This window comes from Candidatus Pantoea bituminis, assembly GCF_018842675.1.
GTDB lineage: Bacteria > Pseudomonadota > Gammaproteobacteria > Enterobacterales > Enterobacteriaceae > Pantoea > Pantoea phytostimulans.
Genome location: NZ_JAGTWO010000005.1, coordinates 115,344 through 230,686, shown reverse-complemented (window position 1 = coordinate 230,686; position 115,343 = coordinate 115,344). Strand labels below are relative to the sequence as shown.

Below are 115,343 nucleotides of genomic sequence, written 5' to 3'. Positions count from 1 at the left end.
TGGCCCAAGTGCGATGACACTCATTCGTGAGAAGTGGGTGATCAGATTAATGATTATTGGCGCGGGGCTAGGTTTCGTCATTCAGTTTACTGGCGTTAACGGCTTCATGTATTACACACCGATTATTTTGAAATCAACCGGCATGGGCACCAGTGCCTCTATCGCAGCCACTATCGGTAATGGTGTGGTCTCTGTGATAGCGTCGATTGCGGGTATCTGGGCAGTCAGCCGTTTTGCTCGTCGTAAAATGCTGATTACCGGCCTGAGTTTTGTTATTACTGCTCAGATCTTGTTAGGCGCTGTGTTGACATTTTTACCGTCGAATCTCACGCAAAGCTATCTCGCATTAGCCTGCATTTTAATGTTTCTATTCTTTATGCAGATGTTCGTTGCGCCGGTTTATTGGCTGCTCATGTCGGAATTATTCCCGATGCAGCTTCGCGGCGTATTAACGGGTGCAGCCGTATCACTTCAGTGGATCTTTAACGCTGTAGTTGCGTTTGGTTTCCCACCCGTAATGGAATACGCGGGCAGCACGACCTTCTTTATTTTTGCCGTGATCAATGTCGGCTCACTCTTCTTTGTCGTGTCGATGCTGCCAGAGACGCGTGGTAAAAGTCTGGAAGAGATCGAGGCACACATGAAAGAGAAGTTTGGCGAAAACAGTCAAACTGCTGACGCAAACTAACCCCCTCTGGCAGGCTGTAATTCACGCAGCCTGCCTGCTCTTATCAAATAAAGTCCTGCAAATTTAAAGCGTAACGGAAGCCATCGATTATCCATCTACGCATGCGAGAGTTCAAAATGCTGTCTATGCTGATAAGCGTTAAGGATTTTTCAGGAGAAATCGATGAAGTTTTTCTATTTTATTTCGCTTATCGCTTCTGCCGGTTATCTATTGGCTTTCCTGCCTAAGTTAAGAACACAGCGTGAACCCGTAGCGTATTGGGGATGCTGGACATATCTTGCCGCAAACGCCATTTTTTGGGCGATATATGGCATACGCTACTATTTATAAGGTGAGGATGAGCAAATGCCTCGCCAGACCCCACTGGAGATAAAATATGTCAGAGAACAAACGCGATCTAATGCCCTATATGCTGATCTATTGCGAGCCGCGTCTGCTCATGCAGAATATTGATGGGCACGTAATAGATATCGGCAGTGCAAGCAAAGAGACGGGGGTGTTTCACTGGCAGCTTGATGGTAATGATGAAAAAGGTGATCAAGCTGAATCAGTTGAAGCGATGCTAAAAGATATTGAGCAGCATCTAAGCTTCTTGTTCGTTGATGGACAGTTTACAAGCTTACCGGATGTGAGTGCTGATTACAGTGAACAGCTTGAATCCGCGCCTTCGCGCCAAATACAGCTTCACGAGCTAAACGATAGCGATGAAGATTCAGTGCGTTAAAGCCGAACTCAATACAGCTTCAAGCCCAGCGCATACTGATAACCTCTTCATCACGCGTTTATCGCTCGCAAAGAGGTTCACCACAGAGAAAGAGCACTCGTCAGTCGTCCATACCCGTTCTACCGAAGCCCGCAACCTGCGGGTTTCGCTGTTTTGGTTAACCTTTCCCCATTTCGTTTAGCTTTTCCATCGCCTCTGCGGGGAGTTCAAGGTGTCTGCTCGCCAGATTTTCCTGCAAATGCTGTGGCGATGACGTACCCGGTATCAATAAAATATTGGGCGATCGGCGCAGCAACCACGCCAGCGCGATCTGCATTGTGGTGGCATTTAAATAAGCAGCAACCTGTTCCAGTTGTGATGATTGCAATGGTGAGAAGCCGCCTAATGGGAAAAACGGAACATAGGCGATACCTTGCTCAGCCAGAGTATCGATCAGCGCATCGTCCTGACGATTCGCCAGGTTATACATATTTTGTACGCAGACAATCGGCGTCATTTTTTGCGCATCGGCAACCTGTTTTGCTGTGACGTTGCTCAGACCAATATGACGAATAAGCCCACGCGATTTCAGCGCCATCAACGCCTCCAGCTGAGGTTCAAGCGATCCCTCTTTAGGCTGGTGAACATCCAGCATACTTCGCAGATTAACCACCTCCATCGTCTCTAAGCCAAGGTGGCGTAAGTTATCTTCCACTGCACGCGTTAATGCATCAGGTGTGAATGCCGGCAGCCAACCGCCTTTGTTATCGCGTAGCGCGCCAACTTTAGTAACGATGCAAAGATCGTCAGGATAAGGATATAACGCTTTTTTGATCAGCTTATTGGTTTCATGCGGGCCGTAAAAATCGCTGGTATCGATATGGTTCACACCGGCTGCAATTGCGTTTTGCAGCACTTCCGTGGCGCGCGCTTCATCTTTAACCGGGCCAAACACGCCGGGGCCAGCTAATTGCATTGCGCCATAACCTAAGCGATTAACGTCGCGGTCGCCGAGGCGATAAGTCAGTTTGGGTTGGGACATGGAAACCTCCTGATGGAATGTCGTTTAATTGTATCGGGAGAATGGCTGTGCAACTATTCGGGTAAATCAAGACATACTGTACGGAGTTACGCACAATGCCACTCGATATTGCACTGCTTCACGCTGTAGTTGAAGTCGCTAAGGCTGGTGGTTTTCGGGAAGCAGCACGCGTTACGGGCAGTAATGCGTCACGACTTAGCGATGCAGTAAGACGTGCCGAACAGCAGCTTGGCATTCGTTTGTTTCACCGCACAACACGCACAGTGGTGTTAACGGAAGCGGGCAGGGCGTTGATGGTGCGTTTATTGCCAGCAATGAGTGAAGTCGACGCGGCGCTTGATGCGCTCAATTATTACCGTAATACACCGGGCGGCACGTTACGGCTCAATGTCCCGGTAAGCGCTTCGCGTTTAGTTTTACCGGCTCTTGTGCCGGAATTCCTGCAACGCTTCCCGGATATCCAGCTTGAAATCATCGCTGAAAGTAACGTTCAGGATGTTTTCCGTGATGGTTGTGATGCCGGTATTCGTTATGAAGAACGGCTGGAACAGGATGTGGTGATAGTACCGATTGGCGCGCGTCGACAACGTTTTGCCGCCGCGGCTTCACCTGATTATCTGAATCGGCATGGGCGACCTCAGCATCCACGAGATTTAATACAGCATCGCTGCCTGCGCGGACGTTACGCCAGCGGTGTTATGCCAGACTGGGAATTTGAGCGTGATGGCGAAAGCCTTCGCGTTAAGGTCAGTGGCCCGCTGGTAGTCAGCGTGGGGGTGCGGTGGATTTAGCGGTTGAAACAGCGATAGCTGGCGGTGGCATTCTCTATCTGTTTGAAGACTGGCTTAAGCCCGCATTGGAAAGCAACCAGCTGGAAGCCATTTTACAACCCTGGTGGTTGGAATTTTCAGGCCCTTATCTTTACTACAATGACCGTCGATTGATCCCCGCGCCACTGCAAGCTTTTATCAATTTTGTGCGCGAGAAGAACCTTAACCTTCCCAGCTGAACCCGTTTGGTACGCGGGAAAATCCTGCCGCACGTAATGCGGCTAATTGCGGTGAAAGGCCCGCGGGTTCGCCATCGAGAGTTTCCAGCGTAAAACGAAGCTGTTTATCGCGTTTTAATGCGGTTCCTAGCGCACTGATCGCGAGCGAAAGAGGCTGACTCTCTTTTGCAAAAGTTAACAGATCTTTCCCACCTTGCGGCAGGTAAAGCTGCAGTTCGCCACCCGCAATAACCACAAATGCACCGTTGCGCCGGGTGGGGCGTGTTCCGCTAGCGTGCATTGGCCAGTTAAGCGTTGCGCCAAAAGGATTCGCGGGATCCATTGCTGCCAGCGCGACAATAGCACGCTCATCAGACGGCGTTTTCGCTAGCTCACGTAATCGCTCAATCGTGAGGTTGTCAGCAAATTGCGCGCCGCCTAAGCCCTCTACAAAGCGCCCCCGCAACAGTCGTCCGGCATCTTCGAATCCGCGTAAAACAGGCTGTAAGGCCGGGAATCCGCCGGGAATCTGTTCCGAAATCGCGCTGCCACGTGTAATGACGCCATAGCGATCAAGCATATTTTCAACTAATGCCAGCGCCAGTGTCGTGGGTTGCAGCGTTTCTCTTTTTATCAATGACCAGCGCCCTGCGATTGTATTCGCGGGAGGGCTTCTTCGTTCTGGCGATTTCAGGCTGAAATTGTGCATACGCCGACTACGTAATGCGCGCGCAGGACGTGAACGCGACAAAGAAGGTGAGCTAATAAGCGCGCGTACGGGAATCCAGGTATCGGTAGTGATATAGCCCATCCATGCCAGTTCCCACAGCGCTGCGTAAATCTGCTCTGGACCGACATGTTCATTCGTTTCCATCCGCAACAATATTTCGCGGCCAAACCATGCTCCCCCTTCAGACAGCATATGAACAATACTTTGTTGTAGCGGCGCGAGTTCTGACTGCTGAACGGAAGCAGGCAGTGTTTCGGCAGCATACTCAGCCAGGTGCAGGGAAATCAGGCCATCGTTGTAACTCAGCGATTTATGACCACACCAAATGACTTCCCCGTTAGCGAGCAGCTCGTCGAGCATTGCAGGCTGATAATCGCGAACGCGTGCACGCAGGATTTGCGATTCCCATAATGAAGCGGGTAGCGCAACGCCCGCAAGTTGCTCAATCACACGCGCGACACCGTTAACCCCTTCGTAAGCACCGTGAGAAAAAGCAGCGTGATCGGCACCAAACTGGGCGGCTGCTTGATTGATCAGTCCATGACGTTCAAGCAGCATTGTGACCCAAGCTGAATGCGCGACCGGTTGCGTCGCTTCTCGGGCCGATCGCAACGATCGCAGACGCAGCCGTTTAAAAATCTCTTCTGCGACCCATTGCTGTGAGTCATCACGTTGCAGGCCAAAGTCACCTTTCCGTACTTTCGCTTGTTCAGACAAGCGTTCCAGTTCTTCGTCTACTACCGCAACACCCAAGCCAAAACGTTCTGCAATTTCGCGGGTGGTAAAGAGGGTGTGCGTTCGCGCATAGCGATTAATCAGATCGCGAAGTGGCTTTCCGAGCGGCTGGAGAAAAGCCACAGGAATGCCCGCAGGTAATGCCGTGCCGATTGCATCACGTAAGCGAGCGGCATCTTCTATCGCTGCCCAACGTGATCGATCAGCGATTTTTACGTTGATAACACGCTGCGCCTCTTCGAGACTTTTAAGGGAGGCAGCGGCTTCATCAATATCTTCAGAGGCGAAGCGCGCCTCAATTTCAGCCAGTGATAACGGCCCTAATTCGCGTAACAGATCGGCGATACCTTCTTTGCCGCTGACTTTATACGCCTTAGCGGTACGTTGTAGTTCCTGTTCAACGCGTTCAATAACCGAAGAGGCAAGCAGTTCGCGCATATCTGCCTTGCCTAATAATTCTCCGAGCAAGTTACTGTCAAGCGAGAGTAATGAGGCACGGCGTTCAGCTAAAGGCGCATCGCCTGCATACATGAACTCTGCAACATAACCAAACAGCAGCGGTGCGGCAAAAGGTGAGGGCGTGTCAGTGGTTACATCGACAAACCTGATCTTCCCGCGCTGCACTTTTTCCATGAGCTGATGCAGTGCGGCAAGATCATAAACGTCTTGTAAGCATTCCCGCGCAGTCTCGATAAGAATGGGAAAGTCATCGTGTTCACGTGCCACCTGCAGCAGTTGACCTGCGCGCAGCCGTTGCTGCCAGAGTGGAGAACGTTTGCCAGGATTACGTCTGGGCAATAGCAACGCGCGGGAAGCGCATTCGCGAAAACGTGCCGCAAACAGTGCCGAACTGCCGACGCTTGTTGTGACTATGCGCTGCAAGAGGTCAGGTTCAAATACGAACAGTTCGATGCCAGGTACACGACCTTCGCTGTCCGGGAAGCAGGCAATGATGCCGTCATCACTGGCAACCACAGAAGGATCAATGCCCATTTGACGCCGAATCCGTTCTGCAATCGCCAGTGCCCAAGGCGCATGTACGCGTTGTCCCCATGGCGAATGTAAAATAACGCGCCAGTCACCGCTTTCATCGCGGCAACGTTCAATAATTAATGTTTGATCAGTAGGCAATACGCCAGTGCTCTCGCGCTGTTCAGCGAGTAATGAAAGCGTATTGCGCACCGCATATTCATTTAAACCCACAGCGCTGAGCGCCTTTTCAGCCTCCGCTGAGTGATGTAAAAGGGCGTTTTCCATCTGGCGTAAAAAGTGCCAATCCTTTCCCCTAATACGGCGGAACGCCTCAAACCTTCCCCATGCCAGAACGGCAACCGTGCAGAGCGGCCCGGCGCGGGAACCACGATGACCTGATCGTGGGTGATCTGTTGAATACGCCACGACGTTGCCCCTAACGTGATGATGTCGTTAACCCGCGACTCGTAAACCATCTCTTCATCCAACTCACCCACGCGGCGTGATCCTGACTGCTCTTCGCCTTCGGGTAACACCACGCTGAACATACCGCGATCGGGAATGGTGCCGCCACTGGTGACCGCTAAGTGTTGCGCACCGGGTCGAGGAGATAATATGCCGCTTTCACGATCCCACACTAAGCGTGGGCGGAACTGCGCTAATTCGTCAGAAGGATATTTACCGGCCAACATATCAAGCGTGGCATCAAACACATTGCGCGGCAGAGTACGAAAAGGATCGGCTCTGCGCACCAAAGCAAACCACGCATCTATGTGAAGTGAATCCATTGCCACAGCTGCCAGCGTTTGTTGCGCCAGGATATCCAAAGGATTGTTGGGCGGTTCGATAGGATCCAGCTGGCCTTCAAGCATCGCTTTTACGGTAACGGCGGCATCCACTACATCACGTCGGGTACGCGGAAAGATAATGCCAGAAGAGATTCCCCCAACTTGATGTCCGGCACGGCCAACGCGTTGTAGCGCACTAGCCACCGAGAAAGGCGCACCGACCTGAATCACTAAATCAACCGGTCCCATATCGATGCCAAGCTCAAGACTTGATGTTGCTACTACGCAGCGCAATTCTCCAGCCTTTAGCGCAGCTTCAATTTCGCTGCGCTGTTCTTTGGAAACTGAACCATGATGCGAACGAGCGATTAATGCCGTTGCGCCATCAGCACGCTTTTCTGTTCCACCCGCAAAGGAGTCGTAATGCTGAGGCGCTTGCAAAGGCGGCGGACTGTTGAGCTGAGAGGCATAGCGTTCGTTAAGTCGAGCCGTTAACTTTTCAGCCAGACCGCGTGAATTAGCGAAAACCAGCGTCGACCGATGAGACATTACCTGTTCTAAAATTTGTGTTTCGATGTGTGGCCAAATAGATCGTGACGTTGATGTGGTTTCTGAAGGTTGCTCGGATCTGCCAGCGATATCTGTCATATCTTCAACGGGAACGACAATTTTCATCTCTAAGGTGCGTTCGGAAGCAGGATTAACGATGAGTGTCTCTTGTGCGCCACCAAGAAAGTGGGCTACGCGATCCTCCGGCTTAACCGTTGCCGACAATCCGATGCGTTGTGCCGGTGAGGGCAGCAATTGATCGAGGCGTTCCAGACTCAGCGCTAGCTGAGAACCGCGTTTCGAACCGGCTACCGCGTGCACTTCATCAATGATGACTGTGGTTACGCCGCGCAACGTGTTTCTGGCTTGCGAAGTCAGCATTAAAAACAGCGATTCCGGTGTCGTGATCAAAATGTCGGGCGGGCGACGCAGCAACTTTGCGCGATCGCCTGCTGGCGTATCGCCGGAACGCATACCGACATTAAGCAGGGTTTCGGGATCACCTAAAGCGCGACGTTCCGCATAAACGCCCTCCAGCGGCAGGCTTAAATTACGTCGAACATCTGCCGCCAACGCTTTAACAGGAGAAATGTACAAAATGCGCGTCGTTGTTTCCCGCACGCGCTTATCTTGCCCGGCACGCTCTTGAAACAGTAGATCAATCGCTTTCATGAACGCTGCAAGTGTCTTGCCAGAACCGGTGGGCGCAATCACCAGACAATGTTTACCGGTTGCGATCGCCTTCCATGCTGCCTGTTGTACGGGCGTGGGTGCGGTAAAAGCGGCGGCGAACCATCTTTGTGTGGCGGGTGTAAAAGCATGAAGCGCATCGCTGGAAATGACAGATTTTGGCATGACATACACACATTTAGCGGCTGGTGGCTTTGAACCTCGAGTGCTTCATGAAAGTATCGAGGTCGGGTTAAGACGTTTAATTGTATGCATAAATGAGAAAAATGGAGCGGGATCGCGGCTGCGGCTTAATTCTTACGTGGCTCCGATTTTATTGTGCGTCAACGTCGTTGCGCTTCGCCCGACCAGATTTGCATTCGGGCGAACGGATTACGCGAAAGTTCGTCTAACGTGGGTAAACCGTTGTGCAGCATCCACCATTAGCTGTTGAAGCAACGTGAGCGCTTCATCATGGCGGTTTTCTGCGCGTAAAACCGTTATGCCCAATGAACCTGGCGCAGGCAAAAGGTCAGTACCGATTGCTAAATTGGCCGGCAAACCGGCACGAGTACGCACTGTGATGCCTAAGCCCGCCTGTACAGCCGCCCAAATTCCACTCAGACTGTGGCTGGTAAAAACGATACGCCACGGAATACCCGCCCGATCAAGGCAGGAAGTGGCTCGCGAACGCATAACGCAGGGTGATTCAAATGCCACCAGCGGTAAAGGTTCGCCCCTTTTGAGCCACCCGGCAACATCTGCATCGGGATGGTGGATCCATTCGAGCGGACATTGCCCAATCAGCATGTTGTCATTTGTGAGTTCAGGCGGCTGCCAAATAAGTGCCATATCCAGACTTTTAGCGGTGAACGCATTGATTAGCATTTGATTTCTGTCGATTCGCGCCGTGATTTTCACGCCTGAATGCTGGCGACTGAAATGGCCCAATACACCAGGCATCACCGATTCACCAAAATCCTCCTGCATGCCAATGCGAATTTCGCCCTGCAGCAATTCACCTTTGACCGCACGAAGCGCTTCGTCGTTGAGCGTTAAAAGGCGGCGTGCATAGCCCAACAGTATTTCCCCGCTGGCGGTTAATTCGAGATGGCGACCTTTCTTTATTGTTAATGCGGTTCCGCATTGTTGCTCTAGCTTCTTTAATTGCGCGCTGACTGCTGAAGTTGAACGGCACAAGCGTTGAGCGGCAAGCGCAAAACTTCCTGCGTCGATGCCCGCAACAAAACTGCGCAGCGCCTCGGTATCAAGGCTGGAGGGAACTTTTTCCACAATTGTCCTTATAAGCGGGATTGTATGTGCTGATTAATTTGATATTCAGGATTATAGCCTTTCTCCACACTGGTTCCATCAATCATAAGGAGAAGAAAGAATGGCAATTTCATTAACCCGCGAAACGCTGGCGCAGGCGGCACCGAAACTCGCTGAACTGACTCAACACATACTGTTTGAGGATATCTGGACGCGCCCTGAACTTTCACCCCGTGAGCGTAGCTTGATTACCCTGGCGGCGCTGACCGTGCAGGGCCGAGATAAGCAGCTGAGTTGGCATATCGACTTTGCACGTCAAAACGGGTTATCAGAAGAAGAGATAACCGAGGTGTTTACCCATCTGGCTTTTTACGCGGGCTGGCCCGCAGCGGTTTCTGCCTTAAACACTTTTATGGAGAAAAGCTAATGCCATTTACCCGTATTACCGTGCGTGAAGGCATGAGCGAAGCCACTTTACAGCAGATATCAGACATTCTTCACCGCGCATTAACGCAAGAATTTTCGGTACCTGAGAAGGATCGATTTCAGGTGATTGAAGTGTTGGCGGCGCAACGGCGAATTTACGATGCGCATTATCTCAGCGGAACGCGAAATGATGATTTTATTCTTTTTCACATCGTCGCGGGTAAACCGCGCACCCGCGAACAGAAGCAGCGTTTTTATGCATTACTCAGCGAGCAGCTGAAAGTCAGCCTTAAGATTCATCCTGACAACGTGATGGTGATTATCCAGTTTAATCGCGCCGAAGAGTGGAGTTTCAGCGGTGGGAAAATGTATTGTCCGGAGGCGTTATGATCATCATGCACTATCGCTTCAGCTTGCCCGCTGATTATGACATGACAATCATTGAGCGACGTATTGCGCTAAATGGCGCTCGGCTAATGGGCTTTCGGGGGCTTATTTTCAAAGCCTATTTGTTTGCGCGAAAACAAGACGCTGAGTTAGCCGTCTCTGAAAATCGTTACGCACCGCTTTACCTCTGGCAAGATGCCGAATCGATGCATCGCTTTATACAAAGTCCCGGATTTGCTGCGTTGGCCCGCGATTTTGGTTGGCCAAAAATTGAAACCTGGACAGCGCTGGAGGCACCGAAAGACCTCGCACTCATCAGCGCTTCATCATTCGTCGCGATAACCAAACAGGCTGTGCTTCCTCACAGCGATCTTTCGGTCATTAAACCGGCGGGAACAGTTTCAGGCTGGGATGTGAGCCGCTGGCAATTACTGAACGTTGATTTTTCATCCACTGCACCGTTAGCGGGTGAGGACAACTATCGCATCGGTTATGTGGCGGGTGAAAATATTTAAACGCCGCTGTCGCTGCGATAACCGATCCGATACAGCGTCTAGGGGTATGGCCCGTTTCTCAGGGGCGAATTACTCATTGAGCAGACGCTGGCAGGTGATGTTGTCCTGTGCCGCGCTGGCTTGGTCTTGCGGAGATAAGGTCTGCCAGGTTTTCACCACTTTTTTGCCTAAATCAGCATTAAAATGGATTTTTTGCAGTGCGTAATCTGAATTACTGCCTTCAATCACGCCAGACATATCGCTGAGGAACACTGTTTCATCCTCATGATTAATCCCGCAAAAAACAGAGACGTAATAGGCTTTATCTTCTGCGCTGTAATGCGGCATGAACCACCAGCCAATAAGCGCAATAATCAGCAAAGCGGGAACGATAATTTTTAATTTTGAGACGACCATGTATAACTGCACTCTCTAACGCGCATCCACTTGGAAAGGAGCCGGATGCTTCAAAAAGAGGGCATATCCTGCCACAAGCAACTCTGTTGGATAAGCCTTTTTCGTTACGTTAGGTCGTCATTTAATTAAGACAACTGCACACTTTCAATCACATCGCTGATTTCCTTACAGACATCGCCATGCAGTGTTTTGAGTGGTAAAGGTAAGCAGCCGTTTTCGGCAAGACCCAACATAGCCGCAGCGGAAGCCACAACGCGTAAACTGCCGTATTGGCGAAACAGCGCCCAAAGTGGCGCAAGTTTCGCACTTTGCTGCGCGGCTTCATCACCCTTACCTGTTATCGCCAAATGGGCAATTTTCATCGCAACGCGTGGAAAAAGCCCGCCAATAACCGAATACCAGATCTGGCAGCCTGCGCTGAGGCTTGGGGCGGCAAAAACATCACCGCTGATGCCGAGAGAAACATGCGCGGGTAACGCGTTTTTTAAATTCGTAATGCGATTGAGGTAATTTTCACTCTCGGGATAACCGCCCAATAATTTAATGGAAGCCACATTGGGAAGCCGTGCAAGATTGAGCAAGAGAGAGGGCTGAAATCAAAATGGGTGGTGCCGGGACTTTCATAAATACACAACGGCACTGAAATCTCTCCTGCAACCGTTTCGTACAGGGAAAAGACTTCATCCAGCGTGAGTTTTTGGTAAGAAACAGGTGCTAAAAGCAGCGCAGAAGCCCCCATTTTTTGCGCATTTTCTGCAGCGATTAAAACGTCGCGCGTGCGCAACGCGCCAATGCTGGTCATTACCGGTATCCCGTTAGCCTCCTCAACGGCAAGCCTGAGCAAATGTGCTCGCTCTTTCAGCGTAAGATAGGCATAACTTCCCGTTGATCCTTGCACGCAAATAGAATCAACTTTTGCATCGACTAAACGCGTAATTATTTTAAGGTAAGCGTGCTCATCAATCTTTGATTCATTGAGAGGCGTGAGAGGAAACGCGCTCATACCGGTAAACATAGGTTGCTCCTGATTAGACGATATCGAATCCAATCAACTGTTTATTGATCTGCACGCCGGGCATCATCTGTTCCAGTCCATGGATCAATTCATCGCCTGCGCGATGCAGGGCTTCAAGCGGCATAGCAGGCAAACTTTCTAAAATAAACCACATCTGCTGCGCATGTGCATCAAGCCGGGTTCTTACACCCTGACGCCAGTTCCAACGGCGACACGTTACGCCTTTATCATCACACCAGATAACTTCACCCGCTTCAGGAGATTCAAATATGATCTCTCCTTCCTTTACGGTATCAAAACGTTCTGTTCCATCAGCTACCTTTAAGCGCGGTTGGCTCGTATAAGCAGTGAAATTTTCGCCGCCGACCGGTAGCGCGTATTTAATGCTGATCGCGTTGTAGAGATCCACAACCGGATCGAGAGCAGGCAGATTCCCATCGCGTGATACGCGTTTACGTAGCGCTTCGGCAGAGCAAGGTGTGCGCTTGGGTTTTGCACCAAACCGTTTAAACGCGTCTGCCCAGGCGGAAAGGTGGGCGTCTGCCCAAGGAAATCATCGTTATTGGCTGCAAGACAAGCCTGCCGCAGCGCTTTTTCCGCCACCTCGGGATGGATGAGTGGGGCCGCTTGCACCACCACACTAAGCGCCCTAAAACCGGGTGCGATCTCAGAAATAGCCGGGTCGATTGACGGGGAAACGCTAAACATTGGATAATCTCTCAGTGACTAATTTATCTCATAGTAGTGACCAATGACCAGAAAAGTCAATATAACGACCGATGCGGGTTCGGATATGAACAGCGTTAATCAGGCTGTCTCCCTCAGCATCAAGAACTTTCGTAAAGGCCAAAAACTTTCGCTGGATGAGCTGTCGCGCCGTGCAGGCGTCAGCAAAGGTATGTTAGTTGAAATAGAAAAAGGCGCGGCAAATCCCAGTATCGCGATTCTCTGCAAAGTTGCGGCTGCCTTGGGTTTATCAGTGGCAGATCTGGTCAATGTAACGCATGCGCCCAATGCCTATTTAATTGAGAAAGAAGATATTCCAACCTTATGGTCTGGTGAAAAAGGTGGCTCCGCGCAGTTGCTGGCAGGCACAAGCGGGCCCGATATGATTGAGTTGTGGCGCTGGGAAATGTTCCCCGGCGAACGGTTTAGTTCAGCCGGTCATCCACCTGGCACGCTCGAATTGCTGCACGTTAAAGCGGGCATTTTACAGCTTGATTTAGGTGATGATGTGCTGAACATTCAGCATGGATGTTCTGCTGTTGCAAAAACAGACCAACCCCACGCCTATTCAAGTGCGAACCAGCAGCCGGTAACATTTTTTATGACAGTGGCTGAACTGCATAAGTAACGTCATCTCTCCTGCCATGCCTCATTTGAATGTATAGCGCGCTCACTAAGGCGCATTATTCGTTATGTATTTTTAAATATAGCGGTGCATGAAACCCTTTTAGCGTTATATAATAAATTTAATAACGAAATTAGTTACTTACCGTAATTACTTGATCGCTCTTTTTTATCACCATTTGCATAAATACATAATGAAACCGCTAACTTTTTATACTTTGAGCACGCTCAGCCTGACAATATTCACCGCTCTGCATCATGCGCACGCCGAACAATCCGCTCCCGATGAGACGCTTGTTGTGAGCGCCGCCGCAGACAACACGCATTCCCCGATCAATAAAAAGGCGACATTAGGCAATCTTGGTCAACAAGAGGTACGTAATACGCCTTGGTCGGTTCAAACCGTGGCACCTGCATTAATGAAGCAACAACAGCTCAAAAGTGTCAGCGATCTCTATCGCTATATGCCATCCGTTCAGGGTGACGGCGCACGACCGCAAACACGGGGTATGCAGGGAAGTGTGGTGCAAAATAGTATGATCGATGGGCTGAATGTGGTTTCCACCACTGATTACGCCGCAGAGCAATTTGATCATCTTGAAGTGTTGAATGGGTTGGCCGGATCGCTTTATGGCCCGTCAAATCCTGCGGGATTATTTAATTTTGTTGCGAAACGCGGCACACATTTACCGCAACATTCGGTCACTGTTGGCGCAGGAACCGGCACCAGTCGGCTGCTTTCAGGGGATTTTAGCGGACCGTTGGATGATAACGATCGTCTGCGGTATCGCCTTAATATGCTGGATGATGAAGGCAACGGCTATGTAAGCGGAAGCAAAAAGCGGCGTCAGCTTTTTAGCCTGGCTGTTGACGCTAATCTTTCCGATCAAACCGTCTTAGAAACTAACTTCAGCTATTACCATTTTTATGACAAAGGCTTACCGGGAAAATTTGCTTTGGGTAACGGACTTTCGTTTCCTGCTGCGCCGGATCCAAAGCGCGCCGGTCTTGGGCAATACTATGCTGGCGATAATAATCATACGCTGACTGCCAGCGCACATCTGAAGCATGATTTTGATGGTAACTGGCAGGGCGAAATTGGCGTATTACGTCAAATCGCCGATCGCGAATCTACTGGGGTAACAAACACCTTTACCGATAACGCAGGTCATTACACCACCACAACTTCGTCGGCGACCGCCAGTCGTTTCACCATTAATAGCTATATGGCTAACCTTAATGGCGAAGTTGATACCGGCTGGCTGCACCATCAAATCTCAACAGGATTACGGGGATTCGTCTGGAAGAATATGAATCCCCTGAATGGCGCAACGCAGACGTTGGGAAGTGCTTCACTGGCTAATCCTGCCACCTTTGGCGAACCGGATTATCCCGACTTTACTCAGCGCTATCACTCTGCGACTGCAACGCAGCATGCTTTTTGCTCAGTGATAACCTCGCTTTTAATCCTCAATGGAGCCTGTTGCTGGCGGGAAGTGAAAGCCTGTTGAGTTCTGCTAACTACGCTAAAACGGGTGCTCGCACCAGCGAGTCATCTGATAACGGATTCAGCGGTTCCGCCAGTGTGATGTTTAAACCTGTCGATCCGCTCACCTTGTATGTTTCTTATGCAGATAGCCTGCAGCAGGGCGATACCGCACCAAGTGGTGCCAACAATGCCGGTAACATTCTTGCGCCTTATCGCAGCAAGCAAATCGAAGCAGGCAGCAAATTGGCGCTGGGTGACGTGCTGTTAACGGCGGCGGTATTCCAAATCAAACGGCCTTTTGCTTATACCGGGCAAGACGGTAATTACGCTCAGGCGGGTGAACAGCGCAACCGCGGCATTGAGCTCATGGCCGATGGCGATGTGACGCAGAATGTTCATCTTTATGGCGGCATGACCTGGCTGGATCCTCGTTTGCTCAGTACTGCCAGCGAGGCGACGCAAAACAAGCAGATTGTCGGGCTGCCAAGGTATGCCGCAAACGTGTTTGCGGCGTGGGATCTGCCGGTGCTTGTGGGTTCAGATATTCATGGCGGCATTCACTATGTAGGGCGACGCGCTACAGATAACGCGAATGAGAGTTGGGTGGGCAGTTACACCACGCTCGATGCAGGCGCGGCCTACCACACTCAACTCTTTAATACGGCCACCACTTTCCGTTTTGACATCACCAACCTGACCAATCGGCATTACTGGACCAATATTGTCCCGGGCGGTTTAAACGGTTATAGCGGAGCAGGTTACGCAAGTGCCCAGCTTGGAGAACCGCGCATGATGCAGGTTTCAATGCAGTTGGATTTTTGACAGGAAAATTATGTTTCACAAGACGTTGTTAACACTTGGCCTCACGCTATCCATGACGTTAGTAAGCACTAACGTTTTGAGTAAAACATTGAGCGATGATGCTGGAAATAAAGTTGAAGTAGTGAAACCGGCCCAACGGATCGCCGATGCCTGGTATGCGCATCATTCACTGTTAATGACATTAGGTGCAGGCGATCGCATTGTCGCGACCGTGAATCATCCCAACGATCGTCCCTGGATGTTTACTGTTCAACCTTCGCTCAACCAGGCTCTTCAGGTGCATGGCAAAGATTTCTCTAGCGAAGCGCTGATAGCCCGTCAAGTTGATGCGATTTTTGTTCCTGCTAATGATCCCCAGGCGGACGCGTATCGGCAGGCTGGCATTGCCACGCTGATGATGAATTTCGATGATTTTGCGAGCATGAAGCGTTCTTTACTGACCACTGCTGAAGTGGTGGGTACTCAGCAAGCTATGCAGCGTGCGCAAGATTACAATCGTTATCTGGACCAGCAAATTGCGTTCATTAGTAAAAAGACGGCGGGGCTTAATGCTCATCAACGCCCGCGCGTGCTGCATATCCAATCCTTACATCCGTTAAAAGTGGATGGACGTGATACGTTGATCGACACCTGGATAACACTCGCGGGTGGACAAAATGTCGCAGAGCAGATTAAAGGAAACATGAAAGAGGTGTCGCCAGAGGAGGTCATTCAATGGGATCCTGATGTGATCATCATTGGTCAGGGCGCAGGAAATTGGGCGAAGTCCGACTACGCATCGCTGTTTGCGAGTTTAAAAGCCGTGAAACAGCATCAGGTCTTGCAAAATCCAGCCGGTGTTTTTCCGTGGGATCGTTATGGCACCGAAGCGGCGCTGCAAATTCAGTGGGCAGCGAAGATACTGCATCCTGAGCTCTTTTCTGGCCTCAATCTTGTTCAAGCCACACAAACTTTCTATCAACGATTTTATGATTACCCGCTGGATGAAAAAGGCGCCAAAAGGATCCTGGCTGCGCTGCCGCCAGAATAAGAACCGGCGCGCATTTCATTGTGCTAGTGCCGCTGACCGCACTTTGCTGCATGAGGTAATTTATCAGGAACTGTTCCTGGGCGTGATTGAACCTGGATCGCGCAGCCGACATCGCCAGATCATGCAACAGCTGGTGGAGCAGGGCGCATAAGCAATCATCCTGCGATGTAATGAAATCATCTTGTTGGTGGATGCAACCGACGCCAGCGTGCCACTTTTTGATACCACGCGTGTTCATGCGCAGGATGCGGTGATTCAGGCTTTGATCTCAGCGGCCAAAAGCCATCCTATCCGGGCGGGCATTTCATTGCTTACTCATCCGTTTGTAACCGCTTCAGCTCTTGATGAGCCGGTGCAGCGCGAGCAACTGTTTTGCGGTTGGGATCGCCCCCACATACGATATCCCGCACGTTTTGAAACGGCTCACGTATCGCGCTGCGCTTATCGACGCAGGCAATGCTGCCTGGATCACATATGGAATTTACATGCGTGCCGCCGCAGGCATTCTTAGAGGCGAGGGCGGCAACGTCTTGTACACTTTAGGGTGTTTCCCTATAAATCGTTGCGTGTGCCCATTTTGAGATGATCAGATGCATTTGAACATCCACATGTTTCAGCGCGAAGCGAACCTGAACGCCACTTGCAGCGCCTGAGATGCTTATCCATGCGCATTATTTTGGAAACACGCTCCACCCTATAGTTTCGGTAAAAACTGTATCAGTTCGAACTGTAATTTACTGCTTCTGGAGTCACGTTAGTCAATGCCTAATAATCCTGACTTAATCCTCGCTGCTCCGCGGTGGCCACACGGCGATACCTCATTAATGCATCTGGTGCGTCGCGCGGGGCAACACTCTTCGACGTGCTGGAACCAAAGCGTCGATACCGGCTTGTCAGCCTTGCAGTACGCTATCCTGGTTGTGCTGGCAGAAGAGACAACCTGCGATCAGCAGACGTTGGGACACCGCGCCGGTTTCGGTAAAGCGACCGGGACATATGTGATTGAACGCATGTCTAAAGGCGGGCTATTGAGCGTGGTGATTGATCCTGCTAATCGTCGTCGGAAGCTGGTTACAATGACTGAAGAGGGCAAAATGATGATGGAGCGGATGATCGAGCAGGCAAAAAATGCCGAGAAGTTGATGACCGCAGGGCTGGACGTGCAGGATATTGCTGACTTGAAACGCCTGCTGATTAAGTTAGGCGGGTTACAGGAGCCTGCTGAAGAGCAATAAAGATACCAAGGCCAGGTTAGTAAACGTCAGATTGACGTGGGCTGTGTTCATTATTTATTGCAAGTAAGCCTGCTGTCACCCTCATTTGCCGGGCAGTTGCTCGCTTTTTAGAATGCAAAAAAAGAGATTTAGAAGGTGCATATTGCTGGCACATTATAAGTCTGACCCTTCTCCAGCTGGTGATATCGATTTCAAACTGCTGCTTAACGCGCACCTTGGTTAGGGAGAATTTAAGGGGCTTTTCTGTAAAGTCGATTCAGAACCTTTTTCTTAATAACTCGTGTAGTCTGAGGTGCTGAACGGATGAACGTTCATGCACGCCGTTCAAAAATCGGTAAGCAGGTGCAGCTAACCAAATAAGGAACACGGATGAAAATTGAGAACCTGCCGTTTGGCATGACAAACTGGGATGAAATTGAAGCTGAGGTGCATCCGGGTGAAAAGGGCAGCGCCTTATGGCGAACCCAACGTTTTAATGATATTCGCGTGCGCATCGTGGAGTATTCGCCGGGTTATCTGGCCGATCACTGGTGTGTAAAAGGTCATATTCTTTTTGCTTTGAGGGCGAACTGCACACTGAACTGGAAGATGGCCGCACGTTTGTATTGACGCCAGGAACCAGTTATCAGGTTGCTGATAATGCTGAGGCGCACCGTTCATCTACGTCTGTTGGTGCCAGGCTGTTTATCGTGGATTAGCCGGTAAGTCGCGTACAGAAAAATTTAAGGGCGCCTACAGCGCCTCTTTCACTGCAAGCCTTTACTGACCATGAACACCTGTTGGTTTCGTATCGTGGCGCAAGCCACAGCGCCATTGATCAACAACTGGCGCTGAAAGGCTTATAGCGGCGGGTGCGTTATGTCTCATCACACTTTTCTGCGCTACCGTTAAATCTCACACAGATGCCTGCCTTAGCCACCGTTCCTGATGGATTAGCGGCGGAAGGGATACCCTTCGGTTTAATGTGCAGTGACGTCCCGGTAAAAAACCCAGATATTCCGCTTTCTTTGCTATGGCACAAACGGCGCGACAACGTTCCTGCCCTTCAGTGGCTTCTTGCACGACTCAGAGAGTTGATGGTGAATTAATGGCTAAGTGGGAAGCTGTTATTTGACACTTTATTTAGTTTCTAAACTTAGCCGCTACTTAAATAACTTTCTACACATAAACGCACGTGGATGAGAAAAGGGCGTAGAATATTTACACTTCTACAAGTAAGCTGAATGAAATTTAAAATAACCACTAAATCAAAGAGTTAAATAGTAAGAGTATTCTGTAATAGCAAGCACATTGCGCATTAGGTTGTATTCTTTATTATGCTTACAACACATTAGTTGTTTCCTTTTCATCGCAAAAATCTTATCGGGGAATAATGTGCTAATAAAAAAGAAGCGCGTAAGATCGCACACTGAAGATCGCTATCTGGCTTTGGTGCTGGCGACGACGGCGGGAATATTAAATGCAATGGCGCTCGGTGCCTTTGGTTTTTTTCCTTCACACATGACGGGGAACGCTTCACAAATTTCGTCTGAGGTCTCTACTTCAGATCTTCATAGCCTGCTTTTTTTAGCGGTACTGATAACTGCATTTGTCATTGGTTGTACAACGGCACGCTTCGCTGTGTTTGCCGGGCAGCAGCGAAAAATGCGGACCATTTATTGCCTGATTATTCTTTTTGAAGGAATGGCATTAACTGCTGCCTCGGTTTTTGAAACCGTATTCTACTCGCCGAGTTATAACGGCGAAGTACTGGTGCTATTGGGGTTCTTGATGGGGGTGCACAACTCAACCTCAACCCAACTTTCAAATGGCCGTGTACGTTCAACGCACGTTACCGGAACCTTAACCGATGCCGGGATTGCTTTTGGTTCCTATTTGACTTCATTTATTTCGCGAGAAGATGCCAGCAATCGTCGTTTTTATCAGAAGCAATTGCACACGCATTTGACGACGATATTTTCGTTTTTGTCAGGTTGTATTGTCGGGCTGCTTTTATTCAAGTCGTTTGGCTTCAATGCCATGATTGTATTGGGTGTTTCTCTGATGATCATTGCTTCCAGCGCTATCGCAATAACGTTGCAAACGGCCGGCAAAAAGTTGTATTGATGTTGTACTGATAAAAAGGCTTTCTGACTATTTCAGAAAGCCTTTTTTGTTGAATGACTCAACGTAGATCAGGAGCGCTTGTCAGCTCGAATTTGTTCCATCCAGAGTAATCCACGTTCAGTACCTCAAAATTAATCACTGTTTGCCAAAAAGGCTTCACCCACGCTCAGCTTCCATTGATTGGGTTAATATCAACACGGAGCATATCTTTTTTAATTAATAACGAAATGTAGCTGTCCGGTTTTCCTGCCTCAGAACTCTGGTTGCCGCCAAAGTGTGATCGATAAATATAACTTCGCCATGACAGGGTGTAACTGCTCTTTAAACCATCTTTATTGAGTGCTGCTAAAATTAATCGGAAATAAAGGAGAGGGAAATATTTTCTGCCGGAGGCGTAGGGTGCAGGGAAGAGAGATTCACAGACCAGAAGAGCCGTTTTTAATAGAGAAATATTTAAGATCGTTGTGTAACGGGAGGTAATTGCAGATGATCAGAATGCGTGAATTTCTTTCAATAATAAATCAATCATAGACAGGTCAGGCGCTGTGCTATCGTGAGAGGCGGCGACATTGATTGTGGAAGTAGTTATGATTATTCAATCAGTTAGCGGAAGTATTTATCTATTAACTAAAAGAGACATCTATTCAGTAAAACAAGCAAAGAGTGAGGCAATCCTTTGCCTCTAATAATAAGCGAGATGATTCATGGCTTATTAACTGCGGCGGCTGGTTTGCCCGCCTTTCTTCCCTGCGTCGGACGCTTTTTCACGGTCATTTTTAAAATTGCCGCCGCTATGCTGTCCGCCTTTCTTACCGGCTGAGCTTGCTTTTTCACGGTCGTCTGCAAAGTTACCTGATCCGCCTCTGTGCTGAGTCATATTATGTTCTCCTCAAGAGTTTATATTGCATAACCATATTAACTCGGTCATGCGCGTCGTACAGACTTAATAATAGACAAGCTTTAAAAGCCTGCAAGCGTAGCGCGAAATTAATTTAAACACTGCAAAGCGATCGCATTTTTATACAGCGAGTTATTTTCATTGTGTTATTACTTTTTGTTTCTGCAAATGAAATTTTATATATTCCGTGAATGCTATCGTTTATTCCGTTCTACATTATTCAGCGTCTCCCTCACTGTTTTTCTTCAAAACAGTGAGGTGATGGTTAATGCATATGCAATAAATGAATATAAATCAATAATATAAACGCTTCAGATTACTTTTCGTGTTCAGCCAAATACTCTTCCCTTAGCAGCCCAAATATCCAGTCATCCTGCCACTCTCCGTCAAGATAATAGTTGCGCCGCAAAGTGCCTTCTTGGAGAAATCCTGCCTTTATTAAGGTTCTTTTTGATGTTTCATTGCCTGCCGTTACGGTGGCAACCAGCTTTCTGAAATCATGCTGCTTAAAAGAAAATTCAATCAGGGCCTGTAGAGATTCAATGCCATAGCCTTTTCCCTGAAACGCGGCGGAAAGGACAAAACCGACTTCAGCAATGCCTTCACCACGATCAATAAAACCTGTTGCGCCAACGGGCAAACCTGACGTTTTTTCATGCATCAACAGGCAAAGCCAATGATCACACCCTTTTTGCCACTCCGCTATTCGGCAATCAAAAGCATGTTCTCTAATCTCATCTTCACTGCGCGGGTCTGAAATATATTTCATCACCGACCTGTCCTGATTCAGCGCTAAAAAGAACGGCCAGTCATCAAGAGTAAGGCGGCGATAGAGCAATCTGTTTGAGCTGATGTCATCAAGGTGCATGCATTTTCCTTATGCCAGATATTTACGTGCTGCGTTAACGCTATCTTAAAGGCAGGTTACTGAAGACAGGCAATATATTTTTCACCTGAGCGCAGCACAATATCGTGTGCACTGTCGTGAATGTCTTGCCCTTCAAATGCTCCATAAAGTTGGTTGAAGTGGATGCCAGAAAGGCGGCGTGTCATTTCACTCACCACTGCTGCGGGCAGCGGAAGCATATTGGGGTAGCTCCACATAAACGAGACGGCATCTGCGCCGGGCGTGACCTGAACAATGTCGCCCGCAAGCAGAATACCATCGCCGCTGTTCCAGTGAAGCACGCAGCCGCCGGCAAAGTGTCCTCCCAGACGCAGGAGTTTTACAGAGGGCATCAGTTCCAGTTCATTGCCTTGCCAAAGGCGTATGAAAGCACTGTTACGCATGATCCATTCACTGTCACTGGCGTGGAGGTAGATGGGGGCGTTAAACGCCTCTGCCCACTCTTGCATGGTGGTGTAGTAATGAGGATGGGAAATGGCAATGGCGCTGATTCCGCCCAGCGAATCCACCAGCGTTTTAGTGGCCTGATCAAGGTTCGCGATGCAATCCCACAACACATTTCCCTCTGGTGCCCTCAGTAAAAAAGCTCGCTGATTAATAGCGAAATTGGGCACAGTTTTAATACTCAATAAATTCTCTGCATGTGACTGCCATTTATTCGAATGACTCTCTTGTAGGGCTGATAACGGTACCCATTTTTGTCCGGTAGCGGGCACATACTGACGCTCATCATCACATATTTTGCAGTGTTCTATTTTCACTGCTTGCTCTTCATAAGATGTACCGCATGTCGCGCATACTTTGATCATTGAGACGTCCTCATCTATTTGCTGAGATTGATTATAGAAGTCAGAAACAGGTTGAGTGAATGTTGGAGAAAGAGGCGGTAATCCAGCGGCTCTTTCTCTGCGGTGGCATTTTGATTCGCTTTAATGGTTTACTGAGCCAACAGAATTCATGCGTAAACATCTTGAAAGGAGAGTGCTGTGAAAGTGAGGCGGGCATCACCTAATGAAGCAGAAATTCTCTGGAAGATTAGAAATCTGGCCATTCGCCGTGGCTGCGCAGAAGTTTATGACGCTGCCATTGTAACGGCCTGGACGCCAGACGCTATGCCTGCCAGCTTCAGATCGGTGATTTCAGCCAATCCGTTTTTTGTGATAGATGGCGTCGAAGGTTCACCTGTGGCTACGGGTTTTCTTGACCTTGCGAGCAATAGCGTTGAGGCAATATTCACGCTTCCGCACTACGCCGGCAAAGGTCTGGCTAGCCTGATCATCAATGCGATCAAAGTTGAGGCGAGGAAGCGTCAAATATCGCATCTCACTCTTTCATCCACCCCCAATGCGGTCTCTTTTTATGAGCAGCACGGATTCGTTGCTGTGCAGGAAGGCCATTATTATTCCAGGCTGGCGCAAGCCCACTTAAAATGCACTGACATGGTCATCAATTTGTCGCGATGAAAAGCGCTGTTCTTAAGGATAACAACGCTTTAGCCGGGGGCTCCACAGCGGCAGCGCCTTAACCCTTTCGCTTAGCGGCCTAATAAGCGATCGCGCAGCGCTGCAGGTAGTCGGGGATCGGAACAGCGCTCAAGGTTCGATTCTGTCATCCGTTGTTGCATAGAAGCCGCAACTTCAGCAGGCGCTGTTTCTGGTCGTCCCGCATTAAAGGGCGGTGCTGGCGCATATTCCAGACCCAACTGAATACGTTGTGCCATCTCCTCACCATAAATCTCAGCGATAACCACCAGCGCAAAATCAATTCCCGCTGTTACGCCGCCGCCAGTAATAACATTGCCATCCTTAACCACCCGCGCATCATCAGGAATTGCACCAAAACAGGCTAACTTTTCACGCCAGGCCCAATGGGTGGCAGCCCGCTTATTTTTCAGCAAACCCGCCGCGCCGAGAATCAATGCGCCGGTGCAGACCGAGGTAATATAGCGAGCCTGTTGAGCGAGACGCTGTATATGCGACATATAGTCGCTGTTCGCTATTGCCAGCAAACAGCCGCCGCCGCCGGGTACACACAGTAAATCGCAGGATTCAATCTGGCTCAGATCCTGCAGTTCACTGAACACCAGGTTATCAGCCTTAATCGGCTCGCCTCCCAGCGAGGCAGCAATGACTTCTGTCTCGGGTAGACGGCTAAAAAATTGATGAGGTCCGGTAAAGTCGAGTTGCGTGACGCCTTGATAGAGTGGAATAACAATTTTCATTATTTATGATCCCTTAATGGCTGAGTCGGCAGTAAAGCGCAATCCTGAATGCCATTAATACAACAATGTCGCTCAGCTGATAAAGGGGTGGCGTGATGCAAATTCGTGTTATGACGTTGAAAGAGGCAGGAAACGAGAGGGGAAGGGCAATTCCCACCACGACAAAGTCGCGTAGTGGGAAAAGTGACGATTATTTATCGTTGCCAAAACCTTGTTTCAGCAGCGCGGATAAGACTTTCGGGAAGTAAATGTTCTGGTAGTAACCGCTGACGCTTTCGCTCCAGCTTTCGCCGTCGTTGCGTCCAATGTTCTGCCAGTGTGCAACCATTTCCTGATTGTAGTCTGAGATGTGCTGTTCTAAATCAGCAGATTGGTACGTTTCTTCATGACGGAAAGTGGCAACAGGCAGGCGCGGTTTCTGATGCGCTGGAACATCAACATGCCCAATCACGACACCCACCACCGGGAAAGTATGAGCCGGGAGTTTAAGCAGATCGATCATCGCTTCTGGATCACGGCGAATGCCGCCGATGGGCACAATGCCTAATCCTTCCGCGCGAGCCGCTGCCATAACCGCCCCTAACGCGATGCCGACATCAGTGGCGCCTGAAACGATGCTTTCGATACTTTGCTGAGCAATTTGCTGTTTATCGATGGCGGCCATCGCCTGGCCAGACTTGTGCATATCCAACACAAAAGTAATAAAGACCGGCGCCTTGGCAATCCAGGGTTGACCGCCTGCGATAGCGGCGATTTTTTCACGGGATTCCGCCTTGCGAGAGATAACCAGTGAAACCTGCTGTGAATTGACGGAAGTTGGCGCACGATAGGCAGATGCGACGATACGGTCCAGTGCAGCTTCATCAATGGATTGTTCGGTGAAGCTGCGTTCACTTTTATGGCTGGTAAAAATATCAAAAACGGGATTCATTTTTTTCTCCGGTTATAAACGCCGACAACTATACAATGTTGAAAGTTTGGCGTTTAACACCTTTTGCTTGATGTGCGTGTCCACTTATCACATGGCAGGGTAAACAGGCTGTTTATTCATCTTTGATTATCGGCCAGTTCACCGGCGAAACGCCATTAAGCTGTGGGCGAGCAAATAAAAAACCTTGGTAATAACGAATACCCGCTGCTTCAAGCCATAACCACTCTTCTAATTTCTCAATACCTTCCGCAATAACCGTAATTTCCAGTAACGTACAGCAGGTTATTATTGCCTGAACAATCGCTTGTTTCGGCCCGCTTTTATGAACATCACAGATAATATTGCGATCGATCTTAACTTTTTCAGGTTGAAATTTCGCCAGCAATGAAAGGCCGGCAAAACCCGCGCCGAAGTCATCAATGGCTAAGCCAATGCCAGCCGATCGTAATTGTTTGATAGCAAAATCAAATTCGTCAAAACGAGAGATGACCTCATCCTCCGTCACCTCTACTACGACTTGCTCAGGAACCAGTCCGCTGGCCTTGATCTCGCTGAGTAAAATATCTACCGCATTTTTTGTTGTCACTAAAGACATCGGTAAGAGATTCACTGAAATTGTCTGATCAACCATGCCCATTTTATTTGCCAGCGCAAAAGCAAAGCGTTTTGAGTCGAGATCAGCTTTATAAAGCGCATCTTTAGACAGTGTAGAAAAATACTCAGCCGGTGAACCGCCATCTGGACTGCGAATAAGCGCTTCGAAAGAGATAACTTTTTTATTAGCGACATCAACAATGGGTTGTAAGGCAAACTGACAGTTCTGACCCGGCTGGAAATTGTCATATTCTCTGTGTGGCGTGAACGGAAGCTGAATAAGATCCCAGCTTTCTAGACCAGCCGTATTTATAAAGGGTTTTTTATTATCATCTTCAACAAAAGTGCGAATGAATTTCAGCACTCTGTCATCATAAGTCAAATTAAAGCGGGACGTTCCTTTAGCCAGCACGGCTTGCAGTACCCGCTTTTTTCATAATGGCGCAGGTCAAAAAGCTCCATGCCGTGGTGGCCAAAACGCCGGGCGGGTGCGTAGTCGCGCATCAACTCAACCAAATTGTTGTGCCGCTTGTCATGGCAGATACGTTCATAAACAGCGCTTACACTCGCATCAGGCCCTTCCAAAACCTGAAAAAAATGCGCGCCGTCAAACAGCAAAATGCCGGTAACGTGGATCTTCTCATTGTTGATTCTGGACTTTTCTATGGTGTGCGCTAACGCACCCAACGATACGCCTGCAGACAGATGGCTTCTGTAGATAAGTGTCGACAGCATAGTCGTTCTCGAGATCTCTATTTTTAGCTGGCATGAATAAGCAGGTGCACTTTAGAACGTGTCTGACGCATTTTCCATCCGGCGGTTTACTCTTTTTAAGCCAGGGTCATCTTTATTCCGTTTCGTTTAAAGCCTGCCTACGCAATACCCGCAGGATAAAAGCAAATTTTAAAGAAAGCGTAGCGTTAAAACCTGTTAGTAATTATTGGGTTAATTTTATAGCGATCCAAAATGGCAACTCGACGAACGTTGGACCAGGATTTTAATTATCGACACAATTTTTTTAACCTTGATGGTTTATTGCGTAAAAATGATTTTCTAAACGGTGAAAAACAGGAGCCACAATGCTTAGCTATCTTTTTATCGGTGCCAATGATGTTGAACTTTCCGGGCAATTTTACGCCGCTGTTTTACTGCCACTGGGTTATGAAAAAGAAGTCGATGGTGAGCAGCTCATCTTTTCGCTGCCCGATATACCGGATCGACACAATGGTCCCGGCGCGGTGTTTATCAGCAAACCCTATAATGGCGGCAAGGCAGAACCCGGCAACGGCATGATGCCCGGGTTTCGTGTTAAAACGCGTCAGTTAGTTGATGAGATCTATGCAGCGGGTTTAATGGCAGGCGGAACGGATGAGGGTGATCCGGGCATTCGTGAGCGCTATAGCAGCAATTTCTATGTTGCCTATTTGCGCGATCCCGCCGGAAATAAACTGGCGATGTTCTGTAACGCCGAATAATGCGGGTAAAATCTTGGTGTATTTTTGCAGGCGTCAGGAAGAGAGCCACGCCCCGATGCCGCAACATCGGGACGTGGATTAGTGTGGCGCGCGAGTAGGGCGAACGACAATCTCATTCACATCAACATCATCCGGTTGTTCAATCGCGTAACGCACCGCACGACCAATCGCATCGGGCTGCAGTGCTATTGCGCGGTAGCTTTTCATCACATCGGCGGCTGACGGGTCGGTGATGGTATTCGCCAATTCACTTTCTACCACGCCTGGATGAACGCAGGTCACACGTAGCTGGCTGTTTTCCTGGCGTAATCCATCGGAGAGGGCGCGCACTGCAAACTTTGTCGCACAATAGACGGCCGCCGTGGGCGACACCGCTAATGCACCAATGGAGGCAATATTAACGATATGCCCGCGTTGGTGCGTCAGCATTGTCGGCAATACCGCAGCGATTCCGTGCAGCACACCTTTAATGTTCACATCGATCATCTGGTCCCACTCGTCGACGTGAAGTGATGCCATCGGCGACAACGGCATGATGCCTGCGTTATTGATCATCACATCAATGCGTCCCCATTTTTCCAGCGCGACTTGAGCAAATTGTTGTACAGATTCACGTTGCGTGACGTCAAGCGACTGAACGGCAACGTCTGCGCCATTAAAGCGCAGTTCTTCGGCCAATGTTTGCAGACGATCTACACGACGCGCGCCCAATAAGAGCGTTGCGCCTGCAGCAGCCAGTTCGCGGGCAATGCCTGCACCAATTCCACTTGATGCACCGGTTATTAAGATCACTTTGTTCATCATTCATCTCCTGTTTAGATATCGCTAGTGATCGTAAAGGCTCTCAGCTATAAAGATAAGCCACCTATTCCTTCATAGACTGGTAACAGGAACTAACCAATGCAGCTAGATAAAAATGCGCTGGATGTGTTTGTTACGGTAGCCGAAACGCGCAATTTCCGCGTTGCTGCTGAGCGGCTTGGCGTAACACGCCCGGCAATCAGTCAGGCATTACGTCGACTGGAAGATCGGCTAAACGTCTCATTGATGCGACGTACAACGCGCAGTATTAGCCTCACAGAAGCGGGCGAACGACTCTATGCCGACGTTGCACCCGCCATGCTGCAACTGAATCGCGCCGTTTCTGACATTACCGAGCTGGCGGGTGAACCGCGTGGACAGCTGCGTCTGGCGATCTCTTCCATTGCTGAGCGGATAATAGGCGGAGAATTACTGGCATCGTTTATTGAACGTTATCCGCAGGTTGAACTGGATATCACTGTCACTGACGACGAATTCGACATTGTGGCGCAAGGCTATGACGCTGGCGTGCGGCTGGGGAAATCATTGCGCAGGATATGATCGCCGTGCCGGTTTCTTCCCGGCAACGGCAGGTTACTGTCGCGGCACCCTGTTATCTGGCGCGCTATGGCACGCCACAACATCCTAATGAATTGATTCAACATCGCTGTATTGGTTGGCGTAAAGGGCCGGGATTATCGCCTTATCGCTGGGAATTTGCTGAGAACGGGCGTGAATTTGACGTGGCGGTAAATCCGCAGCTCACCACCAATGATATGGGCGTCATGATTCGCACCGCCTGCGCGGGCGGCGGTATCACGTTTGGTATGGAAGAGACGTTCAGGTCTTATATCGATCGGGGCGAGTTGGTAACGTTACTGGATGCCTGGTTACCCACCTTTGCTGGTTTTTATCTTTATTTTTCCAGCAGAAAGAATCTGGCAGCCAAACTTCGCGCACTCATTGATCACGTGAAGATGTGAATGAGCGAAGGGGGCAAAGATTTGATGAAAGTAAGTACACGCTAACTAAAAAGCCTGCATTACACAGGCTTTTTTATTGCTGTCTAACAACAGCCGCTTATTTACGGTATTGCTCGTCGCTGACTTTTTCCATCCAGTCAACCGGGCTGCCGTTTACTGACTCAGCGATGGCAATGTGCGTCATTGCTGTTTCCGGCGTCGCACCGTGCCAGTGCTTAACATCTTCTGGAATCCAGACAATATCGCCCTGATTCATGACGCGAATCTCTTCGCCTTCACATTGAATCCAGCCTTGGCCATGGATCACAATCAACGTTTGTCCAAGTGGATGTGTATGCCATGCAGTGCGCGCACCCGGCTCGAAAGTCACGGTAGCGCCGCCGACACGTGCGGGTTCGGTAGCCTGAAAAGGCGAATCAATGCGCACGGTGCCGGTAAAATAGTCTTCAGGGCCTTTGCGTGATGGTTGGGATCCGTTGGCAATAATTTTCATCTGTTTCTCCTTAAAGCGGGAAATGTGGCGATGACGTTAACTCTAGCAAAATCGTTTTATGAAGATTAGATGAGAAAACGAGAATGCATCTATGACTCCTTTTCATTAATTTTCTAAGCGTATTGAGAATGAAAGGAGAGTTGAGAGCGTTTTACAGAAGCCTCAGAAGAGTTAAGCAGAATAATCCCTGTGGGAACGCCTGCTTTTTAACGCGGATACTAAACATCAAGCCGAAAAATAAGCCAGCCATAATCATGGCCGGCTTTGATTACGCAAAACTCAGCGCTTATTCATCATCTTCGTCGTCATGCCGATTGCTGCCGAAGCGATTACGTACGACCACAAAGAATACCGGCACGAAATAGATCGCCAGCAGCGTAGCGGCTACCATGCCGCCAATTACGCCGGTGCCCACCGCATTTTGCGCACCCGATCCTGCACCTGAACTCAAGGTCAGCGGCAGCACCCCAAGAATAAAGGCCAGCGAGGTCATCAGAATGGGGCGTAAACGCATCCGCACCGCATCCAGCGTGGCTTCAATAATCGCTTTTCCCTCTTTCTCCATCTGATCTTTAGCAAATTCCACAATCAGAATGGCATTCTTGGCGGAAAGCCCAATGGTTGTCAGCAAGCCAACCACGAAGTAAACGTCGTTGCTTAAGCCGCGCAGTAGCGTGGCGACTAAAGCACCCAAAACGCCCAATGGCACCACCAGCATCACCGAGAAAGGTATCGACCAACTTTCATAAAGCGCAGCAAGACAAAGGAAAACCACGATCAACGACAGCGCGTAGAGTGCGGGCGCTTGCTCACCGCTCATCCTTTCCTGATACGACATCCCGGTCCAGTCGTAACCGATGCCGGTTGGCAGTTGTTGCGCCAGCTGTTCCATCAGCGCCATCGCTTCACCAGAACTTTTGCCTGGCGCAGGTTGGCCGAGAATTTCCACAGCAGGCAAGCCGTTAAAGCGTTCCAGGCGCGGTGAGCCGTAGACCCAATTTGCCGTCGAGAAGCTGGCAAACGGGACCATCTTGCCGTTGCTGGCACGCACATACCAGTCGTTGAGATCTTTTGGCATCATGCGATAAGGCGCGTCGCTCATGACATAGACTTTTTCACGCGTCCATTATCGACAAAGTCGTTAACGTAGCTGCCGCCCCATGCGCTGCTCAATGTCGTGTTGATGTCGGAAAGCGAAACGCCCAGCGCAGCGGCTTTTTCCTGATCAATGTCGATCTTATACTGCGGGTTGTCTTCCATACCGTTTGGGCGAACCGCGGTCAAGAGGTCAGGATGCTGACGCGCCAGCTCCAGCAACTTATTACGCGCTTCAGTGAGTTTTGCATGACCCAATCCCGCCTGATCGATCAATTCGAAATCAAAGCCGGTGGCGTTACCCAACGCGATAATAGGCGGCAGATTAAACGCAACCACCTGACCATCAATGATTTTGCTGAATGCTTGTGCCGCACGGCTCACAATGCCATCCACTTTGTTTTCATCGCCGGGACGATCGGCCCAATCTTTTAAGCCGATAAAGGCAATACCGACGTTTTGCCCACGACCAGCAAAGCCAAAACCGTTCACAGTTAACACATTTTCGACATTGTTCTTTTCATTGTTGAGGTAGTAATCATTGACTTGATCCAGCACCGCCTGAGTTCGCTCCTGCGTCGCGCCAGCAGGCAAAATGGCCTGAGTCGCCAACACACCTTGGTCTTCAGAAGGTAAAAACGAAGTAGGTAAACGCATAAACAACATCGCCATACCCACCACTAACACGCCATAAATCAGTAAGTATCGACCTGTTCCCTGCAACATCCGGGCGACAGAATGGGTGTAATGATGTGCACTTTGATCGAACGTGTGGTTAAACCAACCGAAGAAGCCGCCATGCTGCCCATGTGTTCCCGCTTTGATCGGTTTCAATAGGGTGACGCACAGCGCTGGCGTCAGGATCAGGGCAACCAGCACCGATAAAACCATGGCAGAAACGATGGTGATGGAGAACTGGCGATAAATCACGCCGGTGCTGCCGCCAAAGAAAGCCATCGGCACAAATACGGCGGAAAGCACCATGGCAATGCCCACCAGTGCACCCTGAATTTGTCCCATCGATTTACGCGTGGCCGCCTTGGGTTTTAACCCATCCTCGGCCATGACGCGTTCGACGTTCTCAACCACCACAATGGCATCGTCCACCAGCAAGCCGATAGCCAGCACCATGCCGAACATGGTTAAGGTGTTAATCGAATAGCCAAAGGCGTTAAGGATGGCGAAAGTGCCCAGCAACACCACCGGCACCGCAATGGTAGGAATCAGCGTGGCGCGGAAGTTTTGTAAAAACAGGTACATCACCAAAAACACCAGCACAATGGCTTCAATCAGGGTTTTCACCACTTCATGAATGGAAATGCTAATAAATGGCGTGGTGTCGTAGGGATAAACCACTTTCAAACCTTGCGGGAAGAAGGGTTTCAGCTCTTCAATTTTGGCGCGTATCGCATTAGCAGTATCCAGCGCATTAGCACCGCTGGCCAGCTGTATTCCCAATGCAGACGCGGGCTTGCCGTTGATTTTAACCACAAACTGGTAGTTTTCACCGCCACGTTCAATACGCGCCACATCATGCAAACGCACCTGCGAACCATCGCTGTTCACTTTCAACAAAATATTGCCGAACTCTTCCGGTGATGTCAGACGCGTCTGCGCAATGATCGAGGCATTAAGCTGCTGGCCTTTTACGGGTGGCGCGCCGCCTAACTGGCCAGCTGCAACCTGCGCGTTTTGTGTCTCGATCATGTTAATGACATCAACCGGCGTCAGCTGGAAGTTGTTCAGCTTGTTGGGATCGAGCCAGATGCGCATCGCATATTGCGAACCGAACAGCGTGGTATCACCTACGCCGTTAATACGACTGAGCGGATCCTTTAAATTAGCCGCGACGTAGTCAGCAATATCTTCCATGCTCATGCGGCCGCTTTCATCGACAAATCCCGGCACAAGGAAGAACACACTGGATGATTTACGCACCGTTATCCCTTGTTGCTGTACTTCCTGCGGCAACAGCGGCGTAGCGAGCTGTAATTTGTTCTGAACCTGAACCTGGGCAATATCTGCATCGGTGCCATTTTCAAAAGAGAGCGTCAATTGCAACGTCCCGGATGAATCGCTGGTGGAGGACATATACATCAAGCCATCCAGCCCGCTCATGTTTTGCTCAATCACCTGCGTCACGCTGTTTTGCAGCGTGGTAGCATCTGCGCCAGGATAAGTGGCACGGATCTGCACCGCCGTTGGCGCAACATCAGGATATTGTTCAATCGGTAGCTTGAGGATCGAAATCGCCCCGGCCAGCATGACGATAATTGCCAGCACCCAGGCAAATATCGGCCGGTTAATAAAGAAATTAGACATCAATCAATGTTCTCAGTAGGCGTTTAAGAAGCAGGTTGTGAAGAGGGCGCCGTATCAACAGGTTTCACCTGCATGCCGGGTTGGGCACGCTGTACACCAGAAGTAATTACGCGTTCGCCGGGCGCTATTCCTCCGGCAACCAGCCAGTTATCACCCACCGTTTGCGACAGGTTCAATGTACGAACTTCCACTTTGTTATCAGACGTCACCACCATCGCTGTGGGATCACCGTGTGGCGTACGCGTCACGGCACGTTGGGGAATCAATAACGCCTGTGGATTCACGCCTTCTTCCAGTCGCACACGCACAAACATGCCGGGAAGCAAATTGTGATGAGGATTAGGCACAATCGCGCGCAGGGTAATGGAACCGGTGGTTTGATCGACCGTGACATCCGAGAAGGCCAGCGTGCCCGATTCAGGGTAGGTGCTGCCGTCGGCCAGCAAGACGGTAACTCTGGCTTTGCCTGCTTGCTGTTGAAGCCTGCCGGAGGCCAACTCTTGTTGCAGTCGCAAAAAATCCTGGCTTGATTGCGTGACATCGACATAAAGCGGATCCAGTTGCTGCACGGTGGCGAGCGCATCGGCTTGACTTGCCTGCACTAACGCGCCTTCGGTTACTGACGAACGTCCTACGCGGCCGCTGATTGGCGAAGTGAGTGTGCTCCACGATAAGTTTATGCGGGCACTTTCAAGTGCAGCCTGCGCAGCTTCTACTGCGGCGCGGGTTTGCGCTGCCGTTGCCGCGGCCTGGTCGTAATCCTGGCGGCTGATATAGTGCGTTCCCAATAAAGGGCGATACCGATCCAGCGTCGCTTGCGCAATGCGGGCATTGGCTTTTGCTTCCGCTACCGCGGCTTTAGCATTGTTAAACGTGGCTTTGAAGGGGGCCGGATCAATTTGATACAGCACATCACCGGCATTAACGTCGCTGCCTTCAACAAAGGTGCGTTTGAGAATAATCCCAGCAACCTGCGGGCGCACTTCAGAGACGCGATACGCTGAGGTTCTGCCCGGTAAATCGGTGCTCATGGGTAAAGATTGAGGTTGTAACGTCATCACCTGAACTTCTGGCGCCTCAGACGATGAAGCCTTATTGTTCGCTGCATCATCACACCCTGTTAAATTTAAAATAAAAAGCGCACATAAAATCGCCAGAGGCTTTAACGCCACTTTATCAGGCATTTATTTTCTCCCGGAGAGAGGATTGGTTTGATTATTAAACCCACACATTCGCGTCGAAGCTGTGGGCGTTTAAACGGCGGAAGGTTGCAGGTGGAACATGATATTTTTTGGCAAACGTCCGTGTGAAAGATTGTTGTGAGTCGTAGCCATATTTGACTGATATATCGATAACGCTTTCGGAACCATCAATGAGATCATGGGCAGCCAGTTCCATTTTTTTATCGCGAATATAATGTCCGAGACTTTTATGGGTAATACGCTGAAACATTCGCTGTAGATGCCATTTTGAATAACCTGCACGTGCAGCCACGTCATCAATTTTCAACGGCTGTTTTATGTTGTCATCAATCCATGTCACCAGGTCTTGAATGATAATGTCATGTCTGTCCATTTTCTTACTCTCAGGGAATTTTAAAGAAGCAGGGGAAAGGGCGAATTGGCGCAACAAGCCGATGAAAAACGTGCCATAAATAAGGGAAGTTAATAAATCAGACAATATTGTTATTTGAAGCGCTGGCTTGTTTTGACGTACTTTCGTCCTTGCGGATTAACGGTATATTTCAGCAACGCCATAAAGTTTATTTTCACCGCCTGCGGAGATGATCTTCATTGAAGAAGCCCCTTCAGCGGCGGCTTTATCAGAGAGTTTTTCAGTTAAGCGGTCGAGAGAATAAGCGCCTTGCGCGGAGACCACGCCAATTTTCTCTTTACCCGTAACGTCGTTGGTCACATTTACCGCCAAGGCGCTGTTGATTGTTAGCAGCGTGGCAAGCAAAAGCAACGTAGTTTTAATGGTGTTCATAATGACCTCGATGTATCAGGATGAATGAAAAGATATCGATAAAGCCAACTTCAACGAAATCGTATCATTAACAATCACACTAAATTAGAGCACTAAACACGATAGGCGTTATGAATGATGGTCATCAATACTGCGCCAAAAAGTGAAGCGCCAAGGCGTCAAGCCCGCTATAACTCTGTCTACATCACATTGTGGCAAAGCAAAATTTAGAAATTATTGAGATTTGCGCATATATTCAGCTTATTCAGTGTATTTCCCCACCGACGAGAACCGACCATGTTAAAAGAAAATTTCAATGACCTTATTTACCTGGTCATGGTGGCGAAAGAGCGCAGTTTTACCCGCGCAGCAGCAAAGTTAGGGGTGTCGCAATCGGCGCTTAGCCACGCCATTCGCGCGTTAGAAGAGAGATTGAATACGCGGTTATTGACGCGCACTACACGCAGCGTTGCGCCGACTGAAGCGGGAGAACGGTTAATCGAAAACATTGCTCCGCTATTTGCCGATATCGAAAAAGAGCTGGTGAGTTTGTCGGATAACTTAGGAAAAACCTCCGGGAATATCCGTATTACGGCGGGCGAACATGCATTATCGTCCACCTTGTGGCCGTTGCTTAAACCGTTTTTACAAACCTATCCTGACGTGAATATTGAATTTTCTGTAGATAATACCTTGACTGATATTGTCAGCGGACGATTCGATGCGGGCGTGAGATTAGGCGAGCAGGTTGAAAAAGATATGGTAGCGGTACGTATTGGCCCCGACTGGCGTATGTCGGTGGTGGCATCGCCCGCTTATTTTGCGCAATTTGGTAAACCCGAAACGCCTTATGAATTGCAAAATCACAACTGTATTAATATGCGTCTACCAACGCGCGGTGGAATTTACAGCTGGGAATTTAATAAGCAGGGCAAAGAAATTCGCGTAAAAGTAGAAGGTCAGCTCATTTTTAATAATCTGGCTTCCCGGATTGATGCCGCATTATCAGGAATGGGTGTGGCCTATGTGCCGGAAGACACTATTACCCATTTAGTCAATCGGGGGATTTAGTGCGTGTGTTAGATGACTGGTGCGACCCTTTTACAGGGTATTACCTTTATTACCCCAGCCGGAAACAACATACCGCCGCGTTTGCTAAATTGATTGAAGCGGTACGTTATCAGGGATAACTGCCTGTGAATTTCTCAGCATGTAAATGCATTTTGGCGCAATTGCAGTGCATGACAGCGTGATGAGATTGCGCCAGGTTTACGCTGAAATGAACTGAACCCGCTGCGCATTTCTCTTTTCTAGGCGGTTTGTCGCTCTCTTCAGTAAGCGATAGCCGCCAACCAGAGCGAGAATTTCTGTGTGTATAAAATGTGATCAGCTCGTGAGAACCTTATTTTGTAATCGATTACTTTTTACGGGTCAGGAATGTAATCGATTACTTTAACCGCCGAGGTTCATCATGATCTCCACCACGCAAAACACTGAAAACATAGCTGTGCACCAGCGGATGCTGATTCCGCGTCTGTCGCTAATGATGTTTATGCAATTTTTTATCTGGGGAAGTTGGTCCGTTACGCTCGGGTTGGTGATGACGCAGCACAACATGTCATTGCTGATTGGGGATGCATTTTCGGCCGGGCCAATTGCGTCGATTCTGTCGCCGTTCGTGCTGGGCATGTTAGTTGATCGCTTCTTTCCGTCGCAAAAGGTGCTCGCCGTTATGCATCTGGCAGGTGCGGTGATCTTATGGTTTGTGCCTCAAGCGCTGATCGCTGAAAACGGCTCGCTGCTGATCGCCTTACTCTTTGGTTATACGCTGTGCTACATGCCCACACTGGCATTGACCAACAACATTGCGTTTCACAGCCTGGCAAACAGCGATAAAAGTTTTCCGGTTGTACGCGTTTTTGGCACCATTGGCTGGATCGTGGCGGGCATTTTTATCGGTGTCACGGGCATTTCAGCCAGCGTATCCATCTTCTCGGTGGCTGCGATTTGCTCGGTGATTCTGGCGGTTTACAGCCTGACATTGCCGCACACACCCGCGCCCGCCAAAGGCTTGCCGCTTAAGGTGCGCGACCTGTTTTGCGCCGATGCCTTCGCGCTGTTGAAAACCCGCCACTTCTTTGTGTTTGCGCTGTGCGCCACCTTGATCTCAATTCCTCTCGGCACCTATTACGCCTTTACCGCTTCATGGCTGGCGGATGCAGGTGTTGAAAACGTCAGCACCCTGATGTCGTTTGGTCAGATGTCTGAAATCTTCTTTATGCTGGTGATCCCGCTGCTGTTCCGCCGCCTTGGCGTCAAATACATGTTGCTGATTGGGATGTTTGCCTGGTTCGTGCGTTATGCGCTGTTTGCCATGGGCATGGGCGAAGAAGGGCGTCTGCTGATTTATCTTGGCATCCTGCTGCATGGCGTCTGCTACGACTTCTTCTTTGTGGTGGGCTTCATTTATACCGACCGCATCGCGGGTGACAAAGTGAAAGGTCAGGCTCAAAGCATGGTGGTGATGTTCACCTACGGTATTGGTATGTTGCTCGGTTCACAAATTTCCGGCGCGCTTTATAACAATTTGGTTGCGGGGCAAGTCTCTGCGCAAAACTGGGCACTGTTCTGGTGGATCCCTGCCGTTGCGGCAGCGGTAATCACCGTTATTTTCTTCTTCTCTTTTAAATATCGGGATTAAGAATTTTCAAACTGGAGGTGTACGTGAAAACGTTAAAAGGACCCGCTATTTTCTTATCACAATTTATTGGCCAGCAGGCGCCTTACAATTCACTGGACGGGTTGGCGCAGTGGGCTGCAGCGCTGGGTTATAAGGCGCTGCAAATTCCCTGCAATCACCCCTCTATTTTTGACCTGGAAAAAGCGGCGTCGAGCCAAACCTATTGTGATGAAGTCAGCGGATTGCTGGCACAGCACGGTTTGGTGATCAGCGAATTATCCACGCATCTGGAAGGGCAGTTGATTGCTGTTCATCCGGCTCACGATATTGCGTTTGACGGGTTCGCCCCGGCGGAAGTGCGCGGCAACAATACGCGGCGCACCGAATGGGCAATTAAAACGGTAAAGCTGGCGGCAGCAGCGTCAGCTAATTTGGGCTTGCAGTCGCATGCGACCTTTTCTGGATCGCTGGCGTGGCCCTATTTATATCCCTGGCCACCGCATAATCCTCAGTTACTCAGTGAAGCTTTCTCAGAACTGGCGCGCCGCTGGGGACCGGTTTTAGACGAGTACGATCGTCACGGCGTAGATGTTTGTTATGAAATTCATCCCGGCGAAGATTTACATGACGGCGTGACCTTTGAACGCTTTCTGGCGCTGCTGAAGAATCATCCGCGCTGTAATATCTTGTTTGATCCCAGCCATTTACATCTTCAACATATTGATTATTTACAGTTTATTGATATTTATCATTCGCGTATTAAAGCTTTTCACGTGAAAGACGCTGAATATGTGACTAATGGGCGCAGCGGTGTATATGGCGGTTATCAGCGCTGGATTGATCGTGCAGGGCGCTTTCGTTCACCGGGCGACGGACAGATTAATTTCAACGCCATTTTTAGCAAACTGGCGCAATACGACTACGACGGTTGGGCCGTGCTTGAATGGGAATGCTGCCTGAAAGATGCCGACACTGGCGCACGTGAAGGCGCTGAGTTTATCCGAAAACACATTATTCCCGTTGCCGGGCGCGCCTTTGATGATTTTGCCGCACAGGGCGATCAGCGCGAGAGTGTACGTGCGCAACTGGGTTTGGATAAAGGGGCCTGAAATGATCAAAGTAGGCATTATTGGCACCGGTTTTATTGGCCCGGCGCACATTGAAGCGTTACGTCGCTTAGGAAATGTCGAGGTTGTGGCGATTTGTGATTCCAGCCAGCCTGCTGCGCTGAAGCACGCGGAGCAATTGAATGTGCCGCATGCGTACAGCGAGGTAAGCGCATTTCTCAATCATGCGGGATTAGAGGCGGTGCATAACTGCACGCCGAATCATTTGCATGCTGCAATTAATCGCCAGGTATTACGCGCCGGTAAGCATCTCTTCTCCGAAAAACCGTTGTGCATGACGGTGGATGAAGCGCATGAGCTGATTGACCTTGCAGAGCAAGCGGGCGTGGTGCATGGCGTCAGTTTTGTGTATCGCCAGTTTGCGCTGGTGCAACAGGCTGCCAGCATGATGCGCCACGGTGAGCTGGGTCGGCTATTTTCAGCGCAAGGCAGCTACTTGCAAGATTGGATGCTGGAGGAAACGGACTTCAACTGGCGTGTTGATGCAGCAAAGGGCGGCGCGTCACGTGCCGTAGCAGATATCGGTTCACACTGGTGCGACACGGTTCAGTTTGTCACGGGCAAAAAAATTGTCGAAGTGATGGCCGATCTCGCTATTGTCTGGCCGAAGCGCAAGGCCAGCGTCAATAGCGCATCAACCTTCAGCGGCAAGCAGGACGATGTGCAGTATCACACTCACGACGTCACCACCGAAGATATGGGGTTTGTGCTGTTTCGCTTTGAAGATGGCAGCAAAGGCAGCTTTAACGTGTCGCAGGTTTCGGCGGGACGAAAAAATCGTCTCAGTTTTGAGGTAAACGGCAGCGCGGCATCGCTGGCGTGGGACCAGGAAACGCCTCAGCAATTGTGGATCGGTCATCGTCATCAGGCTAATCAGCTTTTATCTGACGATCCTTCACTACTGAACGCTGATATTGCTGCACGTGCGCGTTTCCCCGGCGGGCACATTGAAGGTTGGCCTGATGCCTTCCGCAATATGATGCAGCAGTTTTATCTGGCCGTGGCGCAGAGCGCACCACCCACGCGTGACAAGGCGACGTTCGCGACTTTTTATGATGGCGCGCAGGTGATGTCCGTGGTTGACGCCATTGTCAAAAGTCATCAACAGCAGCGCTGGGTTAAGGTTTAAGCCTTCAGGCATGGCGGCGCTAACTTATTGCTTAGCGGTAATTTATGGTAGCCTGCATGCCATCAATGTTGTTGCGGGATCTGTTGCTTCATGTCGATTCAAAAAATCGCCCAGCTGGCGGGCGTGTCAGTTGCCACCGTCTCTCGGGTGCTTAATAACAGTGATAGCGTGAAGGAAGCAAACCGCGCCAAAGTTTTACGGGCCATTAAAGAAAGCAACTACCAGCCTAATCTGCTGGCACGCCAACTGCGCACCGCGCGTAGCTCAATGATTTTGGTGATGGTGTCTGATATTTCTAATCCATTTTGCGCTGAAGTGGTGAAAGGGATCGAAGCCCAGGCCGAGAAAAAGGGTTATCGCATTCTGCTGTGTAATTCCGGCTCGGATATCGAACGTTCGCGATCCAGTTTGCAACTGCTGGCCGGCAAAATCGTTGATGGCATTATCACCATGGATGCGTTTAGCAAATTGCCGGAATTAGCGCATCTGATCGGCACTACACCCTGGGTTCAGTGCGCTGAATATGCTGACGCGGGCGCTATCTCCTGTGTCGGTATCAATGACAGAGAAGCGTCACAACAGGTTGTACGCTACCTGGCTCAGAACCGTCGTCAGCGCATCGCATTGATCAATCACGATCTCAGCTATAAATATGCTCAGCTGCGTCAGCAGGGTTATCAAACTGAACTCCAGCAGCATCAGCTCGAATGGCAGGCGATTGCCTATGCCAGCGCGTTGAGTTTTAGCGCCGGTAAACACGCCATGGAAACATTACTGGCGGCTGAGAAGCGGCCCGATGCGGTATTTGCGGTGTCGGATACGCTCGCGGCGGGTGCGATATCCGCCATTCAACAGGCCGGTTTACGCGTGCCGCAAGACATTGCCGTCGCCGGATTTGACGGCACCGAATTGGCAGAAATGGTTTCGCCACCGCTAACCACCATCGCACAACCTTCGCGTGATATTGGCCGTAAAGCGTTTTCACTGTTACTGCAAAAAATCGACGATCCTGAATCGCCCGCCGAGCGAGTGTTGATGGATTGGCAATTGATCGTGCGTGCCAGTACCTGATGCACGGCCTGAGTTGAGCCGTTTATCGACCATTCAGAAAACCGTTTGAGATCATTGCGGTGGCATGTCGCAAAACATCTGCGCCGCTAAAACCGGGATGTGCGCCGGTTGTTCTGAGTTGCACCAACGGTACCAAAATCAGGCTTATCAGCGAACTCATTAACAGCGCCGGTTCAAGATCGGCATTGAGTTTGCCCTCTTGTTGCCATTTCTGAATGATAGCGACCGCTTTTTGCCGTTCGTTATCGCCATGTTTCGCCTTTAGTCGCTGACGAAAAACCGATTCTCCCGAGGCCATTTCTTGCATCCACAACGGTGCGAACCAGACATGCTTCTCTGCAGTTTCAATCATCTTCTCTAAGATCAACGTCAGGGCGGTGCGAGGATCGTCGGCATGTTGATCGAATATGGCAGCAATATCATGGCGAAGCGGCAAAAAGCGCTCGGCAATAATGATATCCAGCAACGATTCTCGTGACTGAAAGTAGTAAGTCAGCATCGCGGCGCTGACTTCTGCTTTACGGGCAATGGCATTCAGCGACGTCTCGGCAATGCCTTTTTCTGCAAATAATGTCAGCGCGATAGTCAGTAAATGTTCGCGCTGCTCGGCATTGATGGCGCCACCGCGCGGACGTCCGGGACGACGCTCTTTCGCTTGCGCTGCCGTAGAGAGTGAACCTGTGTTTTTTGCGGACATTATTCGTGAACCATTGACGGGAGAAACATTATGGTCGATATTAAACGTGCATTTAATTAATTACAAGCGGTGAAGTTATGGAGTCAAAAACGCTGATTCATCAATCCATTAAGCAACAACCTCAAACACAGTCGGTCGGCTTGCTGATTGCGGCCCTGATGCTGGTGATGTTGCTGTCGGCGCTGGATCAAACCATTGTTTCAACAGCATTGCCCACCATTGTGGGTGAATTTGGCGGCCTCGATAAGCTGACATGGATCGTGACGGCTTATACGTTATCTTCAACCATTGCGGTGCCGCTTTACGGCAAGTTCGGCGATCTGTTTGGTCGCAAAAAGATGCTGCAAATCTCAATCGTGCTGTTTTTGATTGGCTCAATGTTGTGTGGGTTAGCGCAAAATATGACGCAGCTGATCTGGACGCGTGCATTACAAGGTTTGGGTGGTGGCGGATTAATGGTTGTCACTATGGCCGCAGTTGCCGACATCATTTCGCCCGCCGAGCGCGGACGTTATCAAGGCCTGTTTGGTGGTGTGTTCGGGTTAGCCACCATTTTGGGGCCGCTGATCGGCGGTTTTATGGTTGAGCATATGTCGTGGCGCTGGATTTTTTATATCAATCTCCCGCTCGGCCTGCTCTCTTTGATCATTATTGGCGTGGTGTTTAAATCGGCTAATAAACGCAATGAACATGAAATCGACATTCTCGGCGCGGTGTACCTGACCATGGCGCTGGTGGGCATTACGCTGTTTACCAGTGAGGGCGGCAGCGTTCATGCGTGGTCCGATCCTCAACTCTGGTGCATCCTGGCTTTTGGTCTCGTGGGCTTGATTGGCTTTATTTATGAAGAAAGGTTAGCCATTGAACCGATCTTGCCTCTCTCGCTGTTCCGCAACCGCAGCTTTTCACTGTGCAGCTTAATGGGATTTATCGTTGGCATGTCGCTGTTTGGCAGCGTCACCTTTTTGCCGCTCTATTTGCAAGTGGTGAAGGAGGCAACACCGACGCAGGCAGGATTGCAGTTGATTCCGTTGATGGGCGGATTATTGCTGACCTCAATTTTCAGCGGTCGTGTTATCAGTAAAACCGGGCGCTATCGCCTTTTCCCCATCATAGGTACCTTGTTGGCTTCCATCGGTTTAGGGCTGTTAACCACGATTACGCTGACCTCGCCGATTTGGCATCTCTATCTTTTCACTGGGCTGCTGGGAATGGGATTGGGAATGGTGATGCAGGTTTTGGTGCTGGTCGTGCAGAACACCGTGGAAGTCCGCATGTTGGGCGTGGCCACATCGGCGATAACGCTGTTTAGATCGATTGGTGGCTCGATTGGCGTGGCGCTATTTGGCGCAATCTTCACCCAGGTTTTACAGTCGTCATTGATGCAACGCATCGCTGAAGGAACCGAACTGCCGCATGGGATGAACCCGGTTGCGATACATCATTTGCCTTCGGAAATTAAAGAAGCCTATCTGCAATCTTTTGGTCAAGGCATTCATGCTGCGTTCCTGTTGGGCGGTTGCATGATGTTATCCGCTTTTGCGTTATCGTGGTTTTTGAAAGAAGTACCGCTGAAAAAATCCGTTTAAACATTCTCCTTTTCTTACCGCACGACATCAGGCCACTAAGCCTGATGTCGTCTTCGCGATCAGGTCGTCATGTTGTAGCGCGTAATAATATTAATTTTAGAGTAGGGTGCTGCGCTTTCCGTTTTGGGGATAAAGCCGTGAAATTCCAGTAACGCCTTGAAAGCGTGTTGAGCATCCAGCTGCAAATTATGTTCAATCAACGCATCTATTTTGCCCGCCTGCATCAAGGCACGGTTTTCACGATCGAGGTCGTGACCAATAAAGGTGTTAATTAAAATCCGTTGCTCGTCAAACGCGCGCAGAATACCCGCATTGCCGCCGCCAACGGTATAAACTGCATCGGTTTCAGGATGAGAGGTAAGAAAATCGGTTACTGATTGATAAGTTAAATGATCAAGCCCAAAACCGCCGGCGACAACGCTGACACGATGTTGTGGGGCAAATTGCTGCATGGCGGCAACAAATCCTTCTATACGCTCTTGTTCGCCAATAAATTCCTTACTGCCCGTGATCGCCATAATGTGTGACTTCTCAACCCGCAGCCATTTTGCCATCAGGAACGCAGCGGCCTTGCCCGCATCCACATTTTCCATGCCGATGTAGCGCAATCGTGCGCTGGACGGAATATCGGACATCACTGTTACCAGCGGGACTCGCTGTTTCATCAGGGCATCAATAGTTGGAATGAGTTGTTCTGAATTGGTGGCTTTTAAAATTACGCCGTGGCTGTGGACCGCGCATTTCTTCAATACTGTGTTGATCTCATCAATCGTCATGTTTTCGCTGCAATGAAAGCGCAGCTGAATTTTGAAAGAAGAAAAACCGGCAATTTGGCTGCTAAAGGCTTCTCGCACCAGTTCGCGAAAGCGATCAGGCGTATGCATGATCACATCAAAATAAAGCGTTCTGCCTTTCGCGAGTCCCGCTTTTTGCAGCAGTTCTAAATCAGCAATAGCTTGTTGGATGCGATGTTGAGTTTGTGGATGCACTTTGCCGCGATTATGCAATGCGCGATCAATGGTGGCGAGACTCAGACCAGACTGCGCGGCGATCTGTTTCAGGGTAAATTTAGGCATAAATTGCAGGGCTTTTTTGAGGTTTATTTGAGGTTAGAGAATCGCAATGTAGCCTGTGCTTTCGTCAGGTGCAATCACTGTTCACGTCGCACAATTTATCTTGATCGATCCCAAAACGGCATGTGACTTTAACGCTGCGTATTGACGCGTTTGTCTCCTTGTTCAACGAATTTTGACGCTGCGTACGTTGACCATTAATGCGCATCTGTTTGATTAAATTCCCTTTTTGAACCATGTTTTTAGGCAACTGCCCATTTTTTACGGGTGATTTCCTATCGCTCAGGGAATCGCAGCAAGGAGAGACAATGAGATTCGATTGGCAAGAAGCTGGACTGACGGCGGACGAAAAAGCTGACAAAGTACTGAAAGCCATGACGGAAGAGGAGAAGTTCGCCTGGCTTTCGGGACCTATGGCGATCCCCTTAGATGATGAGACGCTACCAGACGGTGCGATTGGTTCAGCGGCTTATTATCCCGGCATTTCCCGCTTGGGTATTCCCGCCATGCAGCAAAGTGACGCCAGTCTTGGCATCACGGCGTTAGGCGGCGTACGACCTGGTGATAACGCGACCGCGCTGGCGTCGGGCTTGTTGCTCGCCGCTACGTTTAACCCTGAAATGGCGGAGCGCACCGGCGAAATGGTGGGGCGTGAAGCTTTTGCTAAGGGCTTCAATGTGCAGTTGGCGGGTGGCGCCAATCTGATTCGCGAGCCGCGCGGCGGGCGCAACTTCGAATATCTTTCTGAAGATCCCGTGCTTACCGGTGTCATGGCTGGTCATTCGGTGCGCGGCATTCAGTCGCAGCATGTGGTTTCTACCGTCAAACATTTTGCTGTTAATCCTCAGGAAACCGGGCGCGTGGTGGTCAGCTCTAATCTGAGTGAATCCGCAATGCGTGAATCAGATTTGCTGGCTTTCGAGATTGCCAATGAGATCGGTCAACCCGGATCGGTGATGCCAGGTTACAACCTGGTGAATGGCGAATGGGCTACAGAGAACGCCTTTTTGCTGAATGATGTGCTGAAAGGGGATTGGCATTATCCCGGCTGGGTGATGTCAGATTGGGGCGCCACGCATTCAGCCGCTAAAGCTGCGCTTGCTGGGCTGGATGTACAATCGGGTGCCAATCTCGATCAGCAGGTTTGGTTTGATCAGCCGCTTAAGGATGCTGTGACGGCAGGTGAGGTGCCACAAAGCCGTATTGATGACATGGTGCGGCGCATCTTACGCAGCTTGTTTACTGTGGGTGTCATCGAACATCCGGCACAACCGCACGGCGATATTGATTATATGGCCCATCGTCTTCTCGCCCAGCGCGAAGCTGAGCAGGGCATTGTGCTATTAAAAAATAGTCATCAAACGCTGCCGCTAAAACGGGGCGCGGCCAAACTATTGGTGGTGGGCGCCCATGCCGATCATGGCGTATTGTCCGGAGGCGGTTCATCTGCGGTCACGCCGGTGGGCAGTTTGCGCTTGCCGGGTGTAGATTTTATGGGCATCCAGACCGATAAAGTGTTTCACCCCTCTTCGCCGCTTTGGGGATACGTGCAGAATCAGGCGCGGCAGAAGTCACTTATCTCAGCGGTGAAGATATTGCAGAAGCCACTGAACAGGCGCGCACAGCTGACGCAGTGATTGTCTTTGCGGAAGAGTGGCGATCGGAAGCGCTGGATGCGCAGGGCCTTTCGCTCAGCGATGAGCAGAACCTGTTGATTCAGGCGATTGCGGCGCAAAACCAGCAAACCATCGTGGTGCTGGAAACGGGCGGTCCAGTGACGATGCCGTGGTTAGATGCGGTAGCGGCGGTCGTTGCAGCCTGGTATCCCGGCTCGGGCGGGGGCGAAGCTATCGCCGGCGTTCTGTTTGGGCGGGTTAATCCATCAGGACGTTTACCGATTACGTTCCCAGCCTCAGAAGCACAACTGCCACATCCTGAGCAAACCGATCCTGAAAGCACCACTTCGCTGCCGGGGATGCCCGTTAAAGGCGGAATTATCCCTGTGGATTACGATGTAGAAGGTTCAGACGTTGGCTATCGTTGGTTTATGCGCACACAGCAAACGCCGCTGTTCCCTTTTGGTTACGGCCTTTCTTATACGTCCTTTGATTATTCTGATCTCAACGTCACGGCAGAAGGCTCAGACATCAACGTGACGCTGACTGTAACCAATAGCGGTCAGCGAACGGGTGCTGACGTGCTGCAAATCTATCTTCATCCAGCAGATCAACGTCATGTATCACGTCTGGCAGCCTTCCAGCGTGTGGAGTTACAGCCTGCGGAAAGTCGTCAGGTTCGCTTAACGCTTGAGCCGCGGGTGATCGCTTGCTGGGATGAAGATCAATCGCAATGGCTGATTGAGCAAGGACGTTATCAGGTTTTGTTGGGCAAAAACGCCTCAGAAACCATTTTGAGTACGCATGTCGATTTGCCGGGCCGCACATTCGGTTATCAGGTGTAAAGGCTAGCAAGGCGGGTGGGAAATCAACCTCATAGCATAGTGAGTAGGCAGACAGCGATAATTTACGATGCGACGTAAGCACTGCTCATCTGATCAGTGCTTACCGATTTTGTTTTTCTCGCGCCAAATTGTTAGGCTGTATATGCATACATCGGTTGGAGGTTGTGTGAACAACGATGAAGAGTATATTTCTGTAGATATACGCGCCATTGTGGGCGCGGCGGTGACTAAATTGATTGAAACGGGCCGACCTGTCCATTTCCACGAAATCACAGATGCCCTGTTTCGCATGAGCGAAGAGAGCGGCGATTCCAAAGTACAGGAACTCTGTAAGCAAGCAATTGGTTTTTTCGCTCGTAAAATGCACTGATCCTCGAACGTTTCTTTTAAGAAATTTCCTGAAAACCATTCAAATATCCCTCTGGCTTCTCGCCTGAGGCGATTATCTGCCAGGCTAATCTTTGTATGCCGTTGTGAACGCAAATGCGGGCTTGAAAGGGAGAAAGGCGATGAAATTACAGATAACGCTGGCAGTACTTGCGGCGCTGTCCTGTTCAGTGGTGGCAGCAAAAGGTGGGTTCGAAACAGCAAGTCATCAAGGTGTAAAACCTGATACTCATGGTGCTATCGAAACGGTAGAAAAATAGGTGAGCTGTTACTGAAGGGATTCAAAAAGTACAGCCTGCGTTATCGGCCAAACCTTAACGCAGGCGTGTTATCAGATACCGGCGTCGTCTGGCGTGCGGCCAACAACGATTTCCAGCGTCTTACGCAATACATCCAGTTTAACCACGTCTGAGGTGCTTTCCAGTTCGGCAATAAGATACAGGATGATGGCTTTGTTAGTCACATACCCCTGATCGGTGACGATGTTTTTGATCACCGTACCCAACAGCTCAGTTTCTGAAGCCAACTGATCGCCTGCGCTACGAAAATACTCGATAATTGCTGAGTTTGAAGTGTCTTGTTGCATGGTCATATTTCTCTGAGGAAAATTTAAATAAACGCATTCCGGTGTAAACAGAAAGGAGTGTAGTACATGTTTGTCTTTTGCCCGGAGTCAGCTACAAACATTTCTTGATCTCCTACCGCGCCTGATTTTTTTCCAGCTTTACTATGATGGCGTCACAAGGGTTCAGTGCTTTTTTGAACCTTCTGGTGGGCCTTCACTGTTAAATCGATGCGTTATATTTTCCCGATCAGGAAATCGAGTTTGCTTCGCTTGCTGGCAGCAGCCATTCCTTTACGCACTTCAGTTACCGCGCTTTTGATAGCACGCACCATTTTTGCGTCTTCTGCAGCCGCAGCCATGACTTCAAGCTGCGCGATAAGCGCGGTACTCGAAACAGGGCTGTCTGACTTTAGCAATGTCAGCACTGCTTCGCCGATCACCACATCCGTCAGTTTTTCTTCATCACTTCTGTACATACTGGCTTCTCTGATTACGATTTTATGACCACTTTCAGGGCGTGATTGCGTCAACAGATGCCATGCGCCTGACATCTATTGACCTTATCGGGTAAAGCGGCCCTCAGTCTTCCGGATAAAGTCCGATCAGAATTTTGCTAAAATAAAGCAAGTTAACTCTTTGAAACCCGGATATTGCTGCGGAACGATTATCCTTCACGTCCGAATAGCATGCCGATCAGTTCCTGGTAATGGTTCTCTTCTTCAGTGCTGGTAGCTTGATCAAGACGACGAAGCAGCTTGCCGCAAATCGCTTTACGGCTAAGCGTGTTACCGGCACGAAGGATTTCAACCACGATTGCGCCTAACGTCTCTTGCTGCGAAGGCAAGTTGGCTTGGTTGAAGTAACGGGCAATGTCGCTGGTTGTATCAGGTGCATGACCGTTCTGGCGCATGTTCAAGTCCTCAGTGGTTAAAAATATACCCTGTTTATTGAGCGGAAGTTATACATCTTTCAAAAACTTGTACAGGATTTTGGTTTTTTACTGGCGGGATTTTTGTGCAAAAAATGCTAAACGTTATAAAACAGAGGGTTAGAGAGAGGTCTAAAAGCGGTTTTTACTCACCTGTTGCGCTGATTCTTGTCCAGGATTTTGTATAAGGGAAGAATAGCGTCTTTACGAAGGTGCCACAAGACGGTGGCACGTTCACGATAAACTTAGGCATCTTTATCGTTCTTATTCAGATGAATGTCATTGGACGAATGATCGGCTGACTCCTCAACATTACGTTGCCCTACAAGCCATTCAATTTGCGCGGGCTTACGATTGCTCACACTCCTGAAATCCGTAAGCCAGGCTTTTGCCTTTTCTATTTTTAACAAGCGCGATTCGTCGGACTCTGTTCCCGCCATAACTTTTAATTGCTGAATCAACGATTCAACACTGACTTCCTGGCGAGCAAGGATGAGAGCAAATGCAGCTTCGCCAATAATGACATTCGCTTTTTCTTTATCAGAAAAAAACATAATTACCTCCGAAGCTATTTATTATTCTTTACCGTAACATTTCATTTTAGCAGAGTACAAATGCATTTTTGTTAATCTGTTTTCAGGCGTGATTATTTAATTAATAGGTATTATTAATCAACGTTACCGGTAGTCTCATGCTAGGCGTTTGCATGGGGTTAATACGATGAAGGGAATGGTAGCGCTATTATTATTCATAAAATGCCTTTTAATCACTCAACATTTTTTACTGCTTCAGATTAAAAAATCTGCTTGATCGCAAAAAAACATCAGCACTTCACGCTTAATTATTCACTTAACTCAAATTGAATTCTGTCTAAAAAATCTGTGCGATTACCTGCTGATATTTCATCCTTTTTGCTGCGTAAATGACCGCGTTTCAATCTTCACGGACTGCGCCAAAAAATTAAATTCCTTTCTCTGTCAGTCCCTTTACAAAAAAGCCCATGACTTAACTTGCCTGAATCCCCCGTTACCCATTACTGTAAATATATACAGTTATTTGATTTGAGGAGGAAAATGTTATGGAGTTCATTAAACCTGCGGAGATCCGCGCCGTTATGCAATTGCCGCTTTATATTGAGCGTGTACCTTGTGGCTTTCCCTCGCCCGCTCAGGATTATGTCGAGCAGCGACTGGATCTTAATGAGCTGCTGGTTCAGCGGCCCAGCGCCACCTATTTTATTCGCGTGAGCGGTGACTCCATGATTGAAGCCGGTATCAGTGACGGCGATATGTTGGTCGTCGACAGCGCCATGAAAGCCGAGCACGGAAATATTGTCGTCGCTGCAATAGAAGGCGAATTCACCGTAAAACGCCTCCAGCTGCGCCCCTTTATTCAACTTATCCCCATGAACAGCGCTTACTCACCCATTAATATCAACAGCGAAGAAGGGCTGGAGATTTTTGGTGTAGTAACGTTTGTGATTAAATCGACACACTAAATTAAAAGATAACAGATGATCGAATTGAAGAGGTTTTACCGCGTAGAACGGCTTTATTCTTCTTTATCTGTTATTTGAGTTCAATCAGATATACCGCATGGGGAAAAACAAAGCGCTCGGTATAACTAGCCGTTACGCTTTGTTTTTCTGCGCTTTTCCTACCTTTCTAAAGCCCTCTCGCTGGCGATAAGTGAAATATTTTCCTATCTTTTATAATCCATGAAATAAATATTTCGCTCAGCGCATTACTCCGCAGCCTTATTTCTGACGCTGTATACATCGTGCTACGCAAACGGAGGAAGCATGACCCATAAGCGCAAAGCCTCATACGCCCAGACAGGGCCGGGGACGCCTACTGGACAACCTTTACCGGTTCCAGCCCACTTTGGACAACCCGCAAAGATAGATGTAGGTAGCGTGGAGCATGAAAAAGTAAGCTTCGAGAACTGGAAAGGGCAAGCCGATCGTCCCGAGCCTGACCCGCCAGTGGTGCTGCCGCCGGAAAAACGTCTTGGCATTGCTATCGTTGGGCTTGGGCGTTTAACGCTGAATCAAATTTTGCCTGCTCTTCGCCAAAGCCAATATGCCCGCCCGGTAGCGTTGGTTTCTGGTCGACGTGACAAAGCGCAAGTGGTTGCGGCGCAATACGGTATCGATGCAGACGCTATTTATAACTACGACGAGATGGCGCGCATGGCGGAGAACAAAGCCATTGATGCGGTCTATATCGTGACGCCAAATGGCCTGCATCGCGATCATGCAGTAGCTGCGGCGAAAGCGGGCAAGCATGTGCTGTGTGAAAAGCCGATGGCAAACACGTCTGAGGAAGCGCGTGAAATGATCGCCGCCTGTAATGAGGCGGGTGTCAAACTGATGATCGCTTATCGTTGCCAATATGACGTGTTCAATCTCGAAGCGGCGCGGCTGACGCAGTCCGGTGAGCTGGGCCGACCACGCTTTATTCAGGCTATTACCACTCAGGTGCAAGGCCCGGGCGAGCAATGGCGTATGCGTGCCGCATTAGCAGGTGGCGGGGCATTACCAGATATCGGTTTATATTGCCTGAACGGTGTTCGTACCATGCTGGCCGAGGATCCCATTGAGGTCTATGCGCAAATCATTAATCCAGAGCAGGATGCGCGCTACAAGGAAGTCGAAGAGTCGGTCACTTTTACGCTGCGTTTTCCGTCGGGCGTTATTGCTCACTGTATCACCAGCTACGGTGCGCATGAATGCAAGGATATGAACATCCGGTTAGAGAAAGGTTGGGTGTCGTTGGAAAATGCTTATGCTTATCAAGGCCAGCGCTTGTATGTAGCGCAGCGGTGCGGTGATGCTGAGCAGGTAAATGAAATCCGGCTTTCGCCCCAAGATCAGTTCACGCTTGAAATTGATCACTTCGCATACGGCATATTGCACAATCGGCCCTTCCATTCGCCGGGCGAAGAGGGATTGCAGGATCACCTGCTGATGGAAGCAATTTATCGTTCTGCACGGGAAGGATTGCCAGTGAGGATAGATTATCCGTCTGAACATTCGCCACTGGCTGTAACGCAACGTTAAAACAACAGAAAGCCGGGCATACCCCTTAGACGCGGGTTATGTCAGGCTTTACTCGCCCATCCGCTAAAGGGAGTCACGGGATAATTAACGCTTATAGATACATGTCATTATTAATCAAGAAAATAATAACGCGGTTAAATCTATTTCCCATGCTTATAAAATTTTTTATGTAAAGTGTTTAATAAAGAGAGGCGTTAATAGATTTTACAATTGTAAATTTTCGTCAATGAAGTTAAGTGTGTGTAATTCAAGTAGATAGGCCATTTTTTCAATTAAACCGGTGCTGTATAAATCCACGCACAGTTAATGTGCTAAAACACCCGGTATCCGCCATCATGACGTTATCTAAAAGAGTCAAAGTCTTATTCTGTCTGTCGTTTGTTACTTTGGCGGGGTGCTCATCTCATTCTGCTACTGGCCATAAAAATCTGCCTGCGGATACAACTGATACCTATAGCCGTTCTGATCAGCAACCTGATCTGATTCCCGTCGTCGCAGCACTGCATGACCAAATGCATTCCTGGCAAGGCACACCTTATCATTGGGGTGGAACCACGTTAACCGGGGTTGATTGCTCAGGTTTTGTCTGGCGAACGCTGAAAGACCGTTTCAATCTTCCCATGGATCGCGTGACGACCACCCAGCTTATTCAAATGGGAAAACGTGTCGATGCCGAGCATCTTCAACCGGGGATTTAGTTTTTTCCGCATTAATCATGAAATGCATGTTGGCTTCTATGACACTGACCATCAATTCTTACACGCCTCTTCCAGTAAAGGCGTTATGCGCTCTTCGCTCCACAATCCTTACTGGAAACGCGTTTTTTATCAGGCAAGGCGTTTACCAAAAGAATATAACGCTGAAATAACCTTTAATGCTGAACCGAACGCAGTCACCTTGGCGAAAAACTAATTGTGCTGTTTATTCTGGCGCGAAGACGTGACCTGAGATGCGTAAAAATTAACGTTTCTCAGGCCATTGTCCGAGAAAGGACTCAGTCTAAATCTTTGCCGTTACTGGCAATCACTTTTTTATACCACCAAAATGATTTTTTACGGGTGCGCAGCAACGTTCCGTTTCCGTGATCATCGCGATCAACGTGGACAAATCCGTAGCGTTTACTCATCTCTCCGGTTGATGCTGCAACCAAATCGATGCAACCCCACGTGGTATAACCCATTACCGGAATACCGTCGGCAATCGCGTCTGCCATGGCGCGAATGTGCTCGCGTAAATAGCTGATGCGATAGTCGTCAACGATCTCGCCATCGGCATTAAATTCATCACGCGCGCCAAGACCATTCTCCACCAGAAACAGCGGTTTTTGATAACGGTCATACATCATGTTCATGGTAATACGCAGGCCCAACGGATCGATTCCCCAGCCCCAGTCGCTGCGCTTGATATGCGGGTTGGTTAATGACTTCACTACATTGGCGGCGCTGCTGTTGTTCTCATTCATATCTGCCGACGCGCAGCGTGACGCGTAGTAGCTGAATGAAACAAAATCGACGGTATTTTTCAGGATTTCAGCATCTTCATCCGCCATGACAATCTTGACATCTTTTTCGCGGAACACCCGTGCGGAATAAGAGGGGTAAGCACCTCGAGCCTGCACATCAATAAAGAATAGATTTTCACGATCTTTTTCTAATGCTGCCCACACGTCTTCGGGTTTGCTTGACCAAGGGTAGAAATTCCCGCCTGCTAGCATGCAGCCAACCTGATTTTCAGGATTGATTTCATGCGCAATACGGGTTACTTGTGCGCTGGCTACCAGTTCATGATGCGCCGCCTGATATTTCACCTGCTCTGGATTTTCACCCTCTTCAAAAACCAAGCCTGCACCAGAAAAGGGGCTGTGCAGCAGAATGTTAATCTCATTAAAGGTTAACCAGTATTTCACCAGGCCATCAAACGCTTCAAAGCAGGTACGTGCATAGCGCGCAAAAAAGTCGATCATTTTGCGATTACGCCATGAACCATATTCGGTGACCAAATGCATGGGAACGTCAAAATGGCACAGCGTCACCAGCGGTTCGATGCCATATTGACGGCAGGTTTCAAACAGATCGCGATAAAACGCAATACCTTGCGGATTAGGCGTTGGCTCATCCCCATTGGGGTAAATGCGGCTCCAGGCAATTGAGGTGCGAAAAACGGTGAATCCCATCTCAGCCATTAAGGCAATATCGTCGTGATAGCGATGATAAAAATCGATCGCCTCATGGCTTGGATAGAACTCATCCTGATGCAGGGTAAATCGCTTTTCCAGACCCAGCTTGACCTTCATGCGGTTGGATCCATGTGGGATCATGTCTACTGTAGTCAGTCCTTTACCGCCTTCAAGATAGCCGCCTTCTGACTGATTAGCGGCTAATGCGCCACCCCATAAAAACCTTCAGGAAATGTCGATTCAGACATAAAAAACCTCAGTATCTGGCAACGATCGCCAGTCAATTAGCATTAACAGTTTTAACGGTGTCAGCGGAAAGGGGACTCGCTGATGTCGGCGCTGCTTCACTTTCCGGGATGTCTTCAAACCCTAAAATGAGCGTGAGAATAAAGGAGAGCACCACGGAAAGCACCATCACGGCAGCGACCCAGACGATGCTCATAGGGTTGGTGGGATCGAAAAATTGTACGCTGGTAAACAGGCCGGGAGAGGCCATCGAATGGCTGGCGAGCCCACCAATACCGGCAACCGCGCCGCAAATAAAGCCACTGATTAAGCAGGCGATTAAAGGGCGCTTTAAGCGCACTGCCACGCCATACAGCGCTGGCTCAGAAATCCCGGCAATAATCGCCGAAGCCGCTGCGGCCAAGGCAGTTTGACGCAATTCACGATTTTTAGTCCTGAAAGCGACTGCCAAAGATGAGCCACCAAGAGACAAATTGGCGCCAATTTCAGAAGGCATAACCATGCCTTCTTTACCGGTCTCTGCGATGGTTTGAATGATGGTTGGGGTAAAAACACGATGCATGCCGGTCATCACCAACAATGGCCATATTGCGCCCATAATAGCGACAGAAAGCCAGCCCAGATAACCGTGAACGGTGTAGACGACTGCCGAAATGCCGCTACCAATCCAGATGCCCAGCGGCCCGATGAAGACAATCGCAATCGGGGCAGCGATCAACACAATCAGCATGGGTTTGAGGAAGTTTTTGGTTACCGCCGGCGTGATGTGATCAACGCCTCTTTCAATGTGAGACAAAATCCAGGTCATCACCAGCGCGGGGATCACGGTGTAAGTATATTTCACTGCTGTCACTGGAATAGCGGCAAATTCGACAACCTGTCCTTGTGCCGCTTTCGCCATCAGGTCAACAAAATTGGGATGAACCAGCACGCCAGCAATCGCAATGGCCAGCGACATGTTGGTTTTGAATTTAAGCGCAGCAGAAGCAGCCACCATCACCGGCAAGAAGAAAAATGCGCCATCGCCAATAACATTCAAAATGATCAGCGTTGAGGAGCCTTTTTCAAAAACACCGGCCATATCCAGGATCATGGCCAGCAGTTTTACCATGGAGCCGCCGATAATGGCGGGGATCAAAGGTGACATTGTTCCGACGAGTGCATCAAGAATGCCTGCGCCAATCCCTTTCAAGGTTATTTTACGGGGTGCGGTTGAAGACGGTGCGGCATTCGGCGTACCCAGTTTTAATACTTCCTGGTAAGCCTTCGACACGTTGTTGCCAATGATAACCTGGCACTGCGTGTCGTTATGAACCACGCCCATGACACCATCAATAGATTTCAGTGTCGGGCTGTTGATCAACGAGGGGTCTTTCACCACAAATCTCAGGCGAGTCATACAGTGCGTGACCGCCTCAATATTATTCAGGCCACCTAGCGCATCAACGATAGCGTGTGAGACCTCAGCGTAGTTCTTCGGCATAGGTTTTATCTCTGTAGAGAAATCGGTAAGTGTTCTGACCGGTGTGTTACATCAACGATGCCAATGTCATTTGAATAATTCAGCGCTTTTTTCAGCCTGGGCATCGCTTATGAAACCTCTGTAGGAAACCGGTTTCATAAAATCATGAAGATGTTTATCGATATGAACAAGAGATAAAATTTGTGAATTTTTGATTATGTGACGATGATCAACCTGAAGGATCACCGGGGCATGCAGTACAAATTGGAAAATATTTCAAAACAAAGAGTGACTTAGGTAGACTGCCAAAAAGAGGGCGATTCAGACGGCGCAATGATGGCAACAATACTTGAAGTGGCTAAAAAAGCCGGTGTATCAAAAGCGACAGTTTCCCGCGTTCTGTCTGGAAACGGCTACGTCAGTCAGGAAAAGCGCGAGCACGTGCTGCAGGCCATTGCGGAAACAGGCTATCGTCCTAATTTACTGGCGCGTAATCTTGCGATAAAAAGCACGCAAACTATCGGGCTGGTGGTCACTAACACCTTGTATAGCGGCAATATCTTCAGCGAGTTGATGCTTCACTCAGCCCGCATGATGGAAGAACAAGGCCGTCAACTGATACTCGCCGATGGCAAACATACGGCTGAAGATGAAAGGGCAGCAATTCAGTTTTTGCTGGATCTTCGCTGCGACGGCATCATTATCTATCCGCGTTTTCTCTCTATTGCTGAGATGGATGAGATCATTTCGCTCCACAAACAGCCCATCCTGGTCATCAACCGGCGATTGAGACGCAACGACAGTTACTGCATTTTTTCTGATCAAAAATTAACCAGCGCAGCGGCGGTAAAACATCTCATTAAATTAGGCCATCGCGATATCGCGTTTATTACCGGCTCACTCGATTCTCCAACCGGAATGGAACGCCTTTCAGGTTATAAATCTGCACTCGCTGAACAAAATATCGAGATAAATAACGCGCATATTGTGGAAGGAAAATGGACGGCGCAAAGCGGCGTGGATGCGGTTGATATATTGCTTAAGCGAGGCCAGACATTTAGCGCGCTTGTTGCCAGCAATGATGAGATGGCCGTCGGGGCTCTAAAGAGGCTGGCTGAATGCCATATTTCGGTGCCTTCTGCTGTGTCGGTGATTGGCTTTGATGACATTCCACTGGCGCCCTACACTATTCCTTCCCTCTCTAGCATGAAAATGCCCGTCACTGAAATGATCAAAGAGACAATCAATCGCCTGCTTTCCATGTTGGATGGTGGAGAATTTGAACAACAAAAAGTGTTTACGGCCAGCCTGATCGCGCGTGATTCTATTACGACGGGTCCTTATTTCCATCCTTAGAAAATTGTCGATCAAATAGCGTCTGGCGGTAATCCACCTTTATTACGCGGTTGTCTATCCATCAAAGAAATCCCCTTTTATTCTGTTTTAGTGAAAGAGATTTGTTCATTATCTCGCCAGGCTCAACTCCTTTTTAATTAAAAAAGCCTGTCGCCAGGCGTTATGCCTCAGAGCGGACCCGGATGATGCCGCTTCCGCATAAAAGCACCCGAGATGTCATCCCGTTTAGCATGGTTTTGAAAAATTAGTCGAAAAAAGCATGAATAATGAGCAAGTTGTTCATTAAGGCCAGATTAGACTTGATCAATTCTCTGCATCAGCAATACTGTATGGATATACAGTTTATCGGTAACGCTACGATGAAAAGCTTGCTGAGTCATCAATTAATTAAAAACAGTCCGCTTTTTATCACGTCAGGTGATGTGTTCACGCTGATTTGCCGATGCTTTCATTCCCTGGGCTACTATGTTTGCATTAGTCGACGTTAATAATTTTTATACCTCATGTGAAACCGTATTCAGGCCCGACCTGCGGGGAAAGCCGGTTGTCGTGGTTTCAAATAACGATGGCTGCATTATTTCGCGTTCAGCGGAAGCGAAAAAATGGGCATAAAAATGGGTGCGCCGTATTTCAAAATCAGAGATGAATTACTTCATCATAAGGTAAAAGTATTTAGCTCAAATTATGCCTTGTATGCTGATATGTCTCATCGTGTGATGAGTACGCTGGAAGAGATGGCACCCGCAGTAGAGTTTTATTCAATTGATGAAGCTTTTATGAGTATGGCGGGCATCCGTAATTGTCGCGTGCTGGAGGAATTTGGCTACGAGATTCAGCAGCGTATCTGGCGAGAGACACATCTGCGCGTAGGCATCGGCATTGCACCAACCAAAACCCTGGCGAAGCTGGCAAATTACGCGGCAAAGAAATGGACTAAAACCCGCGGCGTGCTTGACCTCTCTAATAGTGAACGACAGAAAAAATTGATGGCGCTGGTGCCGGTTGAAGAGGTGTGGGGCGTCGGACGACGTATCAGCAAAAAGCTCAACGCTATGGGCATTATTACCGCCAAAGATCTTTCCGAACAAAGTACCTGGATCATCAGAAAACACTTCAACGTGGTATTGGAGCGCACCGTGCGCGAATTACGCGGCGAGCCCTGTCTGGAACTGGACGAATATTCCCCCAGCAAGCAACAAATCATGTGCAGCCGCTCTTTTGGTTATCGCATCACTGAATATGAAGAAATGCATCAGGCGATTTGCACCTACGCTGAACGTGCCGCAGAAAAGTTACGTCAGCAAAGGCAGCACTGTCGTTTGATCAGCGTGTTTATTCGCACCAGTCCCCATGCGGAAGGCGAAGTGTTCTATACAAATCAGGTGAGCGGTAACCTGCCAATTCCTTCAAATGATACGCGCGATATTATTCGCGTCGCCGTTCGTGCACTTGATGCGATGTGGAAAGAGGGTCATCGCTACATGAAAGCGGGGGTTATTCTCAGCGACTTTTTCAGTCAGGGCGTTGCCCAGCTTAACCTTTTTGATGAATTCCAGCCGCAGGCCAACAGCGCAGCGTTGATGCAGGTTATGGATCAGATCAATGAAAAAGAGCGCGGCCGTATTGGGTTTGCTGGACAGGGAACAGTGAAGTCATGGGCGATGAAACGCGAAATGCTTTCTCCGGCGTACACCACCCGTTTCTCAGATTTGCCGGTGGCAAAGTAGTCAACGGAAAACGGGATTGTTTAAACGTATCCGCTTTCTTACACACACATTAATCATCGAAAAGAGGGGTTGTTTCTCTTTTAAAGATATTACAGCGATGTGTCCCATGTTGGTTTTCCAGAGAATGCGGCAGCCAAAAAGTCTATTAATACCCGGGATTTATGCGCCAGATATTTGGCTGGGGGATAGACGGCGTAAAGCCCCATTGGCGGCGCTTCAAAAGGGTGAGGACAGACTGAATCTCGCCTCTTTTAAGGGCTTCGCTCACGACGAAAGTGGGGAGACGAGAGATTCCCAGCCCGGCAATAGCTGCATTCAGACACACTTCAGCATTGGATAATTTCATTCTACCTTGTACTGGCTGCGTAGAGATGCCCTGATTTTCATCCCTGAATGGCCACTGATACGGATCGCGAAAGTTAGTATCTACAATGCAGTCATGCTCAATAAGTTGTTCCCAATGCATCGGTACTCCTCTGCGTGAAAGGTATTCCTGAGAGGCAACCAGAACAATACGGATATCGCTGAGCTTTCTGGCGATCAGATTACTGTCTTCCAGATTGCCAATGCGTAATGCCAGATCAAAACCTTCATCAACCACATTCACTGCGCGATCGGCAAAATGAACATCCAGCTCAATATCAGGATACTGACGCGCAAATTCGATCAAAAGATGCGGTAATTTCAATGTTCCAAAAGTGACGGGGGCAGAAATTCGCAATGTACCTGAGGGCGAATTTGACGTATTACGCACGGAATCATTGAGTGCATCATAGTCGGCGATAAGCTGCCTAATTTGTTCATAATAGGCACGGCCCACTTCGGTGGGCGTCAAAGAACGGGTGCTGCGTCGGAGTAAATTCACGCCAAGTTCACGCTCAAGACGAGAAATAAGTTTTGATGCCTGTCCGTGGCTGGTATTCAAACGCTGGGCAGCGGCGGTAAAACTCCCTGTTTCCATGACAGCAATGAACATGCGATCACACTCAATTCTTTCCATATATCCTCATTGAACACGTTAAATCTCACTAACCTCACGGCTAACCGAAGCTGTAATAAAACCGATCCTACATGCAACAGCCTTTCGCTCTAATTTAATCGGAAGGTTGATGGCGAGCAGAACAAACAATAACGTTTTTTCTGTGAGCATTTTTCACTTCGCATTGAAAGGAGCAGTGGCTGAGTGCGTTGCCACTGCTTTAATGAGAAATTTACATCAAATCGGATTACAACAGTGAGAAAGGATACTCAACAAAGACACGAACTTCATTACCGCCGATATTATAATCGGCTGCATCTGACGAAACGCGTAGAATCGAATAACGCAGTTTCAGTTTCAGATCTTTAGCGAATCCATCCTGAACTTTGTATTGGATCTGGTTAAAGAATTCATGCTCATGACCATTGCTGGATGCCGAGGTTTTGATATTGTCACCGCGGACATACGCTGCATCATAGCTCAACCCAGGAACGCCTAATCCCGCCAGATCAACCGAGTAAGCGACCTGCCAGGATCGTTCATCTTCACCATTGAAATCTGACCAATAGGAGTTCGCCAGCCAAATGGTATTGCCGCCATCGCCAGTGCCGCCCTGATTGCGATACCCACCATAATGGTATCCCGTGCTGCCACTGCTCTGCTGATAAGCCAGTTTAAACGTGTGAATATCCCACACGTAACTTGCCGCCAGGCTCCAGATGGAATTACTACGTCCGGTATTTTGGCTGTCTGCATAAGACTGATCAAGACGTGAGTTATAACCATTGAAATCGAGTATCAGTGCCTGGTTAGCCACTAAAGGCTGGCGATAGTTCAGATTCAGATATTGCTTGTTCAGAACATCCTGAACGTGCGAAGCGTAAAACCCACCGCTGAACTGATCGTTAAACTGGTAGTGTGCGCCAGCAAAAGCCAGGCTATTGAGGCCGGTATCATGGCTGTCATCACTTTTCTGTTGTTCATCGGTAAAGTAACCCGCGCTGACATCCAGGCCTTCGATCTCCTGAGAGTCGAGCATAAAACCGGTATAGGTTTCGGCCAGCAGGCGGGAATCATCGCTATTCAAAATGGGCAGAGCAGGGCGCTGTGTCCCGTAGCTCAGCACGGTATTTGAGAAGCGCATCTTCGCAGTAGCACCGAATTTAGCGAGGTCGGACTTTGCTTTTCCATCCTGGTCCTGAGCAAAAAAGTCGATGCCGCCAGCACCACTACGACCGCGTCCGCCATCCAAACGCACAGCATATTGAGCAATACCATCAACACCAAATCCTACCGGGCCTTGCGTAAAACCGGATGAATAGGTAGCAATAACGGCCTGGCCCCATTCCGCACGATCGCGTACGCCTTCATCTTTATAATCGCGCTTGATATAAGCGTTGCGAAGTAATACATCAAGCTGGCTGTCTTCGATGAATCCATTATTTTGCTGCCCAGTACTGGCAAAGGCCGAATTCGCGCTAAGTGTCACGAATATGGCTAACGGCAAAGATTTGTTCACGTTCAATTACCCTGTCTATTTTATTTTATTCAGTAGATACCCTTTTCTCAGGCAGAGCAGATGCCTGAGGGCGAGCAATTTATCACTGTTTCAAAAAGAGCAGGGAAAAGCGTTTATCGAATAGTGCGGATTTTGATTATGAATGTCAGGTGGGATAAATAGTAAGCAATGGCATAACTCACGCGCTGGTGGAAAGCGTGGTGTCTGAATATCCAGACACCACGGCAGTAAATTAAAAGGATTAAAGGACTTCGGTAAACAGTGCGAACATAGATTTAAATGCGCGACGTGAAACATCAGCATTATATTGGGAAACGCCTTCAACATTCGCCGTTGGATCGGTGAACGAGTGCACCGCACCTGCATAACTGATTAATTGCCAGTCAATATTCTTAGACGTCATTTCATGAGAAAACGCGGCAAGCTGCTCTCTCGGCACGAGTGGATCGGCAGCACCGTCCAGGACTAATACGGCGCTTTTGAGTTCTTTATCTTCATATAAGCCACTGGTATCTAGCGTACCGTGGAAAGAAACAGCTGCCTTAATATCAGCACCGCTACGCGCTAATTCAAGTGCACAATGGCCACCGAAGCAAAAACCGATAGCGGCAATTTTACTGGCTGAAACTGCCACTTCTTTTTGATTCACCAAGGCAACCAGCGCGGCATTTATGCGTTCAACTTCAGCGGGCGTATCTTTAACTTCCATCATATATTTACCTGCGTCATCACCTGATGCAGGCCGCTTCCCTGACCATAGAGGTCAGCAATCAAAACCACATAGCCCTCGGCGGCTATTTTTTCTGCCTGCTCAATGGCAGTGGATGTCACACCCATCCAGTTTGGTGCCATGACCACACCGGGGCGCGGAGAGGAATTGTTATCGGTATAAACCAGTTTGCCTTCGAAACTGTCTTGGCCGACACGATAAACACAGCTGGAAGTAATCACAGTAGACATAAGTTCTCTTAAGTGAAAAGTAATGGGATGAGGGGACGAATGTTTTACATTGACTAAATAGACTCCGTTTATCAACCGAAGAAAAGTACCAGCGCAGGGAATGCTAAAAGATGGCGTTGTTCAGTTGAGTACGAATAATAAACAAAACGGGGATGCTAAAGTAAACAGCGTGATTTAACTGAAGGTTGTGATAACAAAGTCAAAGCTGCCGGAGAAAACTCTGCACGTAACAGAAAGAAAAGAGTAGATTCCTTTATTAATGTAAGAGTAGTGAAATTTCATAACTGAAAATTATTAAAAAATAGGCTATGCAAAAGACGAGAAATTTAAAGTGATGTGAAAAAACACATTGTCTCGGTAATAAAAATAAGACAATGTGCTGTTGAGCAGTTAATGAATGCCTTTGTTGTCGATGAATAATTAAACGTCACGGGTTAGCCATAAGCGACTTTTTCATTGAGGGTATACAGCGTCGCCGTCGCGGCTAGCAGATACTGCTCATCTTTACCTTGTTTGTGAGATTCGACTTCGGTGATGTGATATCCCACGGCACCCGCATCCAGGGCTTTATGTAACAAGGCGTCATTTAATTCCTCCATGGATGTCGCCCAACTTACCGATGTAACTCCCATAGGCTGAATGGAATTTTTTCACGAAAAGATAACCCTGAACGGATAAATACGGGTTTAACGGTCGGATGGGAAAATATAGATAAAACATCCTGAACTAATGCTTTCATTATCGAACTCCTCAGAAAACGGAAGGTAAAGCCGGCCATTAGGAAAGCGTAAACACGATTGATTGTTAGACGTTGTTGCACTGTTAGCGCTGTTCAACTTCGACAACGTTGATGATCACGAACCTTGTTAACAAGTTGTGATGGATGTTATCAAATACCCTTTTGTGTTATCTGTTTTAGCTTTTACTGCTAATTAATTGCTTATGAAAACTTCAGCCACATTTGAATTAATGTTTCAGGAGAATATTTTCATCTGTTTACAAGTCGGGGTTTCAGAAACAGTTACAGAGAGGATTAAATACGCGGATGAGGTGATGAGTGGAACCAGCGAAACAACGAAAATGTCAGTGAGGCCGCGCTGGTTTGGAAGGGCCAGTTCAGTAGATTATCAGCTGATTTGTGGCTGAAGTTGATATACCCAAGCCGTAACCTGTTGATCTGCTGCTGTTGTAACACTCACTTCAACGCGATCATAACCCTCTTCGAATTCATCCAGCATCGGCCAATGCGGCTCAAGCTTGTCAGAGAAAAAAGGTAACCATTGACGCGTTGGCCGTTCTTATCCAGCACAACGCCTGGGAAGTCTGCTGCTGCTCCCCAGCCCCGCTCATAAAAGGTCCCCGTTACATAACCTTGTTGCCATTCACCGCCAATATTTTCCAGGATATGTGCATTAGAGCGGCCCGGACATAATGTGCCGTAGACAAATAATTTCTTCATTTTCCTTCAAGCATTCCCTAAATAAAAAATAAAACTCATGCTGGCGTTGTCCGGTAACGCTATCAGACTCATCACCGGGTCAAAAAATATGCCAAATTATTTTAATCAGTGCAAAGCGTTCTCGGTATAAATCGATACACAGCAAACCGAAATAAAAGGGGTTATAACTTACGCGTTATCTGATTACAGCGCACGCTAAAGGCGCTCAAGCGTGGGTCAATCGGCTTAACCGCGGTTTTGTGATCGCGATCAGACTCTTAAGGCGATAGCAGATTTCTGTATGTTGGCGACAGCCGTCTACAGCTTCGCATCGAAGCTTTCCGCTAAGTTAGCAGCCTGAGCGGCAAACAAAGCGGGAATGCGAATGGAGAAGATTTGGTTTGGTACTGCTTATTATCGTGAATATCTGCCAGAAGAGCGTCTGGAAAAAGATATCGCCATGATGAAAGCTGCGGGCATCAATTATGTACGCATCGCTGAAAGCACCTGGAGCACCTATGAACCGCAAGAAGGCGAGTTTGATTTTTCTTCGGTAATAACGGTTCTTGATCGCATGCATGCAAATGACATTAGCGTGATTATCGGTACACCTACCTACGCGGTGCCCGCCTGGCTGGCAAAACGTTATCCAGAAGTGTTGGCGACAACGCCGCAGGGCCAGAATAAATATGGGCCACGACAAAAAATGGATATCGCTAGCCCGGTTTATCGCTATTACGCCGAACGCATTATTCGTCAGTTATTAGAGGCCACGGCTGCACATCCTGCTGTCATCGGTTTTCAGGTTGATAACGAAACCAAATATTATGAAACCAGTGGCCATCACATTCAGGTGGCCTTTGTTAAGTCGCTACGCAAAAAATTTAATGATGATCTGGTTTCGCTTAACCGCGCTTTTGGGCTGGATTACTGGAGCAACCGCGTGGATGCCTGGGAAGATTTCCCGTCAGTGGAAGGCACTATCAATGCCAGCCTTGGCGCGGAGTTCAAAGCTTTTCAGCGCCAGTTAGTGATCGATTTTCTGTCGTGGCAGGTCGAGTTGGTGAAGCAGTATCGTTCAGCGTCGCAATTTATCACTCACAATTTCGATTTTGACTGGCGCAACTGGTCATTTGGCCTACGCGCTGAAGTTGACCACTTCGCCACGTCACGCCTGCTGGATGTGACCGGTGTAGATGTCTATCATCCTGGGCAATCACGCCTTACTGGCGCGGAAATCGCGTTTACGGGTGATATTGCTCGCACGACTAAAGATCAAAACTACTTTGTATTGGAAACCCAGGCGCAAGCGTTTAAAGACTGGACGCCTTATCCGGGGCAATTGAGATTACAAGCGTTTAGCCATATCGCTAACGGTGCGTTAATGGTCGGCTACTGGCATTGGCACTCAATTCATAATTCCTGGGAAACCTACTGGAAAGGTTTACTCAGCCACGATCTGCTGCCGAATCCTGTTTATGATGAAGCATGCGGCATTGGCAACAGCCTTGAAAGGTTATCCCCCTATTAGCGGGCCTGACCAAGACCAATCGCGTGGCGATGCTGGTCAGTAACCGTTGTCTGACGGCGGTGGACTGGCATCCGTGGCGCGGGCATCAATTTGGCGGTGACAAGGCGCATCAATACAACGACTTTTTCCGTAGCTGGTATGACGCGCTGTATCGGTTGAATATCGAGCTGGATATTCTTGACGCTGATGATCCTCGCGCACTACGTTATGACGTATTAATTGTGCCGTTGCTGTATGCCGCATCGGATGAACTGCTGATACGCCTGAATACCTTTGTCGAGCGCGGCGGGCATATCATTTATTCTTTTAAATCGGGATTCGCAGATGAAAATCTGCAGGTGCGCACCGCCTTGCAGCCGGGCATTATTGGCGAAGCGTGTGGCGTTTCCTATCAGCTGTTTGTTGAGCCTGATGATGTGCGGTTGTCGCAAGAGACTTTTCAGTTAGAAGGTGATGTCGGTTGCGTAACAGACTGGATGGAATTATTGCAGCCCACCTCAGCAGAAACAGAAGTGCTGGCGCGCTATGAGCATCCTTACTGGGGTAAATATGCGGCTATCACCCGTAACACGTATGGCGAAGGTTCGGCGACCTATATTGGTTGTAACCTGTCGAGCGAAGGCATGGAGCACATCTTTAGCGGGCTTCTTGCCACGCCAGCATTAACGCCGCTACGCTCAGATTACGCCTTTCCCCTGATCGTACGGAAAGCGAAAACCAAGACGCAGCAAACAGTGATTTTCCTGCTCAATTACTCTTCTACACCGCAACAGGCGAAAAACCCTTTGCTACGGGCCACTTCATTATTGAACAACCACGCCGTTGAACAGGGAGAAACGCTGGACATTGCGGGTTGGGATCTCTGCATCCTGTGTGGCGAGGAGGCGTTATGAAAGCGAATCCACAAATTACAACCTATCCGCCGGTAGGTCTGCGTGAACGTTTATCATTTGGTTTTGGCGATTACGGCACGAATCTGACTTACACCTTGATGGTGACTTTTCTGGCGTATTACTACACTGATGTGGTCGGTGTGCCTGCGTTTTTGATTGGCTCGTTGATGTTTATTGCCCGTGTTCTGGATGGCTTGCTGTGCATCTGGGTCGGCATCCGCATCGATAAAACGCAAACACGTTACGGCAAAGCGAGGCCATGGGTGTTGTGGACTGCCATCCCGTTTGGTCTCTCAACTTTTCTCCTCGCGTGCGTACCGGACGCCAGTTATACGGTGAAAGTCACCTGGGTTTGCGTAACCTATTTGCTGGCAAACATTTTTTTACGGCTAATAACATCGCCTACGGTTCTCTACTGGCGCTGATCACGCGCGATACCGTAGAACGCGGCATTCTTAGCGTATTTCGCAAAGGGCTTTCTACTTGCGGCTCGCTGACCGTTGGCGTAATTACGTTGCCGCTCATCGCCTGGCTGGGCAACGATAGCCGCGCCTGGCTGGTGGTTTTTGCTCTATACGGCACATTTACCGCTGTTTTTCTGACAATTACCGCCCTTGGAACGCGTGAGCGCATAAAACCGGTACGCGATGATAATCGTAAGCACATCTCTTTTCACCGCGTGCGGCGCTCAATGCTGGCGAACAAGTATTGGATGATGATCTTTTTTTATTTGATGATCACGTTTACCAGCCTGACGATGTTGAGCACCATCAGCGTTTACTACTCAAAATATATTTTGAAAGACATCTCGATGATGTCGTGGATTAGCGTGGCGCAGTATCTGCCGGGACTGCTTACGCTGCTTACCATTCCTTTTCTCATCAAGAAGCTAGGCAAAAGAAATCTGGCGCTGCTTGGCTTATCGATATGCTGTATCGCTTATTTGATCCCTTTATTTAACCGGCAAGATGCGCTGTTTGTGATTATCGCCACGGTGGTGCGCAGTATTGGGTTCTGTGGTATTGGGGCAACGATGTTCGCCTTTCTGGCTGACACCATTGATTACGGCGAGTGGAAAACCGGGCTGCGTATTGAAGGTATTCTGTTTAGCGCCGGTACGCTTGGTCAGACAGTCGGTATGGGACTCGGTACAGCGACGGTTGGCTGGATGCTAAGCGCTGCGGGATTTGTCAGTGGCGGCGGCGTTCAACCCGCCAGCGCATTACAGATGATCCAGTTTCTGTTTATCGCATTCCCGTTGGTACTCGCGCTGTTAAACATGGCGTTGCTCTATTTTTATCGGCTTGATGACATCTATCCGCAGGTCGCCGCCGACCTTGCGCAGGGCAAATTTGAGGCGCCAATTGTTGCATCCTCAATCACGCTACAGGTGCATCCATAACGACCAACATTCTGAAAATCTTCAAGATCGGAGCAGCAGCGCAGCGGAAATATTCCGTTGCGCTATGCTGCCTGACCTTATCAAGCCCGGCAGAACAAGAGAAATGGCACAGGTTGAAGAAACAGGCATGGTCGATTTTTCCCCGCTGGTCCGGCGTTTTACTTTTAACGCCTGGATGGTAGCCGGTTTTACGCCCATTACACGTGGCAGCAAACTCGACTTTTTTATCCACCGCGCAGGCGGTATGAAAGGAGTGATCCTCAATTTAACCCTGCGTGGCAGTGGTAAAATCTATACCTCCAAAGGTAGTTTTCAGTGCCAGCCCGGCGAGGTTTTACTGTTTCCGGCGGGCGTGCCGCATCATTACGGCCGCGATGAACAGAGTGAATATTGGGATCATTTGTGGATTTATTTCATTCCGCGCACTTACTGGCTTGAGTGGCTGCAATGGAATCAATGTGTGGAAGGAATCGGGCGGCTTGTATTAACGGCACCTGAAGAAGCCGAAGAAATGCGATCGCGCTTTATGGAGGCTATTCAGCTTAGCGTCAGCGATGAGCCGCTAGCGGAAGCGCTAGCAATGAACGCTGTCGAAAAGGTGATTCTGGAGTGCTTTCGCGCTCAGCCAGACTTTCGGCAACCCAGAATCGATCCGCGTATTAAAAAACTCTGCCAGTTTCTTAATGAGCACATGACGCAAGAAACCCATATCGACCAGTTGGCTCGACTCGCCTGCCTTTCACCTTCGCGTTTAGCGCACTTGTTTAAGAAAGAGACGGGCCAAACGATATCGGCCTGGCGCGAAAAACAGCGTGTCGCCCGTGCCTGCGAGCTGCTGCAAAAAACCAACTTTGCGATAACGCAGGTCGCCCTGACCGTGGGCTATAACGATCCGCTCTATTTCTCGCGCATATTCCGCCACCACATGGGCGTTAGCCCACGCGAGTATCGAAAAAAACAGGAGAAATGTAGCCGTGCTTAGTGGTTCTGTTAATGCGATGTGAAATGAGATTAAAGGAAGCTTATATTATTTAATAATCCCAATTAAAAATTATATCGATATCAAGAATAAAAAACGGTTCATTTATTTTTTATGATAAGACTTATTTTGATTCGGATAGAGAATACTAATCATATGGCTGAATATATCTAATCCCAACGCGCCAGATTTGCGAAAAATGCGACATTGATCACATTAAGCTTGAATGAAGGAAGCTCGCGCCATTACCATTGCGCGCTTTCTTATTTCAGGTTCCAGGGTTGATTAATTATGTCTGACTTGCAAACGGTGTCCCGTAAAGTTGCATGGCTGCGTGTTTTAACACTTGCCGTTGCAGCATTCATTTTTAACACCACAGAATATATTCCTGTTGGGCTTTTATCCGATATTGGATTGAGCTTTGGCATGGAGAGTGCGCAGGCAGGCGTCATGCTGACAATTTATGCCTGGATCGTGGCGCTTATGTCGCTGCCACTCATGTTGATGACCAGCAAAATTGATCGGCGCGTGCTGCTGCTGAGCCTGTTCAGTTTGTTTGCGGGCAGCCATCTGCTCTCATTTTTCGCCTGGAATTTTGACGTTTTGCTGGTGAGCCGCGCTGGCGTGGCGCTTGCACATGCGCTGTTCTGGTCCATTACAGCTTCGCTGGCTATTCGCCTTGCTCCTGCAGGGAAGCGCGCTCAGGCGTTGGGTTTATTGGCAACGGCAACGGCGTTGGCATCCGTGCTGGGCTTGCCACTTGGCCGTATCATTGGGCAAAGTTTTGGCTGGCGCGTCACCTTTTTAGTTATTGGTGTTGCCGCCATGATTCTGTTGGCGATGATTATCAAAATTATGCCGCGTGTCACCTCTGAACAGAGTGGATCACTGAAAAGCCTGCCGGGATTACTGACGAATCCAGCGCTGTTAAGCCTGTATGCGTTGGCGGTCATCGTTGTGACGGCGCATTTCAGCGCGTTTACCTATATCGAGCCGTTTGTGCAACAAGTGGCAGGAATGAGCCATAACTTCGCCACTCTGCTGCTGCTTATCTTCGGTGTGGCTGGGATCAGTGGCAGCATTATTTTCAGCAAATATGGTGAAAAACATCTGTCGAACCTGCTGATTGGCGCGATAGCTCTACTCACCCTGTGTTTGATGACAATGGTAAGCGTTGCCCACAGCATGAGCGGTTTGATCGCTATCTGTGCGCTTTGGGGCATCGCATTCATGATCATCGGTATGGGAATGCAGATGAAAGTATTGACGCTGGCCCCAGAAGCCACCGACATCGGTATGGCAATGTTCTCAGGTATTTTCAACATTGGTATTGGTTTAGGCGCGCTGGTTGGTCAAACCGTCAGCATTGATCTTTCACTCTCCTCAGTGGGTTATGTTGGGGCGCTGTTTGGCTTGTCAGCGATGTTGATTGCAATAGTCGCATTCAAAAAATGGCCTGGCAGGGCGCGTCAGCAAGAACAAGATTTGGTCGCGTAATCGTGTTGAAGAGAGCCGGTAATTCTGCAAAGAATACCGGCTTATTTAATTAAAATAATCTTCGCGCCCTGTAATATACGTTAGTTACTTTTTAGCTTTTATTAGTTATAAAACTTTCCTGCTTTACGCGTTTAATTCCCAAATTAAATCCCTTTTAGCGCTGTTATTATTGACTAAATAGACAATTTAATCTGTCCCAGAATGGCAAGGGGCGGCCTTGTTTTTAGCACGCAGGGTTTAGTATTAAAAAACGTGTTGATGAGGGCGAACGGAATCTTCTCTCTGTTCACCCATACATTACACCTAAAACAGGGACAAGGTTAAAGCACCCACATTTCAGACGACCTTCTCATTAACCTGAATAACCGCCACGTTCTGTTCCTGAAGTTGTGTCAGGAGGGTGGGATGAAGGGCGCTGTCGGTTATCACCCGACGAACCTGAAAACCCGGCGACAGTGGGTAAGGATGGATTTGCCCAAACTTGGAAGAGTCGGTCAGAACGAACGTTTCAACACCCTTCGCCAGCACGGCATCAACGACGTCGCAGCGCAGCATATTACGGCCTGTGAAGCCGGTTTCAGCCTGCCAGCCATCAACACCGACAAAGGCTTTATGGAAATGAACCTGCTGTACGCAGTAACGCGTCAGCGGGCCGACCATCGATTCACTGCTTTTCTGCAACATGCCACCCAATACAATCACTTCACAAGCCGCCTCTTTGAGTAAGTGAGCAATGTAGTGGCTGACAGTAATAACGGTAACATCGCGACGATCGGATAATGTGCGTGCCAGCAAAGCATTGGTGCTGCCACCTTCGATAAAAACCGATTCACCTTCGTTGATCAGGCTGGCGGCGTGGCTGGCAATCGCCTGCTTGATGCCGTAACGCGTATTCATGCGCATGCCTACGTCATCGCTGTCCAGCGCAAGGGCCGACCCGTGAACGCGACGAAGAAACTGGTCGCGCTCCAGCATGTTGAGATCCTGACGTACCGTGACTTCAGAAACACCGGTGATCTGCGCCAGTTCACTGACGGCGATGCTGCCTCGCGTGTTAACCAATTGAATAATCTGTTGATGACGTGCGTTCATGTCGGCTATTCGCTAGAAAATAAGGGGCACAGTTTAACAGAGAATCCGCGCCGCCTGGCGACGCGGATCGTCATCAGGCTAAGCCCAGCGCACGTTTGCCGTTGAGGTTTAAATCTGCCAGCGTGAAACGATCTTTCCATTCAGCTTCATAATTCTCTGGCGGGAAGTCTCCCGGTGAGCGGCCTTGCTCCAGCGCTTTCGCCACCAAATGTGCATAAGCCAGATTCTTTTCACACAGCGGCGCGGCGGGTATATACATCACATTGCCCCAACCTTGCTGATTTTCCACCGGTGCCACTGAGTGAATGACATCGCAATGCCACCATACGGAATCACCCGCTTCAAGCGCTGGAATGGAACTCAATCCTTTTATCAGATGTGGATGCCATTTCTCACTGATGGGCAGGACTTTGCCCGGCGCAACGCCGCACAGTTCATCATCAGGAACATCAGACAGAAGTGGCCGCAGCAGCACGTATGCCATAGCTTCTGGCACGGGAACCACATGCAGCAAGCCTTGACCTGGAATCATATCGGATAACGCTGTCCACCCCTGGAAAGTACGGAACACCGAGCATTTCGTGGTATCCGGCACATCGTACTCGTTCACTTCGGTACGATAAGCCGCATTCCAGGGATCGTAAGCATCAATATCGCCACTGAAAACAGAGGCAAAAACTTTTTGATAGGCGGGAAGCAACCAGCGTTCCAGCGCACCGGAATCGGTGTGCGCACCTAATCCTTTGGAGGTGGTGCCAGGCAAACGTCGGCGAATGCGATCGGGATAAATAACGCTCACATCGGGATCAAACCATTGTTTGCCCTCGGATTCGAATCTCCATAAGCGATTAAGAAACGACTGAACCTGATTCATCGCATCGCTTTGTCGCGCCTGCATCTGCGCCTGAGACCAGTAAATCGGGTAGATTTCTGGACGTGAAGCATCAAGGCTCCCGAAAAAGTTATCGCCGGGGCCACGATACTGTTTGTCGAAATCATTGGCGTCCAGATAGTCGAGCATCGACTTGTCCCAGGCGAGTGCCTGCTCACGAGAAAACTGCTGTTTCACCACCAAACAGCCGCGCTGTTTGATATGATCGCGGATTTCATTCGAAACCTCATTGTTTGCGATTTGCTGCAACGTGATGCTCGGCCAGGCACTACCGGTTTTTAATTCCTCCGCTTTTGCGTCTTCAATCGACTTTTCAATACGGCTGCAAATCTTGGCAAACAGCGCATCAACATCGCCAATTTGCTGGCGGAGCTGCTGCTTCAGTTGTCGAATGGCCATTTTGATATCTTGAGGTAAAGGTGTTGCCTGTGATTTCACTGTCATATATCGCTCCGCCAGATACAGGGTTGAGTTTCGAACGTAAGTTTTATAGTCTTCGTTCGTAATGATAGGGGCGAGATTAACATTAATGCAACGACAAAAAGCGTGAGCGATAACACAGGATTCATTAAGGAACGCTCCTAAACCGCTTCACAAACTCATTATTTGAATTCTCATTAATCCACACAGCGATTAAGCTTTAGGCATCACGTTAACAAGCCGAAAGGACAACACGGCGTCAGCAAAGGGGTGGGCGAAATGGCAGTAAAAATGATTGCAGTTGATATGGATGGTACGTTTTTGGATGAAAACAAGCAGTACAACGTCCAACGGTTTTCGCGCCAATATGCGTTATTGAAAGAGAAGGGCATCCGTTTTGTTGTAGCCAGTGGTAATCAATATTATCAATTGCAGCGTTATTTTCCCGAACTCAAAGATGAAATCGCCTTTGTTGCTGAAAATGGCGCGTGGGTTTCTGACAGCAATGAAGAGATCTTTTGCGGTGAGTTAGCCAAAGAAAAAGTGCATCAGGTGTTAGATATTTTGGCGAAAGAGCCTGAAATCAGCACCGTCGTATGCGGTAAAAAAGGAGCCTATGTGCATTCATCGATATCGGATGACGTCGTTGCCATGTTGACGAATCACTACTATCGACTGGAAAAGCGCGACGATCTTTACGACATTGATGACACCATTTTTAAATTCTCGCTCAATCTTGCCCACGAAGGCGTTGATGCACTGCTGGAACGCTTGCATACGCAACTCGGCGAAGTTGAAAACATCATGCATCCCGTTTCCAGCGGCTTTGGTTTTATCGATTTAATTATTCCGGGTTGCCATAAAGCGCACGGTATCGCCTTGCTGCAAGAAAAATGGGGCATCAGCGATTGCGAAGTGCTGGCTATTGGCGATAGCGCGAATGACATCGAGATGTTGCGTCAGGCTTATTTTAGCTTTGCGATGGCAAATGCGGTGGACTCGGTCAGCGCTGTAGCCCGTTACAAAACGGAAAACAATAATGATGAAGGTGCATTGAACGTTATTTCTCGCGTTTTGGCGCGTGAATTCCCATTTGATTAATGGCGTTAACCACACAGCAAAAAGGCCGCAGATGCGGCCCTTTTGCTGTTTAACACCGACAATACATGCCTCTATAACAATCAAAAATAATCTGTGTTGCGTAAGTCGCTGAGCAGATCCGGCCCTGAAGGTAGCCAACCCAACGTTTCTTGCGTCCAGCGACTTGAGGTGGGGTTATTGGCAGCCACAAAGTGTGTCATCCAACTAAGATAATGCGGTGCTTCCTCCAGCGTCACTGACTTTACGGGCAGGTTAAGTCCGGTTCCAATCACTTCTGCTATCTGTTTGAAAGAAACGCCCTGTTCCTGAACAGCATGCAGTGATGTGCCCGCCGCCGCGTGCTCCACCGCCAAACAAAACAGTTTTGCCGCATCGTAGCGGTGAACCGCCGGCCAAAGGTTCTCGCCCTCGTCGATATAGACAACAACACCGTTTTGCTTCGCCAGCGCAATTAGCATCGGGATGAAACCATGATCGCCCGCGCCATGAACGGTTGGCGGTAGCCGCACCAATGCGCTGCGGATCCCGCGTTCGACCAACGCCAGCGCGGCCATATCGGACATCGCGCGCGGGTTGCGTCCCATTTCAGTAGGGCTCTGTTCAGTCGCCAGATGGTTAAGCGGCAATAACATGGTGCCGGATGTCACAATCAAGGGTTTGTTGCTGCCTGCCAGCGCATCGCCTAATCCATTGATCGCCCGTTGATCGACCTCAACAGAATGCTGAAAGCGGCTGAAATCATGTATGAATGCTGTATGGATAACGCCATCAGCCTGTTCAGCGGCTGACTGCAAACTCGCGATATCTTCTAGCGAGCCACGCGTCACTTCGGCACCCAGCGCGTTGAGTTGCTCAGCGGCCGCATCACTGCGGGCTAAACCCACGACGTGATGGCCCCGTTTTAATAACGTGTCGACTACGGCTGAACCGATAAAACCGCTCGCGCCCGTCACAAAAATTCGCATAATCCTGCTCCTCAGGGTTTGGTGTTAACCTATGATAGAGCGTCAATAAAATGCGAAAAGTCGTGACGTTATACCGGTATTGAAACTAACAGGATGCGTGATGAGCGAAGATAACCGATTTGGGAATTTCCTACGTGACCGACGAACTCGTCTGGATGCCGCACAACTGGGTTATTCAATGCAACGTCGCCGCACGCCAGGCTTGCGGCGAGAAGAAGTTGCGATGCGGGCCTGCGTAAGCGCAACCTGGTATACCTGGCTGGAGCAAGGCCGTGGTGGCGCACCCTCAACAGAGGTTTTAGAGCGTCTGGCTCAGGCGCTGGATCTGTCAGCCGCCGAACGCGAACATCTGTTTTTGCTGGCGCAAAATAGATTGCCTGGCGTCGAATATCAGAGTGGTATCTGCGTTTCCCCACAACTTCAACGCGTTTTGGACAGCATGACGATGACGCCGGCATTGGTTAAAACCGCCGAATGGCAGGTCGTTGCCTGGAACCGATCTGCTGCAACACTCTTTGTCGATTACGCCGCATTGCCACCGGAACAGCGCAACGTAATGAAAATGTTGTTTAAAGATGAGGCAAAGAAACGTCTTGCACTGCCTAACTGGGAAGCGGCGGCCCGTCGTTTAGTGGCAAACTTTCGTGCCGATATCACTCGCACCGGTGCCAGTTCGCATGTTCAGGCGCTCATCGAAGAACTCTCATCGCTCAGCCCCACCTTCTGTGAAATGTGGCAATCGCAAGATGTCAGTCATTACGGCGAAGGCTTTAAACAACTACTCATCGCTGAGGAGGGCTTGATTGATCTTGAATACAGTACTTTTACCGTTGAGGGTAAACCTGGCTTGAGTCTGGTGGTATTCAATCCTGCCAGTGACGTCGATCGTGACAAGCTTGCGCGCCTGATGGCCCGTAAATCAGCTTAATGCTTCGCGGTGCGAGCATTCGCTTCCATTTCATCCAGCGCCGCCTGATTATCAAGCCCCCATTGATACATTACCTCAATGGGCTCGGCGAACGTTTTTCCTAACGGCGTCAAACTGTATTCCACTTTGGGTGGAACCACTTCATACACATAACGCGAAACTAATCCGCGCTGCTCAAGCTCACGTAAGGTTTGAATCAACATCTTTTTTGAAATGCCCTGCAGGCTTCGCTCAAGCTCGCCGGTACGCGCGCAATTTTTCGGCCAGTGATAGAGCGCATGCAACACCATGGTGCTCCATTTCACTGCGAACAGTTCAAGCAATCTACGCGGTGGCGAATCGGCAAAAAAGCATAATTTCCCTTCGATCCAGGCAGGCATATCCTCTCCTTAATAGACGGTAACTAAAAGGTAACTACTATCAACTTGGGGGCCACGTGTCTATAGTGTGTCGCTTTCTTTTCTGCCAGAACGGCAGAGATTCAGGAGGCCACAATGAAAATTAATGCACTGATTGCCGATGATGCATCACAGCCACTAAAAGCGGGTCAAGTTGAACTGCGCGACATGCAAGCTGATGACGTTAAGATTGAAATTCTCTATTGCGGCGTGTGTCATTCTGACTTGCATATGGCCCGTAACGAGTGGGGCGTAAGCCGCTATCCGTTGGTTCCGGGACATGAAATCGTGGGACGCATCGTGGAAACGGGTGAGAGCGTCGCTAACTTCAACACGGGTGACATTGTCGGCGTTGGCGTCATGGTCGATTCTTGCGGCAACTGCCATTTCTGTCAGCAGCAGGAAGAGCAATACTGTGCTGAAGGCTTCACACCAACCTATAACGGTACCGATAAATATACTGGCGGCACGACATTTGGCGGTTATGCACAGCATGTGGTGGCCGATCATCGTTTCGTCGTTTCTATTCCAGATAACTTGCCGTTAAACGCGGTTGCGCCGCTGTTGTGCGCGGGCGTTACCGTTTGGTCGCCGCTGCGCCACTTCAATGTAAAAGCCGGTGATCGCGTGGGTGTGATTGGTTTAGGCGGCTTGGGTCATATGGCGGTTAAACTGGCTAGCGCATTGGGCGCGGAAGTTACCTTGTTCACCACTTCGCCGAACAAAGGTGAAGATGCTCTGCGCTTAGGCGCAAAACGCGTTGTGGTTTCACGTGATGCTGAACAAATGGCTGCGTGCCAAACTTCGCTGGATATCATTTTGGATTGTGTCGCAGCGCCTCACGACCTCGATCCTTATCTCGCCACGCTAAAAACCAATGGTCATCTGGTGTTGGTAGGAATTCCCGATCAGCCGCATCCATCACCCAACGTGACGCCGATGGTCTTTCGTCGCTTAAGCATTACCGGCACCTCGATCGGCAGCATTCGTGAGACGCAGGAAATGTTGGATTTCTGTGGGCAACACAACATTACCGCCGATGTCGAAATGATTAAGGGTGATGAAACTGAAGCTGCGTTTGCACGCATGTTAAAGAGTGATGTGAAATATCGCTTCGTTATTGATATGCAAAAAACCCGCTGGTGATAATTAAAGGCCTGCTGTTATGGCAGGTCATTACCAGACAGTGACATCATCAAATCTTTTTAGTTCATAGTTACAACATCCTGTTACGCGTTCTCGTAACAGGTGAAAACATTGATTTCGGCATACTGTTTCGTCTTGCAGGCTCAATTTGCGGCATCAAGCAATGTTTCAATCTCTGCTTTGCACTGCATCAACATCGATAAAAGAGAATCATATTTCTCTTCAAAGCGCAGGGCTGGGACTGCAATAGAAAGTGCATATTGTTCGCTGAGATGCGTATTCAATACCACGCCAATGGCGCATACCCCGCGTGCGTGTTCTTCGCGATCGATGGCAAACCCTGAATTGCGTACTGTTTCCAGTTCCGTGAGTAACGCCTGTTTGTGAGTGATTGTACTTTTTGTTCGTGCGTCCAGACCTGATTTAAGGAATGTATCGATATTGGCTGGTGGTTGAGAAGCCCAAAGTGCCTTGCCATGGGCAGAGGAATGGCAAGGAAACGCTGTTCCCAATGGAGAGATCACCCGTAGCTCTTGATCCGAAGCATACTGGCTGACCAGCACGACATGCATGCCGCGATAAACACTGAGATTAACCGTTTCATGGGTACGCCGGCTTAACATTTCCATGGCTGGGCGAGAGAGGGTCACGAGATCGGTATGGGCAGAAGCCGCGAGGCGAGCTAAAGCCGGGCCCAGTTGCACGCCGTTAACGCCGTTGATCAGAAGTTGTTGAGATTCCAGCGACATCACCAAACGATGCACTGTCGTGCGTGGCAATCCCGTCTCTTTTGCTAACGCAGTTATCGATAACCCACGCGGTTGGCTTTCAAGCGCACGCAGAATCTGAGCCGCACGTATAATCACCTGTGAACCCTGATTTTCGTTTGCTTCACGCATTCCGCTCTCCTTACCGTTTCGCCTACAGCAGGCGGGGAATATAACATGAATGTTTTATTCAGCGGCAACACTCGTCATTGTGCACGCTATCCGTATAATGGATACACAAACCAATATGCGGATAAGTAGCAAGGGTGATTCTGTGGCTGAACTTCGAAATGCAGGCGCGTTTACGTTACTCGGCGTGGCATGCCTTACTATTATGGTGGGTTGCGTCATTGTCCCTGGATTAAGTGAAATCGCGCCCGCATTAGGCGTAAGTCATGCCGCCAGTTGGTTAGTTACGGTACCTTCTCTTGGTGTTGTGGTATTTGGCCCCTTGGCTGGCCGCCTGATCGATCGCTTCGGCGCCTGGCACAGTTTAGCGTGGGGCCTATTTTTGTATGGTGTACTGGGCGCAGGTGGCGTTTTCCTTCATGGTTTTTATGCCATTATGCTTGATCGCTTGCTGCTTGGCGGCGCGACTGCCATTGTCATGTCGGCAGGTACGGGCTTAATTTCCAGCTTCTATCAAGACGATGCTCGCTTGAAAATGATTGCCCGTCAGGGCATGTCGATTGAACTCGGCGGAGTCATCTTTCTGTTTATCGGCGGCATTCTTGCAACACTGAGCTGGCGTTGGCCCTTTTTGCTCTATTTGATGGGCTGGGTATTGCTGCTGATGCAGCTGCGTTTCGTGCCGCATCCTGTTGCGCCTCAGAAAAGTGAGGTCGCCAAAACCCCCGTTTCAGGGGTACTTAAACCGGTTTATATGGCTGCGCTGTTATCCATGGTGAGTTTTTTCACTGCGATCATTTTGATTCCAGAATATTTCCATCAACAGGGTATTGGCGCAGCTGAAACGGGCTATTTCCTCTCTTTCATTTCACTGATTGCGGTGATTGCCGCTGCGGTCATGCCTGAAGTTATGAAACAACTTGGTGGCCATCGTACGCTGATCATCGCTTTTGTTTGTTACCTTGCCGCACATTTGATGTTTTCATTCGCTGCGGCGTTGCCTATTTTCATGCTTGGGGGTGTTTTGCTCGGATGCGGATTCGGCCTGTCAATTCCCTTGGTAAACCATATGACGGTGGATCACAGCGAAGAAGCGGTGCGCGGACGAAACCTGGCTTATCTTGCCATGGCGATATTTTCTGGGCAGTTTTTGTCTTCATTCATGGTGTTCATTCCCGGCAATATTTCATGGATATTCTCTGGCGCTGCGTTGCTAGCCGGGCTTTCATGCGCATTTATCTGGTTTACCCAACGTAAACAAAGCAGTGAAAACATGCCATCCACCTGATGTTTAATCACTATGGGTAGATCGAATAAATCTGCGGATGACATTAAAAAGGCGACCCTGAGCAAAGGTCGCCTTTCTTCGCCAGGGAAGGTTTCGTTAGCCTGAATTGGCTGACTGACAAAAACGTCCAACTGAACGGCTAATCACACTAAACCAAGCTAACAGAAATTACGGTGATTTCTTCTGTTTCCAGGTCCATCAACTCTTTGATTTCAAAGATGTGCTTTTCCAACTCTTCCTCAACATCCAGGCCCTCGATGAAGGTATGGAATGTTTTTGTTTCCTGCTCTTTGGGTTTTACCGCATAGGAAACGAACCATTTCTTTTTCTGCATCATGCTGTCCCTCTTTTAAAACCGATACGTCTATCTTTAGCGTTAAATCGGCGAGAGCTCAAGTTGAGCCAGCGCTCTTTATCACGATCTCAGGCAGCGCCAGAGAGATGGGTAAGTTTACGCACGCCCGTGATCACGGAAGCAACCATCGTTTCACGTCGGGTTATAACCTCTATCTGATAATATCTGGCCCGGTAGGCGATGGAATAGATGACAGGATGATACTTATTGCCTTCTCCGTAGCGGGAGTAGTGCGCTTCAAGCGCTCGAGTTGCTGCAAGAATATGGGAAGGTTCTTTATCACCGCGGATGATTTGCTTCATTCAGTTCCTCAAATGCTTTACCAGAATGCAAGCTGTACGGAAAGCCTGCTACGACGGGGTTTATAAACACTGAACATCTGACTGCTAACAACAACATTATAATAGTGTAAAACGTTGCACGTGTTTTATGACAACGCAATGACGGCATAAAAAAGCGTGCCAGATTGAGCAAAATGTTAAGCCCTAAGGCGCGCGATCAGTACCTGAAATTAATGAGGCAGAGAACGTAAGATCGCTATAGAGCCAAGCGGATGCTGCTTAAAATTTTGCAGATTTACGCTTGAATCACAAGTCAGCAATTTCCTTAAATAGACCGTTTATCCTGAAGCTAAACTTCTTTTACCCACATGGGTAACAGGAGGAATATATGTCAGAAAGACCCGATGATATTGACCCGCTTCCTGGAGGTAATCAGGTTCCTGGCGACGACGACTATATACCCGGTGATGATGAAGAAGCGCCGGAAGACTCTGAGTTTCCTGAGGATGACCTTCCCGAACGTTAAGTTCAGCTGAGCCGTCTTCGGGCGGCTCTTTCACTTAAACAATGTTTCTTCAGCCATTTTTCAGCGTTTGATCGTCGATTAAGATCCCGCTTAGCGAGCGAAGTAAAGCGACGCTTGTAGTAAAGATTCCGCTTAGCTCACACTTCTGATAATTACTTAGCGTGATAAATGTAACCTGGCTAAACTACATGTTACCCACATCGGATGAAGGAGGTAATTGTGCTTACAGACCCTGAAGTCAGAAGGTGGGCATCTTTAATGCTCACGTCCGCATTGCGCGGTAATATGCCGAAAGAATCAGTTTTAAGACAGATGTGCATTTTGCGCGCCCATCATGGTACATCCGTCTTTGAAAATGTCCTTGAGCAAATGCTACTAGAAGCCGGTCGGGTTGGGCCTTTGCATTGCAACGGAAAACTGTATAACTATACAAAAACAGAACTGCCAGATTCAGTTAAATAACTGAATATAAAAAGCTTAATAATTTTTACCGCCTAAGGGCGGTTTTTTTATGGGTGAAGGTATGCGCTGGTACAGAATTCAGACGAAGCGTCTGAGAGATTTGTCTGATGTGCTAAACAAACGCAATAATTAGCTTCACGAAGCAGGGCTCAAAAGTTAAGGTGTAGCTTCAAAGGATTAAAAAGGGAAAGGCAATGGTTAACGATTATTTTGGACTGCCATCAGCAGGCGTTACGCAAGAGCAGCACAAGCGTACGGTCGCCGTAGCGGCTGCGTTAGCGGTAGCGGAAAAATCTGTCAGTGCAGCAACATCCGCTAACGGTTCTAAAGCGGCCTGGGATTTACAGGCTGTAGCGAATGAAATTGCAAACCTTGCGGATGCTATTCAGGATGCGCTTGAGCTAGAAGAAACAAAATAAAGAGAGCCGCCTACGGGCGGTTTTTTATTCGTTAAGACCCGAGTCAGACTTTCTTACAGGAACCAGAGTGTGAACAAAGCCTTAGTCGTTGCTGGCATGATTCTGTTGCTCTGCGCTTGCTCTAACTCTGTTGGGCGAAATATTGATAACGCCGGCTTTCAGAAAATCCAAAAAGGGGTGACGACTAAACCAGAATTGATTGCGTTGTTCGGCCAACCCAATGCAGAAACGCCTTATCCTGATGGACAACAACTTCTCAAATGGACTTACAGCGAAGCCAGAACAATGGATACTACCGAAGGGAAAACGCTGACAGTGCAGATGAAAAACGGCAAAGTCTTCAGCTATTCTCTCAGTAAAAGTTAGTGTGAGATTAGCCGTGCATTAAGCGTTTCGCGTGACTGCACGACTCAATCATTACCTAAAACAAATAACAGGAACCAAGACCTAGAACAGCGTCTCTTCTTTGGCCTTTGCCGCTGTTTTTTCATCCGCTAATGCTTTTATCGGATCGGGCGACGTTAACCATCGATCAAATTTTTGGTAGGTTTCAACGAATGATTTGAAATAACCTGTGGCACTAGAAATGTTCTCTTTGCGGTTCATGAATGCCATCGTAAGTTCAAACGCATCTTGATTATCAAATTTCATGAGTTTCTCCTCTGTCTCGGTATCCATTGAGCGTAGCCTGGGTTTTCAGCACACGCATTCAGACAAAGACCAATGGCAGACATTTATCAGTGCAGGCTCAGCATCTCAACTTTGCGCCAGAGAATAAAAGCGTGGTAACCACGCAAACCCGACGCGGTAATAAGGAAAACATCAACGGAATGGTCAAGGCCAAGGCGGTAATCGGAATTTATCATTGAGTAACAACACTTATTATTTCCCGCGCTTGACTGTCGGTAGACGGTATTTTTTTACGCGTTATATCTTCTTGTTAAATATGTATCGCGGCAGTGTTCTGCTAACAACCTTCTCTCATTGGCTTTAACGGGATTGTAAAATGTTAGGAATTATTCGGGTACTTACCCACCAGGATCAGAATTTTGTTGAAGAGCATGGGCGGCTGATTCACCAGCAATATGGACTGGATTCGATAAGTCGTTGCATACCCGATCAGCCAAAAGGCATTTTTGACGACGCCAGCGAAGCGATTGCCGTGCCGAAAATCATTGCACTAGGCCAGCAGTTTCAGGCGGAAGGATGTGATGCCATTTTCCTGAGCTGTGCTGCCGATCCGGGATTAGAGGCGCTGCGCAAAACAGTAACGATACCGGTTATTAGCGCCGGTAGCGCCTCCGCCAGTATTGCGGCGATGCTACAACGTCCCGTTGCGGTGATGGGAATAGGGGCGGAAGCACCGCGCCCGTTCAAAGCGCTGCTCGGCGAGTCGGTTATCTATGCACGACCTGAAGGTGTGTTAAATACCACCGATCTCCTGTCATCTCATGGACGACAGAGCGCGCTGGCCTGCGCGGATGAGCTTTACCGACAAGGCATTGAAGTTATTGCATTCTCTTGCACCGGTTTCTCAACTATTGGTCTTGCTGATGCGATTAATCAGCAACTTGGCCAGATTGCGGTGGATGCGGTACGCGCTGCCGGATTATTTGCCAGCCAGTTAGGGCGCTAATAGCGTGGCAGAATCGCCAGCGTGATGCTTGACGATTCTGCAAGATCCTCAAATCGGATCAGCCTTGGTTTTCATCTTCTTTTTTGCGTCAATCTGCGTCGTTTCTGCCGCGTGCTTAAAAGGCTTCAGTAACTGAATATCCAAAATAACGTAGGTCATTGTGCTGATGAACAGAGATATTACGCTACCAAAGACGCCACTGGTGGTGAAAGTCAGGTAGTTATAAATGATCATCCAGGTTAAGCAGATAAATAACGCGAGCGAGATATAAATGGAAGGAAGGGAATAGTTGCTGGTTCCCGCACCCTGAGAATGGGTTAATTTGAACAAATTTCCCACAGAGTATTTTTCTAAGGTATGAATGGTTTTTTCCCAGTCAACCTGTTTACGGGCGCTGGCTCGACTAATAAACAGGAAAAGAATAGAGATAAAGAAACCTGAAAAAGCAATCAATACGGGGATAGCCTGCAAAGCATATTCAATACTTTTATGACCCGCTTCGCTTGCAGATAAATCGAGGGTAAGTGAGGCGCCAAGTGCGGCATAAAGAAACAGAAAAAGAGCCAGAAAGGTGGTTGAACGCTTCCAGTCTGTCTCAATTTCAATATTCTTCTGCGCTATAGCGATGTGGAGAGATTGCTGAATTCTGTCGGCATGAATGGAGGCTGATTCAATTTTCACCACGTCCTCATCCAGTAAATCACGCATAAATTGCGCATCATCTTTGTGCACATCAATATTTGGCATTATGAATTTCTCAATAAAAAATTTCCCTTATTTTAATCGGCCCCAGAGGAATTAACAGGTAATTAATTGTATTAAAGAGAGCAGGGTTATTTGTTCCTGAATTTTTGTGGAACAACCGACAGTTCACTAGCTCAGGCTTAAAATCACGTGGCTTATAGCCCAGTCAATGACGGCTATCACGCACGATATGACCAGTAAGCCATAAAATTGAGGGTACTGCGATCAAGACAGCACTCATCAAGAAGATAACGGCGCAGGCGCTTCACGGCTGAAGATTCGGCAGCAACCCAAGCGTAAAAAGGCTGATTACCTTCAGCTCGTTCCCACAATAACTCATCCTCGCCTGTTTCAGGCAACTCGCCATTCTGTGGTTTGCAGGCAAGCGCAGGAACCGGCACGTCTTGCCTGATCGCTGCCAGCAAGCGTTCTCCCCAAACGGTACTGCCGGTTTCCTCACGCGGTAACCACGTAATTTCCGCGAAGGGGAAATCGCCCTGCATCACGCAATCTGCCCTTAAAGGCACTTCAAAAAATGCCCGAACTGTCGGGGGTTTGTTTGCTGTGCAAGCGCCTCCAGAATACTCATGGCTGCAGGCAGCGCCGTTTCATCGGCGATCAGTAAAGCTTGCTGAACCTGTTCATGAGGAAGCCATTCATAGCCGCCGCTGTCTGTTTCGGCCAACGCGTTCGGTGCGACGATCTGCAATTCATCACCGGGCCGGGCATTATAAGCCCAGCGAGAAGCCGGACCCGTTTCACCATGCATAACAAAATCAACCACCGCCTGCTGCCTTTCGCGCGATACGGCGCGCAGGGTATAGGTGCGTAACAGAGGTCGGCAATGTCTCGGCAGCGCCAGATAATCTTCGTACCAGGTATCGCTCACAGACATGCGCGTCCATTCACCGTTCTCAGCGGCAAACAGCAACTTTATACGTTGATCGGGGCCATCAAGTTTCATCTCACTGATTTCGGAACCGGCAAACACGCAGCGCAGCATTGAAGGTGAAAGCAGGGTTTTGCTTTCTAAGTGAACGTTAAACAGACGATACCCGGCTGCCATGCAGTGATTCTCCAAAACGTCAGATAAGGGCGGGCTAGCCTGATCCCGTCATAAACGAGAATTATTATCATCCATTACTTGCACTGTCCAATCGAATTTCAGGATGACGGCTTAGGCCAGCGTGTTATATCCGCAACAGAAAGTGAACAAGCTTCGATGCACATCCGCATAAGACGGTTGTTTAAGAAACAAAATTATCATTTAGAGCGAATTTATTAACATGGCGACATCTTTTCGCTATATCTCATTAACAAAAACAGGAACGAAGCGGTAATATCCGTGATCTGCATCACCTTTCAAAGCTTGTCCTTCTAACCAGGAAAACCCATGAAGCACGAATCAGCTACAAAAAGTGCAACTTTAAATAAAAATGGAACCGGTTCCACTCGTCGGGAATTCATTTGTGCGGTTGCTGGATTAACCGTTACCGGCGCTATTGCTGCGATACCGGGTGTCTCTTTCGCCGCCACAATCGCCAGCGCCAGTGATCCGGTGAAAGCCTTCATTACCGTGTCACAAACGATTACTGAACATAAGCAAATCGATAGTGCATTGGCAGCACGTTTCCTTGAGGTATTTACTCAACGCGATCCGCAATTTGTCGCCCGTATTTCCCAACTAGAACGATTAGCGATAGCGGGAATCGATGCCAGGCAGTTCATGACTAAAGCCACGCAAGCAGGCTTAAACGAATTTCTCTATCAAATTGTTACAGCCTGGTATACCGGAACGGTAGGTGATGATTATCACGGCACGTTGGTCGCCTATAAACAGGCCCTGATGTACCAAACCGTGCGCGATGGATTGGTTGTACCAACCTATTGTAGCAAGGGCCCGATGTGGTGGACTGCGCCTGTTCCCGTTGAAAATGACGGTTTGATCGCCAGCCTTTAACTCCCTTAGAAACGTATTTAGAAAATATAAAAAATGAATAAACAACCGGTATTTACTGCTCAAGGCGACGCCTCAGCAGATATTGTTATTGTGGGCTCAGGTATCGTTGGCGGCATGATGGCTAATGAGTTAGTCAGTCAAGGATACTCTGTGCTGGTGCTGGAAGCCGGCTTGCGAATTGATCGTGCTCAAGCGGTAGAGAACTGGCGCAACATGCCCTTTGCAAATCGTGCAGGATCAGATTTTCAGGGGCTTTATCCGCAGTCAAAATTTGCCCCGGCGCCACTCTATTTTCCGCGTAACAACTACGTCAATGTCACAGGCCCAAATGCGTCGAGCTTCCAACAAGGCTATTTGCGCACCGTGGGGGGAACAACGTGGCACTGGGCCGCATCCTGCTGGCGCCATCACCCAAGTGACTTTGTCATGCAGTCAAAATATGGGGTGGGCCGCGACTGGCCTATCAGCTATGACGAACTGGAACCCTGGTATTGCAAAGCGGAAAATGAAATTGGGGTGGCTGGTCCGAATGATCCTGCCAAACAATCGCCGGTAGAACGTAGTCAGCCTTATCCGATGGATATGGTGCCCTTTGCTCATGGTGATAATTATTTCGCCAGCGTGGTCAATCCTCATGGGTACAATCTGGTGCCGATACCGCAAGGCCGCAGCACGCGCCCTTGGGAAGGGCGTCCCACCTGTTGCGGTAACAACAATTGCCAACCCATCTGTCCCATCGGAGCGATGTACAACGGTATTCACCATGTAGAACGTGCTGAGCGTGCAGGAGCGGTGGTGTTGGCAGAAGCGGTGGTCTACAAAATGGATACCGATAATAACAACCGTATCACTGCTGTTCACTGGCTGGATAACACCGGCGCCTCTCATAAAGTCACGGCTAACGCTTTTGCATTAGCCTGCAATGGCATTGAGACGCCGCGTTTACTACTCATGGCGGCTAATGACGCTAATCCCAACGGGATTGCCAATGGTTCTGACATGGTTGGTCGAAACATGATGGATCACTCCGGCTTCCACTGCTCCTTCTTGACGAAAGAGCCGGTTTGGCTTGGCCGTGGACCCGCTCAAAGCAGCTGTATGGTGGGCTATCGCGATGGGGAATTCCGTCGTGACTATTCAGCCAATAAAGTCATTCTGAATAATATCTCGCGCGTCGTGACGGCAACACAGCAGGCTTTAGCGAAAGGCTTAGTGGGTAAAGAGCTGGACGAAGAGATTCGTTACCGCGCGGTACACAGCGTTGATCTCTCCATTAGCCTTGAACCCCTGCCGGATCCTGAAAACCGTTTAACCCTGAGTAAAACCCGTAAAGACCCGCATGGATTGCCATGCCCCGATATCTATTACGATGTGGGCGACTATGTGCGTAAAGGTGCCGAAGCCTCACATGTGCAACTCGAAAAGATCGGGCAATTGTTTAATGGTAAGGAGTTCATGATCAGCCAAGGTCTGAACGCCAATAACCATATTATGGGCGGCGTGATCATGGGGGAAAGTGGTAAAGATGCCGTGGTAGATGGTAATTGTCGGGCCTTTGACCATGAAAACCTTTGGCTTCCTGGTGGCGGCGCGATTCCGTCTGCCAGCGTGGTCAACAGCACGCTGACGATGGCGGCATTAGGCTTAAAAGCGGCTCATGACATCAGCCTGCGCTTGAAGGAGTTCGCATGAAACGCCTGCTGATCACCTCTTTCGCCGCCATGATGACATTAAGTGCGCAGGCTGAAACCCCCAATAGCGATCTCTTGTCCAGAGGCGAACAGGTCGCTATCGCATCCGACTGCCAGGCTTGTCATACCGCGCCCGGCAGCAAGAGTGCATTTAGCGGCGGCTACGGCATCGCTTCGCCTATGGGAACGATCTACTCCACCAATATCACCCCCGGCACGCGCGGTATTGGACAGTATAGCGAGGCTGAATTTTCAAATGCTGTTCGATTGGGCGAGCGCGCCGATGGCGCAAAACTCTATCCCGCTATGCCTTATACCTCTTACAGTAAAATGACGGATGAGGATCTCCACGCGCTTTATTACTATTTCATGCACGGGGTGAAACCGGTCGAGCAGGCTAATCAACAGACCGATTTACCTTTTCCCTTCAACATGCGCTTCAGTATGACCTTTTGGAACCTGCTGTTTGCGGATAAAGAACCCTATCAAAACGATGCCAGCCAAAGCGCAGAATGGAATCGCGGTAATTACCTGGTAAACGGGCTTGCGCACTGCAATACATGCCATACGCCACGAGGCGTCTTGATGCAGGAAAAAGCGATCAACCGCTGGCGGGTGGACCGCTTGGCAGCTGGTATGCGCCAAATATTACCTCTGACCCGATTAGCGGCATTGGCGGATGGTCGAATCAGGAGTTGGTCCAGTATCTAAAAACCGGCCGCGCAGAGGGCAAAAATCAGGCCGCAGGCGGCATGGCTGAAGCGGTAGAAAATAGCCTGCAATATCTTCCTGAAAGCGATCTCAATGCTATCGCTGTTTACCTGAAAAGCACGGCTCCCATTCGGGAAGAAGGGGAGACTCAACCCGCTTATCAATATGGTAAACCGATGGATGTTGAAAACAGCATTCGTGGGCGCAACCCGAATAATGCTAATCACAGCTTAAGCAATGGAGACGTTTTATTTAGCGGCAATTGCGCCAGTTGCCACCAGCCAGATGGCGCAGGCAGTGTGAATCAGGCTTATCCTTCTCTGTTTCACAATACGGCGACGGGAATGCGTAATCCCAACAACCTGATTGCCGCTATTTTGTTCGGCGTTCAGCGTAAAACCGCAGACGGTGACGTCCTGATGCCGGGTTTTAGTTCGCCTTCTTACGTTGATAAGCTGACAGATCAACAAATCGCAGAAATCAGTAACTTTGTCCTGCACAATTATGGAAATGCTGAGGTTCGCGTAACGGCAGGTGATGTCGCCTGGATTCGCAAAGGTGGGCATCCACCGGTACTGGCACAAGCTCAGCCGTGGATTTTGCCGGGCATTATCGTTGCTATGGTGGTGCTACTCGTGGTTATCGTGCTCTGGCGACGAGGCCGACGCAGCAACATTAAATAAACTAAAAGTGTTTTCATGCCTCATTCTGACGAGGCATGAAACGCACTATTAAGATGCCAGACGAGCAGGCAAGGGTGTATCTGCACGTAAAATATCTACGCATTGATTCACAATTTGGCTGAGTGAAGGTGCGATATTTATCGATATGACGTCGTTCTCCTTCTCATCTGGCGCTTCTAACGTGGCAAACTGACTTAAAAGTAACGCTTCAGGCATGAAATGACCTTGTCTGCATTTCAGACGTTCAAGCACACATTCATAGTCGCCGTTAAGCCAGATAAAGCGCAGATTCGGGTTTCCCGTACGGAGTTTATCGCGATAGCGTTTTTTCAACGCAGAACAGACCAGGACACCCGATTCACTTTTCTGGTCAAGGCTAAAAATGACATCAGAGAGCCGCTCAAGCCAAGGCATACGATCATCATCATTTAATGCTTCGCCTGCTGCCATTTTCACGATATTAAAACGCGGGTGAAGATCATCACCGTCAATAAACTTGGCATGGACTGCTTCTGCAAGCGCCATACCCACAGTTGATTTACCTGTACCGGAAACGCCCATCACGATAATGCATTGTCCTGCCATCTCAGTTTCTCCTTGATAAGATCACACTGCCGCCAACATGCCGCCATCTACAAATAACAGATGGCCGTTAACAAAATCAGAGGCTTTTGATGAGAGGAAAACGGCAGCGCCAACCAGTTCTTCAGGATTACCCCAACGTGCTGCTGGCGTACGTTTACAGAGCCATTCTGAGAATTCAGCGTTATCGACCAGTGCTTGCGTCATCGGCGTTTGGAAATAGCCGGGTGCGATGCCATTCACCTGAATATTATGGCGAGCCAGCTCGACGCACATGCCGCGCGTTAACATTTTTACCGCACCTTTTGCTGCTGCGTAAGGCGTAATGGTGTCTCTGCCTAATTCACTTTGCATTGAGCAGATATTAACAATTTTGCCTTTTTTACGTGCCACCATTCTTTTGGCTACACATTGCGAAACAATGAATACGCCGGTTTGATTGGTGGCAATAATATCGTTCCATTCGTTCAGCGGAAATTCAGTAAAGGGATGTCGCCGCTGGATGCCGGCATTGTTAAACAATACGTCAATCGGCCCAATATCATTTTCAATCTGCGTAATGGCCTGCTCAACGGCTGCTTCATCGGCAACATTAAACAACGAAATATGGGCAGTGAATCCCTCATCGCGTAATTTCATTGCCGCGTTTTCAGCACGCTCAGCATGGGTGCCATTAATAATCACCTCCGCCCCTTGTTCAGCTAAACCGCGCGCCATAACAAAGCCGATCCCCTGCGCTGAACCAGTCAGCAAAATACGTTTACCTGCCAGACTGAAAAGTGTATTCATCGAAAACTCGCCTTGATTGCGAAATTGATGATGCTATCTCACGGTTTTACAGCCAACAAAACTGTGATGGAGATCACTTTAAATGATGTTACAAAACTCAGTTACACTTGCTGTGAGGCATCGCGTATTTTGCAGTTAAATCGCCGCATTACGCGGCTTCCAGGGATTCAACATTGCTGTTTCGCCGGGCATACTATGCAGACGGGATGGACGTTCAACGGAAAGAGTCAATGAAAATGCAGCGCATCACGTTACACGATATCGCAACGCTAGCAGGTGTAACAAAAATGACGGTAAGTCGTTATTTACGTACCCCAGAGAAAGTGAAAGCTGAAACGGCTGAACGCATCGCCAGCGTTATTGAAGAAGTCGGGTATCAACCGGATGCTGATAATCCTGCCATGGCAAGTCAGGCTATGCCGCGCATTGGCGTATTAATTCCCTCTTTTCATAATCAGATATTTGCTGATTTATTAGCGGGTATAGAATCGGTTACGGCGACGCAAGGCTACCAGACATTGGTGGTTAATTATGATTACGATAGCCAGCGTGAAGAAGAACAAATTGCGACGGTATTAGCTTTCAATGTTAAAGCACTGTTGTTAACTGAATCGGCACATACCGTACGCGCAGAAAAATATTTAAAAGCAGCTAACATTCCGGTGGCTGAAGTGATGGGTCTGAGTCAAACCCCGGGACGTATCAATGTGGGTTTTGATAATTATCGCGCCGGGTTTGATATGACCAACATGTTGATTGGTAGCGGCAAAAAGCGCGTTATCTATTTTGGATCGATGTCAGATATTCGTGATGAGCAGCGTTACGCAGGCTACCGTGCAGCGATGAGCGCCGCAGCGTTACCTGATGGCCGCATTGTGCCGAATAAGGTCTCTTCGGTGTCGATTGGAACCGGCATGATGACGCTAGCCCGCCAGATGTACCCTGATATGGACGGCATTCTTTGTACCAATGATGACTTAGCCGTTGGCGTGTTACAGGAGTGCCGGGCAGCAGGCATCAACGTACCTGAAAAAATGGCAATTGCGGGTTTTCATGGTTTAGAAATTGGTCAGGTAACAACGCCAAAGCTGGCGAGCGTGATCACTCCACGTTTTGAAATGGGCAAGATTGCGACAGAGATTCTGATTAAAAAACTGCGTCACCAGCCAACCATTGAGCAGGTTGATCTGCATTATCGGTTATCGATGGGTGCGACGATCTGAACCCTTCCAACTACCTGAATAGTCAGCAAGATCACGACATCGGTAACACAAATTAGTAACACTATTTGACGTGACCTTAGTCACAATAAAAAGCTCAAAATCGCCTTTAATAGAGGTCATCTGCCGAACGTAACTGTTATGAGGAATACTGATGACTTCATCTACCCGACACACTGTTTTATTAATCGCACCTGTTCTTGACTCACTGTTGGAAAAGCTGAGCAATAGCTTTGAGGTCTTTCGCCTTTACGAACAAGCTGAGCCACTGGCATGGCTTAATCAACATGGCAGCACAGTCCGCGCGGTGGTTACGCGTGGCGATGTCGGCGTAAGTAACGCGGTGCTTGAGCACCTGCCTGATGTGGGTTTAATCGCTATTTTCGGTGTTGGAACGGATGGCGTAGATTTGAATTACACCCGTCAGCATAATATCGCTGTCACTATCACATCTGGCGTTTTGACCAATGATGTCGCGGATATGGCGCTCGGCCTGATTTTAAGCGGGGCGCGTAATCTGGTTGCCGGTGATAAGTTTGTACGACAAGGTCAGTGGATTACACAGGCTCCGCCACTCGGCACTCAGGTGAGTAATAAACGTATCGGTATTGTCGGCATGGGCAACATTGGGCGCGCTATCGCTAAGCGTGCTGCAGCCTTCGATATGGCAGTCAGTTATTTCAGTCGAAGCGCTAAACCCGCGTTGCCGTATGTATGCCGAGATAATTTAATTTCATTGGCTCAAGAAAGCGATTTCCTGGTGGTTGCTGCATCGGGCGGTGAAGAGACGCGTGGACTGATTGACGATTCTGTGTTGGCTGCAATGCCGAAACATGCCTGGCTGATTAATATCGCTCGCGGATCCTTAGTGGATGAGAAGGCGTTAATCACTGCCTTGCAAAACCGATCAATAGCAGGCGCTGCTTTAGACGTTTTTGAAGATGAACCTCAGGTTCCAGCTGAGCTTATAGCGTTAGAGAATGTGGTTTTACAGCCGCATGTCGGCAGCGCTACCCATGAAACCCGACAAAAAATGCGCGACGTGGTTTACGCCAACGTTGATGCCTTCTTCAAGCAGCAAACTCTACCGAACGCAATTTAACTCACTCAATTTTGCAATAACGATGAGCTTCTGGCCCATCGTTAAGGCTGCGTATTGCTTAAAACAGAGGGCGTGATATGAACAATAAGATACCCGGAACACGCTGGCTGCGCGTGATAGCCCCGATTCTGATTACCTGCATCATCTCCTTTATGGATCGCGTAAATATCAGTTTTGCTTTACCCGGCGGCATGGAACAGGACCTTGCCATTACCAGTCAGATGGCGGGCATTGCCAGCGGCATCTTTTTTATCGGTTATCTTTTTTTACAGGTGCCCGGTGGCCGTATTGCGGTAAATGGCAGTGGTAAGCGTTTTATCGCCTGGTCGTTGATAGCCTGGATGGTGGTTTCAATAGCGACTGGATTTGTGACCAATCACTATCAACTGTTGGCGCTACGCTTTGTCTTGGGTGTTTCTGAAGGTGGGATGCTGCCAGTGGTATTAACCATGGTCAGCAACTGGTTCCCGGAAAAAGAGCTGGGCCGCGCCAACGCTTTTGTCATGATGTTTGCGCCGCTGGGTGGCATGTTAACGGCACCTGTTTCGGGCATGATCATCAACATGGCAGACTGGCGGTGGTTATTTATCATCGAAGGCTTACTCTCTGCCGTCGTGTTGTTGGTGTGGCTGTTAGTGATCAGTGACCGACCAGAAGAAGCTCGATGGTTACCGGAACGTGAACGAGAATATTTGATTGAGGCGCTTAGCCGTGAGCGCGCCGCACGCCAGTCCAAACAACCCGTTAGCAAAGCGCCGCTTAAAGATGTTTTTCGTAATAAAGGATTGATGAAGCTGGTCGCACTCAATTTCTTCTATCAAACCGGTGATTATGGCTACACCTTGTGGCTGCCGAGTATTTTGAAAAATCTGACAGGCGCAAATATGGCGAATGTAGGCATGCTGGCGGTGCTGCCTTTTGTCGCGACCATGGTGGGTATTTACCTTATTTCTCTGTTCAGCGACCGCTCAGGTAAACGTCGAATGTGGGTAATGATTTCACTGTTTTGCTTTGCTGCCGCGCTGTTGGCATCAGTGATTTTGCGCAACCACATCGTTGCTGCCTACATCGCGTTGGTGGCCTGTGGATTCTTCCTGAAAGCCGCAACCAGTCCATTCTGGTCTATTCCTGGACGTATTGCCTCGCCAGAAGTCGCGGGTAGCGCACGAGGCGTCATTAATGGATTAGGTAATTTAGGGGGATTTTGTGGTCCTTATCTGGTCGGCATCATGATTTATCTTTACGGCCAAAATGTCGCCGTCTGCGCTTTAGCGGCTTCATTAGTAATTGCCGGATTGATCAGCCTATCTTTACCCGCGTCATGCGATCTTCATGAATCATCGAAACGTGAAAAACAGGATCGTCGGCAGCCGCATCAGGTTTAAAATATATAATTTAAAACAGAACTCTTATTGTTTTGCTGTAATAGTCGCTAGCGCAATACTCATTTCTATTGAGTAATATCACTAACGGAAAGAAAGTTAGCCTCTGTTTTATCATAAAACGTGAGAAAAAAGGCGTTTGCCGCAGCCTGATCCTGGGCTGCGGCTGTAGCGCTGACCAATAACCCAAAAAACAGAGAGAAATTTATTAGTGGATTTTAAGTCGAGATGGCAACGCTCTGCTCGAATGGCAGTGCTATGAGGACGCTATTACATTATCCCGCTTGGCTTAGTATTGAAATATAAAAAACTAATGAATCATTTCCTGCATTAACTGTTGCGCAGTCAACTGTTAGCATTAGGTGATAACCCGTCCTCGCTAAGCCTGTTTTGCAGAATATTTTCGTGATGGCAGAAGACAGCATGCGTTGACACTTTCCAAACCAGAATAAAGAAACATTAAATTTATTTCTGTTGAAACAGCGCTAAATAAAGAGAATTAGCGATCGGAAGCGGTCGTATACGTTAGTTTTCCACCTTGAGCGTAACGATTCGAATTTCTTATATTTAAAAAAATCATACTTCAACCTGAAAAGTCTCAAAAAATTACCCTATTTAAGTTAAATCTCGATAAACTGCTTTAACCCTACGTTGATGCTGTTAATTGATGAATTACTACTCACCTGATGACAACCATCTAAAGCTGCGTTCGACACGCTTTGTACGTCGCATGTTTGCTATGCGCCAACTGGGTACATTTTTGTGTTTCCTGCCCATTTTATCCGTCTTGATGGAGCAGGGAAAAAGCCTGGGTGCCTGTGGATTACTGTTCATAAATGCTTTTGCCTGGCCCTATATCGCCTACCGCTTAGCGTTAAATTCACAGGATACCACCGGGCGCGAACGCAACAATTTAACTCTCGATGCCGCTTTCGGTGGTATTTGGGTTGGATTGATGGCGCTCAGTCCGCTGCCTTCATTTGTGATTATAGCGGTCCTGATTTCTGACCGTTATTCTGCCGGGGGCTGGTCACAGTTGATCGCCGCTGTTCAGGCTTTTTTGTTTGCTTTTGCCTTGGTCTGGGCTTTGGAAGGCGCCCCGATAGAAACGGAATTTTCGACGCGCACCGTATGGTTAACGTTGCCACTGGCAACCGGTTATTTACTGGCGCTGAGTGTGGTATCGCACAACCTTACGCTAAGTTTAAGGAAAAAAATAGCGAACTGGAGCGCATCGCGTTAATGGATCCAGGCTTAAAAATTCCTAATCGACGCCTGTTTGAACACCGTCTCGAAAGCGAGTTTCTTCGCACCAAACGTGGCGAAGGCAATGCGTATCTAATGCTGCTGGATGTTGATCATTTCAAGCATGTTAACGACACGTTTGGCCATGAAGCGGGAGATTTCTTGTTGGCAGAGATTTCGGGATCGCTGCGTGACAACGTCGGAATGAAGGACGTGCCCGCACGTTTTGGCGGCGATGAGTTAGGTGTTATCGTTCGGGATGCAGATGATGTCACCATCATTGCCATGGCAGAGCGAATCAAAAATCAGATCGAACTGATCCGCTTACCCGCTTCCCTGACTATCAATGTACCGTCAGCATCGGTATCGCTGCGGCACGAGAGGCGGGTTCGATCCATGAATGGTTGCGTTATACCGATGAAGCACTTTATCGGGTCAAACGCGCTGGACGCAATGGCATTCAGCTAAGGCAATCCACATCACAGCACTAATCTTTAACGGAAGCGCTTACGGCGCTTCCGCCTTATTTTCTCAGAATCAAATGGCCGGATAATCGCCGGTTCCTTCAGGCCACGGCGTTAACAGATCAAAACCGTCTTCGGTCACGGCAACGGTATGCTCCCATTGCGCGGAGAGTGAACGGTCTTTGGTCACTACTGTCCAGCCATCGGAAAGCAAACTGGTTCCGGCTTTGCCTGCATTGATCATCGGCTCGATAGTAAAAATCATCCCTGCTTTAAGCGGCATGCCTTCGCCCGGTGTGCCGTAATGCAGCACCTGAGGATCGGTGTGATAAATCTCGCCTACACCGTGTCCGCAATATTCACGCACCACGGAAAAACCTGCACCTTCCGCGACGCGTTGGATTGCAGCACCAATATCCCCTAAGGTTGCGCCAGGACGAACAGTTTTAATGCCCGCAACCATGGATTGATAGGTGATTTCTACCAGACGTTTGGCGCGTACGGAAGGTTGCCCAACAAAGTACATACGGCTGGTGTCGCCATACCATCCATCTTTGATGATCGCGACATCAATATTCACGATGTCGCCATCTTTGAGCTTTTTCGCAGCGGGAATGCCATGGCAAACCACATGATTAACCGAAGTACAGGTGGTACGGGTATAACCGTGATACCCAATGTTCGCGGGCGTAACTTTCAGTTCATTGACGATGTAATCATGGCAAATATCGTCAAGTTCTTCCGTCGTGATCCCGGGTTTGACGTGTGGAGTGATCATCTCCAGCACTTTAGCGGCAGCATGACCCGCTGAACGCGCCATTTCAATTTCCCGTGCCGTGTGAATTTTTACTGTGTTCATTACACATCTCCTTGTGAAGTGAGATTGTCGCTAACGACTAAGTTACGAATATCTGAACTGCCATCCAGTTCGGCGCGAATTAACATTTGCGCCAGTTCATGCTGATTCAGCTGTGGATAGAGTTCGGCCATCATGCCCAACTTTAACCAATGCTCTGCTTGAGAGTTAATGGAGCGACTCATCGCCTGACTGGCGATACGCAAATTCTCATGCATAAGGTCGGAAATTTTTACAATGCCCATATTATGCCTATATGAAACGTATATGTTTTGTATATTTACATGCTGAGTGGGATTTTTCAAAGGAAATATATGTGACGTTGTCACTAAAGGAGGGCGTGCTCTCTAGAATCATTATGTTCACAACCTAAATCAGAACCGACCCACGCCAAACTCCACGAATCATCCTGATAAAACCGATGCTAAAAACATAACTCCTCTTATGAGATTGTTTTTAAATAAAAAAAGCGCCTCATAAAGAAGCGCTTTTTTGAGAATAGCCTGCTATCAGAATGACATTGTTAAGCCAGCATAATAGGCGCGACCGGGCTCATTATAGGTTGAAGCACCTTCCGCTTCGCGATAAATACGCTTATCCAGCAGGTTGCTGATGCCGGCATTAGCCCGCAAATTTTTGGTCAGATCGTAGTTGAAGTTCAGACCGAAAACAGAATAGGCACCCACTTCTTTGGTCGATAATGAGCCTGCTTCGGTACGTGATTCTGCATATTCACGCGGCTTTTGACGACCATACATTGTCCAGTTCAGGTTACTGGAAAAATCTTGCGTAACCTGCCAGTCCAACATGGTGTTGATGGTGTACTCGGGAATGATCGAAAGCGGATTTCCCGTATCCTTGTCTTTTGACTGAATCATGTACGTTGCGTTAGTACGCCATTCCAACGTGTCACGAATGACCGGGATCGTCATGTTACCTTCCAGTCCTTCAACCACAGCTTTGCCGCCGTTGCTCCACTGCAGAATGTTATTACCATTCGAGGCATAGCCAATGATATCGGTACCGGCGACAATTTTGTTTTTGTAATCATTACGGAACCAGGTAATGCCAGCGACGTAACCTTCATTGATGAACTCAATCCCCAACTCTTTGTTTACGCTAACTTCAGGATCCAGATCTTCGTTACCCAATAAATAACAACTGCCGGTGGCGATACCGATTGGACAACCATTGCCGCGCGTTGAAAGGAGATAACCCTCTGTGGATTGATAAAGGTTAGGTGCTTTAAATGCGCGAGCAATACCGGCCTTCAACGTGAAGTGATCGCCTAAGCCCTGTGAAATATTCAGGCTTGGGCTCCAGTTAGCACCAAAATTATCATGATAATCAAAGCGCAAGCCGGGATCACTTCTGTACTGTCAGTCGCAGCAATGTTGTCTTCAAAATAGAGTGAACTGATGGTTGCGGTGTTTTTACTGTTTCGGGCTGAAGCATCGCCGCTTACGTCACCAATCACAACACCGGATGCGTTGGTTGCCTGCATGGATGCCGGATCGTTAAGCTCATCGCGATTCCATTCAGCACCGAGAGTAACCGTTTGATCCCGCAATAATTCCAGCGGGAAACTGACTTCGCTGCCAGCGCGGTAACTTTCAAATCGGCTGGTGGTGTAAGTATTGCTGTTAATGCGGCCTTCACTGCTGCCGGTGGTTCCTTCCTGCAAACGCGTATTGTTGGTTTTTTCGTAGTTGAAAGTCAGTTTCGACTGTCCCCAATCCCAAATACCATTATGCGCGATGCCATAACTTTGGCGGTAAAGGCGATTGGTTTCATCACCTTGCAGAGATTCAATCAGCGCATTGCCGCCACCGTTACTGTATTGCGTATCGCCAGCGTAGATATTGCCTTGTCGGCTATAGCCATAACTAAAATCCAGAATTTGCTCTGGCGTCAGTTTCCACGAAAGTACCGAGTTAATATCTTTGTTACGCACACCTTCGCGCCCAGCTGCGGCAGAACCATTTTCTGCAGTGTTGATGTCGAAAGCATCAGCATCGGTTTTATTGATGTTGCCGTACAAGCGCATCGTTAATGCGTCGCCTGCCAGCGGGCCGCTCAAATTAAAGTTGGCGCGTTTCGTTGCACCTTCTTTGTCATCTTCCGGTTGATTAGTGTAAAGCGATAACGATCCATGCCAGTCATTAGTGGGCCGTTTGGTAATAATGTTAACGACGCCGCCCGCTGCGCCAGAACCGTAACGTGCAGCAGCAGGACCGCGAATGACTTCAATACGTTCCACCATTTCTGGCGGCACCCAGTTAGTGTCGCCGCGGGAATCACGTTCGCCGCGCCAGCTATAACGTACAGAGTTGCGCGAGGAGGCGGGAACACCATCGATCAGGATCAAGGTATTTTCTGGTCCCATCCCGCGAATATCAATTTGGCGGTTATTGCCGCGACTGCCGTTAGCCGTATTACCGGTAAGATTGACGCCAGGCATTTTGCGAATGATGTCGGAAAGGTCATTTACAGGCGGGCTTTTTTCAATATCCTGCGCCGTAATGGTTGAGACGCCAGGTTGTTGTTTTAATTCCTGTTCGGCGGTGACTAACATGGTTTCACCGTCAGCCAATTTATCCGTTTCTTCTTCATTAGCGCCGTAAGCAGAAGTGCTCAACAGTCCAGCCAGCAAAAGCGCGATGGGACGCTTCTGGACATGCGTAGTTACATTCACTTAATCAATCTCCCTGATACGTTAACGTTTGTAAGTAAATGCGTATGATAATGATAATAGTTATCATTGTATATATCGGCGTAACACCTTTACATTCCTCCACAATTGGTTAAATAAACAGCAAAAAAACGCTGCTCCAATCTAATTTTGAGCCGGTAATCAGGTCGATAAGGTTAGCAAAATACGTTAAAACGCGTCTTTATGACTCCAGACCTATTAAGTCTGGAGTCACACGCAATTGGGCAGTAAAATGCGTTGTTTAACACTTGTGTAGCTGCGCGTTGGAAAGGGAAGTTTGCGAATGACACTGTCTTCATCACACGTTGGTCGTCATGTTTTGGTTTGGCTGGCCGACATCAAAACCTCTTCACTTGGCCAACTCGATAATTTTGGTGATGAAGGCACGGTAGAGCAGGTGATGAAAGTGTGGGTAAAACTTTCGTTACTGGTTACTCGACGTCGACCCGAGATCGCTATCTCCTCTTTACTCAAACATGTGCTGCCGCAGATCGGCTCACTTCCGCTGAAAAGCATTACCCGGTTACGATTGAATCGCCTTTACAACATCCTGATCGCTGACGGTAAAAAAGAAGAAGCGCGGCGCGTTTTTGCCTTAACTAAACAGTTTTTAGCCTGGGCGGAAATTCAGGGCTATCTCGATCATTCGCCAATCGCTTCCATGAAAAAACGCGACGTGGCCGGACGCGCTACGCCGCCTCGAACCCGACAATTATCTGACGCCGAAATCTGGGTTTTTTGGCATGGGCTTGATAACTGGGCGCTTTCTGAACAAGCGCGCTGGGCGCTGCGTTTGTGCCTGGCGAGTGCGCGGCGTCCAGATGAAATTATTCAGGCCCAGAAATCTGAGTTTGATCTGCAATTGGGTTTGTGGAAGCAGGGCACGCGTAACAAGTCGCAGCGTGAACACATTTTGCCGATTTCACCGCTGATGCGTCTGTGTATCGAAGAGTTAATAAAATCATCGGATTCGCGATCGCCCTGGCTAGTTCCCGCGCCGCGTGATGCGCAGCAACCGCTATCGAAAGGCGCACTTAACCAGGCATTGCGGCGGATGATTCGGGCCCCGCGCGGATTAGGACTTGAGCCATTTTCACCGCGAGACCTGCGTCGAACCGCACGTTCGAAGTTATCTGCATTAGATACGCCAAACGATGTCGCTCGAAAAATCATGAACCATGCACTGGAAGGAATTGACCGCGTTTATGATACACATAACTATTTGGACCAAATGCGTGAGGCGCTAAATAACTATTCAGATGCTTTACTGCAAATCACGTCCTGTGAAAGTTATTATGTATTGCGGCATCGATTCGAAGGTGAAAAGCTAGTCTTGAGTGATATGTCACTCATGTACATGTCATCATGAATATAATTAAAATAACCAGTGAGTAATAAATAATCGTTAAGAATGAAGTGGGTGACTTAAAATAGATTTTAAATGTTATATCTAATAACTTAACGGAATACCGATAACGATATTGCTTTAATTCTTTAGATCTATAAAGGGTTGATGCATCGCGATTAATCTGATGTCTGGCGGTTGGATTGATCGGCTGTTTTATGTCGAATCTCATCAAACTTATTGTATGTATTGATTTTTTAGGCCGCTTTGCCTGGCTTTACTGTTTGATTTAATTAATAACTATAAACACGATTTTCTCGTTTAAAAGTATAGGGTAATAACCCCTGGCATAGCTTTATTCCTAAACACTCTTCCTAAAGTCATTTTTAGCAAAAGCTTAGATGTTTTTCGCATTTGTTATAGATGCATATATTCACAGACAATGATCTGCGTCAGCGACAGCCAATGAATTGGCGGCGGTGTAACGTTATAAACGGTTTACTTTGATGATGTTAATTCTCCCATTTTGGAGAATATTTGATGATTCTTATCAGGAGAAAGGTTCCAGTGAAATTAACTAAAGGAATGACCTTATTAGCGCTCGTAATGACCACTCACTTCGCTAACGCTGCCGATGTTTCTGTTCCCACTGACAGTTCGCTGCATGTCGATGCCGATGCCAAACTAAAGAGCCTGCTGCCGCCAGATATTACTCAGCGCGGATATATCGTCGCTGGAACCAACCCTAATACGCCGCCAACCACCTTCTTTAAGGAAGACAATAAAACCCTGGCAGGCCGTGAAATCGACATTATGAATGCGGTGGGTGAACGTCTGGGTATCAAAGTGCAATGGCGCGATACCGGCGGTTTCGACAATATCATTCCGGGTTTAAAAACCGGTCGCTACGATGTTGCCTTATCTAACATCAATGCCACGCAAACCCGCCTGAAACAGGTCGATTTTGTTGGCTACTATAACGCCAGTCGCCTCGGCATTATTTCTTTGAAGTCTGCCAACATTGCCCCTTTTACCGCCTTTGATGCCGTATGCGGTAAAGAGGTCGGTGCAGGCGCGGGAACAACGCAAATCATGCGGCTGGAACAAGCCAGCAAAGCCTGTGAGGCCGCTGGGAAGCAGCCGATTAAAGTGGCGGTATTTCCCGATCGCCCTGCTGGCGTTCAGGCTGTTGTAAGTGGTCGCGTACCGATGTTTTTTGGTCCTTATGAGGGCCTGAGCTGGCAGACCAAGCTGATCAAACCTTTGGCGTTAAGCGGTGAAATCCATGTTGATGACGCGCCTGTCTCCGTTGCTTTTCCGAAAGATTCTCCGCTTGAACCTGCTGTTCAGGCCGCGCTGAATTCTCTGATCAAAGATGGCAACTACCAAAAAATTCTCGATCATTGGGGCATTGGTTTCGGTGCAGTAACGGAAGCCAAACGTAACGAAGAGATTTTCAAATGAGTTCACACTCCGAACACACTGATGATTTACGCATCGTAAGTAAACGCTATTACGGTCGTTGGTTCAGCGCCTTGGTGGTGCTGTTCTGCGTAGTGGCAATGGCGCATTCGATGATGAACAACCCACGCTTTGAGTGGGGCATTATCGCAGAGAGTTTTACTGAAGCGTCAATTCTGCAGGGCGTTTTGATGACGCTGCAGCTCACCGCCATATCAATCGTGCTCGGTTTTGCTTTCGGAACCGTGCTGGCGTTGATGCGACTCTCATCCAATCCGGTGTTGGTTGCGGTGAGCTGGGCTTACACCTGGTTCTTCCGCGGTGTGCCGATGCTGGTGCAACTGTTTCTGTGGTACAACATCGCGGCACTTTACCCCACGATAGCGCTCTCTTTGCCGGGAGTCGGTGAGCTCTGGAGTGCGCAGTCTAACGCGTTAGTGAGTCCGTTCAGTGCAGCAGTGATCGCCTTAGTCATGCATCAATCTGCTTATGCGGCTGAAATTGTGCGAGCCGGTATCCAAAGCGTAGGAAATGGTCAGCTTGAAGCGGCCCGTGCATTGGGTTATCGACCAGCACAAATTTTTCGGCATACCGTTTTACCGCAGGCGATGCGCGCCATTCTGCCGCCTGCGGGTAACGAAATTATCGGTCAGCTTAAAACAACCGCCGTGGTTTCAGTTATCTCACTTCAAGACGTTCTGTTCTCTGCGCAGATTATTTACCAGCGTACTTATGAAGTGATCCCGCTGCTGTTAGTCGCCACCTTATGGTATCTGCTGATGACCTCGGTGTTGTCGATCGGACAATATTATGTTGAACGCTACTTCTCGCGTGGCGTCACGCGCCGTGAAAAGCGTGGTTGGTTGAGCATTATTACCGGTTTCACGCTGCCTAAAGCCGCAAGGAGTGTCAGCAATGGCTGAAGCAATTACGTTACGTAAAGTCACTAAGCGCTTTTCCGGTAACACGATTTTGGATGCGGTAAACCTTGATATTCCGGCGGGTTCGGTCACGGTGATCCTCGGCCCATCCGGCTCAGGCAAATCAACCCTGTTGCGCTGCATTAATCATCTCGAAAAGCTCGATGGCGGCACCATCCGTATTGGTGGCGAAATGGTGGGATATAAGCAGAAGGGCCAGGCGCTGCACGAACTTAATAGCCGTGACGTAGCGCGTCAACGCAGTCAGATTGGCATGGTGTTTCAGCAGTTCAACCTTTTCCCGCACCGTACCGTGTTGCAGAACATTATTGATGCGCCCATGCGCGTGAAAAAACAGAGCCGTCAGCAAGCAACCGAGAAAGGCAGAAAATTGCTGCAACAGGTGGGACTGGCGGGACGCGAAGATGAATGGCCGCAAAATCTGTCGGGCGGACAGCAGCAGCGCGTAGCGATTGCCCGCGCCTTAGCGATGGATCCCGGCGTAATGCTGTTTGATGAACCCACTTCCGCGTTAGATCCAGAGCTGGTGGGGAAGTACTCCAGGTCATTCAGCAACTGGCACACTCTGGCATCACTATGGTGATTGTTACACATGAAATCGGCTTTGCGCGTGAAGTGGCCGATAACATCGTGTTCATGGAGGCGGGGGCGATAGTGGCTGCCGGCCCAACCCAGCAGGTGCTGGATGATCCTGAAAATGGTCGCGTACGTAATTTCATTTCAACGGTGCTTTAGGCACCGTTTTAACTGGGAATATCATGTCCAGCATGCACAGTTCGCACTGGGGTGCTTTTCGCGCACGCCCTAACGGCAATTCGTTAATGATTGAACCCTTCAGCGGCGATCCCGATCCCAGCCCGCTACTAAACAACTTTACGCACGTTCTCGATCATCCGGCGCGCGTGACGCAACCGATGATCCGTCGCGGCTGGCTGGAGAAGGGACCCGGCGCAGATTCACGCCGTGGCGATGATGAGTTTGTGGCGGTGAGTTGGGATCACGCTTATTCCCTGATCGCCGCTGAGCTCACTCGCGTTAAAAACAGTTATGGGCCGGAAGGGGTTTTCGGTGGATCGTATGGCTGGTCCAGCGCTGGCCGCTTTCACCATGCCCAAAGTCAGGTTCATCGCTTTCTGAACACCACCCTTGGCGGCTATGTTCGTTCGGTTAACAGCTACAGCTCGGGTTCCGCATCGGTGTTGTTGCCGCACATTGTGGGCGACATGAATGAAATTGCCCGGCGTGGGGTCAGCTGGCAAGAGATTGCCGAGCACAGCGACATCGTCCTGGCATTCGGTGGCTTAGCATTAAAAAATTCACAGGTTGCCAGCGGTGGCGTCAGCGAACACACCGAACGCGGCTACATGCAGCAAGCTTCCGCACGCGGCGCACGCTTTGTTTCGGTTAGTCCGTTAAAAAGCGATCTCCCGGCTGAAGCGCAGGGTGAATGGATAGCGCTGAATCCCGGCACCGATGCGGCCTTTATCCTCGGTTTGCTTGCCGTGTTGATTGAACATCAGTTAACCGATGAAGCCTTTCTGGCGCGTTACTGTGTCGGTTGGGAGACAATGAAAGCGTATATCCTCGGTGAAGAGGATGGCGTGAAACGCGATGCGCAGTGGGCAGCGCAGATTTGTGGTCTGTCAGCAGATCATATTAGGGATATTGCCCGCTCGTTACAGGGTCGACGCGTGCTTGTCACGGTGGCCCATGCGCTTCAACGCGCAGAATTCGGTGAACAGCCGGTGTGGCTTGGATTAGTGTTAGCGGCAGCATTGGGTCAACCGGGCTTACCGGGCGGCGGCTATACCTATGCACTTGGCGCGCTGGGTCATTACGGTAAACAACATAATCTGGTGAGTTTCCCGGCGTTGCCGCAGGGTAAAAATGGTATTGATCGCTTTATTCCTGTGGCGCGCATCGTTGATATGTTGCTGCATCCAGGTGAAAAGTTTGATTATAACGGACGCCGTTTAACCTATCCCGACATCAAACTGGCCTATTGGGCAGGCGGCAATCCTTTTCATCATCATCAGGATTTAGCGCGTTTACGACGTGGATTCTGTCAGCTTGATACGTTGATCGTGCACGAAATTGCCTGGACCGCCACTGCTCGTCACGCGGACATTGTGTTGCCAGCGACCATGACGCTGGAGCGAGAAGATATTGGCGGCGCCCCAACCGATCGCCATTTAATTGCTATGCAACCGGTTGCCGCGCCTTATGCCCAGGCAAAAGATGATTATGTGATCTTCACCGAGCTGGCTAAACGTTTAGGTGGCGAGCAGGCGTTTACCGAAGGGCGCGATACACAAGGTTGGTTACGTCATCTCTATGGTCAAATGCAGGAAAAATTAGCGGCGCACCGCGTCAGCACCCCGATTTTGATGACTTTTGGCAACAAGGTTTCTTAACGCTGCCGCAGTTGAACGATGCCGGACGCATGATCAACGCTTTTCGCGCCGATCCCGATGCGAAGCCGCTACCTACGGCAAGCGGAAAAATCGAAATCTACTCGGCGACCATTGCCAGTTTCGGTTACGAGAGCTGTCCTGGACATCCGGTTTGGCGTGAGCCGCGTGAAAAACCGAATGCAGAATATCCGCTTTGGCTGATTGCCAATCAACCCGCAACGCGACTGCACAGCCAACTCGATTTTGGAGCCTACAGTCAAAGCGGTAAACAAAATGGACGTGAGGTGTGCAGCCTCAACCCGATAGATGCCAGTCGGCGCGGCATTAAACAGGGTGATGTTATTGAGCTGTTTAATCTACGCGGACACGTACTGGCCAGCGCTCGCGTGACCACAGATGTTATGCCTGGCGTTATTCAGCTTCCGACCGGCGCCTGGTATGACCCGGTAGATGTGCATGCAGCCCGGCCTTTGTGTCGTCACGGCAACCCGAATGTCTTGACCAACGATATTGGCACATCTTCGCTGGCGCAGGGGTGTACCGGCCAGATCACGGTGATAGAGGTGAGGAAATTTTTGGGCGACGCACCTGACGTTCGCGCTTTTCTTCCACCTGAAGCGACGATTTGAAAGACGTTTGAGGCTTACCGGCACGTTTGAGACTTAGCCTTGAGTTTCAACAAACAAATAAGAGAGGCTCAGGCGCTGTATCACGCCCGAGCCTCTTGTTTTCATTTTTTGATTTCAATGTAATGCGTTAAAAACGGCAGCGGTTAATTGGGTTAAATCAGCGTTATTGCGCAGTTCACAGGCTTTCAGTATGGCTTCACATTGTTCAGGTGATCCCGCTTCCAGTGCTCGCTGCAATTTACCCTCAACGTCAACCGGCGTAGCCAAAGATTGTTGACGTGTTTGTCGGCAACGTAACGTCTTTCCATCACTCTGTTGAACAGCAACGTCATGAAATCTCAGCCCGGGGTTTAAGGCATCCGGCGGGGCGGTTTCGTCAGGACAGCGATGCACCTTTGCAGCCAATGCGAGCACGTCAGCATTCACGTCACCCTCGGCAAAGTCAGTCATGCGCAGCTCGTTATAAATCAGCATGGCAGCAATAACGTATTCGAGACTAAAACGCGCCTCGATACCATTTTTGGGCACGCGCACGGATGCAGCGATATCGCCGCCCGGAGGAAAGGCCACGTCAATCCGTTCAATTTTACGCAGAAAACTCTCCAGCGATTCACCGTTGGCAAGTCCTTGTTCGCGTATTGCACGTGCGGCCTCGGCTGCGCTGTGCGTGCCGCTACAGGTGGCAAAAGGTTTATATTCAAGCCCTGGCGAGCTGATCCGCCAGGGATTTCCCCAGTGAGTAATCAGGCGTTCAGGTTGATGCTGACCCTGGCTGCTACTGGCTATAAAGGCTTCCAGCACCGTACTGGCTTGCCCGTGGAATTCGGCCAGCGCCAGTTGCGTGGCACTCACGGCTCGTTCAGCGGCTAAGCCTGCGTGTAAAGGTTTAACTGCCGATCCAAATTGTGCTCGTAAGCCGCTGGCCTGCGTTGCCGCGATACCCAGAAGCACCGCGGTTTGGGCTTCGGTGGCTTCTGTTAATCGCGCCAGGGCAGCAGCAGCGGCCAGCGTGCCAAGCGACGCGGTATTGTGATAACCCAATGTGTAATGCTGTTGCGTAACGGCCAAACCGAGACGGCCTGCCACTTCAACACCCAAAATGTAAGCATCTAGAAAACGGTTCAGATCCACACTTTCAGCCTGGTATATCCATGCCATGAGTGCAGGCAGAATAACGGTGCTAGGATGCCCACGGAAATCTGCATGAAAATCATCAAAATCCAGGGCATGTCCGGCGTATCCCAGCAACAGCGCGCGCGATCGCGGCTCTTTCACATCATAAAGAGTGCGTAGCGTAGGCAAACCGCTGTCAATTACGTGACGTTGTAACACCGGCCAGGTGACAGCGATAAAATCTTTCACGCCTCGTTTAGCAGCCTGATGTGCCTGCTCATCAGGCTGAGAATGGACAACTAAATGGGCTAAATCAGCGGTTAAATTCATGAAGCTTTTACCAACGCTTTCACAGCAAGTTCAGACAGATAACGAGCGGTTGGCGCTAAAACATCATCATTTACACGAAAAGCGGGATGATGCAGCGCGTAGGGTTCGCCGGTGCCAATCATCATAAAAGCGCCAGGCAGCGCCTGTTGATAGAAAGCAAAGTCTTCACCAATGGGGCTGGCTTCCACTACACGTGCCTCGAAGCCGCTTTGGCTTGCCTGTTCCAGCGCAAACTCAACCCAGTTTGCATCATTGACCACCGACGGTGGCCCCGCTTGCCAGTCAATCTCAACCTGAGCATTAAACGCAGCAGCAATGCCATTAATGATCTGATGAAAACGTTGAGAAAGTAATTCACGTGTTTCGGCTGAAAAGGAACGCACCGTACCTTCGAGCCAGGCGCTATCCGGGATCACATTCCAGGTGGTGCCGCTGTGAATTTGCGTAACTGACACCACCGCATTGTCATTTGATGGCGCATTGCGGCTGATCAGCGTTTGCAGGGCCGTAACAAGTTGCCCGGCGATGACAATGGGATCGATGCTTTCATGGGGACGCGCGGCGTGACTGCCGATACCGCGAACCGTCACCTTGAAACGATCAACTGCGGCGGTCAGCGGGCCAGCCTTGCTGCCGATGACGCCTGGCGGCAAAGTCGGATCGTTGTGAATGCCAAAGATCACGGCGGCATCGTGTAATGCGCCGGTCGCCAACAAAACGGGTGCGCCCTGTCCGGTTTCTTCTGCTGCCTGGAATAAAATACGCACCCGCCCGGCTAACTGCGCTTCCTGCTGTTTTAGTAAGATAGCGGCACCCAACGCGGCGCAGCTGTGAAAATCATGACCACAAGCGTGCATCACGCCGGGGCGTTCAGAACGGAATGACACATCAGACTGTTCTTCAATTGGCAAAGCATCGATATCAGAACGCAGCACCACGAGCGGGCCTTCGCCCGAACCAATCTCTGCCACTAAACCCGTGGCTAAAGGTAAATTGAGAATTCGGATTTCATGGTGCTCCAACTGCGCCCGCAAGCGCGCAGTGGTTTCAAATTCCTCGTTGGAGAGCTCTGGGTAACGGTGCAATTCATGGCGAAATGCAATTAACGCCTGTTCATCGAGTGTGCTCATTTAGCGACGTCCTGTATTTGATGACTTTGACGCGAAAGCCATGTCTCGTGTAATGCGCTATTAAGCACTTTTTTCATATAAAGCGTGATGTGGCCTTTACCGAGATTGGTGGTGTGCATCGGCATAAAACCGCGCTTTAGGTACATCTCTTTTAACCAGGGATGGCAGGTGGCCGTGCCCAGAGAAACGGCAGGCGCGCGAAGCTGACCAATAAGAATATCCTGCTCGAGGTGCTGCAGAATTTGCTGACCAAATCCCTGCCCGGCGTAATCGGGATCTGCACCAAACCAGCCGATATGCGGTAAACCAAAAGGCCCCGGCAGCGGACCCCACGGGTAACGCACCGTCACGGATGAAACCATTACCTCGTCTTTATAAAGCGCGTAAACGCCATGACTTTGCAGATGGCGTAACGCTTTATCGCGATCGGCAGTGGCTGCATCGAAATGAATGCCTAACGCTTTGACTGCAGCATAAGCCGCGAGCATGAGAGATAAATATTCATCGACTTCATCTTCTTTAACCTGGCGAAAAGCAAGTGGCATAATCAATCCCGATTTAAATTTTAAACAGTTGTACTTTTTATTTGTTGGTCAGATTAACAGTAAACGTTTCGCGGGCTATATGTGAAAAGTGAATATAGTAATGCTTAAATGTGAAAAGCGATTTGTCGGTTTCAGATTGCGTAACTGCATATTTTACGTAATATGAAGCCATCGATGAAATTTAGCTAAGTGTCATTTATCCTATTGTTTATGTTAGTTATTTAAAACATAAAAATTCACTCAGGACGTTTACGTGTTAGCGATCAAATCCCCGCAAGCTTATATCCAACAGTCCGGCATTCGAAAAAAGCAGGGGAATATCTTGCTCCTTACGGAAAAAACATTCGTATCTTGACGTCTGAAACAGCCTGGCATGTGGTTAATTCAGAATTAACGCAGGCGTTAAACAATGCTGATATTAAATGGCAGCTGGAATATTTAAACGGTGAATGTACCGATGCGGCGATTAATCGCTTTAAGAATAATGTTATTGAGCAGGACGCCACGGTTATTTTTGCTGTGGGTGGCGGTCGTGTATTGGATTGTGCAAAGGCAGCCGGAGATGCGTTAGACAATGTGGTGGTCATCAACTTTGCGACTGTCGCGGCAACGTGTGCAGCCTGGTCACCAATCGCCATCATTTATAATGAGCAAGGCGGTCATTTACGCAGCCAGCCGTTACGCAAAATGCCAGTGCTGGTCTTGGTTGACAGCGAAGTCATCGCCCAAAGCGATGTGCGTTATTTAAAAGCGGGCATCGTTGATGCGCTGGCGAAGTGGTATGAATTCCGTCCTTATCAACGTCACAATCCAGAAAGCCTGGCGCTGGATCTCAAAGTCATGGCTGCGCAACGGGCGGTTGAGGCTTATCGCCAATGGGGCCAACAAGCGATTGAAGCCAATCAGCAAAAACAGGTTACGCCCGCGCTGGAAAAAGTCATTGACGCCAATATTGTGTTGGCTGGCTTGGCTAACAGCATGCGCGATGATTTACCGACGCCGGGATTCGCTCACGCCATACATAATCAATTAACCCATCTACCAGAACTGCATCACTGGCTGCACGGAGAAAAGGTGGGTTTTAGTTTGCTGGTGCAGTCGATTATGGAACACGCAGAAGGTCAGCCAGACGCTGATTTGGTGGCGTTATTAACATGTTTTAGCACGCCGTTAAGGCTGCCGGCGTTCCATCAGAATCGTCAGCAAGTCATACGTCAACTTGCACAGGCGATTCGCTTTCCTGCTGCCAGCGCTGCGCGTTTACCCTTTACCGTGTCGCCGGAAGCGTTAGAACAAGCACTGCTCGCCACCGACACCCTTTCTTAATTGCACATTTTTTTATCGCGGCTACGCGGTCTTACATCATTCAAGGGAAAAGTATGAGTAACCAAAACAGTAATACGCGTTTGCGCCTCGGGCTTTTTGTCCAGCCGGTGGGCCATCACGTCAGTGGCTGGCGCTTGACCGAACAGTTAGGAGCGCCTACGGATATCGACTGGCTGATTACGCTGGCAAAGAAAGCGGAAGCGGGTCGGTTTGATCTGTTTTTTGTCGGTGATGCCCTTGCAACAAGCATGTATCGCTTACCCTCAACCATGGCGCGGCTTGAGCCGCTCACGCTGCTTTCGGCATTGGCGACGCACACTAAGCGTATTGGCCTGGCAGCCACCGCATCAACGACGTTCAGCGATCCGTTCACGTTGGCTCGCGCATTTTCGTCACTTGACCATATCAGCCGTGGACGTGCTGCATGGAACGTTGTGACCTCGTTTTCAGCCGACGTAGCACGCAATTTCAGTCGTGAAGATATGCCAGATCACGCCGAACGTTATGGACGCGCACGCGAATTTTTAGACGTCGCGAATAAACTTTGGCAAGGCTGGGAAGAGGGCGCGGTGCAACCTGATAAAGCCAGCGGCCGCTACTTTGTGGATGAGAAGATTAAGTCAGTGAACCATCAAGGTGAGCATTTCCAGATTCAAGGCCCCTGAATATTACCCGATCACCACAAGGACGCCCGGTGATTATCGAAGCAGGTTCTTCAACGGATGGTCAAAAACTGGCGGCTGAAACGGCCGAAGTGGTGTTCACCGCCGCGGCAAGCCTGGAAGAGGCTCAGCAGTTTTATCAGTCACAGAAAGCGCAGGTTGAAGCGGCCGGTCGTGATCCTGCACATGTGGTGATTATGCCTGGCGTAATGCCGATTGTTGGGCGCACGCGTGAAGACGCCAAAGCGCTGTGGAAAGAGCTCAACACGCTGGTCGATATCGATAACGGTTTGAAGCAGCTTTCGCTGCGTTTTGGGCTGGATTTGTCAACCTATCCGCTGGATGGGCCAGTGCCTGAAGTTCCGCTGGGTGAAGGTAATCAAAGCCGGGTGAAATTACTGACCGAGATGGCAAAGCGTGAGAACCTTACTCTTCGTGAACTGGCAGCCATCGCCGCGGGATCACGCGGTCATCGCGTGATTGTGGGTACGGCAGAAGATATTGCAGACGATTTTCAGCTATGGCTGGAGCAGGGTGGCGCGGATGGATTCAACATCATGCCTGCCATTATGCCGGAACAGCTCGACTTGTTTGTTGAGCTGGTAATACCTGAATTGCGCCGCCGGGGCTTATTCCCAGAAGATTACGCTTATCCTACTTTGCGTGAAAACCTCGGTTTACCGGTGGCGTAACGCCTTGGCCCGCGTTGTGAATGTGCAGCGCGGGTATTGATTCAAGGTTGTCAGTAACCGGTGCCGCGTGCTGAAATCAGAGTTTCTGTTCATAAGCGCGAATTTCATCATGACGACTGATATCAGAACGCTGGACTTGAATTTACTCAAGGCGCTGGACGCCTTGCTAGATGAACGCAGCGTGACGCGTGCAGCCGATCGTCTGGCGCTGACCCAACCTGCGGTGAGCGGCATGTTAACGCGGCTGCGTGACTGCTTTGACGATCCTTTATTTACGCGCACTCAGCGCGGTATCGTACCCACCGTTCGTGCGTTAGAACTGGCCGCGCCCATCAAGCAGATATTGTCTGAAGTTAACGTGCTGCTTCAGCCAAAAGCCTTTGATCCTTCCCGTGCTGAAATGACATTTACCCTTGCTGCGACCGATTATGCGTTACGCGCTGTGGTTGTTCCGTTTATGGCTGCGCTTCGACAGCAGGCACCAGGCATACGTGTATCTGTCGTGCCGGTGGTTTACGATCAAGTGAAGTTACAAATGGAGCGCGGTGAAGTGGATGTCGCCTTGCTGACCCCTGATTCCACGCCTGCTGAATTACATAGCCGGGCGCTATTTGATGAAGAGTACGTTTGCCTGATACGTGTAGATCATCCTGCGGCGACAGAAGAGCGTCTTTCGCTAGAAACCTTTTGTTCACTCGATCACGCCTTGGTCTCTTATCAGGGGGGCATTTTCACGGTGTCACAGATGATGCGTTGGCAACGTTAGGCTATAAACGACGCGTGACATTATCGGTGAGTAGTTTTTGGTATTACCGGAAATATTGCGTGTCAGCGATCTTATCGCGGTGGTGCCGCGCCGGTTGGCGGTGAATATGCAGGGGTTAAAGATCATGAATCCGCCGCTGACGCTTGCGGGTTTTACTAAAAGCGTGGCATGGCATGAGCGTACGCATCGTGATGCCGGTTATCGTTGGCTACGCAACGTATTGTTTACGACCAGCGCGATACAGTAAAGCAGCGCGGCGCCTGGAATAAGCGCCGCGATGATGATTAAAGCAGGAAGTCGTTCAATGAACCGCCTGCTTCCAATGCTTTTTTGATTGGAGAAGGCGTGCGGCCCTGACCGGTCCAGGACTTAGTCTCACCGTTTTCATCGGTGTATTGGTATTTAGCCGGGCGTGGTGCACGCTTGGCTTTACTTTTAGTTTCAACAGATGCCAACTTGGTTAAATCAGAAATATCGATGCCGTCGTTTAACAGCATTTCTTTATATTTCGCCAACTTGTCTGCTTTTTCACGCTCAGAGGCTAACGCAGCTTCTTCTTCTTCACGACGCTCAGCGACCACGACAGAAAGCTTTTCAAGCATTTCATTTAACGTGTCAATGTCAACTTCACGGGCTTGAACACGTAATGTACGTAGGTTATTCAACGCCTTTAGCGCATCACTCATTGATTAATCCTTAAAGATGAAACGAATATTTATAAAGCAATGCAGTTTACGAAAAATAGATTCAGAAGGAAATATCTTAGCGAGAGGAAAATGCGCTATTTACGTTGTTTTGAGAATGGGGCGTTTTAAACATTCCGCATAAAAAGACAAGACTTAAAAAAAGTGCCCGCAGCGATATCGTTTAAAATATCGCCTCACAGGCAGGTGTTCATTTTAGGCGTTTTGATAGAAGGGAAAGCAGCCCGCCAAGATACTCACAGAAAATAACACCATGCAGGTAATGAATGACCAACGCAGGGTATATCGCTGTGTTTGTGCATAATCGAGTTTAAGCATGCCGACTAATAAATAAGTCGAGGCGACCAGCGGGCTCAAAATATGTACCGGCTGTCCAACCAGCGCCGCTCGGGCCATTTCTAAAGGCGTGATGCCATAATGCCCTGCGGCCTTAACCAGTACCGGTAACATGCCGAAATAAAAGACATCATTAGAAACCATCCAGGTTACTGGAATACTCAACAGCGCGGTAATCACCGCCAAATAAGGGCCTAATGCATCGGGGATTACCCGCACAATGGCTTCTGCCAGCGTATTTGCCATACCGGTTCCCGAGAAAATCCCCGTAAATACCGCCGCTGCAAAAATCAGGCTCGCGACCGAAAGAATAGCGGAAGCATGTCGGGTTAATTGCGCTTGTTGCTGGCCGATGGATGGATAGTTGATCATGAACATAATGGCTGTCGCTAACATAAACAGATAAGCCATGGGCACCACGCCCAACACCAACACCACCAGCAAGGCAATCGTGAGCAACCAGTTGGCCCAAAATCGCCAGGCTGGGCAAGGCGTGATTTCAAACTCTAGCTTGTGTTCGACGGCGGCTGTAGTGGCTTGCCAGCCGATACGTTTGCGTTCGTGACGTCCCAAAATCCAGGCAAGAACAAAGGTCCAAATCACACAGGCAATTAAGGGAATCAACATCGGGACAAAAAGCGTTCCTATCTCAGCATGTATCGCTGTTGCTGCGCGCGCGGTCGGCCCGCCCCAAGGAAACATATTGCCCAATCCGGTACATTGTAATAACAGACAAGCCGCTTTAAGGGTTGAAATACCCATACGTTTATAAATGGGTAGGAAAGCGGAGAGCACAATCATATACACCGTGGCCCCATCACCATCCAGCGCAACTATAAAGCCTAATAAAACCGTTCCACAAAATATCTTTACTGGGTCGCCATCCACAGCAGAAACAATACGTTTAATTACCGGATCAAACATGCCGGCATCGGTGACGCTCATAAAATAGATCATGGCAAAGATTAACATTACGCCGGTTGGTGCGACGGTGCGTAAACCTTTAATCACCATATCCCCCACGTCGGTATTGTGTCCGAGAAACAGGGCAAACAGCGTAGGAATAAATATTAACGCCGTTAGAGCAGAGAGTTTTTTGCTCATTAATAAGCCAATAAACGTGACTATCATAAGCAGACTGATTATCAGCAGCATGGTGATATCCTGTAGAGTAAGACATTGCCGATTTGCGTTAAACAAATCACATATGTATCGAAATTAATCAGCGCGATCAGAGTCGCCGAAATAGTTAATAACGTTTTGTAATTAATATTAAATGGCTAAGACTGAGATTCACCGGTCTTTTAAGTTAAAAAAGCAGGTCGTCGTTATGCCAATAAACGCCCTTATTTTCCTTAAAAATGAGGCGCGCCCTTTTCATTTCTGTGAGATGACTCGCGAATCTTCATTAAATATCCGCTAAATACTCTGTTATTCCCTTGTTAACGTGGGGTAAGCCTGGCATGAGAGAAAAATAAATAATATTCTCCAATCATTATCAATCGATTCCTTTGGGGAATGAATGGAGCTTAAAGATCTCACCTATTTGCTGGCGATTCGCGAAACGGCGCATTTAGGTAAAGCGGCGCAATCCCTTGGTATCACCCAACCGGCGTTAACTAAATGTATTCAGCGGTTGGAAAAATCGTCATCAACCAAACTGATTTTGAAAGTAGGGCGCGGGATCCAGCTCACGGAAGCCGGATTGTTACTTTGTGAACGCGCTCAAAAAGTGGTTCTGCTAATGCAGATGACAAAAAAGATTTGCATGCTTTAGGCACCGGAACAGCGGGGGTAATCCGCCTGGGCGTAGCAGCGACAGCTGCTGAATTCATGTTGCCTGAGTTGACGCACGAACTGCTGCAGCAAGCGCCCAGCGTCGTGGTGGAAATTCAGGTAGGGCTGAATGACTTTTTACAAAACCGGCTGCGTGAAAACAAGCTGGACCTGATTCTCGGTTTCCTGCCTGAAAGTAACAGTGAATTCATCACCCGTCCGCTGGTGGAAGATCCGGTGGTGGTCGCCGCCAGTCAATCACACCCGCTCGCTAATATTCATCCAACGCCCGAGCAACTTGGTCACTATCGCTGGCTGTTGCCCGCGCCACAGGTGGCGACCCGACAATGGCTTGAACAGCGCTTACGCAGCGGCGGCTATGCGGCGCCTCGCGTGCAGGTAGAAAGCAACACGCTTTCTCCGCTTCGGCGCATGTTGGCACAAACTGAACTGCTCAGTTTTATCTCGCGACGTTTGTTGCAAGGCGAAAGCGCCGGAGAGGCGTTAATCGAAATCCCTTTACCGTTAGTCATGATGCCACGCACGTTTGGCTGGCAATTTCGCTCCCTCAGCGAATTATCGCCAGCGGCACGTTTGTTAGTGGAGTTAGCGGAAAAGCGCTGGAAATGGTAAAGGTGCTGCGCTGTTAAGCGCTGAGTAACCTTTCCTTGCCTTCACCTTACAGCCTGGATCTTCTTGAT

85 protein-coding genes and 27 pseudogenes (1 of these 112 only partly in view) are annotated in these 115,343 nt (G+C 49.1%); 60 read left to right on the top strand and 52 right to left on the bottom strand.

What is annotated here, in order from left to right:
• From KQP84_RS23585 to KQP84_RS23575, 3 genes are all read left to right on the top strand, one after another.
• Window positions 1-688: the 3' end of a sugar porter family MFS transporter gene (locus KQP84_RS23585; RefSeq protein ID WP_215848521.1), read on the top strand. It extends 764 nt beyond the left edge of the window; 688 of the gene's 1,452 nt are visible here — the last part of the coding sequence; its start codon lies beyond the left edge, outside the window; the stop codon is at window positions 686-688.
• A gap of 162 nt (window positions 689-850) precedes the next feature.
• Window positions 851-1,018: a hypothetical protein gene (locus KQP84_RS23580; protein WP_215848520.1), complete on the top strand. Its 168-nt coding sequence runs from the start codon at window positions 851-853 to the stop codon at window positions 1,016-1,018.
• A gap of 46 nt (window positions 1,019-1,064) precedes the next feature.
• Complete coding sequence (locus KQP84_RS23575) at window positions 1,065-1,412, top strand: hypothetical protein (RefSeq protein ID WP_215848519.1); 348 nt, start codon at window positions 1,065-1,067, stop codon at window positions 1,410-1,412.
• Between the two features lie 157 nt (window positions 1,413-1,569).
• Here the strand turns inward: KQP84_RS23575 and KQP84_RS23570 are convergent, their stop codons facing one another.
• The gene (locus KQP84_RS23570; RefSeq protein WP_215848518.1) at window positions 1,570-2,433 is read right to left on the bottom strand and encodes an oxidoreductase; all 864 of its coding nucleotides are present in this window, start codon (window positions 2,431-2,433) and stop codon (window positions 1,570-1,572) included.
• Between the two features lie 95 nt (window positions 2,434-2,528).
• Between KQP84_RS23570 and KQP84_RS23565 the strand changes: the two are divergent.
• A pseudogene (locus tag KQP84_RS23565) lies at window positions 2,529-3,442 on the top strand (LysR family transcriptional regulator).
• Here the strand turns inward: KQP84_RS23565 and KQP84_RS26350 are convergent.
• Window positions 3,426-8,050 (bottom strand): annotated as a pseudogene (locus KQP84_RS26350) (ATP-dependent helicase). The pseudogenes KQP84_RS23565 and KQP84_RS26350 sit on opposite strands and share 17 nt — an antisense overlap.
• A 207-nt stretch (window positions 8,051-8,257) precedes the next feature.
• Window positions 8,258-9,157, bottom strand: coding sequence for a LysR substrate-binding domain-containing protein (locus tag KQP84_RS23555; RefSeq protein ID WP_215848517.1), 900 nt, complete (start codon window positions 9,155-9,157; stop codon window positions 8,258-8,260).
• 100 nt (window positions 9,158-9,257) lie between these two features.
• Here KQP84_RS23555 and KQP84_RS23550 point away from each other — a divergent pair, with 100 nt between their 5' ends.
• Genes KQP84_RS23550 through KQP84_RS23540 form a run of 3 tightly spaced genes read left to right on the top strand, consistent with a single transcriptional unit; the run spans window position 9,258 to window position 10,464 of the window.
• Window positions 9,258-9,563, top strand: a complete 306-nt coding sequence (locus KQP84_RS23550) for a carboxymuconolactone decarboxylase family protein (RefSeq protein ID WP_215848516.1) — start codon at window positions 9,258-9,260, stop codon at window positions 9,561-9,563.
• Window positions 9,563-9,952, top strand: coding sequence for a tautomerase family protein (locus KQP84_RS23545; RefSeq protein WP_215848515.1), 390 nt, complete (start codon window positions 9,563-9,565; stop codon window positions 9,950-9,952). The genes KQP84_RS23550 and KQP84_RS23545 overlap by 1 nt, the downstream gene beginning before the upstream one ends.
• The gene (locus KQP84_RS23540; RefSeq protein ID WP_215848514.1) at window positions 9,949-10,464 is read left to right on the top strand and encodes a DUF4865 family protein; all 516 of its coding nucleotides are present in this window, start codon (window positions 9,949-9,951) and stop codon (window positions 10,462-10,464) included. The genes KQP84_RS23545 and KQP84_RS23540 overlap by 4 nt, the downstream gene beginning before the upstream one ends.
• Before the next feature lie 69 nt (window positions 10,465-10,533).
• Here the strand turns inward: KQP84_RS23540 and KQP84_RS23535 are convergent, their stop codons facing one another.
• The 3 genes and pseudogenes from KQP84_RS23535 to KQP84_RS23525 form a co-directional block, all read right to left on the bottom strand.
• On the bottom strand, window positions 10,534-10,860 hold the full coding sequence (locus KQP84_RS23535; protein WP_215848513.1) for a hypothetical protein: 327 nt from the start codon (window positions 10,858-10,860) through the stop codon (window positions 10,534-10,536).
• Window positions 10,861-10,985: 125 nt separating this feature from the next.
• Window positions 10,986-11,875, bottom strand: a pseudogene (locus tag KQP84_RS26345) (dihydrodipicolinate synthase family protein).
• Between the two features lie 13 nt (window positions 11,876-11,888).
• Window positions 11,889-12,583, bottom strand: a pseudogene (locus KQP84_RS23525) (B3/B4 domain-containing protein).
• Window positions 12,584-12,626: 43 nt separating this feature from the next.
• Here KQP84_RS23525 and KQP84_RS23520 point away from each other — a divergent pair.
• The 6 genes and pseudogenes from KQP84_RS23520 to KQP84_RS23495 all read left to right on the top strand — a co-directional run bounded on the left by KQP84_RS23520 (window position 12,627) and on the right by KQP84_RS23495 (window position 19,907).
• Window positions 12,627-13,229, top strand: coding sequence for a helix-turn-helix domain-containing protein (locus KQP84_RS23520; protein ID WP_215848512.1), 603 nt, complete (start codon window positions 12,627-12,629; stop codon window positions 13,227-13,229).
• A gap of 190 nt (window positions 13,230-13,419) precedes the next feature.
• A pseudogene (locus tag KQP84_RS23515) lies at window positions 13,420-15,536 on the top strand (TonB-dependent receptor).
• Between the two features lie 10 nt (window positions 15,537-15,546).
• On the top strand, window positions 15,547-16,566 hold the full coding sequence (locus KQP84_RS23510) for an ABC transporter substrate-binding protein (RefSeq protein WP_215848511.1): 1,020 nt from the start codon (window positions 15,547-15,549) through the stop codon (window positions 16,564-16,566).
• A 761-nt stretch (window positions 16,567-17,327) separates the two neighbouring features.
• Window positions 17,328-17,801, top strand: a complete 474-nt coding sequence (locus KQP84_RS23505) for a MarR family winged helix-turn-helix transcriptional regulator (RefSeq protein WP_215848510.1) — start codon at window positions 17,328-17,330, stop codon at window positions 17,799-17,801.
• A 369-nt stretch (window positions 17,802-18,170) separates the two neighbouring features.
• Window positions 18,171-18,499, top strand: a pseudogene (locus KQP84_RS23500) (DHCW motif cupin fold protein).
• Between the two features lie 676 nt (window positions 18,500-19,175).
• Window positions 19,176-19,907: a YoaK family protein gene (locus KQP84_RS23495; protein ID WP_215848707.1), complete on the top strand. Its 732-nt coding sequence runs from the start codon at window positions 19,176-19,178 to the stop codon at window positions 19,905-19,907.
• 712 nt (window positions 19,908-20,619) lie between these two features.
• On the opposite strand, the gene KQP84_RS23490 is transcribed toward KQP84_RS23495, so the two are convergent.
• From KQP84_RS23490 to KQP84_RS23480, 3 genes are all read right to left on the bottom strand, one after another.
• Window positions 20,620-20,784, bottom strand: a complete 165-nt coding sequence (locus tag KQP84_RS23490) for a con-10 family general stress protein (RefSeq protein WP_215848509.1) — start codon at window positions 20,782-20,784, stop codon at window positions 20,620-20,622.
• Between the two features lie 337 nt (window positions 20,785-21,121).
• Window positions 21,122-21,673, bottom strand: a complete 552-nt coding sequence (locus KQP84_RS23485) for a GNAT family N-acetyltransferase (RefSeq protein ID WP_215848508.1) — start codon at window positions 21,671-21,673, stop codon at window positions 21,122-21,124.
• Between the two features lie 56 nt (window positions 21,674-21,729).
• A complete protein-coding gene (locus KQP84_RS23480) occupies window positions 21,730-22,521 on the bottom strand; it encodes an MBL fold metallo-hydrolase (RefSeq protein WP_215848507.1) in 792 nt (263 codons plus the stop codon).
• A gap of 177 nt (window positions 22,522-22,698) precedes the next feature.
• On the opposite strand from KQP84_RS23480, the gene KQP84_RS23475 reads away from it, so the two are divergent.
• Entirely contained in the window at window positions 22,699-23,175 is a 477-nt protein-coding gene (locus KQP84_RS23475; protein ID WP_215848506.1) for a GNAT family N-acetyltransferase, read from the top strand.
• A gap of 71 nt (window positions 23,176-23,246) precedes the next feature.
• Here KQP84_RS23475 and KQP84_RS23470 read toward each other — a convergent pair whose 3' ends face one another.
• The 3 genes and pseudogenes from KQP84_RS23470 to KQP84_RS23460 form a co-directional block, all read right to left on the bottom strand.
• Window positions 23,247-23,933, bottom strand: coding sequence for a DJ-1/PfpI family protein (locus tag KQP84_RS23470; protein WP_215848505.1), 687 nt, complete (start codon window positions 23,931-23,933; stop codon window positions 23,247-23,249).
• Window positions 23,934-24,123: 190 nt separating this feature from the next.
• Window positions 24,124-24,864, bottom strand: a complete 741-nt coding sequence (locus KQP84_RS23465; protein WP_215848504.1) for a nitroreductase family protein — start codon at window positions 24,862-24,864, stop codon at window positions 24,124-24,126.
• A gap of 112 nt (window positions 24,865-24,976) precedes the next feature.
• Window positions 24,977-26,193, bottom strand: a pseudogene (locus KQP84_RS23460) (diguanylate phosphodiesterase).
• 344 nt (window positions 26,194-26,537) lie between these two features.
• Between KQP84_RS23460 and KQP84_RS23455 the strand changes: the two are divergent.
• Window positions 26,538-26,933, top strand: a complete 396-nt coding sequence (locus KQP84_RS23455; protein ID WP_215848503.1) for a VOC family protein — start codon at window positions 26,538-26,540, stop codon at window positions 26,931-26,933.
• A gap of 78 nt (window positions 26,934-27,011) precedes the next feature.
• Here KQP84_RS23455 and KQP84_RS23450 read toward each other — a convergent pair whose 3' ends face one another.
• Window positions 27,012-27,737 (bottom strand): SDR family oxidoreductase, encoded by a 726-nt coding sequence (locus tag KQP84_RS23450; RefSeq protein WP_215848502.1) that lies wholly within the window; start codon window positions 27,735-27,737, stop codon window positions 27,012-27,014.
• A gap of 96 nt (window positions 27,738-27,833) precedes the next feature.
• Here KQP84_RS23450 and KQP84_RS23445 point away from each other — a divergent pair.
• Window positions 27,834-28,717, top strand: a pseudogene (locus tag KQP84_RS23445) (LysR family transcriptional regulator).
• A gap of 97 nt (window positions 28,718-28,814) precedes the next feature.
• Here the strand turns inward: KQP84_RS23445 and KQP84_RS23440 are convergent.
• The 5 genes and pseudogenes from KQP84_RS23440 to KQP84_RS23420 all read right to left on the bottom strand — a co-directional run bounded on the left by KQP84_RS23440 (window position 28,815) and on the right by KQP84_RS23420 (window position 34,613).
• Window positions 28,815-29,210: a (R)-mandelonitrile lyase gene (locus KQP84_RS23440; protein WP_215848501.1), complete on the bottom strand. Its 396-nt coding sequence runs from the start codon at window positions 29,208-29,210 to the stop codon at window positions 28,815-28,817.
• A 286-nt stretch (window positions 29,211-29,496) separates the two neighbouring features.
• Window positions 29,497-32,627, bottom strand: a pseudogene (locus tag KQP84_RS23435) (efflux RND transporter permease subunit).
• A gap of 23 nt (window positions 32,628-32,650) precedes the next feature.
• Window positions 32,651-33,811 (bottom strand): efflux RND transporter periplasmic adaptor subunit, encoded by a 1,161-nt coding sequence (locus tag KQP84_RS23430; protein WP_215848500.1) that lies wholly within the window; start codon window positions 33,809-33,811, stop codon window positions 32,651-32,653.
• A gap of 34 nt (window positions 33,812-33,845) precedes the next feature.
• Window positions 33,846-34,307, bottom strand: a complete 462-nt coding sequence (locus KQP84_RS23425) for a helix-turn-helix domain-containing protein (RefSeq protein ID WP_309140189.1) — start codon at window positions 34,305-34,307, stop codon at window positions 33,846-33,848.
• 51 nt (window positions 34,308-34,358) lie between these two features.
• Entirely contained in the window at window positions 34,359-34,613 is a 255-nt protein-coding gene (locus KQP84_RS23420; protein ID WP_215848499.1) for a YdgH/BhsA/McbA-like domain containing protein, read from the bottom strand.
• 276 nt (window positions 34,614-34,889) lie between these two features.
• Here KQP84_RS23420 and KQP84_RS23415 point away from each other — a divergent pair.
• The 5 genes and pseudogenes from KQP84_RS23415 (at window position 34,890) to KQP84_RS23395 (ending at window position 40,599) form a co-directional block, all read left to right on the top strand.
• Window positions 34,890-35,782 (top strand): annotated as a pseudogene (locus KQP84_RS23415) (LysR family transcriptional regulator).
• A gap of 281 nt (window positions 35,783-36,063) precedes the next feature.
• Entirely contained in the window at window positions 36,064-37,293 is a 1,230-nt protein-coding gene (locus KQP84_RS23410) for an MFS transporter (RefSeq protein WP_215848498.1), read from the top strand.
• A gap of 23 nt (window positions 37,294-37,316) precedes the next feature.
• The gene (locus tag KQP84_RS23405) at window positions 37,317-38,381 is read left to right on the top strand and encodes a sugar phosphate isomerase/epimerase family protein (RefSeq protein WP_215848497.1); all 1,065 of its coding nucleotides are present in this window, start codon (window positions 37,317-37,319) and stop codon (window positions 38,379-38,381) included.
• 1 nt (window position 38,382) lies between these two features.
• Window positions 38,383-39,528 (top strand): Gfo/Idh/MocA family protein, encoded by a 1,146-nt coding sequence (locus KQP84_RS23400; RefSeq protein WP_215848496.1) that lies wholly within the window; start codon window positions 38,383-38,385, stop codon window positions 39,526-39,528.
• Window positions 39,529-39,618: 90 nt separating this feature from the next.
• Window positions 39,619-40,599, top strand: coding sequence for a LacI family DNA-binding transcriptional regulator (locus KQP84_RS23395; protein WP_215848495.1), 981 nt, complete (start codon window positions 39,619-39,621; stop codon window positions 40,597-40,599).
• A gap of 22 nt (window positions 40,600-40,621) precedes the next feature.
• Here the strand turns inward: KQP84_RS23395 and KQP84_RS23390 are convergent, their stop codons facing one another.
• Window positions 40,622-41,296: a TetR/AcrR family transcriptional regulator gene (locus KQP84_RS23390; protein ID WP_215848494.1), complete on the bottom strand. Its 675-nt coding sequence runs from the start codon at window positions 41,294-41,296 to the stop codon at window positions 40,622-40,624.
• Between the two features lie 77 nt (window positions 41,297-41,373).
• Between KQP84_RS23390 and KQP84_RS23385 the strand changes: the two genes are divergently transcribed.
• The gene (locus KQP84_RS23385) at window positions 41,374-42,885 is read left to right on the top strand and encodes an MDR family MFS transporter (RefSeq protein ID WP_215848493.1); all 1,512 of its coding nucleotides are present in this window, start codon (window positions 41,374-41,376) and stop codon (window positions 42,883-42,885) included.
• A gap of 59 nt (window positions 42,886-42,944) precedes the next feature.
• On the opposite strand, the gene KQP84_RS23380 is transcribed toward KQP84_RS23385, so the two are convergent.
• Window positions 42,945-43,961: a LacI family DNA-binding transcriptional regulator gene (locus KQP84_RS23380; protein WP_215848492.1), complete on the bottom strand. Its 1,017-nt coding sequence runs from the start codon at window positions 43,959-43,961 to the stop codon at window positions 42,945-42,947.
• A gap of 305 nt (window positions 43,962-44,266) precedes the next feature.
• Here KQP84_RS23380 and KQP84_RS23375 point away from each other — a divergent pair, with 305 nt between their 5' ends.
• The 4 genes from KQP84_RS23375 (at window position 44,267) to KQP84_RS23360 (ending at window position 47,066) form a co-directional block, all read left to right on the top strand.
• Window positions 44,267-45,595: a glycoside hydrolase family 3 protein gene (locus KQP84_RS23375; protein ID WP_215848491.1), complete on the top strand. Its 1,329-nt coding sequence runs from the start codon at window positions 44,267-44,269 to the stop codon at window positions 45,593-45,595.
• Window positions 45,496-46,419 (top strand): glycoside hydrolase family 3 C-terminal domain-containing protein, encoded by a 924-nt coding sequence (locus KQP84_RS23370; protein ID WP_252515525.1) that lies wholly within the window; start codon window positions 45,496-45,498, stop codon window positions 46,417-46,419. Before KQP84_RS23375 ends, KQP84_RS23370 begins: the two co-directional genes overlap by 100 nt.
• 166 nt (window positions 46,420-46,585) lie before the next feature.
• Complete coding sequence (locus KQP84_RS23365; protein WP_243079317.1) at window positions 46,586-46,789, top strand: hypothetical protein; 204 nt, start codon at window positions 46,586-46,588, stop codon at window positions 46,787-46,789.
• Between the two features lie 139 nt (window positions 46,790-46,928).
• Window positions 46,929-47,066 (top strand): hypothetical protein, encoded by a 138-nt coding sequence (locus tag KQP84_RS23360; protein WP_215848488.1) that lies wholly within the window; start codon window positions 46,929-46,931, stop codon window positions 47,064-47,066.
• Between the two features lie 71 nt (window positions 47,067-47,137).
• Here the strand turns inward: KQP84_RS23360 and KQP84_RS23355 are convergent, their stop codons facing one another.
• From KQP84_RS23355 to KQP84_RS23340, 4 genes are all read right to left on the bottom strand, one after another.
• Complete coding sequence (locus KQP84_RS23355; protein ID WP_215848487.1) at window positions 47,138-47,392, bottom strand: biofilm/acid-resistance regulator YmgB/AriR; 255 nt, start codon at window positions 47,390-47,392, stop codon at window positions 47,138-47,140.
• Between the two features lie 212 nt (window positions 47,393-47,604).
• Window positions 47,605-47,847 carry a hypothetical protein gene (locus tag KQP84_RS23350; protein WP_252515524.1) on the bottom strand — a complete coding sequence of 81 codons (243 nt, stop codon included), beginning with the start codon at window positions 47,845-47,847 and terminating at the stop codon, window positions 47,605-47,607.
• 188 nt (window positions 47,848-48,035) lie between these two features.
• Window positions 48,036-48,281, bottom strand: a complete 246-nt coding sequence (gene ycgZ, locus KQP84_RS23345) for a regulatory protein YcgZ (RefSeq protein ID WP_215848486.1) — start codon at window positions 48,279-48,281, stop codon at window positions 48,036-48,038.
• Window positions 48,282-48,544: 263 nt separating this feature from the next.
• The gene (locus KQP84_RS23340) at window positions 48,545-48,853 is read right to left on the bottom strand and encodes a hypothetical protein (protein ID WP_215848485.1); all 309 of its coding nucleotides are present in this window, start codon (window positions 48,851-48,853) and stop codon (window positions 48,545-48,547) included.
• A 524-nt stretch (window positions 48,854-49,377) separates the two neighbouring features.
• On the opposite strand from KQP84_RS23340, the gene KQP84_RS23335 reads away from it, so the two are divergent.
• From KQP84_RS23335 to KQP84_RS23325, 3 genes and pseudogenes are all read left to right on the top strand, one after another.
• A complete protein-coding gene (locus KQP84_RS23335) occupies window positions 49,378-49,797 on the top strand; it encodes a translesion error-prone DNA polymerase V autoproteolytic subunit (protein WP_215848484.1) in 420 nt (139 codons plus the stop codon).
• A gap of 303 nt (window positions 49,798-50,100) precedes the next feature.
• Window positions 50,101-51,360 carry a Gfo/Idh/MocA family protein gene (locus KQP84_RS23330; protein ID WP_215848483.1) on the top strand — a complete coding sequence of 420 codons (1,260 nt, stop codon included), beginning with the start codon at window positions 50,101-50,103 and terminating at the stop codon, window positions 51,358-51,360.
• Window positions 51,361-51,695: 335 nt separating this feature from the next.
• Window positions 51,696-52,272, top strand: a pseudogene (locus tag KQP84_RS23325) (C40 family peptidase).
• 82 nt (window positions 52,273-52,354) lie between these two features.
• On the opposite strand, the pseudogene KQP84_RS23320 reads toward KQP84_RS23325, so the two are convergent.
• Window positions 52,355-53,784 (bottom strand): annotated as a pseudogene (locus KQP84_RS23320) (6-phospho-beta-glucosidase).
• A 32-nt stretch (window positions 53,785-53,816) separates the two neighbouring features.
• A complete protein-coding gene (gene ascF, locus KQP84_RS23315) occupies window positions 53,817-55,265 on the bottom strand; it encodes a PTS cellobiose/arbutin/salicin transporter subunit IIBC (protein WP_215848482.1) in 1,449 nt (482 codons plus the stop codon).
• A 315-nt stretch (window positions 55,266-55,580) separates the two neighbouring features.
• On the opposite strand from ascF, the gene KQP84_RS23310 reads away from it, so the two are divergent.
• Both KQP84_RS23310 and umuC read left to right on the top strand, forming a co-directional pair.
• Complete coding sequence (locus KQP84_RS23310) at window positions 55,581-56,600, top strand: LacI family DNA-binding transcriptional regulator (protein WP_215848705.1); 1,020 nt, start codon at window positions 55,581-55,583, stop codon at window positions 56,598-56,600.
• A 465-nt stretch (window positions 56,601-57,065) separates the two neighbouring features.
• A pseudogene (umuC, locus tag KQP84_RS23305) lies at window positions 57,066-58,327 on the top strand (translesion error-prone DNA polymerase V subunit UmuC).
• Between the two features lie 89 nt (window positions 58,328-58,416).
• Here umuC and KQP84_RS23300 read toward each other — a convergent pair.
• The 6 genes and pseudogenes from KQP84_RS23300 to KQP84_RS23280 all read right to left on the bottom strand — a co-directional run bounded on the left by KQP84_RS23300 (window position 58,417) and on the right by KQP84_RS23280 (window position 63,244).
• Window positions 58,417-59,327, bottom strand: a pseudogene (locus tag KQP84_RS23300) (LysR family transcriptional regulator).
• A 226-nt stretch (window positions 59,328-59,553) separates the two neighbouring features.
• Window positions 59,554-60,825: an OprD family outer membrane porin gene (locus KQP84_RS23295; RefSeq protein WP_215848481.1), complete on the bottom strand. Its 1,272-nt coding sequence runs from the start codon at window positions 60,823-60,825 to the stop codon at window positions 59,554-59,556.
• 241 nt (window positions 60,826-61,066) lie between these two features.
• Window positions 61,067-61,534: a dienelactone hydrolase family protein gene (locus KQP84_RS23290; protein ID WP_252515523.1), complete on the bottom strand. Its 468-nt coding sequence runs from the start codon at window positions 61,532-61,534 to the stop codon at window positions 61,067-61,069.
• Complete coding sequence (locus tag KQP84_RS25655) at window positions 61,534-61,785, bottom strand: dienelactone hydrolase family protein (RefSeq protein ID WP_252515522.1); 252 nt, start codon at window positions 61,783-61,785, stop codon at window positions 61,534-61,536. Before KQP84_RS25655 ends, KQP84_RS23290 begins: the two co-directional genes overlap by 1 nt.
• Before the next feature lie 434 nt (window positions 61,786-62,219).
• Window positions 62,220-62,524, bottom strand: a pseudogene (locus tag KQP84_RS23285) (YdgH/BhsA/McbA family protein).
• A 388-nt stretch (window positions 62,525-62,912) separates the two neighbouring features.
• Window positions 62,913-63,244, bottom strand: a pseudogene (locus tag KQP84_RS23280) (gamma-glutamylcyclotransferase family protein).
• 364 nt (window positions 63,245-63,608) lie between these two features.
• Between KQP84_RS23280 and KQP84_RS26340 the strand changes: the two are divergent.
• The 4 genes and pseudogenes from KQP84_RS26340 to KQP84_RS23260 all read left to right on the top strand — a co-directional run bounded on the left by KQP84_RS26340 (window position 63,609) and on the right by KQP84_RS23260 (window position 69,525).
• A pseudogene (locus tag KQP84_RS26340) lies at window positions 63,609-65,647 on the top strand (beta-galactosidase).
• Window positions 65,644-67,049: pseudogene (locus KQP84_RS23270) on the top strand (MFS transporter). The pseudogenes KQP84_RS26340 and KQP84_RS23270 overlap by 4 nt, the downstream one beginning before the upstream one ends.
• A gap of 103 nt (window positions 67,050-67,152) precedes the next feature.
• Window positions 67,153-68,031, top strand: coding sequence for an arabinose operon transcriptional regulator AraC (araC, locus tag KQP84_RS23265; protein ID WP_215848480.1), 879 nt, complete (start codon window positions 67,153-67,155; stop codon window positions 68,029-68,031).
• Between the two features lie 288 nt (window positions 68,032-68,319).
• On the top strand, window positions 68,320-69,525 hold the full coding sequence (locus tag KQP84_RS23260) for a sugar transporter (RefSeq protein WP_215848479.1): 1,206 nt from the start codon (window positions 68,320-68,322) through the stop codon (window positions 69,523-69,525).
• 336 nt (window positions 69,526-69,861) lie between these two features.
• On the opposite strand, the gene KQP84_RS23255 is transcribed toward KQP84_RS23260, so the two are convergent.
• Both KQP84_RS23255 and KQP84_RS23250 read right to left on the bottom strand, forming a co-directional pair.
• The gene (locus KQP84_RS23255; RefSeq protein ID WP_215848478.1) at window positions 69,862-70,617 is read right to left on the bottom strand and encodes a DeoR/GlpR family DNA-binding transcription regulator; all 756 of its coding nucleotides are present in this window, start codon (window positions 70,615-70,617) and stop codon (window positions 69,862-69,864) included.
• 73 nt (window positions 70,618-70,690) lie between these two features.
• On the bottom strand, window positions 70,691-71,953 hold the full coding sequence (locus KQP84_RS23250) for a DUF1479 domain-containing protein (RefSeq protein ID WP_215848477.1): 1,263 nt from the start codon (window positions 71,951-71,953) through the stop codon (window positions 70,691-70,693).
• Window positions 71,954-72,208: 255 nt separating this feature from the next.
• Between KQP84_RS23250 and KQP84_RS23245 the strand changes: the two genes are divergently transcribed.
• The gene (locus KQP84_RS23245) at window positions 72,209-73,030 is read left to right on the top strand and encodes a Cof-type HAD-IIB family hydrolase (protein ID WP_215848476.1); all 822 of its coding nucleotides are present in this window, start codon (window positions 72,209-72,211) and stop codon (window positions 73,028-73,030) included.
• Between the two features lie 80 nt (window positions 73,031-73,110).
• On the opposite strand, the gene KQP84_RS23240 is transcribed toward KQP84_RS23245, so the two are convergent.
• The gene (locus tag KQP84_RS23240; RefSeq protein ID WP_215848475.1) at window positions 73,111-73,995 is read right to left on the bottom strand and encodes an SDR family oxidoreductase; all 885 of its coding nucleotides are present in this window, start codon (window positions 73,993-73,995) and stop codon (window positions 73,111-73,113) included.
• Between the two features lie 100 nt (window positions 73,996-74,095).
• On the opposite strand from KQP84_RS23240, the gene KQP84_RS23235 reads away from it, so the two are divergent.
• Entirely contained in the window at window positions 74,096-74,923 is an 828-nt protein-coding gene (locus KQP84_RS23235; protein WP_215848474.1) for a helix-turn-helix transcriptional regulator, read from the top strand.
• Here the strand turns inward: KQP84_RS23235 and KQP84_RS23230 are convergent.
• Window positions 74,920-75,303, bottom strand: a complete 384-nt coding sequence (locus KQP84_RS23230) for a winged helix-turn-helix transcriptional regulator (RefSeq protein ID WP_215848473.1) — start codon at window positions 75,301-75,303, stop codon at window positions 74,920-74,922. The genes KQP84_RS23235 and KQP84_RS23230 overlap by 4 nt on opposite strands.
• Before the next feature lie 114 nt (window positions 75,304-75,417).
• Between KQP84_RS23230 and KQP84_RS23225 the strand changes: the two genes are divergently transcribed.
• Window positions 75,418-76,467 carry an NAD(P)-dependent alcohol dehydrogenase gene (locus KQP84_RS23225; protein ID WP_215848472.1) on the top strand — a complete coding sequence of 350 codons (1,050 nt, stop codon included), beginning with the start codon at window positions 75,418-75,420 and terminating at the stop codon, window positions 76,465-76,467.
• 143 nt (window positions 76,468-76,610) lie between these two features.
• Here KQP84_RS23225 and KQP84_RS23220 read toward each other — a convergent pair whose 3' ends face one another.
• Window positions 76,611-77,366, bottom strand: coding sequence for an IclR family transcriptional regulator (locus KQP84_RS23220; RefSeq protein WP_215848471.1), 756 nt, complete (start codon window positions 77,364-77,366; stop codon window positions 76,611-76,613).
• Between the two features lie 142 nt (window positions 77,367-77,508).
• On the opposite strand from KQP84_RS23220, the gene KQP84_RS23215 reads away from it, so the two are divergent.
• Window positions 77,509-78,651 carry an MFS transporter gene (locus tag KQP84_RS23215; RefSeq protein ID WP_309140188.1) on the top strand — a complete coding sequence of 381 codons (1,143 nt, stop codon included), beginning with the start codon at window positions 77,509-77,511 and terminating at the stop codon, window positions 78,649-78,651.
• Between the two features lie 148 nt (window positions 78,652-78,799).
• On the opposite strand, the gene KQP84_RS23210 is transcribed toward KQP84_RS23215, so the two are convergent.
• Both KQP84_RS23210 and KQP84_RS23205 read right to left on the bottom strand, forming a co-directional pair.
• On the bottom strand, window positions 78,800-78,988 hold the full coding sequence (locus KQP84_RS23210) for a hypothetical protein (RefSeq protein WP_252515517.1): 189 nt from the start codon (window positions 78,986-78,988) through the stop codon (window positions 78,800-78,802).
• A gap of 86 nt (window positions 78,989-79,074) precedes the next feature.
• On the bottom strand, window positions 79,075-79,308 hold the full coding sequence (locus KQP84_RS23205) for a DUF4060 family protein (protein WP_215848470.1): 234 nt from the start codon (window positions 79,306-79,308) through the stop codon (window positions 79,075-79,077).
• Between the two features lie 367 nt (window positions 79,309-79,675).
• Between KQP84_RS23205 and KQP84_RS23200 the strand changes: the two genes are divergently transcribed.
• From KQP84_RS23200 to KQP84_RS23190, 3 genes are all read left to right on the top strand, one after another.
• A complete protein-coding gene (locus KQP84_RS23200) occupies window positions 79,676-79,813 on the top strand; it encodes a hypothetical protein (RefSeq protein WP_215848469.1) in 138 nt (45 codons plus the stop codon).
• 656 nt (window positions 79,814-80,469) lie between these two features.
• Window positions 80,470-80,694, top strand: coding sequence for a hypothetical protein (locus KQP84_RS23195; protein WP_215848468.1), 225 nt, complete (start codon window positions 80,470-80,472; stop codon window positions 80,692-80,694).
• A gap of 96 nt (window positions 80,695-80,790) precedes the next feature.
• Complete coding sequence (locus KQP84_RS23190) at window positions 80,791-81,060, top strand: hypothetical protein (protein ID WP_252515550.1); 270 nt, start codon at window positions 80,791-80,793, stop codon at window positions 81,058-81,060.
• Between the two features lie 81 nt (window positions 81,061-81,141).
• On the opposite strand, the gene KQP84_RS23185 is transcribed toward KQP84_RS23190, so the two are convergent.
• On the bottom strand, window positions 81,142-81,345 hold the full coding sequence (locus tag KQP84_RS23185) for a hypothetical protein (protein ID WP_215848466.1): 204 nt from the start codon (window positions 81,343-81,345) through the stop codon (window positions 81,142-81,144).
• Between the two features lie 355 nt (window positions 81,346-81,700).
• On the opposite strand from KQP84_RS23185, the gene KQP84_RS23180 reads away from it, so the two are divergent.
• On the top strand, window positions 81,701-82,330 hold the full coding sequence (locus tag KQP84_RS23180; RefSeq protein WP_215848465.1) for an aspartate/glutamate racemase family protein: 630 nt from the start codon (window positions 81,701-81,703) through the stop codon (window positions 82,328-82,330).
• Between the two features lie 48 nt (window positions 82,331-82,378).
• Here KQP84_RS23180 and KQP84_RS23175 read toward each other — a convergent pair whose 3' ends face one another.
• Both KQP84_RS23175 and KQP84_RS23170 read right to left on the bottom strand, forming a co-directional pair.
• Entirely contained in the window at window positions 82,379-83,077 is a 699-nt protein-coding gene (locus tag KQP84_RS23175; RefSeq protein WP_370661511.1) for a RipA family octameric membrane protein, read from the bottom strand.
• A gap of 176 nt (window positions 83,078-83,253) precedes the next feature.
• Window positions 83,254-84,140, bottom strand: a pseudogene (locus KQP84_RS23170) (siderophore-interacting protein).
• 327 nt (window positions 84,141-84,467) lie between these two features.
• Here KQP84_RS23170 and KQP84_RS23165 point away from each other — a divergent pair.
• The 3 genes and pseudogenes from KQP84_RS23165 to KQP84_RS23155 all read left to right on the top strand — a co-directional run bounded on the left by KQP84_RS23165 (window position 84,468) and on the right by KQP84_RS23155 (window position 88,119).
• On the top strand, window positions 84,468-85,034 hold the full coding sequence (locus tag KQP84_RS23165) for a sugar dehydrogenase complex small subunit (protein WP_215848464.1): 567 nt from the start codon (window positions 84,468-84,470) through the stop codon (window positions 85,032-85,034).
• 33 nt (window positions 85,035-85,067) lie between these two features.
• On the top strand, window positions 85,068-86,726 hold the full coding sequence (locus KQP84_RS23160) for a GMC family oxidoreductase (protein WP_215848463.1): 1,659 nt from the start codon (window positions 85,068-85,070) through the stop codon (window positions 86,724-86,726).
• Window positions 86,723-88,119, top strand: a pseudogene (locus KQP84_RS23155) (c-type cytochrome). The gene KQP84_RS23160 and the pseudogene KQP84_RS23155 overlap by 4 nt, the downstream one beginning before the upstream one ends.
• Before the next feature lie 48 nt (window positions 88,120-88,167).
• On the opposite strand, the gene KQP84_RS23150 reads toward KQP84_RS23155, so the two are convergent.
• Together KQP84_RS23150 and idnO are read right to left on the bottom strand one after the other, a co-directional pair.
• Window positions 88,168-88,704 carry a gluconokinase gene (locus tag KQP84_RS23150; protein ID WP_215848462.1) on the bottom strand — a complete coding sequence of 179 codons (537 nt, stop codon included), beginning with the start codon at window positions 88,702-88,704 and terminating at the stop codon, window positions 88,168-88,170.
• A 21-nt stretch (window positions 88,705-88,725) separates the two neighbouring features.
• Window positions 88,726-89,490: a gluconate 5-dehydrogenase gene (gene idnO / locus KQP84_RS23145; RefSeq protein ID WP_215848461.1), complete on the bottom strand. Its 765-nt coding sequence runs from the start codon at window positions 89,488-89,490 to the stop codon at window positions 88,726-88,728.
• 230 nt (window positions 89,491-89,720) lie between these two features.
• On the opposite strand from idnO, the gene KQP84_RS23140 reads away from it, so the two are divergent.
• From KQP84_RS23140 to KQP84_RS23125, 4 genes and pseudogenes are all read left to right on the top strand, one after another.
• Window positions 89,721-90,713 carry a LacI family DNA-binding transcriptional regulator gene (locus KQP84_RS23140; protein ID WP_215848460.1) on the top strand — a complete coding sequence of 331 codons (993 nt, stop codon included), beginning with the start codon at window positions 89,721-89,723 and terminating at the stop codon, window positions 90,711-90,713.
• A gap of 151 nt (window positions 90,714-90,864) precedes the next feature.
• Complete coding sequence (locus KQP84_RS23135) at window positions 90,865-91,812, top strand: 2-hydroxyacid dehydrogenase (RefSeq protein ID WP_215848459.1); 948 nt, start codon at window positions 90,865-90,867, stop codon at window positions 91,810-91,812.
• A 77-nt stretch (window positions 91,813-91,889) separates the two neighbouring features.
• Window positions 91,890-93,197 carry an MFS transporter gene (locus tag KQP84_RS23130; protein WP_215848458.1) on the top strand — a complete coding sequence of 436 codons (1,308 nt, stop codon included), beginning with the start codon at window positions 91,890-91,892 and terminating at the stop codon, window positions 93,195-93,197.
• A 664-nt stretch (window positions 93,198-93,861) separates the two neighbouring features.
• Window positions 93,862-94,930: pseudogene (locus KQP84_RS23125) on the top strand (diguanylate cyclase).
• 46 nt (window positions 94,931-94,976) lie between these two features.
• Here KQP84_RS23125 and map read toward each other — a convergent pair.
• From map to KQP84_RS23110, 3 genes and pseudogenes are all read right to left on the bottom strand, one after another.
• Window positions 94,977-95,762: a type I methionyl aminopeptidase gene (map, locus tag KQP84_RS23120; RefSeq protein WP_215848457.1), complete on the bottom strand. Its 786-nt coding sequence runs from the start codon at window positions 95,760-95,762 to the stop codon at window positions 94,977-94,979.
• On the bottom strand, window positions 95,762-96,004 hold the full coding sequence (locus tag KQP84_RS23115) for a ParD-like family protein (protein WP_215848456.1): 243 nt from the start codon (window positions 96,002-96,004) through the stop codon (window positions 95,762-95,764). The genes map and KQP84_RS23115 overlap by 1 nt, the downstream gene beginning before the upstream one ends.
• 264 nt (window positions 96,005-96,268) lie before the next feature.
• Window positions 96,269-98,454: pseudogene (locus KQP84_RS23110) on the bottom strand (TonB-dependent siderophore receptor).
• Between the two features lie 301 nt (window positions 98,455-98,755).
• On the opposite strand from KQP84_RS23110, the gene KQP84_RS23105 reads away from it, so the two are divergent.
• The 5 genes and pseudogenes from KQP84_RS23105 (at window position 98,756) to KQP84_RS23085 (ending at window position 105,262) form a co-directional block, all read left to right on the top strand.
• Window positions 98,756-99,841 (top strand): tyrosine-type recombinase/integrase, encoded by a 1,086-nt coding sequence (locus tag KQP84_RS23105; RefSeq protein WP_215848455.1) that lies wholly within the window; start codon window positions 98,756-98,758, stop codon window positions 99,839-99,841.
• Between the two features lie 543 nt (window positions 99,842-100,384).
• The gene (locus KQP84_RS23100) at window positions 100,385-101,281 is read left to right on the top strand and encodes an ABC transporter substrate-binding protein (RefSeq protein ID WP_309140187.1); all 897 of its coding nucleotides are present in this window, start codon (window positions 100,385-100,387) and stop codon (window positions 101,279-101,281) included.
• On the top strand, window positions 101,278-102,201 hold the full coding sequence (locus KQP84_RS23095) for an amino acid ABC transporter permease (protein ID WP_215848454.1): 924 nt from the start codon (window positions 101,278-101,280) through the stop codon (window positions 102,199-102,201). The genes KQP84_RS23100 and KQP84_RS23095 overlap by 4 nt, the downstream gene beginning before the upstream one ends.
• Window positions 102,194-102,954, top strand: a pseudogene (locus tag KQP84_RS23090) (amino acid ABC transporter ATP-binding protein). Before KQP84_RS23095 ends, KQP84_RS23090 begins: the two are co-directional and overlap by 8 nt.
• A 23-nt stretch (window positions 102,955-102,977) precedes the next feature.
• Window positions 102,978-105,262 (top strand): annotated as a pseudogene (locus tag KQP84_RS23085) (molybdopterin-dependent oxidoreductase).
• A 114-nt stretch (window positions 105,263-105,376) separates the two neighbouring features.
• Here KQP84_RS23085 and KQP84_RS23080 read toward each other — a convergent pair.
• The 3 genes from KQP84_RS23080 to KQP84_RS23070 are packed head-to-tail and all read right to left on the bottom strand — an operon-like array spanning window position 105,377 to window position 108,380.
• Window positions 105,377-106,705 (bottom strand): MmgE/PrpD family protein, encoded by a 1,329-nt coding sequence (locus KQP84_RS23080; protein ID WP_215848453.1) that lies wholly within the window; start codon window positions 106,703-106,705, stop codon window positions 105,377-105,379.
• A complete protein-coding gene (locus KQP84_RS23075) occupies window positions 106,702-107,835 on the bottom strand; it encodes an amidohydrolase (protein ID WP_215848452.1) in 1,134 nt (377 codons plus the stop codon). Before KQP84_RS23075 ends, KQP84_RS23080 begins: the two co-directional genes overlap by 4 nt.
• The gene (locus KQP84_RS23070; RefSeq protein ID WP_215848451.1) at window positions 107,832-108,380 is read right to left on the bottom strand and encodes a GNAT family N-acetyltransferase; all 549 of its coding nucleotides are present in this window, start codon (window positions 108,378-108,380) and stop codon (window positions 107,832-107,834) included. Before KQP84_RS23070 ends, KQP84_RS23075 begins: the two co-directional genes overlap by 4 nt.
• Before the next feature lie 253 nt (window positions 108,381-108,633).
• Here KQP84_RS23070 and KQP84_RS23065 point away from each other — a divergent pair.
• The 3 pseudogenes from KQP84_RS23065 (at window position 108,634) to KQP84_RS23055 (ending at window position 112,073) form a co-directional block, all read left to right on the top strand.
• Window positions 108,634-109,706 (top strand): annotated as a pseudogene (locus KQP84_RS23065) (iron-containing alcohol dehydrogenase family protein).
• A gap of 53 nt (window positions 109,707-109,759) precedes the next feature.
• Window positions 109,760-111,060, top strand: a pseudogene (locus KQP84_RS23060) (LLM class flavin-dependent oxidoreductase).
• Between the two features lie 109 nt (window positions 111,061-111,169).
• Window positions 111,170-112,073, top strand: a pseudogene (locus tag KQP84_RS23055) (LysR family transcriptional regulator).
• A gap of 37 nt (window positions 112,074-112,110) precedes the next feature.
• Here KQP84_RS23055 and KQP84_RS23050 read toward each other — a convergent pair.
• Both KQP84_RS23050 and KQP84_RS23045 read right to left on the bottom strand, forming a co-directional pair.
• The gene (locus KQP84_RS23050; protein ID WP_215848450.1) at window positions 112,111-112,512 is read right to left on the bottom strand and encodes an H-NS family histone-like protein; all 402 of its coding nucleotides are present in this window, start codon (window positions 112,510-112,512) and stop codon (window positions 112,111-112,113) included.
• Between the two features lie 213 nt (window positions 112,513-112,725).
• Entirely contained in the window at window positions 112,726-114,021 is a 1,296-nt protein-coding gene (locus KQP84_RS23045; RefSeq protein WP_215848449.1) for a CitMHS family transporter, read from the bottom strand.
• A gap of 367 nt (window positions 114,022-114,388) precedes the next feature.
• On the opposite strand from KQP84_RS23045, the gene KQP84_RS25635 reads away from it, so the two are divergent.
• Both KQP84_RS25635 and KQP84_RS23040 read left to right on the top strand, forming a co-directional pair.
• Entirely contained in the window at window positions 114,389-114,643 is a 255-nt protein-coding gene (locus tag KQP84_RS25635; RefSeq protein WP_252515516.1) for a LysR family transcriptional regulator, read from the top strand.
• Window positions 114,631-115,275 carry a LysR substrate-binding domain-containing protein gene (locus KQP84_RS23040; RefSeq protein ID WP_252515515.1) on the top strand — a complete coding sequence of 215 codons (645 nt, stop codon included), beginning with the start codon at window positions 114,631-114,633 and terminating at the stop codon, window positions 115,273-115,275. Before KQP84_RS25635 ends, KQP84_RS23040 begins: the two co-directional genes overlap by 13 nt.
• Window positions 115,276-115,343 lie beyond the last annotated feature (68 nt).

Coding starts and splice junctions, on each gene's coding strand:
- KQP84_RS23580 (WP_215848520.1), top strand. CDS start 851: ATGAAGTTTTTCTATTTTATTTCGCTTATCGCTTCTGCCGGTTATCTA.
- KQP84_RS23575 (WP_215848519.1), top strand. CDS start 1,065: ATGTCAGAGAACAAACGCGATCTAATGCCCTATATGCTGATCTATTGC.
- KQP84_RS23570 (WP_215848518.1), bottom strand. CDS start 2,433: ATGTCCCAACCCAAACTGACTTATCGCCTCGGCGACCGCGACGTTAAT.
- KQP84_RS23550 (WP_215848516.1), top strand. CDS start 9,258: ATGGCAATTTCATTAACCCGCGAAACGCTGGCGCAGGCGGCACCGAAA.
- KQP84_RS23545 (WP_215848515.1), top strand. CDS start 9,563: ATGCCATTTACCCGTATTACCGTGCGTGAAGGCATGAGCGAAGCCACT.
- KQP84_RS23540 (WP_215848514.1), top strand. CDS start 9,949: ATGATCATCATGCACTATCGCTTCAGCTTGCCCGCTGATTATGACATG.
- KQP84_RS23535 (WP_215848513.1), bottom strand. CDS start 10,860: ATGGTCGTCTCAAAATTAAAAATTATCGTTCCCGCTTTGCTGATTATT.
- KQP84_RS23520 (WP_215848512.1), top strand. CDS start 12,627: ATGACCAGAAAAGTCAATATAACGACCGATGCGGGTTCGGATATGAAC.
- KQP84_RS23510 (WP_215848511.1), top strand. CDS start 15,547: ATGTTTCACAAGACGTTGTTAACACTTGGCCTCACGCTATCCATGACG.
- KQP84_RS23505 (WP_215848510.1), top strand. CDS start 17,328: ATGCCTAATAATCCTGACTTAATCCTCGCTGCTCCGCGGTGGCCACAC.
- KQP84_RS23490 (WP_215848509.1), bottom strand. CDS start 20,784: ATGACTCAGCACAGAGGCGGATCAGGTAACTTTGCAGACGACCGTGAA.
- KQP84_RS23485 (WP_215848508.1), bottom strand. CDS start 21,673: ATGCACCTTGATGACATCAGCTCAAACAGATTGCTCTATCGCCGCCTT.
- KQP84_RS23480 (WP_215848507.1), bottom strand. CDS start 22,521: ATGATCAAAGTATGCGCGACATGCGGTACATCTTATGAAGAGCAAGCA.
- KQP84_RS23470 (WP_215848505.1), bottom strand. CDS start 23,933: ATGAAAATTGTTATTCCACTCTATCAAGGCGTCACGCAACTCGACTTT.
- KQP84_RS23465 (WP_215848504.1), bottom strand. CDS start 24,864: ATGAATCCCGTTTTTGATATTTTTACCAGCCATAAAAGTGAACGCAGC.
- KQP84_RS23455 (WP_215848503.1), top strand. CDS start 26,538: ATGCTTAGCTATCTTTTTATCGGTGCCAATGATGTTGAACTTTCCGGG.
- KQP84_RS23450 (WP_215848502.1), bottom strand. CDS start 27,737: ATGATGAACAAAGTGATCTTAATAACCGGTGCATCAAGTGGAATTGGT.
- KQP84_RS23440 (WP_215848501.1), bottom strand. CDS start 29,210: ATGAAAATTATTGCCAACGGATCCCAACCATCACGCAAAGGCCCTGAA.
- KQP84_RS23430 (WP_215848500.1), bottom strand. CDS start 33,811: ATGCCTGATAAAGTGGCGTTAAAGCCTCTGGCGATTTTATGTGCGCTT.
- KQP84_RS23420 (WP_215848499.1), bottom strand. CDS start 34,613: ATGAACACCATTAAAACTACGTTGCTTTTGCTTGCCACGCTGCTAACA.
- KQP84_RS23410 (WP_215848498.1), top strand. CDS start 36,064: ATGATCTCCACCACGCAAAACACTGAAAACATAGCTGTGCACCAGCGG.
- KQP84_RS23400 (WP_215848496.1), top strand. CDS start 38,383: ATGATCAAAGTAGGCATTATTGGCACCGGTTTTATTGGCCCGGCGCAC.
- KQP84_RS23395 (WP_215848495.1), top strand. CDS start 39,619: ATGTCGATTCAAAAAATCGCCCAGCTGGCGGGCGTGTCAGTTGCCACC.
- KQP84_RS23390 (WP_215848494.1), bottom strand. CDS start 41,296: ATGTCCGCAAAAAACACAGGTTCACTCTCTACGGCAGCGCAAGCGAAA.
- KQP84_RS23385 (WP_215848493.1), top strand. CDS start 41,374: ATGGAGTCAAAAACGCTGATTCATCAATCCATTAAGCAACAACCTCAA.
- KQP84_RS23380 (WP_215848492.1), bottom strand. CDS start 43,961: ATGCCTAAATTTACCCTGAAACAGATCGCCGCGCAGTCTGGTCTGAGT.
- KQP84_RS23375 (WP_215848491.1), top strand. CDS start 44,267: ATGAGATTCGATTGGCAAGAAGCTGGACTGACGGCGGACGAAAAAGCT.
- KQP84_RS23360 (WP_215848488.1), top strand. CDS start 46,929: ATGAAATTACAGATAACGCTGGCAGTACTTGCGGCGCTGTCCTGTTCA.
- KQP84_RS23355 (WP_215848487.1), bottom strand. CDS start 47,392: ATGCAACAAGACACTTCAAACTCAGCAATTATCGAGTATTTTCGTAGC.
- KQP84_RS23350 (WP_252515524.1), bottom strand. CDS start 47,847: ATGTACAGAAGTGATGAAGAAAAACTGACGGATGTGGTGATCGGCGAA.
- ycgZ (WP_215848486.1), bottom strand. CDS start 48,281: ATGCGCCAGAACGGTCATGCACCTGATACAACCAGCGACATTGCCCGT.
- KQP84_RS23340 (WP_215848485.1), bottom strand. CDS start 48,853: ATGTTTTTTTCTGATAAAGAAAAAGCGAATGTCATTATTGGCGAAGCT.
- KQP84_RS23335 (WP_215848484.1), top strand. CDS start 49,378: ATGGAGTTCATTAAACCTGCGGAGATCCGCGCCGTTATGCAATTGCCG.
- KQP84_RS23330 (WP_215848483.1), top strand. CDS start 50,101: ATGACCCATAAGCGCAAAGCCTCATACGCCCAGACAGGGCCGGGGACG.
- ascF (WP_215848482.1), bottom strand. CDS start 55,265: ATGCCGAAGAACTACGCTGAGGTCTCACACGCTATCGTTGATGCGCTA.
- KQP84_RS23310 (WP_215848705.1), top strand. CDS start 55,581: ATGGCAACAATACTTGAAGTGGCTAAAAAAGCCGGTGTATCAAAAGCG.
- KQP84_RS23290 (WP_252515523.1), bottom strand. CDS start 61,534: ATGGAAGTTAAAGATACGCCCGCTGAAGTTGAACGCATAAATGCCGCG.
- KQP84_RS25655 (WP_252515522.1), bottom strand. CDS start 61,785: ATGTCTACTGTGATTACTTCCAGCTGTGTTTATCGTGTCGGCCAAGAC.
- araC (WP_215848480.1), top strand. CDS start 67,153: ATGGCACAGGTTGAAGAAACAGGCATGGTCGATTTTTCCCCGCTGGTC.
- KQP84_RS23260 (WP_215848479.1), top strand. CDS start 68,320: ATGTCTGACTTGCAAACGGTGTCCCGTAAAGTTGCATGGCTGCGTGTT.
- KQP84_RS23255 (WP_215848478.1), bottom strand. CDS start 70,617: ATGAACGCACGTCATCAACAGATTATTCAATTGGTTAACACGCGAGGC.
- KQP84_RS23250 (WP_215848477.1), bottom strand. CDS start 71,953: ATGACAGTGAAATCACAGGCAACACCTTTACCTCAAGATATCAAAATG.
- KQP84_RS23245 (WP_215848476.1), top strand. CDS start 72,209: ATGGCAGTAAAAATGATTGCAGTTGATATGGATGGTACGTTTTTGGAT.
- KQP84_RS23240 (WP_215848475.1), bottom strand. CDS start 73,995: ATGCGAATTTTTGTGACGGGCGCGAGCGGTTTTATCGGTTCAGCCGTA.
- KQP84_RS23235 (WP_215848474.1), top strand. CDS start 74,096: ATGAGCGAAGATAACCGATTTGGGAATTTCCTACGTGACCGACGAACT.
- KQP84_RS23230 (WP_215848473.1), bottom strand. CDS start 75,303: ATGCCTGCCTGGATCGAAGGGAAATTATGCTTTTTTGCCGATTCGCCA.
- KQP84_RS23225 (WP_215848472.1), top strand. CDS start 75,418: ATGAAAATTAATGCACTGATTGCCGATGATGCATCACAGCCACTAAAA.
- KQP84_RS23220 (WP_215848471.1), bottom strand. CDS start 77,366: ATGCGTGAAGCAAACGAAAATCAGGGTTCACAGGTGATTATACGTGCG.
- KQP84_RS23210 (WP_252515517.1), bottom strand. CDS start 78,988: ATGATGCAGAAAAAGAAATGGTTCGTTTCCTATGCGGTAAAACCCAAA.
- KQP84_RS23205 (WP_215848470.1), bottom strand. CDS start 79,308: ATGAAGCAAATCATCCGCGGTGATAAAGAACCTTCCCATATTCTTGCA.
- KQP84_RS23200 (WP_215848469.1), top strand. CDS start 79,676: ATGTCAGAAAGACCCGATGATATTGACCCGCTTCCTGGAGGTAATCAG.
- KQP84_RS23195 (WP_215848468.1), top strand. CDS start 80,470: ATGGTTAACGATTATTTTGGACTGCCATCAGCAGGCGTTACGCAAGAG.
- KQP84_RS23190 (WP_252515550.1), top strand. CDS start 80,791: ATGATTCTGTTGCTCTGCGCTTGCTCTAACTCTGTTGGGCGAAATATT.
- KQP84_RS23185 (WP_215848466.1), bottom strand. CDS start 81,345: ATGAAATTTGATAATCAAGATGCGTTTGAACTTACGATGGCATTCATG.
- KQP84_RS23180 (WP_215848465.1), top strand. CDS start 81,701: ATGTTAGGAATTATTCGGGTACTTACCCACCAGGATCAGAATTTTGTT.
- KQP84_RS23175 (WP_370661511.1), bottom strand. CDS start 83,077: ATGCCAAATATTGATGTGCACAAAGATGATGCGCAATTTATGCGTGAT.
- KQP84_RS23165 (WP_215848464.1), top strand. CDS start 84,468: ATGAAGCACGAATCAGCTACAAAAAGTGCAACTTTAAATAAAAATGGA.
- KQP84_RS23160 (WP_215848463.1), top strand. CDS start 85,068: ATGAATAAACAACCGGTATTTACTGCTCAAGGCGACGCCTCAGCAGAT.
- KQP84_RS23150 (WP_215848462.1), bottom strand. CDS start 88,704: ATGGCAGGACAATGCATTATCGTGATGGGCGTTTCCGGTACAGGTAAA.
- idnO (WP_215848461.1), bottom strand. CDS start 89,490: ATGAATACACTTTTCAGTCTGGCAGGTAAACGTATTTTGCTGACTGGT.
- KQP84_RS23140 (WP_215848460.1), top strand. CDS start 89,721: ATGAAAATGCAGCGCATCACGTTACACGATATCGCAACGCTAGCAGGT.
- KQP84_RS23135 (WP_215848459.1), top strand. CDS start 90,865: ATGACTTCATCTACCCGACACACTGTTTTATTAATCGCACCTGTTCTT.
- KQP84_RS23130 (WP_215848458.1), top strand. CDS start 91,890: ATGAACAATAAGATACCCGGAACACGCTGGCTGCGCGTGATAGCCCCG.
- map (WP_215848457.1), bottom strand. CDS start 95,762: ATGAACACAGTAAAAATTCACACGGCACGGGAAATTGAAATGGCGCGT.
- KQP84_RS23115 (WP_215848456.1), bottom strand. CDS start 96,004: ATGGGCATTGTAAAAATTTCCGACCTTATGCATGAGAATTTGCGTATC.
- KQP84_RS23105 (WP_215848455.1), top strand. CDS start 98,756: ATGACACTGTCTTCATCACACGTTGGTCGTCATGTTTTGGTTTGGCTG.
- KQP84_RS23095 (WP_215848454.1), top strand. CDS start 101,278: ATGAGTTCACACTCCGAACACACTGATGATTTACGCATCGTAAGTAAA.
- KQP84_RS23080 (WP_215848453.1), bottom strand. CDS start 106,705: ATGAATTTAACCGCTGATTTAGCCCATTTAGTTGTCCATTCTCAGCCT.
- KQP84_RS23075 (WP_215848452.1), bottom strand. CDS start 107,835: ATGAGCACACTCGATGAACAGGCGTTAATTGCATTTCGCCATGAATTG.
- KQP84_RS23070 (WP_215848451.1), bottom strand. CDS start 108,380: ATGCCACTTGCTTTTCGCCAGGTTAAAGAAGATGAAGTCGATGAATAT.
- KQP84_RS23050 (WP_215848450.1), bottom strand. CDS start 112,512: ATGAGTGATGCGCTAAAGGCGTTGAATAACCTACGTACATTACGTGTT.
- KQP84_RS23045 (WP_215848449.1), bottom strand. CDS start 114,021: ATGCTGCTGATAATCAGTCTGCTTATGATAGTCACGTTTATTGGCTTA.
- KQP84_RS25635 (WP_252515516.1), top strand. CDS start 114,389: ATGGAGCTTAAAGATCTCACCTATTTGCTGGCGATTCGCGAAACGGCG.